Below are 84847 nucleotides of genomic sequence, written 5' to 3' on the forward strand. Positions count from 1 at the left end.
GAATCAATATGATGGGCACATATCCTCTAATTGGTATGTGTTTCTATTGTGGATAACTTGTTAGTAGAAAGTATATGTATGATCTGGTATACTATATTATAGAAATAAAAAGACCAATGTTTAGAAATTTATTTTCTTAAATTTAATGTATGATGATTGAATCTATATGGAGTATATAACAAGAGAGGAAGAATTATGGAAAATTCAAAATCTGAAGAATTAATATCTGGTTTAGCAACAGCATTTATTGACCAATCTAGTAATTCGAATTTAGCATATCGGCCAGAATTTGTTTACAACGACCATAAACAAGGAAAGAAAGTTCTTGTGTCTTTGGAACAAGAATTAAAACGATGTGATGAATTCTTTATCAGTGTAGCATTTATCACTGATAGTGGATTTGAATCTCTATCTATGATTTTAAAAGAACTAGAACAAAAAGGAGTTCCAGGGAAAATTCTTACAACAGACTATTTAACATTTAGTCAACCCAAAGCATTAGATCGATTAGCTAAATTGAAGAATATTGAATTAAAAATGTTTCGAACTAATTCTGAAGTTGGTGGATTTCATACAAAAGGATATATATTCCGAGAAGATGAATTATATCGAATTATCATCGGAAGTTCTAATATGACCTCAAGTGCAATTACAAAAAATAGAGAGTGGAATACAAAGATAGTTTCTACAGAACAAGGAGAAGTTGCACAAGAAATTTTAAACGAATTCAAAAACTTATGGATGTCACCAAATAGTCAATATTATGAAGAATTCATTGAGGATTATAAAGAGCAATATCTACAAAATCAAATCATCAAAAAACAGCAAAGACAAGCAGCAAAAGAACAAATTGTTGATTTCGAAAGTTATAAATTAAAACCAAATAAGATGCAGTTAGCTTTTATTAATAATCTTATGAAGATGAGATCAGAAGGAATAGAAAAGGCTTTGCTATTATCCAGTACAGGAACTGGAAAGACTTATGCATCGGCATTTGCTGTTCGAGAGCTAGGATATCAGAAGGTTTTATTCTTAGTACATAGAAACCAAATCGCAGAACAAGCATTAAAATCATACCAAAAAGTTTTTGGGCCGTCTGTTACGATGGGATTAGTTACTGGTAAATCTCATGATTATGGTGCAGATTTTATTTTCGCGACAGTACAGACATTGTCAAAAACTGAAAATTTAGAAAGATTTGCAAGAGATCATTTTGAATGTTGCATCTATGATGAAGCTCATCATACCTCAGCAGATAGCTATAAAAAGGTTATGGATTACTTTACTCCACAATTTACACTGGGAATGACAGCAACACCTGATAAAAGAGATGATCATATAGAAGGTCGTAATATTTATGAGATCTTTGATCACAACATTGCATACGAGATTCGATTGCAAAAAGCAATGGAAGAAGATTTATTATGTCCATTTCATTATTTTGGAATTACTGATTTAGAAATTATTGATGATACAATGGTCAATGGAAACAAATTGACAAAAGAAGAAAAGCTACAAAATTTTAGATTTTTGACCTCGGATGAACGTATAAAATATGTGATGGAACAAGCAGAATATTATGGGTACAGTGGTAATCGAGTAAAAGGTCTGATTTTTTGTAGCAGAATTGAAGAAGCAAATGAATTATCAAAGAAGTTTAATGAGCATGGTTGGCGTACATTAGCATTAAGTGGTGCAGATTCAGAAGAAGTTCGAAGAGATGCAATTGAACGTTTGGTTAATGATGATATCAATGAGTTAGATTACATTTTATCTGTAGATATTTTCAGTGAAGGTGTTGATGTACCAGAGATTAATCAAGTAATTATGCTAAGACCAACTCAATCACCAATTGTATTTATCCAACAATTAGGGAGAGGACTGCGAAAGGCAGAAGATAAAGAATATGTGGTGATACTTGATTTCATTGGAAATTATAAGAACAATTTTATGATACCGATTGCTTTATCTGGGGATCGTAGTTATAACAAGGATAATGTAAGAAAATATGTAGTTAGTGGAAATAGTCTGATTCCGGGAGCATCTACAATTCATTTTGATGAAATATCTAAAGAACGAATATTTAATGCAGTTGATAATTTAAAAAGCATGAAAGCATTGATCAAAGAAAGCTATACTTCTTTGAAAAATAGACTGGGTAGAATTCCAAGATTGATTGACTTTTATGAAAATGAAGAGATCGATCCAATGATTATTATTCGAGAATATAAGACTTATTATGCAATGTTGAAAGCTATGGAGAAGGAACAAGAAATAGAGAAGCTTTCAGATAGTGAAACTCTGATATTGGAATATTTATCAAAAACGATTTTAAGCGGGGTACGTCCACAAGAATTGGAATTATTGAAAATGCTGTTGGAGCATAATGAAGTTTCCATAGAAGAATTTCAGGAAGATGTTTCAGCTAAATTTGGCTATCTTTTGGATATGGATGCTATCCAAAATACTATTAGGATTTTAAAGGGACATTTTCATATTAATTCAGCAGAACATCAAAAATATGCACAAATTGATATTTTAAAAGTTAATGAAAATAAGAGGATTCAACGATTAAATAGTTTTGTAAGTAAATTAAGTGAATCAGAGTTTCGCAAAGAATTAAAAGATATTATTTCGTTTGGTTTACATAGATATAACGACAAATATAATCAAAATAAGAATCAAGGAGTTCCATTTGTATTATATGAACAATATTCAAGAAGAGATGTTTGTTTTTTAATGGATTGTGGCAAAGATTTATCTTCTACGATGTATGGGATGAAAAAGATTAATGATGATGTTTTTATTTTTGTTACATATCATAAAGAAAAAACAGAAGACGATGCTAAAGAATATATCGATGGAAAACCTGATTATGCAGATGTGTTTGAAGACAATCAAATATTCTGTTGGGATACTCAGATTGGAAGAGGTATTGATAGTTCTTATACGCAAGATGTGATGAAAGCTTATAGAAAACATTTGATGGTTAAAAAAAGCGATGCAGAAACGACATTTTATTATATGGGACAGTTCGATATTGTAGAAGTTAAGCCTGCAAAAAAATTAGATAATAAAGGAAAAGAACGAGATATTGCGAAGTTTAGAGTAAAAATGAGACATGCAGTTCGAGATGATTTATTGCAGTATTTAGAGAGTAATATAGATTAGATTACGAGTAGAAAATGAAAAGGAAGAATGATATGAAGACGATAAAGGTAGTGGCAGCAGTTATAAGAGACGGAGATAAGATATTTGCGACACAGAGAGGATATGGTGATCTAAAAGGTGGATGGGAATTTCCTGGGGGAAAGATTGAAGAAGGGGAAACTCCACAGGAAGCTTTGAAGAGAGAGATTATGGAGGAATTGGATACAGAGATTGAAGTTGGAGAATTGATTGATACGATAGAGTATGATTATCCGGATTTTCATTTATCTATGTGGTGTTATTGGTGTTCTGTAGTTCGTGGAGATTTGGTTTTGAAAGAGCATGAGGCAGCTCGATGGTTAGGAAAGGATGAATTGATGGATGTTGAGTGGCTGCCAGCGGATGTTGTATTGATATGTAAGATTAAGAAAAATTGTTGAAATATCAATATATAGTCAGATGTAATATTATTTTTATACTTTCTAAGGGGTTATCAAAAAATGATCAATGGTAAAATTAGAACAAAAGCACATATTACTGGAGAAAAAGCAATTAAATTTATTCAAAATGAAATACTTCCAGAAACTTGGGTTAGTAGAGAAATAACTCCTGATTATGGAATAGATTTGGATGTAGAATTATTTGATTACGAAAATGATAGATGTATTACATTAGGAGAGCATATTTTTTTACAAGTAAAAGGAACAGAATCTCCAACATATGGAAATTATACAGGAGAGAAAGAGACAAAAGTTATAAAATTTCAGTTAGAAGTATCAGAATTAAATTTAGTTGAGAAAATGGGAAGTGCGATGCCAGTTCTTTTGGTAGTTGTTGATTTAAAAAATAGTAAGGCTTTTCAGATTTGTTTAAATGATTATATAAGAAAGATATTAAGACATGAAAAATTTAGATATAAAAAACAATAGTCATTAATATTCCAATAAAAAATGAAATATCAAAAGAATCTATAAATGTATTAAGTTGGTATGGAAAAAGAACTAAGATATATGCGATGTTTCATGAAATGTTAGTAGATATAGAAGATATGAAATATATGAATAATGAAGAACGTATTATATTTGCAAAAGAATTTTGTGAATATTATAGACAGTATAATGTTTTTAAATATAGTGAATTGTGGAGTGGCCTAAAACATATAAAAATATTATTGGAAAAAATGATAGAAAATGATGGGATGTTGCAGGAAATAAGTTCATATATACGTAAAGAATTTGATGAAAGAGAAGATTTAGATGATACTAATTTAATTAAGAAAATACAAATAATGAGTATAAATCGGTTAAGTAAAATAATTATTAATTATAGTGGAATGTTTGAAACTTATTGTAGAGAATGGTTTATGCCAGGATTACTATTAGGTAATTAAAAATAAAAAATATAATATATAATATGGGAATTCATATTAGGGACAGAAATATTTAAAAATTCATAGAAAATATGTATAAAAGGTGGCTTATATTTAAAATTTATGATATATTAGAGTATAATAAATAAGAACATATGTTTGGTATTGCGATACTTTATTATTGAATTTAATAATATTAAATAGATTTTATTGAGTATACACTAAAAATAAGAAATCGACAATATAATTTATTTGTAATTAAGTATAGACATAAAATCTAGTGATAAATAGATAAACCACTGATTAGGTTAATTATTTTGATTTGTAAAATTCAATGTGTTGGAGATAAATAATGGAAAAATTAATTATAGAAATTATAGGTATGTTATTTAGAAATTGTATAGGTACTTGGACTAGAGGAACCAGAAATGAAGCAGTTGGAGAAAATATTTCTGGGTGGTTGGAATTTGGCCAAGCAGTAGGATTAACGTTTTTGCAAGCAAAAAAATTAGATAGAACTATAGAAGAATTTATAGATGATATAGCAGAAGATTTCTTAAAAAATTTTGGAAATGAATTAGAGAACGTAAAACAAAATAAACTTATAAAACAAGCGAAGAATGATATTAAAAAAGTATGTAAAAAAGAAGATATTATTTATTGTGGATTAAATGATACAGAAAAATTTAAAGAATTAATACTGTCTGAATCTGAAGAAATAAGGAAAAAATGGAATGATAAAGAAAATAAAATATATAAGAAATACATGGATTATTTTATTAAAACAAGCATTCGATTTTTTTCAAAATTACCAGAGTTCACACCACAAACATTATATACTATTGTTCAGAGACAAGAAAAATATCATAAAGAATTGAAAGAAATTTTAGAGGAAATACATTCGATGACAAGTATTCTAAAAAGTGTAGATGAAACTTTTAGAGAATATGAAAAATTTTATAGAGAACGAATAGTGGATAGATATAATAATGTTGAATTGATTGGCGCTAATTTTCGTAATCGTAAGGTGAATCGATATGATATATCAGCTGCCTATGTAGAGTTAAACTGTATTAATGATGACTATGAAGATGAAATAGCATTATCAGATGTATTTTTAAATGGAAATGTAGCTTGGATAAAAGGAGAAGCTGGTTGTGGAAAAACAACTTTTTTACAATGGGTAGCAGTTTGTTCTGCAAAAGGAGAATACAAGAAAATCAAGAATATAAGAAATGCAGTACCAATTATTATTGGATTAAGAAGTATAGAGTGGCCTATTAACTTACAAAATATTATTGACGCAATTACTAATTCATTTGGTAAATCATGTCCAGAGGGATGGTTAGTACAACTTTTAGAGAGAGGAAGAATAATCTTATTATTTGATGGATTTGATGAAATAGCGATTGATAAGAGAATAAAGACATATGACTTTATTGAAGATATTTTAAAAAAATATCCTGAAATAAAAATTTTAATGACAGCAAGAAATTCAGTAAAAGATGATATTGAAGGAAATATTTATTATGAAATTGTTCCAATGAGAATAGAAAATATTAAAAAATTTATTTTATATTGGCATAAAGCAGTTTTACAAAAGGATGCTATTGATGATGACGAAAAAATAGAAAAGATACAATATGAATTGTTATCAAATATTATAGAAAACCCATCTTTAAAAATGTTAGCTAAAAATCCGTTATTGTGTGCTATGATTTGTGCATTAAATTATGTTAATAACGGACAATTACCTGAAAATAAAATGGAGTTATATGAAAAATGTTGTGAATTGTTATTAGATTCTAGGGATAATGGTAGAAAAATCAGTAGTACAAATTATAAAAATGTTCCTAAATTAGATTATAGCAGAAAGCGTAAAATTTTGGAGGAAATAGCATATTGGATGATGAATTCTGGTGTTTCTGCGGAGAATAGAGACACCGTAGAAAAGTTTATAGAACATCTTCTAAAAGATACTAATATATTGTTAGAATGTAAACAAGAATACACAGGAAGGGACTTATTAGACTTTTTTATTGAACGAAGTGGGATGATTAGAGAACCGGAAGTTGGAGTTATTGATTTTGTACATAAAACATTTATGGAATTTCTAGCAGTTAAAGCAATATGTAGAAATTATGGATGGAGAATGTTAATAAAAGAAGCTTGTAATGAAAATTGGAAAGAAACGATTATCATGTGTTTTTCAGAAATGGGAGAAGAAAGTATAGAGTTTGTTTTAAAAGGGATGATTGAAAAAAGTGATAGGGAACAAGATGAAAGATATGTATTAATGGCGGCATTAGGTATAGCCCAAGCAATATTTTTAACTGATAATACCCTGAAAGAAAAAGTTGATAACGAATTAAAGAAATTGATACCACCTAATCAAAAAAATATGTATGAATTAGTGGAGCTAGGAGTATATATTCTGCCATTTTTAAAGGATTCTATAAATTATAATAACAACGAAAAAAATAGATGTTTAATGTTATTGGATTATATGGAGGTGGAAGGAGCGATACCGATTATTTTATCATATATTGAGGGAAATGGAAGTTATAGAGTTAAGCAAAAAGCATTGGAAATTTTATGTAAATATTCAGAAGAAATATTATATGAATATAATGTTAAAGATACTCTTTTTATAGCAATGAAAAATTCAATTAAAAATAATGAAATAACAATATCTAGTACTTTGATTAATTTATTAGGAAAAATAGAAATAAGTGATAATGATAGAAAAATCTTTAGAAAAATATATTCAATAAAAGTTATATTTGAGGAAGAACAGGAGCTTTATATTGGGTATAGTTTTTTAGAAAATTTTAAATATTGTCAAAGGGTTGTCTTTTGTGGAAAAGTTCGATGCATAGATTTGTTAGAATATTTTTTGAATATTGAAGAGCTAAAAATAGATACTAGTGCGGATTTTACAAAAGAAATTCAAATTTTAGAATCAATTAAAACTTTGAATTCTATAAAAAATTTTTCATTGATTGTGAAAAAATTAAATTATATTTGTCATAATGATTTATTACAAATGAAAAAATTGGAAAATTTTCATTTAAAATGTTATGATCAGCAAATCGATTTTGATTTAATAGATTTTAGGAATATGCCAAATTTAAAGAAGATAACTTTTGAAATGCCAGAATGGGTAATTGAAGAAATAAAGGGAAATGTATTCGGAGAAAAAGATAAACAAATATTATATTTGAAAATTTCAGACGAAGAACTATATGAGAATCAATAAATGATAGCAATTTTATAAATTCAACCTTCATGCCTGCCGGACGTGATTTGCATTCATGGATCTGTCTGGTCCATTGCTGAAGTCGGACTTGTGAAGCAACTAAACTTGGTTGAGTTTTTATGTGATCATCTCCTATCCAAGTACAAAAAGTTAAGTACTTAACTTTTTTGACTTTTTATATTTTGTATAGGATAATGATAGCAGAGTAATTTTAATAAAAAAAGGTACGTGCTATTGCGCGTTTACCTTTTAATCATCATAGTGTTGTGATCGAAGACTATTATAAACCGATGTCTGAAATGAAAAATAAATATACTTTGGTAGGTGATGTAGTTTGTAATCAAAGAGAAAAACTTCCAATATATACGACAGAAGCAATTGCAGAAGCTGATTTATTTTTATATCAGGTTTGCAATGCATATGATTTAGTTGAGAATGAACAGGCATCGTATAGGACTTGCTGGTTTCCAACATGTTATGTGTATGCACAGAATAAAAGTTTAGAATGGGAAAGAATGAAGTCTTGTAGATATTGTGAAAAAATGGAAGTATTATTTGGAGTGGATTGTATTGAAAAATTAAAAGAAAAAATAGAAAAATGTGTATATGATCCTCAAATGAGATATTCAGGCGGATGGGGTGCTGCGCCTGCTATATTAAGTTGTATTAAAGTTGAGGATATTGGAACTTTAAGTTGATTTACGTTATAAAGAGGGTGTTGATAGATAATGAACAAATGCATATATTGTGGGATAGACCACGATTTATCCGAGTCTGACATAATACCGGATGCACTTACAAATGCACGTATTTTAAATAAAAATGTTTGTAGAATTGAACATAATAATAAATTTAGTGATATGTTTGAAAGTAAGGTAATTAATGCTTTGAGTTTTATCACTAATGAACTTGATATAAAGTCGAGCAAAGGGAAAAAATATGCATCATATGAAGCTGTTGTAACTATTGAAGGTACTGACTATAATTTGAAACTTCATGGTGATAATGAAATATTTAATGGACGAGTATTAAAGTCAGCGGATAATACTCAAATGATAAGTTCATATGATCAAGCTGTTAAAATTGCAAAAGATGAAAACATGGTGAAACCTCTTGATGTGAACACTATTAAGATAGAAAAGAAAATTAAAATTAATAATGAAATATTTTTTGACATATCAATGTACAGAATGCTTTCTAAAATAGCTTTTGAATGGTATTGCTCTAAAAATTCAATATCTGGTTATTATTCTGAATTCAATGATATTATTAAATTTATTACAACTGGGGAAGGTACAAATCCTGTTAGTGTCATTCAAGAAGAAAAAATTTATGAAATGTTAAATCAACAGGTTAATCTAGGAAGCCATACTTTATTTGCAATCGAAAAAGAATATGGTGAAATAGATGTTATTATCTCATTATTTGGATTACTTATGTATAAGGTAAAAGTGACAAATAAGAGACCAGACATTTGCAAGAATAATTTTTTGTATACAGAATTAAGAACAGATTCGTCCAGAAATGAACTCGTGTACCATTCTTATTATGAAGCGGAACAGAAGTTTGCTGAGGACAACTTTATGAGTGTAGGAATGATTAATGGTATGACGTTAATGGTTCCGAAGGTAATGATGCCAATTCCTAATGCGGAACTATATCCAATTTTATTTAATTTGGCAAAATATTTTATAGCAGTAGATGATGATATAACTATGCCTAATGATAGATTAAATAAAATATTTTTTACACAATTGAAAAATATAACGCAAGCATCAACACTGCAAAAGAAATCAATAAAACGATTTGTGAATGAAACTTTTTATCAAGGACATGAAAAAATAAGATTAAATCCTTATACAAGTAATAAAAAAGCTGTGGTTTTGTTCTATGCTGTTTATCTAGTTGGTAAGAGCAAAGAAGAGATATTAGACGATAGAATTTTACAAAAGATTCTAAGAGAGGGACTACAAAACCTAAATAGAAAGGTTTTTATTGTTGATGATGAAATGGAGAACAAACTTAAGCAAATAATGATGGAGGATGAAAAATATTCAGATGTTCTTGAAGTAGGAGCACAAAAGATAATGAATTGGCAGAAATAAAAAAGCAAATAGTATTGAGTATGTCAGAGAAGGAAAGTCCATTTCAAATGGTTCAGATTATAGGTCCCTTATGTGATAGACTATAGAAGTATCAAAAAATAAAGATACTTTTTCGATTTAATTGGAATGGTGTATAGGCGATGCAGAAATTATAATATAATATATAAATAATACTGGAGAAACATATATGAAAAAAATTATTTTTATGAAAATTTTAAAAATTACTATTATCCTGAATTATTCATGAGCAAATAAATTTGCTTATGGTTTGTAATTACCTTTGTATCTCTTTCAAATACGTTCTATTTTACAAAATACAGTCTAAAAAAGGCAGACTTATCCTGTCAATTTAAAAGAATGTTTTGAAACTGTCAAGGTACAAAGATTTTGTTATTCCAGTTGCTTTAATCCACAAATGTGTTCTAAAATTTTGTAGAATTCATTTTTATATGGACAATGACTGCACAGCTTAAATGTCAGATATCTTGCAGAACGGACAAGTTTCGCTGCTATTTTTAATAGTTTTAAATGAATTGTATCAACCTGTAGTTTTTGAAAACTTCTTGGAAGTACCAGTCGTCGAAACCAGTTAAATAAGTTATATGCCAGCGTACTGATCTGAAGTTTATTCGCATTGACAGTCATACTGTGACTGCTCATGGCATCCATGTGAAAGCCGTGTTTTGATTCACGGATAAATGTTTCCATTAAACCTCGTTTACAGTAAAAACAGATCAGATCCTCTGAAGTGCCATCCATGTTTGTCACGACGAAAGTATATAAAAAGTTCATCTGACCTTCTGGCTTTTCCATCTTGCAGACGCTCCTTCTTGGATAAAGCCAGCTGTCAGCTTTATAGAAAAATTCGCCATAACTGACGCATAATCGATCTGATCATGCTTCGTTTTTTCAATCAGTTCGTCTTCTATGAAAGATGCAGCCATACGTAAGCGTCCGTTTTCTTTCATACAAATCGCATAGGATACACCATTGGATTCCAAAGTCTCGTAGATCATAATGTCAGCAAACCCACTGTCGCCTCTGAGATACAGAGGAATATCCGGATAATATCTGTTAAATTCATCCAACAGTAGTTTCAGAAAATCGGTCGTATTTTTTGAAGTATAACTGCTTCCCGGCCGAAGACAGGCACTTAGCAGATTACCGGTCAGCCCATCATAGGCAACCAGAGGATGATATCCATAATCTCTGTAATGTGAGTTAAAAGAGTTTCCTTCCTGTGTTCCGAAAGTTGCAAACAGGGTGGAATCGATATCGATCAAAAGATGGTCTGGTCTTTTCCAGGAATAGATCTTTTCTCTTAACTTTTGATGAATGAGCTCAAACTGATACAGGCAGATCTCATCGCATCGGTTGATAAAACGAGACATGGTCGGCTGTGATGCAAGAGACCTTTTATTCAGGATGGTTGTAAAGATTGGATCAGATGTCAGTTCATCAGCATCATCATCCTGAAAATAACCAGCGATCAGCTGGTAGATCTTCTGGATTGCATTTTTGCTGTCTGTATGTTTTCTGGTCTTATCATCATTGGTGGAGAAATCTTGTTCTAAAAGCTGTTTCAAACCGAGTTTTTGAGCAAACTCATGGATTAAGAGTATGCCAGAATCAGAAGAAAGATCGCCACCATTAAAATTTATTTTGATTTTTCTATTGCTATTAAGTGATAAGGTGTTTACAATATTCATAAAGAGCTCCTTGGTATGTATTCGTTAAGACGTTGAACACCTTAATTTTACTACAAATGGATGCTCTTTTTTATTCACTTGATAGATGAAAGGGAAAATCAATAAAAACATAGCAACTATGCGACTTTTAGTCGCTAACACGACGAAGTCGTGAATAATTCAGGATAACAATTAAAAATACTTATAAAACAAACGTAGGTTCGAAAAAACTTGATAAAAAGGAAAGAAGACGATATACTTAATTCAAAAGAGATTGTAATATAGCGGATGGTATAAAAAGAGGATATAGAAATGGATTTAAAATTTGTAATAGATTGTTTGGCTGATGTTGATCATTTAACGAAAAGTTTGTATTTTATTAAGAAAAATAAAGTAGGTTATACTTCATATTCTCCTGAAATCCAATCTTGAGGACGAAAATATTGAATATGATGAAGAAGGACGAAAATATTATTATGAAATTTTGAATGGACTTTTTATAGATTTTGAAGAAGGTGAGCTTAGAGAATTCCTTTATAATGGGCACAAAGTGATAAATGTAACTGCGAAAATATCAATACAAATAAATGAAAAAATATGTGGAACTATTTTTACTGGAAGGCCAAGAGTATAGAAGAATAAAATAAAAGTGTTTGAAATAATTTTATTTCTTAAATAAATGGTAAAAATATGGGTTCTATTTCATAGGTGAATACTTGAAATGATAAGTTGATAAATGATATAATGTAATTAAAATTTTTATAAGGGTAGAGAGGAAATTATTATGTTTTATTCGCCATTAAGATATCCAGGAGGTAAAGGGAAATTAGCTCCATTTATGAAATATCTAATTGACAAAACAGATCATGTTGGTGGTACTTATATAGAACCTTTTGCAGGCGGTGCAGGTATAGCCCTGGATTTATTAGAGAACGATGTAGTAAGTAAAATAGTTATTAATGATTTGGATAAAGGAATTTATTCTTTTTGGCGAGCACTTTTAAATGAAACAGATAGATTTATTGAAGAAATTAACAATATTCCATTAAATATTGACGAATGGAATAGACAAAAAAATATCATGTTAAATTCACAAAAAAAATATAGTTTTGAATTAGGGTTCGCAACATTTTACATGAATAGAACTAACAGATCTGGAATTATTAAAGGAGGAGCAATTGGTGGTTTAGAACAAAATGGAAAATGGAGATTAGATGCAAGATTTAATAAACCTAATTTAATAAGACGAATAAATAAAATAGTAGAAAGAAAAGATAGCATACATATATATAATAAGGATGTAGCATCACTTATAAAAAATTATTTACCCAAATATCAAGATAATGCGTTTGTATATTTTGACCCACCTTATTTCGGAAAAGGAAAGCAGTTGTACTTAAATTTTTTTAATTACCAAGATCATGTTCGTATTGAACAAATGATTAATGAATCAGTGAACTGTGATTGGGTTATCACTTATGATGATGTACCGGAAATTGCAAATATATATAAAAATCATGAATTAAGACGCTTTGATTTGAATTATAGTGCTGCTGAAAAACGGATAGCAAGTGAGATTATTATTTTTAGTAGCTCAAGTATGATTCCGAGGAAAAAACAGTTAGAAATGGAAAAGATTTATATTAATTTACGATAAAGTATAGAAGAGGAAATAAAATGACATTTGACAAAAGAATACGACCATATCATTTTTATATTGAAAATTTTCGCAATTTCAAAGACGTTTCATTTGATTTGGGAAGAAAAATTACAGTACTGAGTGGACAAAATGGTGTAGGAAAATCTAATTTATTATCTTTGATAGCATCAGGATCTGGATTAAATAAAAAATCTGTATTGGGTAGCAATTTCCAACCTGAATTTTATGATTTTTTTAATGTGGATAAAGAGGAAGATTTTGAAAATTATAAGTTATATTTGACGTATGCAGAAGAAAATGGAGAAGTAGCATTAACAAAAAGGCTAGCCTTTAAAAACGATACAAAAACTGGACGAGGAATCAGAATTATACCAAGAACTAGCAATGTTAATATTGAAGATTGTACCATAAAAGTGGCTGAAGAAAAAGCAAAAATGGAGTATGATGTTGGAGGAGCAGCAAGAGTAAGAATTCCAACTATTTACTTGAGCCTTTCTAGATTATATCCTCTTGGTGAATGTAAAGAGACAGTTAAAATTATAGAAATGAGAAAAAATAATTCTTTATATTTAAAAGAAGCAGATAAAAAATATAAATATTGGTATAATGCAGTAATACCTAATTCAATAGAAAATGAAGCAGTTTTAACAAAAGTTGAAAAAAATGCTTGTTCAAGAGCTTCATTACATATGGATATTAATAATACACCTACATTATCACAGTCTATTGGACAAGATAATCTTGGAAATATTATTAGTGCATTGGTAGATATTTATATGTTATCTTTAGACAAAGATTATAAGGGCGCTTTATTATGTATTGATGAGATAGATGTTTCTTTGCACCCAGATACGCAAATTAGATTATTGGATTTGTTTAATAAGCTGTCAAAAGAGTTAAATATTCAATTTGTTTTAAGTACTCATTCTTTGACGATATTAAAAGAAGTATTAAAAAAAGAAAAAAGAAATAATCAAGATTATAAAATTGTATATTTAAAGGATCCTTCTACCCCGTATGTTACAAACAGTAAATCATATGAACTTTTAAAGGCAGATATGTTTGGCAGTTTAAGTTTTCAACAACCTAAAGTTAAAATTTATTTTGAAGACGAAATAGGAAAAATGTTGTTTGAAATGCTGATGAAGGCGTTTGAAAATATATATCATGCAGTGAAAAATAAATATGAAAATCCTATACTTAGAAACAGCTCGGATGTTAGAGATTATGTAGAAATAAATGATAAAATACATAGTTTAAATGGATTATTGCGCTTATTAGAGAATACGAAAAGAATCCCTACAATATTAGGATGCGAAGAGCTATTTAAAATAAATAAGGCAGATGAATATTTTAAGCGTATAATTTTTGTTTTAGATGGTGATGCAAGATACAAAGATCCGAGACAAAAACCTAAAATAAAGAATTATTTAAATAAGAAATATGATCCAAAAGAATCAAAATTAAATGATAGAAGTCATCCTGACAATATTTGTTTTTTGCCAGATTACTTTGCTCCTGAATCGTTTTTATATTCAGTGGTTTATAAAATATTTACTAATAATACGGAGCATTTAACATTTTGGAGGGGATTAGATTCGAATGAAACTACTGCTTTGTATACCTCTGAAAAAATTAATGAAATTTTTAGTGTTTTGCCGAGTGAATATAATAATGACGATTTAAAAAAAATTTTTACAGATTCTTTTGAATCAGATATATGGAAATTTATAAAAGAATCAGATATAGTGACATATTATTATTCTGATTATAAAACGATAGGTGAGTTATTATCTTTTTTGGAAAATATAAAAAAAGCATATGATATAGCATTACCATTAACGTTATCTAATAGATACAGTTAAAATCTAAGTTAAATTTTGGAAAGATGCATTAGGATATTATGTTATCAGATTAGCTAGTAAGGCAAATTATGAGTTGCGTATTGATTGTGTAATGGAAGCAAAATGTACATTTTAAGAGGTCCCGTAGACGTAGACCTTAGGACATGCCAGAAACCAGAATTGCTTAAGGTTTCAGGGACATTAAGAAATCACTTTGACCAGCAATTCTGCCGATAATATCTATATAATAATATATATTAAATAATGGGAAATAAATACTTATTTCGGCAAGTGTTGTGATTTTACGCCTAGATTCGTAAAATTCAGCTCCAAGGAATAATTATGTAAAATCCTGTGGAAAAAGAAAAGGTGAAACTTGTATTGTTATTGTGCGGACACTTGCATATAATAAAGATAGATAGAAAAACTACTCACGAAAGGAGATGTTTTATATGGCTACAAAATCAGCAAATTTATATGCAAGGATTGAACCAGAAGTCAAAGAAAAAGCAGAAAGTATTTTGTCTGCACTTGGTATTCCTGCTTCTAGTGCTATCAATATGTTTTATAAACAGATTATCTTACAGAGAGGACTTCCATTTGAAGTAAAAATACCATCCGCTAGACCTGTTGATATCAGCACATTATCAGAAGTAGAATTCAATGAAGAATTGGAGAAAGGATATGCAGATATGCATGATAGATGGACAAAAAATGCGAAGAAAGCTTTTGCTGATATTCGCAAGGATTATGGCTTATGATATATGAAGTAGAAGTATCTGAACAGGCAGACCGTGATTTGAGAGAAATTTTTGAATATATTGCTTTTGAATTACAATCACCAGAAAATGCAATCGGACAACTTAATCGTCTAGAAGAACAGATATTAAGTCTTGATGCGATGCCGAAGCGTTATCGAAAATATGAAAAAAGAAGATATTAAGGTCCCAGGGACGTTAAGAAATCAGTTTATAAAATAAATTGTACAAATAAGAACAAATTGTTCCAAAAATTCTAAACAAAATAATCATTTAATGTAAAGAAGAAGGTCATTGTAAATCATCATCCAATTAATAGAGTAGATGGTGTGCAATGGCTTTTTCGTTGTTATAGTGATTGAGATATGATAAAATATCAATGTATAAAAAATAATTACAATTGACTATTAAGATAAAAAGTATAGAAATATATTAATAAGGAAATGATTTTATATATATTATTTGGAAGGGAGACTCGTTATGCCAGATAGAATACACAATATAATTTATCAATTTTCTCAGCAACTAAAAGACATAATGGGATCAAAATTAACAAAAGTTATTGTTTATGGCTCTTATGCCAGAGGTGATTATAATTCAAGTTCAGATGTTGATGTTATGATTCTGGTAAAAATGTCAGATAATGAGATTAAAAAAATAGAAAATCAGGTATATGATTTAGCATTTGATATAGAAATGGATACAGGAGTTGATATTTCGCCAATTATAAAAAATGAAGAGCAATATGAATATTGGTTAGATACGTTGCCATTTTATAAAAACATTCATGAAGAAGGGGTGATAGTGAATGGATAAGAAAAGAGATTTATCTATTTACCGAATGCAAAATGCAAAGGATACATTAGATACGGCAAAAATATGCATGGAATATAAGAGATATAAAGACAGTATCAATCGATGTTATTATGCTGCGTTTTATGCAATTAAGGCAGTGTTAGCATTGGAGGGTAAAGATTTTAAAAGGCATAAAGATGCAGTAGGTTATTTTAATCAGGCATATGTAGCGACAGGAAAATTTTCAAGAGATTTTGGAAAACGATTGGGAAGATTAAAAAGAAAACGAGAAGCAAGTGATTATGATGATTTTTATGTTGCTTCAAATGAGGAAGCGATAGAACAGTATGAAAGTGCAGAACTGATTGTCAATCAAGTAGAGCAGTATTTGATGAAGATGGATATAAATATATAACATTTTAGAATAAATTTAAGCCTGTAGAACTTAGAAGATTGAAAATCATAATATATTTAAAGGAAGTTTTGAAATGGAAAATGCATTAAATAGAGTTGGCTTGAATAGGCTTAAGATCCCAGGGACATTAAGAAATCACAGATAGTGAATTAGAAGAGTCTGCAACTATTCGGAATTTCCGAATAGTTCAAACCGAAGGTTTCCGTCAGGTGACTCGTGATACAAAGCATTATAATCTTCAAATGATTATTGCGGTTGGATTCAAGGTTAATAATGAGCGAGCAGTGCAGTTTCGTAAGTGGGCCAATGGCATTGTGAAGGACTACACCATCAAAGGCTGGGTCATGGATGATGAACGCCTGAAAAATGGTGGCTCTGTGCTTACAGTAGAATACTTTGACTGCTTGCTTGAGCAGATTCGTGAGATCCGTCTCTCTGAGCGTAGATTTTACCAGAAGATAACCGATATCTATGCCACAGCTCTTGATTATGATCGGACAGCAAAAACAACAAAGCAGTTCTTTGCAAAGGTTCAAAACAAGATGCATTATGCAGTTCATGGACATACAGCAGCAGAGTTGATTTACGAGTGAGCAGATGCTGATAAGCCACATATGGGATTAACCACTTGGGCAGCAGCACCGGAAGGTAAGATAGTAAAAAGCAATGTGAGCATTGCGAAGAATTATCTGAGTGAGCAGGAAATGCGGTCACTGGAGCGTATTGTATCCGCTTATCTGGATTTGGCAGAGGATCGTGCGGAACGTCATATTCCGATGACAATGGAGGACTGGGCAAAGCGCTTGGATTTATTTCTGATGGCAGATGACAGAGAGGTTCTTCAGGATGCAGGTAAAATCACTGCTGAGATTGCTAAAGCAAAAGCTGAGACCGAATTTGAAAAATACCGCGTGATTCAGGACAGATTATTTATGTCTGATTTTGATAAGTACATGTTGGAACTGGAGGAGAATGCGAAGAAGTAGCAGTGGCGCAATTAAAATTTTCTGCTAAATTTCCAGCTTGCCAAGGTCGAGTGTATGGGAGTTGGGGCATCAGTCGGGGCGAAAAATAGCTGTTGACCTGTTCTCTGTACGAAAAACAGATAAGGTTGAGGCGATGGCAGTTCTTCGTCAAATTTGACTTTTATGTTGGAATCACTATAATAGTAGAAACGAATAAAAAAGTTGAACTTTTTCCGTAGACGGGCGAGGTTCAGACTGTGATATGGATAGCGAATTGTATCAATACTTTTTTGCTACAGAATTTGTTGATATGTTTCCGCAAACAAACGGAGATATTTTGCTACAGTCCACATTAGTCTGGATCGGTTACCGAAAACTGACATCAATCTGGACGTATCGTGCCATGTGGAGACGGTGGTACTGCTTTCCCACAAAAAGCCAAACGGGCATATCAACTACAAGCCCAAAGAGCGAGTGACCTACAAAATGATAAAGGAGTATATAGAAGCTAAATACGGCTTCAAAGTACATACCGCATATATCGCAGAGGTAAAGAGAGATTTAGGCTTGCCGATGTACGATGCTCCTAATGCGGTGGAAGAATTGAAACAGCCGAGTTTGAGTAGTAGATATTAAGAAATCACGACACTGGGAATAATTAAGATTCTGTAGACATTAATTAATCAGAATAAACCGAAAAATTCTAAACAAAATACCCATTAATAAATTTATTAAAGCTGTTGTTACTTAATATCTCCTTGGGAGTATTAATAGCAATGGCTTTTTATTGTAAAAATAGGTTGTATTTATCCTAGTTTATACATATAACAAAGAAAAAGAGAGAAATTGGATTATGGGAAAACAAGAAAACATAAAAATATTCGAAGATACAGAAACATTATGTAAAACAAATTCAAGCTTAAAACAATCGATCAAAAATTCAATATGTAACCAAAAACTAATCCTCCAAAAACAAAGAATAAATAGCAATAACCAGAAACGATATGAAAAACCTGCAAATATTATTGTATCAAAAAAGAGAACATTACAAGCAGCATCGGCATATAAAAATACTAAGACAGCGGTACATAATTTGGCTTCCGCAACTAATCCAGGTGGTGGAGTAAAAAGAGGATTTAATGCACAAGAAGAATGTCTGTGCAGATGTTCAGGACTATATGTTTGTCTAAATGCACAAACAATGTGGGATGGATTCTATTCTCCACACAGACAAGCACATAATCCAATTTATAATGATGATATCATTTATACACCTGCAGTCACAGTATTTAAAACAGATATTGAACAACCAGAGATCATGGATGCATCTGATTGGTATGATGTAGATGTAATCACATGTGCAGCTCCGAATCTAAGAGTCCAAAATAATTATAATGGCAAGTCATCATATAATAATGCGAAAAAGATGACAAATGACGAATTATTAAAATTACATGAAAAGCGATTAAAAAGAATTTTGGATACAGCACTTTCAGAAGATGATGAAACGATAATTCTTGGGGCATTTGGATGTGGTGCATTTATGAATGATCCTCAGGTTGTTGCTCAGGCAGCAAAAAATGTAATTCGAGAATACTTATATAGTTTCAAAAATATTGAATTTGCGGTGTATTGTTCTCCAAGAGATGATCGAAATTATAGAATTTTTGATAGAGTTTTGAAGAAATAGTGGGCATAGGACATTGATCACTGGGACATTAAGAAATCCAAACCAAAGGATAGTTTGAAAATATTAAAATTTCCAGAAATGTCAGATGAGTGGTTAGACCTTATTGCACAATGTAGAAACGGAAAAACACATAATTATGATATTGTAGAAGGACCTATGGCAGATGATACAGTATGGAATTATGTAAATGATTTTCTTACAGGACGAATTAGTAGGAAACAATTTTGGGTATTAGCAGAATTTAAACATCCAACACATCAGATCAGTTTTCATACCATGTCAGTACTTGATTGTTTGACATATAAAAAGAGTGAGGTAGTTTATGACAGAAAAAGAAAGAAATGATTATTTTTATGTTTGCTCATTGATAGAATATATAGCACGGGAAACCAAGAATCATAGAGGATATATTGTCAAATGTATTGGACAGGAAGGAATTGAGAATTTATTATATGATGCAGAAGTCAATCATTGCTTAAGTTTTGAACAGGTATGTGATGAAGTTGTAGAAGTATATAAGATAAAAGAAGGCAAATTTGACACGATTTCAGAATGTCAATATGATGTACCAAGTTTCTTAGATATTGGAAAATTATATAGTATTATGATAGAAGATTGTGCGAAAGAAGGAAAAGAGGCAGAGGAACTTATAAAGATATTTACTTCATTTATCAGTGATGAAATATCTGATTTTAATACCGATTTATATTATCAGAATCCAGATTATATCGAGTGTTCATATAAAGAAGGAAAGCTATTGGCTTAGAAAGAACAACTTTTATCAATTTTGGATAAATCTTTTTCATTCATCGGACATCCAAAGGTGGTTACGTGGCTTGAAATACTGTTAAGGTTCCGAACTTAAGTGCCCTGATATAAATGTCAACATTAAAATGTACATTTTTGATCATTTAAGAATGTACATTTTTGCTATTCTTCCTCTTGATCGGTATATTTTTTTAAGCGATAAGATTTTCCTGTGATATTTACCACATGTGCATGATGTAACACTCGGTCAAGAATCGCATTTGCGATCACTGGATCAAAAAATACATCATCCCATGAATTAAAGTTGATATTTGTGGTAATGATCGTACTTCTTTTTTCATATCGCTTGTCAATCAGTTGGAAAAACAGCTTTGCATCATCTTTTTCAATCGGAAGATAACCAAGCTCATCAATGATCAGCAGCTTATATTTGAAAAAATGTTTTAATCTTGCTTCTAGACGATTCTCCAGTTTTGCTTTTTTAGCTGCATGATCAGATCATGGCATTTGATAAAATATGTACTGTAACGTTTTTTTGCTGCAGTTACTCCAATCGCAGTGGCAAGATGTGTCTTACCTACTCCGCTCGGACCTAAAAACACGATGTTTTCAGCATTTTCCAGAAATCTTAAAGTTGCAAAATCCTTGATCTCTTCCGGATTGATGGATGGCTGAAATTCAAAATCAATCTCATAATTCGTTAGTTTACAGAGACCTTCCGTAAATGATAATGGTGACGAAGTGATCAGATCGATCACTTCATCAAGATGAAGATCCATCTGATTCAGCTTCAGATACTCAAGGTTTTTTTAATTGTACATATGTGCTATTCATTTTTAAACATTGCTCCTATCTGTGTCAGGTTTTCTTTTGCAATCTTTTCAATATCCATTGTCTGCTCTTTGAACGTCTGTTTACTGATAGCAACATAATGATCGTGTGTATAATTGAGTTTTTTGCACTGATCGGATGTATCACGATCAGTTCTGTGTTATAGTACACATACAAATAATTATCATATACCTGTAATACCAGACGTTTTCCAAGATATTTTGGTGGTACGGAATATTGATTGGAACGATAAGTGATCATACAGGATGAATTCACTTTTACAGTTGTATGGGTCATCTGATAAGGCTTTCTTATCACATTGCGTGGAAGTGGTGATAAGTGAGCCTTTTCTTTTTGAAGATACATTACAGGGATCCTTCCGGTTCCTGGGTGTACCGCATGATTGATCCGTTCATTCAGTTTATGGACCAGTTGATTGAGCTCATGATAATCGAGAAGTCCGTTATAAGCATAGAGTTCATCGAGCAGTTTCATCGGAGCTTCTACTTTTGCTTTTGTCTGAGGCCGTGCAGCAATACAGGGTCGTACCTTAAATCCATAATCTGAAGCAAACTGGGCAAAGCGTGGATTCACTTTTCCTTTACTGTAAGCAGTCCGTGGCTGATCCATGACCGTCTTCATGTTATCTGTCAGAAGTTCTTCAGGGACTCCACCGAATGTTTCAAAGGCATCATTGATAAAGGAACATAAGATATCCTGTGTTTTCGATAATGATAATCTGTAAACACGAAACCGAGATGATGACAGCAGCAACACAAAGATGTTGATATCAATCCATTCACTGGATTTTAACAGAAACTTTATGGATTCTTTCCAGTCCAGCTGTGCCTGTTTCCCAAGAGGAGTTTCAAAACGCAGATGAGATTTCTTTTTGATATGTCGTTTCTGCCTTCGTTCAAAATAAGACTGGAATTCCGAATGCTGGCTGATGTATCTGCGGAAACTTGACTGGGCACAGGAAAGCCCGTGATTATCTTTTAAGAATTGCCATAAAACACGTTTATAATAGAAAATCTGCTGGTTTTCATCGGAAAGAAGATCTTTGATGATATCATAATAATCATCAATGCAAGATGAACGCCTGCGGGCTGTTGGTTTTTCATATCCTTTTAGATATTTATCAACCGTCCGTCGATCTTTTCCCAGCTCTCTGGCAATCTGACTTTTATTAATTTTCAATGTACTGTCCTCCAAAAAAGGTTTTAGTTTTACCAGATCCCTTAAAGAATTGATCTGAATGTCACTAGTAATCTTTGGTGTATATATCATAATAAATTCCTCCGTAGAGAATTTATTATAATGTGATTTTGTACATTTTTAAATAATCATTTCTGTACATTCTTATATTAGCATTTATAGAAGTTTTCAAGTATGTTGGTGTTTCGGTAGAAGAAATCGGTTATAATCAGCCGAAAGGAGTAAGATATCCAACAGAAAATCCATGGAGATAAAAAGGAGGATACGAAATGCTGTACATAGGTATTGATCTTGGTACATCAGCAGTGAAATTGCTGCTGATGGATCAGGATGGGAAAATTCACAAAATTGTTTCAAAAGAATATCCGCTTTACTTTCCAAAGCCGGGTTGGAGTGAACAGAGTCCAGAAGACTGGTGGAAACAGACCAGGGGCGGAATCAAAGAACTGACTGCAGAGTGTGATAAGAGTCAGATTGCTGGTATTGGCTTTGGTGGTCAGATGCATGGTTTGGTGATTCTTGATAAAAATGATGAAGTAATCCGACCGGCAATTCTCTGGAATGATGGAAGAACTGTAAAGGAGACAAACTATTTAAACGAAGTAATAGGGAAAGAAAGACTGTCTGAATGCACGGCGAATATTGCGTTTGCTGGGTTTACTGCACCAAAGATACTGTGGTTAAAGGAAAATGAACCGGATAACTTTGCGAAAATTGATAAAATCATGTTGCCAAAAGATTATCTTGCATATAGATTGAGTGGGTGTTTCTGTACAGATTATTCGGATGCTTCCGGAACATTGTTGCTAAATGTGAAAAATCGTTGCTGGTCTAAAGAAATGATGAAAATCTGTGATGTTAGAGAAGAGCAGCTCCCTGCACTTTTTGAAAGTTACGAAGTGGTAGGCGGCATCAAAACAGAGTTTGCAGAAGAATTTGGCTTTACAATCAATGTGAAAATTGTTGCAGGAGCAGGCGATAACGCAGCGGCTGCTGTGGGAACAGGAACCGTTGGTGAAGGTGGCTGTAATATTTCTCTGGGTACTTCAGGTACAATCTTTATTTCCAGTAAAGATTTCCGGGTAGATGAGAACAATGCACTGCATTCATTTGATCATGCAGATGGAGGATACCATCTTATGGGGTGCATGTTAAGCGCAGCCTCCTGCAACAAATGGTGGATGGAAGAAATCTTAAAAACTGAAGAGTTTGATAAAGAGCAGGAAAATATTACGAAACTGGGTGAGAACCAGATATTTTATCTGCCGTACTTGATGGGTGAACGTTCTCCGCACAATGATCCGGATGCAAGAGCGATGTTTATCGGAATGTCCATGGACACCGGAAGAGAAGAAATGACTCAGGCTGTACTGGAAGGAGTTGCTTTTGGATTACGTGATTCTTTAGAAGTCGCGAGAAGTTTGAATATTCCCATTAGACGAACAAAAATCTGTGGCGGTGGTGCAAAGAGCCAACTGTGGAAAAAGATCATTGCAAATGTTATGAATTTGAAAGTGGATGTGATCGAAAGCGAAGAAGGGCCGGGATACGGTGGTGCTATGTTAGCGGCAGTAGGTTGTGGCGAGTATGAAAATGTACAAGCGGCAGCAGAGAAAATGATAAAAGTAGTTGATACCATCGATCCAGATATGGAGCTGGTAGCAAAATATGAGGAGAAATATCAAAAGTTTCGTCAGATTTATCCTGCTGTGAAAGGATTGTTTTAATGAGATGAGGTTTGACGAAATGTCATAATGTTTCTGTAGTGAAGGTAAAGACTTTCTCCCAAAAGTGGGAAAAAGCCAATATAACGGCGGGCAATGATGTCCGCCGTATAATTATGCTTATTTATTTTTGGAAGCTAATATGTTTTTTGCTAGTGCAATGCCGACTTGTGGACATAGTTCCCGAATTTCCTGATATTTTTCTTCAATCAAATCTGGCTCATCTGCCAAGACATCCTCATAAATTTTCATCGCTTTTTTGAAATGTGTTTTAGCCTGTGAGATATTTGCTGTGATCAGGCAGATATTTCCCATGGATTCTTGCACCCGGGCATAATCCAGACAGTGATCCGAATTATAGTCTTTGATAATCTGTGCCAGTTTCTGGAGAGCCGACATTGCCCACTCTGGTTCCTGCATTTCTGTCAATAAGGCAGCATAATTGTTGATTTGGGAAATGCTGTCATTGGTATAAAGCAGTTGGTACTGCTCAAGAAGGAAGATACCCTTTTTCCATGTGTTCTTTTGCAAGCTCTGCCTGATCATTCATGCGGTAAAGACCGCCCAGATTCGCATGAAGGTTGGAGACAAGGTGGGCATTGTCCTCTGTGATTTCTTTGATCTGTGCAAGGGCTTCTTTTTCCAGTTTGATGGCTTTTTCCGGCTTTGTTTCCATACATGCCTGATAGTCCAGTAATAATGCACGGTCGGTAGCACTACCGTTTTCATTCCCTTTCAAAAGCTGCTTCATCTCCAGGATAATCTCTTTCATACCTTTCCTGTAACGGTATTTCTCCATATATAGGAAGACATCCTCAAGAAACAGCAGGTACTTGGTCAGATCATCTTTTTCCATCATCCGTATGATATTCCCGACTGTCTGAAACAGTTTTTTATAATAGCTGACTTCCGTTCCATGCATCAGACATATTTTTTGCAGAGAATCAAGCAAAGTATGGCAGGCTGTGACCGAAGGTTTTGTTTCTGAAAGGGCAATCTTCTGAATCAACGGATGCAGGGAAATTGTATGCCGTGTAGTTCATTCTTATGTTAGCATTTATAGATGTGATAGCTATTCTGGAAGAGAATATTCTGGAAGTTATCAGCCAAGACAATTCTGATGAAATCGAGGAAATTAACAAGACCATTGCAGAAAAGCAGAAGGAACTCTTGGCATTGGTACATGGCAAAAAAGACTATTCAAAATGTGCTGATGAAATGGAAGAACTAAGACAGAATAAACAGTTGCTTTTGGTAAAGCATGCTCAGACTGAAGGTACCAGACAACGAATCAATGAACTGGCAGCATACGTTAAAACACAGGATACTCAGATAACAGAGTATGATGATAAATTGGTTAGAAAATACATCGAGCAGATACAGATCTATGACGATAAGTTTGTGGTCTGCTTTAAGGCAAAGATGGAAATCAATATTTTAAGATAAATATATTGAGTGAACTGTCCTCACTACTAAGAAGAAATTCTTGGTAGTGAGGTTATTTTTGTTGAAAATACAATGTACATTGACAAATATATTGTCAAGTGATATTATATTTTCAACAGGAGGATATATCAATGGTAGAGATTCAGAGAATGCAAGATAATTTATTATTGATTCGTAGGGCTATTGGGTGGACTGCATCTGAATTTGGTGAACAGATTGGTGTTACCCGTCAGACGATAAATAATATCGAAAGTGGAAGAAACAAACTGACGAAGACACAGTATATTGCTATGAGAAGTGTGATTGATGCAGAGATTGTAAAGCATCCGGAGGAAACAGAGATGGTTAAAATTCTCCTAGATATGCTAATTGATCATCCGGAAAATTATTCGAAGGCTGATTATAATGAATTGCTTGAGAAAGCAAACTTAATGTCTCCATCAATATTAGCAGGTACTGCAACAAGGGAGACTGTTTCCAAAGAGTGGATGAAGACTGCAGGAGCAGTTGGAGCAGTTGTAGCAGGTGCAATGGCAGTTCCTTTTGTAGGAACACCGATTGTGGGTGCTGCAGTCGGAGGATGGTTAGCAAAAGCAGTTATGGCTACAGATAAGAGGAAGGGGGATAAGTGATGAGCAACCATCAAAAAGGTTATATTACCAAAAAGAAAAATATGAATTTTCAGAGTGTAGAATCACTTCAATCCATTGTTAATGTGGTGAATGAGGCTGCTGCTGTTAATGATAAAAAGAGAACAATAAGGGAAAGTGCGATTCCAGAAGTGTTAGCTGGGGCACTTGGTGCAGGTATTGGAGGAGTAGGTTCATTTGCTGCTTTGTATGGTTTGGGCTCAGTTGTGGGACTCTCAGCCGCAGGAATAACCTCTGGCCTCGCTGCTGCTGGTGGTATTGTAGGTGGTGGAATGGTAGCCGGAGTTTTTGTACTTGCTGCACCAGTCGCCGTCCTTGGAGGAGTTGGTGTAGGAGTTGTCTCACATCTGAAAAACAAACAATTACGTCAAGAAAAAGAGAGACTTTATAAGGAAGCTTTAAAGTAAACATGATGCAATTATTAAAGCTTTAAAAGAAGAAGCTGATGCAGACAAAGAACGAATGGATTATCTGCAAAGCCTAAACATCCTACTTCAAAGAGCAATAACGGATTTGCAGAAAGATTTAGGAATAGCATCATAACGGAGGTGTGCAGATGGAACAGGAGAACGAAGAATTAGAAATGCAAAACAATTCGAATAATATATTTGATAATTTCGTAAACGGAATAGAAGAACATCCGAAAGAAGCGAGTGTTGGTATATTAGGTCTCCTGGCAGCCCTGGGAATGACTAATTTTATTCAATGGAGAAAAAGACGGAAAGAGAAAAAGCGTCATGAAGAAGTAGAGAATCTTCAGAAGGATGCAATTCAGAAACAAGATGCTCAGATTCAAGACTATAGGGACTTATCCGAAGAAAATGAGTATTTGAAAAAATTAAACAGTTCCCTATGTGATGCACTTGTGGAGTCAAGCGAAGGTGGTGAATCTGATAATGAAGGATAAAAGCAGAAGCATGGAGCAAGAAATAAATAATGTACTTGTACATCACGATATGATGTTAAAAGAAATCCAAGAGAAAAGAAAGCAGGCATCACAATTTGATACTTCTGCTGCAGAGAAAATCTTGAAAAGTAGAGGGTACGATTTACCGCAAAGGAAAGATTCTGTAGCACCATTGAACAAACGTAGAGTAGTGGTCGTGCGTCCTTGGAACGAGATTCTAGAAGAGGCAGATAAGTTTGTTGTGGGCGAGTGTGAGATAGAATCTATATTCACAGAGGAAGAACTGCAACAGAATAAAGAGGCTGTTCGATTGATGAATGAAGAGTTTAATCAAATACATCATCTTGATAAAGTTGATGTGGCAATCGGAGCGCTTGCCGGAATGGTTGGAGCAGCTGTGGATATATTGATGGTCGGTATTCCTGAAAAAACACCAGAAGGGTTAAAAGCAGGACCACTGTCTAATTATATTAGAGATTATTTTGATAGAAAGTTCCCTGAAGAAGAAATGCAAAAACTAGCTAATTCGAAAGAAAGCAAGGTTCCATTTGATGCACAGGATAATCGCCATACAACAATTCGTGTTGAAGGTTTATCTGCTTACTATCACAGATTACTGCAGTTAGGACATGATCCGGTTCTAGGATTTGTTTTTGGAGTTGCTGATATATTAACTGGCCGTATGACAACCATAGATAAGACGGGTAAGGTAGTTAGCCAGGTAATGGAGAATTATGCTGATAGAAAAGAAACAGAAATCTTCAGGGCTCTGGCAAAGCAGATTGCTCATTTTAAATCAGACGTCACTACATCAATGGGATTGCCGGCACCGTTTATGAGTATGTTCAATCTGCTCCAATTTGGGAACATTGGTGAATATGATCAAACCATTGCTGAAATAGTGCAGGGAATGTATTACGAGGGATATGACTTTATTCACTTCTGTTCAATGTCGATTCCAACAATGCTTGTTGAAGTAATTGTTCGAATGGGATATGCGTTCAAAAGAATTAACGAAGGTCATGCAATAAAGGATTCTATTCCAGTTTCATTAAATAGAGAAAAGCATCCAAAGTTAGCTACAATGTTATTTTTAGGGCATTCAGCGGCAACAGCTGTGAATGCCGGAAAGGTTGCCTTTACTGAAAACCCTATGGCAATCAATTACGCTCAGTGGATTGCTTTTACGAAGTATTCATATTCTCAGCTGAAATGGGCAGTCATGAAGAAACCTGCGATGAGAGATGCTTATGTAATAGGAAAGATATATGAGGAAATGAATGTTGTATTTGCCGAAGTTGATAATACGTTTGAAGAATATACACGAGACAAAATTGTCATTTATAGCTGAAAAGTAGTTACTAAAAAGCAAATGACAGGTGGAGGTAAGAGAAATGGATGAATATTTTTGTCCTAATTGTGGAGCTACATTAAATTATCAAGATGGATTCGATCCATCGCTTGGAGCATGGACATGCACAGAATGTGGGCATACAAATGGAATAAATGAGGATGAAATTATAGATGGTAAGCATTTTACCTGTCCTGAATGTGGAGCAATATTAAATAACCAGTTCGGTTTCAATGCATAGGATGATGATTGGGAGTGTTCATCATGTGGAGCAAAACTGACACATAGTTACTCGGATGATGATTATAGTGTTGTGGAAGAAGATAAAATATGTTGTCCCAATTGTGATGCTAATTTGGAAGATTAATGGGGATATTCAGAGTATAATTACGATTGGACATGTACAGAGTGTGGTGCTCATCTTCATCGTGAATATACATCAGATGAGTTTGAGCAGGTAGAAGAGAAGAGTATGATGATTGGAAATGTGAATGTTGTGGCACGAAACTTCATAGATATTTTGGGGATCATGAATATTCGATTGTGGACGAAAATGATGATGACCATACAGATACTAGCGAGACAAAAGAGCCACACTCTTATTCCAGTGAACAATTTACATATAGAGATGCCTTTGATCGCGAGGATAAATCAGTTTTATTAAAGGAAAAATCAGAACTTCGAAAAATAAGAATGAAGGCGTTCTTCACATCTAGGAAGAAGGTGCCAATTGGTTATAGTACACAGCAACTGGTAGGCAAAAACTACAGAGAAGTGGAAAATAGACTGTATAATCAAGCATTCAAGAATATACATCTTAAGTCTCAAAAAGATATTTATGTGAATTCTATTTTTAAAGATGGAGAAGTAGAAAGTGTATTGATTAATGGAACTACAGTTTTTTCACAACAGGAAATGTATCCTTATGATTCTGAGGTGGTCATTACTTACCACGAAAAACGAGAAATCACAATTTCGTTTACACACGGAAATTTATGAAAATTGAATTATATGGATGTTCATAAGAAACTTTCAAATTTGGGATTTATCAATATTTCTGTTCAACCCATAAATGATCTTACAACTGGTTGGATAAAAAAGGACGGCTCGGTAGAAAGTGTGAGAATAAATAGTAACACAAATTATAGAAAAGGTGCAGTTTTTAAGTATGATGTTCCAATCGTGATAGAATATCATACATTCAAGAATAGACACTAAAGAGGATACAGATTATGAATTTAGGAATATTTGAATACTACCTTATTGGAGTTAATATAATTGGATTTTTTATGTATCTGCTTAATATGTTTTTGTACTCACATACTGAAAACGGACAAGTTGATGCTATTTTAACTAGCTGGTCTTTAATTGGCGGATCGGCCGGTATATTGCTTGCAATATTACTGTTTGATCGCAAGGCTGTCAAAGATAATATGATGTCGAGAGTGTTTATCGCATGTGTGTTTGTGATACAAGTCATAATATTATTGATGGTAAAGGGGCATCATGCGGATCACATAACACTAGCATTTTGGGAATTTTTTGCAAAATATAAAATATTGTTGATATATTTAGCAGTCATCAATTTTATAGCGTTCGCAGCTTATGCAATTGATAAAGTTAATGCAGCTGAGCATCGTTCAAGAATTAGAATTGTAACGTTACTTGGTTTAGTTTTTGTTGGTGGTTCGATTGGTAGTTTATTGGCAATGTATTTATTGCGTCATAAGACTAAGAAAGATTATTTCACTGTTGGTGTTCCATTAATAATGATAATGCAAGTAGTCGTGATTTTTTATGCAATGAATGCAGGATGGTAATAAGGTATACTTTTTAACGATAGCTCCGACCTATTGTTAAAAGGTTCGTGGATATGTTCCCTAGTACTAAGCCAAAAATCTGAAATTCATAGGGAGCTGTCCTTTCATGTGGAGACGGTCTGTTTGCTGTCACGCAGAAAAATATTAAGGTCCCAGGGGCATTAAGAAATCAGTTTACAAAATAAATTGTACAAATAAGAACAAATTGTTCAAAAATTCTAAACAAAATAATCATTTAAATTATAGCCTTCATAAAAAAATAAGCAGAAAAGTCATTGTAATATTTACAGTGGCTTTTTCATTGTGGTAGAAATTTAATTGTGATAAAATATCATAAAGATGAACTGCACAGAAGTAAGGAGTGAAAGAATATGATGTATCCAGATGGAAAAGTAAAGGTATATATTGAAACACCAGATGAAACAGGTGGATTTCATGATGCTATTTGCTGGTTACCAGATTATACATGGGAAGTTCACGGATATTCAGAGTCATGATGTATTTTAAACAACTTATTCGAGATAATGCACACTTAATTATAGAATTTTCTCAAGAAGGAGGGATTCTGAATGCCGCAAATATTTAGAGTTGGGCCGTATAGCATTTATTTTTGGTCGTATTTTCAAAAATGATCGACGACATCCAGGTGTACTAGTAGAAGTAAGGAAAACAACAGCTGTCGATATAATTTGGAATATGATAAAACTAAAAGTAATCTCAAAAGATGATTTAAATGATTTTTTAGACGAATTAAAACAAGAAATGGAAAGGCGAACAGGAGCATTAGCAAAATGAATAAAAATAGAAAAATCGTTTTAGATACCTTAAATGAGCAAAATATAGAATACGAAATGTTTGAGCATCAAGCTGTCTACACAGTGGATGAAATCGAAGACTCTGATCTGTGGAATCATGAAAATGGCATAGGAGCGAAAAATTTATTTTTAAGAGATGGTAGTGGAAAACACCATTTTCTTGTGATCATTCGAGAAGACAAGCAGGCAGATCTTAAGAAAGTAAGAGATGAGATTGGAAGTTCTAGACTTAGTTTTGCTTCAGCTGAGCGCTTAATGAAATATTTAAATATCGAACCAGGATCTGTTTCGCCATTAGGTATTTTGAATGATAAAGAATGTGTGGTTCCAGTCTTTTTTGATGAAGATCTGAAAGAATACGAATATATTGCAGTACATCCAAATGATAATACAGCGACGATCTGGATGAAACTTACGGATCTTTTGGATGTTATAAAGATGCATGGAAATCAAGTGAATTTTATCAGTGTGTGATAAATTTCATAGAAATTTCTTACAAAAACAACACTGCAACAACTAATATAGAAGTTACAAAAGCTCAGATAGGATATTTATTTTCAGTAAATCCAATAAATTCATTTAGTTTAAAGAATGGAACTTCTAAAAATATTTCCTATAGTATATACAATCATTTTGTCAATGTACCATTGATTTTAAGTGAAATGAAATACAAAGTTTCTTCTCCATCGATATGTAAAGTATCGGCTTCTGGTAAAATAACAGGGTTAAAAGCTGGAAAAACAAGTGTTACGATCACACCAAAACAAGCTCCATCGTTTGCCAAAACGATTACGATAACGGTAACAGATACTTCCCTTGGGAAAGTAACTTGGGGCAAATGTAAGAGATCTTCGAAAACAGTTCAGTTACAGTGGAAGAAAGTAAGCGGTGCAACCTCCTATCAGGTATATCGTTTTAAAGGTAAAAAATGGGTAAGAGTAACAACGACCAAGAAAACAAGTTATAAGTATAAGAAAGCACCAAAGAATGGATCTTATAAAGTACGAGCTGTAAAAACGTCTGGAAAGAAAAAGATATATGGAGCTTTTTCTAAAGTAAAGAAAATTAAATAAACAAAAAGCCTCTGTGTATGATGTTAATAAAAAGTTTGAAACATCACACAGAGGCTTTTTATTATATTATTTATTGATATGTTTCGAATTCAAGTAATCCAAAATCTAGAAACAATTCTTAATAATATCTTCATCAAGTCCATTCTTGCAAGTTATATTTCCTATTACAAAATACAAGATTCCACCGGCAAGAAGTCCCCATACAACGGCATTGATTCCTGCGATCTGTACATTATAGTAACAAAATACATAAGTGATCGCTGCTCCAATAGAACTAAAGACGGCTGCCTGTTTTGTTCCTTTCTTCCAGAACAATCCACCAACTAAAGGCCAGAAGAAACTGCATTCCAGACCACCCAAAGCAAACAGATTCAGGAAGAAAATGATATCAGGTGGATTGATCGTAAGTAAGATGACGATCACACCGAATGCAAATGTAACAAGTGTACTCATCTTTCCAACATTTTTGTTATAAGATTTAATTTTCACAGGATCATCTTTGACAACATAGTTACGCCACAGATCTTTTACAATTGCTGCAGAAGCAAGGATCAAAAGAGAATCAGCAGTAGACATAACAGCAGCCATAGGTGCTGCAAGGAATGTTCCAGCTAATCCAACGGGCATGATCTTCTGAACAATATACGGAATAAAATAATCAGAAGTTGGAAGATTCTTTGTATCTACCAGTGCACCTGCCCATGTACCAGCCATATGCATACCAACGATGATAAAGCTACAAGTAACCGCACCAATCCACATCGCAGAATGAAGACTCTTTGTATTTTTAAATCCCATAGAACGAACAGCGGTCTGTGGAAGTCCAAGAGTACCAAATCCTACAAGAATCCAGAAACTAAGCAAAGTTCCGGGACTATATTTTGAAAATAGATCATCATATACACCAGGTAGATTCTGTGCAAGTCCAGCATCAATACCAGCAAGTCCACCGCCAGCTTTTAATACGAAGAATAAAAGTAAAAATGTACCGACACACATGATGATTCCCTGAATCGTATCTGTGATCGCAACAGCACTGAAACCACCGAAAGATGTATAGATGATAACAACTGCACCAAAGATCAATAAAGAAACGACATGATCAAGTCCTGTGATGGAAGAGATCAAAGTTGCTCCACCAGTAAACTGTCCGATCATCTGTGCCATAAAGAAGATAACCATAAGTAAACTGGTTACGATAACTAATACATCACTTTTATAACGAGCTTTTAAATAACCGACAACAGTAACGGCACCGGTTCTTCTTGAAACTAAAGCTAATTTATTTCCAAGAACCCCAAGTACCAGAAATGTAATCGGAACCTGTACGGTAGCGATCCATGCCTGTGCATATCCGTAAGTAAGACCAGCAGCTCCAGGTCCGGAGATAAAGGAACTTACAGAAGTATAAGTTGCCATGGTTGTCATTGCTAAAAGAAGTCCATTCATATTTCTTCCACCGATAAAGAATTTTTTCTCAGAAGAAGTATGCTGTTTTTTATTCTGACGTTTACTAAAAATGATACCGATCGCGGCATTTAAAATGAGGTAAACGATAAAGATCATAAGAATGATTTTCTGATTTGCTGACATTTTATTCTTCTTCCTCCTCTTCATCATCATAATCGAAGTTAATAAATACATGTTTTAATAAGTACCAGACACCGATCAAAGAAAGTATGATCGTTCCGAAAGTTGATACGCTAAACCATGCTGGCATTCCTAGAAAATAAAAGCCAGTACCATTTAATAAAAATGCACTGGCAATATGCCAAGCACAGCAGATCAAAACAACGATCAGTGTTCCACGGATTTCACGCATACACTGTTCGTGTTTCTCCTGTCTTGTTAATTTTTTCATATGATATAATCTCCTTAATTTAAAGGTCAGGCTCACTCAATGGGATATCTGCCAAAGGTATTATCTTATAAAAAGAGAAGAAAATCAACCGATTTGGCTTATGTATTAATTCTTATTACAATAGAAAGAACACATACAGTTCGAAAGGAATTCTTGCAGTAAGGATGTTTCCATGATAAAATTTACAAAGAATTTTTATCAAAAATGAGTGCGTAAAAAAGTGATAAGTTTAGGCTTGGATTCAGGTTCATCTATGACAAAAGCTGTCTTATTCAAAGATGATCATATCATAAAGACGAAGATGATTCCAACATCGATCAGTCCAAGGAAATCTTTAGAAGAACTTTATCTAGATATGATAAATGAAAAGGAAAGGATTGATGTAGTCGTAAGGTTTATGATCATCACAATTGTTTTATTGATCATAGCTAATATCGTATTATATCGCACAAGATTAGGACTTCGACTGATGGCTTGTGGTGAACATCCTCAGGCAGCGGATTCTGTTGGAATCAACGTATATAAGATGCGTTATATCGGCGTATTGATCTCTGGATTTTTAGGAGGTCTTGGTGGTATCGTTTATATCACAGCCGGTGTATTTGAATGGAAATTCGAAAATGGTGTTGCCGGATTTGGATTCCTTGCACTGGCCGTTATGATCTTTGGACAGTGGAAACCAAACTTGATCGCATTAGCAGTCATTTTATTTGGATTATTCCGTGCATTATCAAATGTATACGCAGGATTTGATTTTCTGACAGCCTTAAATATTCCGGGAACATATTATAAGATGCTTTCATATATTATTTCCCTGCTTGTACTGGCAGTTTCTTCTAAGAAATCAAGAGTGCCGAAGGCAGAGGGTATTCCGTACGATAAAGGACAAAGATAACAAAGGAGATAAGATACGCAATGGGTATTGTAGTAATCGGAGATGTATTTATAGATATTAAGGGGTTTTCTACATCCCCTTATATCCCATATGGGAGAAACGCCGGAACGATCGCACAGATTCATGGCGGCGTTGGACGTAATGTTGCAGAAGACATTGCGAATGTAGAATTAGAACCAACATTTGTAAGTTCTGTTGACGATGATGCGATGGGAGAAGATGTTATCCGCAAATTAGACCGTCATAAAGTCAACACAAAATATATGAGAAAAGTAAAAAATGGAATGGGAACATGGCTTGCAGTTTTTGACCATGAAGGAGATGTGGTAGCGTCCATTTCCAAACGACCAGATCACGGACCAATTGAACAGATTCTTGATGAATATGGAGACGAGATCTTTAAAGATGCAGACAGTATCGTAATCGAAATTGATATTGACCGTGAGATCGTGAAAAAAACATTTCATTATGCAGAAAAATATGGAAAGAAAGTCTATGCGATCGTATCGAATATGACAATTGCGATTGAGAGAAGAGATTTCATTCGAAGAATTGAATGTTTCGTATGTAATCAGCAGGAGGCAGGAATCCTATTTTCTGAAGATTATGAGGAAATGAGTGCAGAAGAATTATCCAAAGTTCTTCCAGAACGTATCAAATCTGCAAAGATTCCAAAGATGGTCGTTACAATGGGTGGCGAAGGTGCTGTTTATGCTGATCAGAACGGAGAATGCGGAGTTTATCCAGCATTAAAGGTAGATGTTGTTGATACAACAGGAGCTGGAGATGCATTTTTCTCAGGTGTGTGCATTGGGCTGACTTATGGAAAGACATTAAGAGAAGCATGCGCGATCGGTACAAGACTTGCATCTACCGTCATTTGTACATCAGAAAATATTTGTCCAAGATTTATGCCGGAAGAGTTCGGCATCACGAGGTAAATGCCATGGAAAGTATAATTATAGGAATTGCCGGAGGTTCCGGTTCCGGAAAGTCTACATTTACAAACAGAGTTAAAAAATATTTTGGTGATGATGTCACAGTGATCTATCATGATAATTATTACCGCAGACAGGATGGAATTCCATTTGAGAAGCGTGTGACAGTCAATTATGATCATCCTGATTCTCTGGAAACAGATCTTCTTGTGGAACATCTCAAACAGTTAAAAGCAGGAAAAACTGTGGAATGTCCAGTTTATGATTATAATCAGCATAATCGTTCTGATGAGATCATCACAATTGAACCCAAACCTGTCATTTTAGTTGAAGGAATCTTACTATTGGCAGATGAGCGAATCCGTGATCTGTTAGATATCAAGGTATACGTTGAAGCAGATGCAGATGAGCGAATTCTTCGAAGAATCCTGCGAGATGTAGAAGAACGAGGAAGAGACCTCCATGGAATCATCGATCAGTATTTGGCAACGGTCAAACCAATGCATTACATGTATGTAGAGCCGACAAGAGCAAAAGCTGATATTGTGATCAACAGTGGAAAGAATGATGTGGCATTTGATCTGTTTGTGTCAAAGATCGCACAGTTATTAGATGAGATGGACGGGAAAACAAAATAGAAAGAAAACCGATAAAAAGCACTGGAAGTTATAGTTTTCTGGTGCTTTTTTAACTTTTTCAAAAAAATTTTAAAAATTTTTCATTTTTTTAAAACTTTTTTGAAACCACGTCTGTCTATATAGTATAATAGCAATAAATCAACAACAAAAAGGAGAAAAGTTATGAGAAAAAACAAAATGATGGCAGCTGCATTTGCAGTGATGATGAGTGTTTCTATGGTAGGTGGAGTACCTGTATCCGCATCAACGAATTCAGTGAAAGCGGCAACTGCAAAATCTACAGCAGGTATTCATATAAAAAATACGGTTAATCTGGATCAAAACGGCAGAGCAAAATACAATGGAACTTTTGCAAATAATGAAGAATATTATAAATTCACTCCATCTAAAACAGGAACATTAAAAATTGTTTCAACAGGCGGTTCAAATTATGTTAAAAATTGTCTTCGAGAAGAATTTTCAAATCAAATGCTTGTAGATTATCCTTTTATTTTTTCACCAAATGGATATTCATTAACAACAGAGTATACATTAGCTAAAGGAACAACCTATTTAATCGGAGCTTTAAATTGTGGCTCAGATAATGCTAGTTACACGATTGCTTTTCAATTCAAAGAGCTGAAAGAGTCATTCCCTGAAAGCTATGATACTCAGAATGAAGAGATGAGTGATGCAAAATATGTAGAATTAAACAAGAGATACTATGCAGTACGTGCAATCAGTGAAACAGCAGATTGGTTTAAGTTTACAGTAAAATCTGAAGCAGATATTTCTGTATCAGGTGATGTAGTAGATTGGGATGTTTATAACAGTAATGGGGCACCCGTAAATCAATCAACAGGGTTAAAAAAAGGTACATACTATGTAAATTTCCATGCAAGAAATGCCAATGGACAATATAGTTTTATAGTTATTGATAAAAAAGCAGCTCAAAATAATAATAAAAAGCCTAATAATACAGTAACAAAACCAAAAGCAACCTACATTACAAAATTAACAAAAGGTTCCAAACGCTTCAAAGTCAGCGTAAAGAAACAGTCTGTGACAGGATATCAGGTTCAGTATTCTTTAAAGAGTAACTTCAAAGGATCAAAAACAAAATCATTTAAAGGGACATCTTATACAGTCAAAAAATTAAAAGGAAAGAAAAAATACTATGTAAGAGTTCGTTCTTATAAGAAATCTGGAAGTAAGACTTTATATTCTGCATGGTCTGGTAAGAAGAGCGTGAAGACTAACAAATAATTCATAACAAAAATTTAAAATCATAAAACTTTTCCCATCACCTCCCTGTCTAAGTAATATAAGCAACAGACATGGAGGTGATGCTATGAAAGACAGGTTTATGCAATGGATCATAGCATTGATCAAACTGGATCGGAGTTATTTTCTAAAAGATACGGAAAGAAGGAACCATGCATACAAACAAATGAGAAAGAAAGAGGAACAACGATGGAAATCAAAGAAGCAATCATAAAGGCACAGAATGGGAATCAAAGTGCATTTTCATTTTTATATGAACAAACATACAAAAGTAAATACTATCTGGCATTAAAATATATGAAAAATAAAGAAGCCGCAGAAGATGTGCTGCAAGATGCTTATCTGAAAGCATTTTCCAAACTAGGGACTTTAAAACAGCCAGAAGCATTTGAAGGCTGGCTTGGAATGATCGTTGCCAATACAGCAAAAAATATGCTGGTAAAGAAGAATCCTCTTTTATTTTCAGAGATGGCGCTAGATCAGGAAGGGGAAGAATATGTCTATGATGTAGAAGATGAAGATTCGGAAAATCAGCCCGAACTTGCATACACCAGAGAAGAAACAAAAGAACTAGTACATATTCTGTTAGATGGTTTGTCTGAAGAACAACGAATGGCTATCTTAATGTTTCATCTTGAAAATGCTTCAATCTCAGAGATTGCACAGGCAATGGACTGTTCCGAAAATACAGTAAAATCAAGATTAAATTATGGACGAAAGAATCTAAAGATTCAGGCGGAACAATTACAGAAGAAGGGATACAAACTTTACGCTGTGGCTCCAGTGTTACTTCTTGTATACTTGCTGCGTAATGATCGAAGTGTTATGGCAGCTGACAAGACATTCCTTGCAGATGGAAAAGCAATGGAGACAAAGATCCTTCAGGAATATTTCAAAAATACAGCGAAAACCACAGGAAAGATTAGCAATGCAAAAGCGGTAGATACAGCAGGGAAAGCAGCGGCAAAAAGTGCTGTTAAAGGTTCTATCGTAAATAAGATTGCAGCAATTGCAGTTGCAGTCGGTGTAATCGGTGGAAGTGCATATGGAATCGTCGCATGGAACAACCAGAGAAATCAGACAGCACAGATGGCAACCGCAACAACGGAAAGCTCAAACAGTACAAAGAACACATCAACATCAGAAAATAAAATATCATCTGCAACAACAGAAGCAACGACCGAACAGCCAAAACAGAAAATAAAACTCAGTGAAGTATACAAGAAAGTTTTAACAGATGTAGAAAATGGGAAATACGAATTTCCAGATTCACAGGGAAATACAGATTATTATTATTTTGTTAGAGATATGAATAAGGATGGTGTCAAGGAATTGATCGTTGCTCCAAAGTGGAGTGTAAACGAATATACGAATTATGACATACGAGTTTTTAGTTGCATAAATTCTGAAGAAGGTTATAAGTTGTCTGTTATTTCTGGACATAAGTGGATTTCGAATCTCTCAACAAATGGAGGAGTATGTATTCCATCTGATGGGAATGGACTTTTGATTCATAATTTCACCAAAGGCACTGGACAAAGCGATGTTCATCGTATGACAATTCAGAATGGAAAATTAGTCTATGGGGATACAGAGCAAACCTTTAGCATGGGGGATTCTGAATGGGATAAATTTGGTGAGGAAAATCCCGAGGCTACTTGGACTGCGATTTCTGATAAGAGCAAAATTGAAGAGTTACAATAACATAAATAATAGGGAAGTGAAACAAATGAATCTAACAAGAACAAGCAAATATGTAAGTCTTCTCCTCCGTCATAAGCCTGAGAAAGCAGGAATTCATCTGGATCAACACGGATGGGCAGAGGTTGATGAGTTAATCAAAGGTGTTTCCAAAACGCATATGTTCAATATGGAAATCCTTGAGGAAATCGTAAGAACTGATAATAAACAAAGATATTCATTCAACGAAGATAAAACAAAAATCCGTGCCAACCAAGGACATTCGATTCCTGTAGATGTAGAATTAAAAGAAGCAAAACCGCCCAAACAATTATGGCATGGTACAGGAGAGAAATATGTTTCAGCCATTGATGAACAAGGACTTCTTCACAAAAACAGACTATATGTTCACTTATCAACGAATGAAGAAACCGCGATCAAAGTTGGAAAACGACACGGAAAGCCAGTTTTATATACTGTGAACGCAGAAGAAATGTATCAGGATGGATATAAGTTTTTCTTATCAAAGAATGGTGTATGGCTGACGGATCACGTGCCAGTGAAATATTTAGACAAGTACAAAAATTAGAAATATTGACAGTTGAGATTAAGTATTGTAATATTGATTAGTAATGACTAACATGATAAAAACGGAGGAAACATTATGGAATTTGAGACATTACCTAAGAGGAAAGATGTAGATGATATTTTGAAATTCTTTTAGTGTGTAATATATAACTTAAAATAAACAGCCTTGTTACCATTTATTTATCATGATAACAAGGCTATTCTTTTATTTTTTAATCAATTCATATTCTTCCAACAATTTTTCAATATCCGTATCCTTGACAAACTTCAACAGCCAGCCCTTTAATTTTTCAATTGGCATTGGCAGATCCATATCAAGCAGAGATTCTCCATCCATCAATCGAACACTCGCATCCAACAAATTCCTTACATCGTACACACTTCCCCAAACCTCTGGCACTCCTCGGTCAACGTCAAGTAGTCCATACACAGCTTCCATAGCTGTTCTCACCGAATATTCAGTAGTAAAAATTGTATCTCTTGGCGTTTCAGCAAACTGACCTAAGAATGCAAAGTTAACACACCCATCAGGAATCACATCCGGGCGGTCTCTGGCGGTTCTTGGCATAAAAAATGCGGTAATATAAGGCAGCATTGTCGGTACAGTATTCGCATGATCTTTTGCTAATTCGTCGATTTCATCCAGTGGTATTCCAATATGATATAACCATTCCGCTGTAATTTCTTCTCCAGTACAATCTTTCATTGGCTTATGAATATAATTTCCTGGTGTGTCACAAAAAAGACTGTATAGCCAGATACAGATTTCACCTTCTTTTTGTTTTCGAAACTGTCCCTGACGATTGACGGTCCAGCTTAATAGCCAGTTGGAATCCTCGCAGGAAACAATACCTCCAGTTACAACCTTTCCGGAAAGAGGATCTCGTTTACAGATTCTTGTGATCGCATCAATGATCTTTGTATCACTGGTTGTGATCGTCGCAGATTCCCAACGTGTTTTACTAACATTTCCACAGAATTTCTCTGGATGACCAAAGGAAGGATCCTGTTTTGCAATATTCTTCCAAAGATTCCAGCACCCAGTGATACGAATCATTGCATCGCCATTTGCAGGTGTGTGATGATCTCCATACAGTGTACTTTCGGTACAACTTCCATTTGTCACAAAGACAAGATCATCTTTTGTCAGCGGAAGTATCTTTGTTTTAGAATTTTTGATATATTCGATACTTTTTGCAACCTTTTGATCATTTTCAAATGAAAAGATTACGTTCGTAACTTGTGTATGGAAATGAAAGATAACACCATTTTGTTTCAGATATTCGATCATTGGCAAGATCAAAGATTCATACTGATTATACCGTGTAAATTTCAAAGCTGAAAAATCAGGCAATCCACCAATATGATGGATAAACCGCTGTAGGTATAATTTCAGTTCCAAAGCACTGTGCCAGTTTTCAAAAGCAAACATTGTCCGCCAGTATAACCAGAAATCCGAATCAAAAACGTGTTCGTCAAAGACATCCTCGATTGTTTTATCATATAACTTTTCATTCGCAGTAAAGAATAACTTCATGATTTGCTTTCGACCTTTGGCATCGATATTGAATTTACCAAAGTTCTCAGAGGGTTTTCCTCGATGATTTGTTGCACGGCACAAGGAATAATTTGGATCTTCTTTGTTCAGCCAGTAAAATTCATCTAACACAGAGTTCTCTGGATGTTCCAGAGATGGAATACTATGAAATAAATCCCACAGACATTCGAAATGATCTTCCATCTCACGACCACCGCGCATAATATACCCACGATCAGGATCAGCGACTCCATCACAGGCACCGCCTGCAATATTGGATGCCTCTAAGATATGAATATGATCTCCTGACATTTGCGCATCACGAATCAGAAAACAGGCAGCAGCAAGAGAGGCAAGACCACTTCCTACAAGATAGGCAGATTTTTTTTCTATATCTTTTGGTTTCTTTGGCCTGGCAAACGCTTCATAATTTCCACTGGAGTAATAAATTCCTTTGCTATTTTTCTTCTGTTTATTTAATTCTGTGTTTTTGTAATCCGATTTTTTCACTTTTGTTTGAGGGTAAGAATATACAAGCTTTTCTTTCTTTGACTTTTTCATTGCAACAATGGCAGCACCTGCTACAGTCAGAATTCCTAGTTTTAAGATTTTTTTATTCATTTGGGTATCAGCCTTTCTATTATGATTTAAAAATAGTTTGCATCAAAAAGGTAGTTTTATTCTTTCGATATATTTGGTAAAATAAAAGAAGAATTATTCGAAAAGAATTGAGGAAAATAAAACAAGACCTTACAGTCATAACTGGCCATAAGATCTTGTCGCAGAAGAAAATGGATGACGACTTAATCATCATCGCGAGGTAAAAACGGTGGACGGAACGGATACAATTTTTCATAAGATTCAAGGTCGGCTTCTGTTCTTGGAACAACCTGGATCAATCCGGTACAGTCCGTAGTAGAGCAGATATTACACATTTCGAAGATATTTTCGTCAATTTCTTCGTTTGTAAGTTCTTGTTTCTTTTTCTTATCCTTCATGCATCGAAACCTCCTCGTTTCTTAGTATGTGATAATATCAAAAAAGTATTTTGTAAAATTCATCCAACAAAAAGTTGAAAATTTATGGAGATCAATGTATTTATGCAGAAATTACAGATAAAACACAAAACATGTTATATAGATCAAAATGGCTCCGATGGTCCGATCATCCTATGGGGAATGTACCCACATCGTGGAAATGAGATAGCACATATGTGGGAATGTCTGATGGAGACAGTCAATGATCAGGATTTTCTTTTATGTGCATTTCAGGTAGAAGACTGGAATGGGGATTTTTCCCCATGGAAAGCACCTGCTGCCTTTGGGAATGAAGATTTTAAGGGAAATGGTCTAAAAACTTTACAGTGGTTGACGAACGACCTGATTCCAGAATTAAAAACAGCTTATGGAGCAGACAGAGAAATTTATCTGATCGGATATTCCCTTGCAGGATTGTTTGCTTTATGGACAGCATATGAAACAGATATCTTCTCAGCAATTGCAAGCTGCTCAGGTTCTTTATGGTTCGAACAATGGGATCAATATGTGTCACATCATCGGATAAAGCATGAAAGTTATATCTACATAAGTCTTGGAGGAAAAGAAGAAAAAACAAAGAATCAGGTTATGGCAAGAGTTGGAGATCGAACGAGAAAACAAGAACAAATTTTGCAAAATGATCCAAAGGTAAAGAAAACAATTTTAGAATTTAATAGCGGTGGGCATTTTGCTGATTCCGAAAAAAGACTTTCCAAAGCGGTCAAATGGTTATTAAAAAATAGAAATAGCATATCGTCAAATGACAATGTGATCAATAATGTATATAATCGTGGCTTATAAATCTTTTTGATTGAGTACATCTTGTTGATATGTTAAAATTATAGAAAGCAAAAAGCATAGATCACACAGGAGGAATCAATATGAGCAAAAAAACAGCATTGATCACTGGTGCAGGTTCTGGAATCGGTCGTGCAACTGCACAGAAATTAGCGAACCATGGCATTAATTTGATTTTGATTGGACGAAATCTTAATAAATTAGAAGAAACAAAGAAGCTATGTGATAAAGTTGATATTAAATGTTTTTCAGTTGATATTAGTCACAAAGAAGAAATAAAAACATTGTTTGACCATAATTTGCAGTTTGATTATCTGATCAACAATGCAGGTGTAACGATGAATAAGAGATTTGAAGAAGTAACAGAAGAAGAATATGATCAGATCATGAGTATTAATGCTAAAGGACCATTTTTTATGTGTCAAAGTTCTTTACCAATCCTTCGTAAATCTGAAAGTGCAACAATTATTAATATTGGATCTGTAGTTGCATATAAAGGTTATATGGATCAAAGTGTTTACGCATCAAGCAAACATGCTTTGGCTGGTATGACAAAAGCATTGGCAAAAGAAGTAAGCAATGATGGAATTCGTGTGCATCTGATCAATCCGGGCGGAGTTTTAACAGATATGGTGCGACAGGCAAGACCTGATCTTCCACCAGATGCAAACGATATGATTGCACCAGAGGACATTGCGGATATTATTTATTTTATTTTAAGTCATAGAAGTAATGCGATCATAGATGAGATCAATGTACACAGAAGAACAAAAGAACCATTTTTATAAAAGATAGAATTTACTACAAAAAAGAAAATAAAACTTTTGCAGCACCCAGACTTTTAGGATGCTGTTTTTCTTTTGAGATATTCATGACAAAAATAGAAAGGAACAAAAAATTAATGAATAAAAAACAGCCGATCATAGAATTAAAACATATAAAAAAATGTTATACAAACAATGTGCCGGTCATTTATGATTTTAATCTTACGATCAATGAGGGAGAGTTTGTAACATTTCTAGGTCCTTCTGGATGTGGAAAAACAACAATTTTAAGAATGTTGGCGGGATTTGAGACACCAACGGATGGTGAAATCCTGTTTCATGGAAAAGATATCAGCATTCTACCACCAAATGAGAGAAAATTTAATACTGTCTTCCAAAAATACGCTCTTTTCCCACATTTAAATATTTATGACAATATTGCATTCGGGTTAAAAGAAAAGAAAATTCCAAAAGATGAGATTAAAAAGAAAGTAAAACGAGTACTAGAAGTCGTTGATCTGGAAGGTTTTGAAAAGCGAAAGATCGACAGCTTGTCTGGTGGGCAGCAGCAAAGAATTGCCATTGCAAGAGCAATTGTCAATGAGCCAAAGATCTTATTATTAGATGAACCATTAAGTGCCCTAGATTACAAGATGCGTCAGGAAATGCAGATCGAGTTAAAAAATATGCATAAAGAATTAGGTATTACGTTTATCTTTGTCACACATGATCAAGAAGAGGCATTGATGATGTCAGATAAGATCGTTGTCATGTCAAAAGGACAGATCCAGCAAGTTGGAACACCTGAGGAAATCTATAATAAGCCACAGAATGCTTTTGTTGCGGACTTTATCGGAGAGAGTAACATTTTTGATGGAGTAAAGAAATCAGACGATACTGTTCATTTTGCACATCATGATTTTCCATGTGAAGATGAATATGAAGCCGGTACCAGAGTTGATGTCATAATCCGCCCGGAAGATGTTATTTTATCATCTCCAGAAGATGGAAAATTTAGTGGTGAGGTTATTTCCTGCCTGTTTTGTGGCAAATTTTATGAAGTAGCTGTACAATCTGATAAAAATGAGATTGAAGCACATATTTTACACGAGATCAAACCAGGAACAAAAGTAGGAATCGATTTCACACCTGGAACGATTCATACAATGCCAAAAGATACGAAAGTAAATCATTATGTCGGTGTGATGGAAAAAGATGGTTATTTGAAATTTATGGATGGAAGTATCCCAGTTCCGGTTGAAAAGCTTTTTGATGGGTGCAGATTGGAACATGGTCATATCGTAGATCAAGATGGGCATAAAGTTCATTTAGAGGGAGAAAAGGTGAAAATGTTCTTCCCATCCAAACTTGCCAATCTTAGTGATGATCCAGAAGAAGGATATTTTCAGGGAAATATCATCTCTATTATCTACAAGGGTGATCATTATAATTATCGCATTGTGAGTGAAAATAAAGTAGAGTATTCTGTTGATGATGAAGATTTATGGAATATCGGAGATTTCGTAAGTGTCGTAATTCCGGATGATGCGATGGAATTTCAAAGAGTTTCGGAGGAAAGTAAATGAAAAATGACAGACTAAAAAGTATTCTTGGAATTCCATACTTATTGTTTTTGACAATTGTTGTTGTTTGCCCTGTGCTTATTTTATTATATTATGCATTTACCAATGGAACTGGACAATTTTCTATGGACAATTTTGTTCTGTTTTTTACAGACAGTAAGGCAATTGGAACCCTGATCTACAGCGCAATGATTGCGATCGTAACAACCGTTGTATGTTTATTGATCGCATATCCTGTGGCATATATTCTTGCAAAAGGAGATTTTAAACGCGGAAATGTATTATTGATGTTATTTGTAATGCCAATGTGGATCAATTTTACCCTTCGTATTACTGCATTAAAAGAGATCTTAACAATGATCGAAGGAAATCTTGCTTTCCATCCATTTTTAAATACAGTGATCGGAATGACTTATGATTTTCTGCCTTTTATGATCTTGCCAATTTATAATACGATCGCCAAGATCGATCATAGTTACATTGAGGCAGCATTAGATCTTGGGGCAAAACATCATCGCGTATTTACAAGAGTGATCCTTCCGTTATCCATTCCAGGGATCATCAGTGGAATTACGATGGTATTTCTTCCTGCAATGACAAATTATGTCGTACTTGATATGATGTATAACAGTACCTACATCATGGGAAGTCTTGTTGGAAGTTACTTTAATATGTATGATTGGAATAACGGATCTGTGATTTCTATGATCCTTTTGATCTTAATCTTATTTTTAAGTATGTTAACTGGCGAATTTTCAGATAAGGAGGAAAATGCTTATGACTAAAAAAACGATACAGGGTATTTTCCTTGGAATCATCTTATTACTCATGTATCTGCCAATCTTGATCTTGGCAGTTTATAGTTTTATGGATTCCGCAATCATTGGAAAATCTGGAAGTTTTACTTTGAAAAATTATATTTATCTGTTTCATTCTGAGGATTTAAGGACAATGATCTTTGGAACGATCCTTTTAGCTTTGGTCGTTGCGGTTATTTCAACGATCCTTGGAACTCTTGGAGCAATCGGGGCATTTTATTCTTCAAATAAGCTTAAGAAACCGATCCATTTGATGAATCAGATTCCTGTTGTTAATGCAGATGTCGTTACTGGTTTTTCTATTTGCGTTTTATTGATCGTCTTTTTTAAGATGGATAAAGCCAGTTATATTCCGCTTGTGCTCGGGCTGGTATCTCTTTGTAGCCCCTTTGTATATCTGTCTGTGATCCCTCGTCTAAAACAAATGGATCCACAGTTATATGAAGCGGCATTAGATCTTGGATGTTCCCCGTTTGGAGCATTAAGAAAGGTTGTACTTCCACAATTAACTTCTGGAATCGTATCTGGATTCATGATGTCAATTACATTAACGTTGGATGATTATTTTATCACAACTTATACAAAACCATCGATGTTTGACACGATCAGTACCTATGTTGTCAATGCTACAAAAGGAGCACAGACCGATGTGAAAACCGCACTATGGGCATTATCAACGATCATCTTTTTGGTTGTGATTTTTATTGTGATCGGTATGAACCATACGGGGAGAAAGGAGCATGATCATGAAATATAAAGCATTTTCTATTCTTTTTTCCATCTTACTTGTGGTCACCCTTCCGCTTGCATTATGTTCTTGTGGTTCAAAAAACAACAGCTCAAACAATGAAGAGATTGTTTTAAGAATCGCAAATTGGGAAGAATATCTTGATGAAGGGGACTGGGATGACGATGAAGAAATCAAACTGGAAAATGGGAAAAAGATCATCGGCAGAAATACTATGATCAAAGATTTTGAAAACTGGTATGAGAAAACATATCATAAAAAAGTAAAAGTCGAATATTCAAGTTTTGGAACCAATGAAGATATGTATAATCAGTTAACGATCGGTGATACATATGATCTGATCTGTCCATCCGAATATATGATCATGAAGCTTTTGGCAGAGAAAAAAATATTAAAATATTCTGATGACTTCTGGGATATTTCAAACAGTGAAAATTATTATGCAAAAGGAGTATCACCATATATAAAGAAATCATTAGATCAGTTAAGATATCACGGACAATCTGTGGGAGATTACACAGCTGGTTATATGTGGGGAACACTGGGCTATGTATATAATCCCAAATATGTTTCTAGAAAAGATGCCGAAGACTGGGGCTTATTACTCAATCAAAAATATCATAAAAAGGTAACAGCAAAAGACAGCGTCAGAGATTGCTATTTTGCTGTTCGAGGAATGCAGACACAAAAACAGATCTTAACAGATGAATTCCAAAAACAGGCAGATTACCAGAAAAAGTTATCTGCATTGTTAAATGATACTTCAGATCAAAGCATTCAAAGTGCTGGAGAGATTTTATCAAAAATGAAAGATAACGTTTATTCTTTCGAGACAGACAGTGGGAAATCAGATCTTGTCAGCGGAAAAGTTGTCGCCAATCTTCAGTGGTCTGGAGATGGTGTTTATTCTATGCAGCAGGTGGAAGAAGAAGGAATCAAACTTCGTTATGCAGTTCCAAAAGCTAGTACCAATCTGTGGTTTGATGGATGGTGTATGTTAAAGGATGGTATTGGAAAAGATAAGGAAAAGCAGCAGGCAGCACAGGCATTTGTAAACTATATCTCAAGACCAGATAATGTTGTAAGAAATATGTACTATGTCGGATATACATCTGTGATTGCTGGTGGAAAAGATCAGACAATCTATGATTATATCAAATATATGTATGGAAGCGATGATAAGAAGAGTGTTGACTATGATCTTAATTATTTCTTCAAGCAAAATGGAGACAATTATAACTATGTGATGAAAACAAGCAAAGAAATGTCAGAAGGACAGTTATATGCCCAGTATCCGACAAAAGATGTAATGAAAAGAAGTGCCGTTATGGCATATTTCGGAGATCAGACAAACAAAAAGATCAGTCGTATGTGGATTGATATGCGCTGTTTTTCTTTAAAATGATCAGATTTTTGGGAATTTTTCGTAAAAATAAATATAAATTACATCTTGACACTAGTATAATACAAGAGTTTAAATTAGTTGTAAAGACAAAGAGGTCCTATGCATAGGAAAGTATGCAAGGGCTTCTTTTTTTATTTTCATGATTTTTATAAATTACAGTCAGATAGAAAGCGAGGAAGAAATATGAGTAAAAGAATCTTAGATCATCCGATCCTTGGAAAAACAGAGGCACATCTAAAAAAATTAGAAACTCTGGCATCCAATGCAAGATCAGACAGGTTATATTAACAAGTGGAGAAGTATTTGAAGCTGAAACAGTCATTGTAGCTGCTGGATATGAAAGTCGTTACATTACAAGGACTGTAGGAATCGATATTCCGATGACAAGATATTTTGAAGAAGCATTAGTGACAGAAATGCAGCCATATATGTTTGATATCATGTTAGGTACTGCAGACGCATTCCACTTCTCGCTGATGCTAAGATCGTAAGAACCTGGGGTGGATGGCTAGATGATTCTTATGATGGAGTACCAGTGATCAGTAAAATAGATGAGATGGATGCATCCGATTTTAAAAATCTGTTTGAAAATTTGTATAACTATGAGAAATAGCTATAATGGAAGGAGGTTATCATTATGAAAGAAATAGAAGCAGGGGTCCTTGATGCCGCCAAGTGTGTTGATATCATGGAATTATGTTGGAATTTCCTAAAAAATCGAAAATCGAAGGTATGCCGATCGAAGATGTTGCCTGGGGACATGAAATATATCTAAATGTAAAAGAAAAAGGCATTGGACAACAGCTAAAAGTATGGGATCATCATATGTCTTAAAAGGAAGAAAGGAGGATGCTTATGAAAGAAAAATCAATCCTATGGAGAATCTTTCATTATATGAATCCAAAAAGAATTGATCCAAAAATGGTAAAGCTATGGATTTTCTGGATCTTATTTAATATTATTTTATTTTTTATACCACACAGTGTTTCAAAAGAATCTATATGGATCCTTGTACCAATGGCAGGACTTTTCATTTATGCACTCGTAACAAAAGATGTGATGCAAAGTCTTTTGATGGGAACATTTTCAATGTACATTTTATGGTATAAATTTGGAAGTATCATAGCATTTTTTCGCGATTGTAAAGTTGTTCTGGCAGATGAAGAAAATATTGAAATGTACATGTCTTTCTTCCTTTGTGGTGGATTGATCATCGCAATGAAGAGAAGTGGAGCAACCAAAGCTTTTACTGAATTTGTAACGAGTAAATTTGGGGAAAATGAAAAAATGATTCTTGCAACGTCAGGTATTTATGCAGGAATCATGTCAATTGATGATTATGTATCTGCATTTACAGCGGGGGCGGCATTCTCTCCATTGATTGATAAGATCAAAAAGCCAAGACTTGCACTTGCATATGTAATAAGAACTCTAAGTATTTGTGTATCTGCAATGCTTCCAGTTGGAGCCTGGGGATATTTTATCATTTTTCAGATTGCTGATGCCAAGAATGTAGCCAACAAAGCTGCTGCAACCAGTCTTTTTATGAAATCTGTTCCATTTATGTTTTATGCTATTATTGCTTGCATTGTAGCACTCTTATTTGCATTTGGACTGCTGCCAAAGATTGGTCATATGAAAAAAGCATATGAAATGTCAGATCAGGGGAAACAGCTAGGAGAACTAACTGACGGATCTGAGGAAGAGGAAAATGATTTTGATGAAACAGATCTAAGAAAACAATATATCAGTGTTCTAAATTTGATCATTCCAATGATCACGATCGCGGTTGCATTGATCGCTACCGGCTTAAACTGCTTCCTGGCTTTTGGAATTACATTGATCGTTACTGCAGTCCTTTATATTTTACAAGGAATTATGACTATTAGTGAATATGTGCAATGTGTAGTTGATGGGTTTATCGATATGGTTGATATGGTCATCATTTTAATGATCGGCTATGCCATGCAGGAAGTTATGTATACCATGGGAATAGAAGGATTCGTTCAAAATGTATGCAATATGATTCCGATCATTCGACTGATTCCATTTGTTTTATTTGTATTCTTCAGCTTCACTGAATTTTTATATAGTTTAAATTATACTCTGTATCAGATAGAACTTCCTGTTATGATCGTTGTTTTAACAAGGCTAGGTGCGAACGTACCACTCTGTATCGGAGCGATCATATCTGCCGGATTATTTGGTGCAAATGCGTGTGTAGTTTCTGATCTTGGAATTGTGTCAGCACGTGCAAACAGAGTCACTATTTATGATCAATATGAAAGTTCTCTTCCATATGTATTGATTTCAGGAGTAATATCTGCAATTTTTTATCTGATCGCTGGATTTATTTTTTAATATGAAAATGTCAGGAGGAATTCATATATGGAGAAAAAACAACCATTTTGCGAATGTTAACAGGATTTGAAAAACCAAGTGAAGGACAGATCTTTTTTCAAGGAACTGATATTACTGATCTTCCACCAAATGAACGAAAGATCAATACGGTATTTCAAAAATATGCACTTTTTCCGCATTTGAATATTTATGACAATATTTCCTTTGGATTAAAAGAAAATTTCCAAAAAGAGGTTGACAGACGTTGGGGAAATCTGTTATATAAATGTGATAGATAAAATAATAAGAGTAAGGAAGTTTTATTTATGACCCTTTTAACCTACCAGGTATTCAAAACAATCGCAGATGTGGGAAGTTTCCATAAAGCAGCAGACATTCTAGGTTTAACGCCATCTGCAATCAGCCATGCCATCTCTTCGATGGAAAATGAATTAGGATTTTCAGTATTGACAAGAAGCAAAGCAGGTGTCAATCTGACAAATTATGGAGAACAACTATTACCATATGTAAATGCTGTATTAAACTGTGATGAAAGCTTAAAGCAGGAAATCGCAGAATTAAACGGATTAAAACAAGGAAAAGTAAAAATTGGAGTATTCTCCAGTGTATGTACCAGCTGGCTTCCAGAGATCCTACATTCTTTTAAGAAAGAATATACAGAAATTGAAATTGAAGTTTTTCAGGGAACATATGATGATGTAGCTTACTGGCTCAAAAATGGAGTCGTTGACCTTGGATTTTTATCCGTATCAAGTGCAAAGGATATTCCAATCGAGCCATTATATCGTGATGAATTATTATGCGTATTACCAAGTGGCGTAAAAGAAGATAAAAGTACAAGTTATATCAATATCGAAGAAATGAAGCACCATCAGTTCGTAACACAACGAGACAGTACCGATGCAGATATCCAGAATTTTTTAAAAGAGAATTCTCTGCAGGTACAGTCAAATTATCATGTGGTGGACGATTTATCAACGATCGCACTTGTTGAGAAAGGTTTTGGAATCTGTCTGATGCCAAAACTTGTGATGACAGATATTCCATATAAGGTAGACAGTTACTCGATCAAACCACATGCAAGCCGAATCATTGGACTAGCAACGATGAATCCAAATTTTATGGCACCTGCGGTCCGCATGATGTTTAATCATATTGTTGATAAATATCAGGAAGACGAATTTAAAAAATAATATTAAAACATGAATAGGACAATTCCTTTTATAGTTAAATGGATTTGTTCTGTTTTTTTATTGATAAGTAGTTTACAAGATATTTTATATAATTTTTCTATTATACAAAGTAAATATTATAGGTATAATCAATAGCCAGTCATAAAAAATATTAATTATCCGAAGTAAAAACTAGATGGTAATATTAAAATTATAGAAAACCTATTGCAATAGTAGGAAAAATAAGAACGTCGAAATGGTAATTGAAGAATTTAAAGGAAAAAGTGTGGTTGTTACTGGTGCAGCAGCTGGAATGGATTCCAATTTTGTTTTTGGAGAAACCACAGACATTAAAGAAGCTTTAAATCCAACAGGGAGTGTCAAAGACCGTGCTGCCTTAAATATGATTGAAAAGGCTGAAGCTGAAGGTAAATTAAAACCAGGAGGAACGATCGTTGAAAGTACCAGTGGAAATACTGGAATTTCTCTTGCAGCATTTGCAGCAGCGAAAGGTTATCATTTACATATCTTTATGGAACCAGGATGTATACCGGAACGAGTTCAGATATTAAAAGCATACGGGGTGACCGTTCAATATTATCAGGATATTCCAGGATTTAACGAGATCATTGCAAATTATGGATTTGATAAAGAACGTATCAGCAGCAGCGGTTCTTGCGGCAAAAATTTTATAGTGGAGTCGGTGGAATTGGATTAATCTTAAATGAAGTGTATCGTCTTTACCAGGACGAGAATGCAAAAGCAGGAGCAATGGAGATCCTTGATCATTATTTAGATACTTCTACAGAAGACAATGAAGAAATTTACTGGAGTAACAACAGTCCTGTCTTTTTTGATGGCGGAAATATCTTATATCTGCTAGATTGTTGCAATACCTATAAAGAATTATCCTCCAAACTAAATGAAATTATTGTAAAAGCAACGAATCATATTTTAAATCAGGCGATCGATCATAAGGATGGTGGATTAGAAATCGATCATCTTCATATCGATTTTAAACATAAAGAACCTAATTTTGAATTCGGAACTGCTGGTATGGTTGTGGCTTTGTTGCAGATATATTGTCTGGAGAAAAATAAAAATGGAATTGTTGGATTGATTGACGATCCTTATTATAAATGAAAATTTTTGCAGACCTTTATTCTTTGTGCTAGAATAAATTTATATGGATTTTATATTTTAGGAGGTAGCATATGAAAGTCAAAGGTGTAAGATTATATGCAAAAGACGATATTCGCCTGGAAGAATTTGAACTTCCAGAGATCAAGGATGATGAGATCCTTGTCAAAGTAATGAGTGATTCCATTTGCATGTCAACCTGGAAGATGGTAAAACAAGGAGCAAACCATAAGCGAGTTCCAGCAGATGTCGCAGAACATCCAGTTATCATTGGCCATGAATTTGCCGGAGATATCGTAAAAGTCGGTAAGAAATGGCAGGATAAATTCAAACCAGGTCAGAAGTTTGCACAGCAGCCAGCAATTCCGGGACAGGCTGAATCTCCGGGATATTCTTATACACAGTGTGGTGGTGCTGCAACTTATTGTATTTTCCCAAATGATATTATTGAAGTCGGATGTTTATGGACACATGATGGCGATTCTTATTTTGAATCTTCTGTTGCAGAACCAATGTGCTGCGTTATTTGTGGATATAAGACAAATTATCATGTGAAGGACCGTTATGAACATGTAATGGGAACTAAAAAAGGAGGAAGCATCGCAATTCTTGGTGGATGTGGTCCAATGGGATTAGGTGCCGTAAGTTATGCATTAGCTATTGAGAATAAACCAGCGAAAGTGATCGTTACAGATATCGATGATGCCAAATTAGAAAGAGCAAATCAGGTTATTTCCGTAGAAGAAGCTAAAGAAAAAGGCGTGGAATTAATCTATGTTAATACAGCTAAGATGAATAATCAGGTAGAAGAATTAAAAGCTTTATCTGTTGATGGTAAAGGTTTTGATGATGTCTTTGTTTATGTACCAGTCAGAGGAGTTGCTGAACTTGGAAATAAAATCTTAGCTTATGATGGATGTATGAATTTATTTGCAGGTCCTACAGATTCCAAATTCTCAGCTGATATGAATTTATATGACTGTCATTATAACGCAACAAAGATTCTTGGAAGTACTGGTGGAAATATTGATGATATGAAGGAAGCTATTGATCGTGCAGCAAGAAAAGAAATCAAACCTGCAGTAATGATCACTCATGTTGGAGGAATTGATTCTATCGTTGATACAACAAAAAATCTTCCAGACATTCCAGGTGGAAAGAAATTGACATACCTTCATATCAATATGCCAATGACAGCAATTTCTGATTTAAGAAGTCTTGCAAAAGATGATCCATTCTTTAACGATCTTGCTGATATTTGTGACAAGCATAACGGATTATGGAGTGCAGAAGCTGAAAAGGCTTTATTAACACACTATGGTGTAGAATAAACATATGAACAAATCCAGAACATATATTGCCATTGATCTAAAATCATTTTACGCTTCGGTTGAATGTGTAGAACGAGGACTGAATCCATTGACAACAAATCTGGTTGTAGCAGATGAGTCAAGAACGAGTAAGACTATCTGCCTGGCAGTCTCACCTTCTTTGAAGTCTTATGGAATTTCAGGGCGGGCGAGGCTGTTTGAAGTTATACAAAAGGTAAAGATGGCAAATGCTGATCGAAAAAGCCGGATTTACGGAGATTTTGATGGAGAATCTTATAATAAACCTAAATTAGATACAAATCCCAAAAAGGAAATAACTTATATTGTTGCACCGCCAAGAATGGCTCATTATATTTCTATGAGTAGAAAGATTTTCAGGTGTTATTTAAAATATATAGCACCAGATGATATTCACCCATATTCTATCGATGAAGTTTTCATTGATGCAACAGATTACCTCAAATTATATCAATTGAGTGCAAAAGAACTTGCTATGAAAATGATCAAGGCTATTCTTAAAGAAACAGGAATCACTGCAACTGCAGGAATCGGGACAAATCTTTATCTTTGTAAGATCGCAATGGATATTGTTGCCAAGCATACAATGCCAGATCAGAATGGTGTGCGTATTGCAAGCCTTGATGAACACTCTTATCGTGAACAGTTATGGGATCATCAACCGCTTACGGATTTTTGGAGAGTTGGGAAAGGTTATCAAAAGAAGTTAAATCAGATAGGAATTTTTACAATGGGGGATATTTCCAGATGTTCTATTGGAGAAGATACTTCATTTTATAATGAAGATCTTTTATATCGGACATTTGGAATCAATGCAGAACTATTAATCGACCATGCCTGGGGATATGAACCATGTACGATGAAGGATATCAAATCTTATGAACCAGAAACTAAAAGTATTGGAAGCGGTCAGGTTCTTTCTTGTGCGTATTCCTGTGAGAAAGCCAAACTGGTTTTAAAAGAGATGATCAACGAACTAGTCCTTGATCTTTTTGAAAAAATGGTTATGACCGATCAGATTGTGTTAACAGTTGAATATGATACAGAAAATCTTAAGAGCAATTATAAAGGTGAAATTTCTACAGATATGTATGGAAGAAAAATTCCAAAGCATGCACATGGAACAAGAAATCTTGAAGAATGGAGTGCATCTGGCAAAAAGATCATGAAAGCTGGACTAAGTTTATATGATGAGATCGTTGATCCGGTTTTAAGTATCCGTAAACTTTATGTGACAGCAAATCATATCATTTCAAATACAAAAGCAGAAGAAAAAAAGCAGTATCAACAGATATCCATGTTTGATCTTCTTCAAGCAGAAAATGAAGGTCAAGAGAAAGTTGATATAAAAAGAGATGATATCCGAGAAAAAAATCTTCAAAAAGCTGAACTTGAGATCAAGAAGCGATTTGGTAAAAATGCGATCATGAGAGGAATCAGCTTAGAAAAAGGTGCAACAGCGAAAGAACGCAACGATCAAATTGGAGGACATAAAGCATGAATAAATATGAAGATATGATTGATATGAAACGCCCAGTTTCCAAAAAACATCCACCTATGCCAATCAAAGATCGTGCAGCACAATTTGCTCCATTTGCAGCCTTATCCGGGCATAGAGAAGCTTTGGCTGAAGAAATAAAAAAATACGATGAAGACCTCGGCTATCAATAAAGAATCATAAAAAAGATGCATTCCTAAAAATGTTTACGGAATGCATCTTTTTTAATTATATAGAAATTTATTTTGTTACATATTTTTCTTTTAATTCGGCAACTTTATTTCCATATACGTCGTTGCGTTTTTGCTGAAGAATAATATTCTTGATTGTATCTGCAACATCTTCGTAAACAGAAGCCTGTGCATCTTTTTTATCTTCAACCTTAATGAGGTGGTATCCAAACTGAGTCTTGACAGGTCCTACAATATGTCCAATCTCTGCAGCGAAAGCGGCATCTTCAAATTCTTTGACCATCTGTCCTCTTGTGAAAGCACCAAGATCTCCTCCCTGCTGTTTGGATGGACATGTTGAGAATTCTTTTGCAGCATCTTCAAATGTAATTTCCTCAGCAACGATCTTCTCAAGAATTTCCTGACATTTGTCTTCTTCATCTACAAGAATATGTTTTGCATGAACTGTTTCTCCAGCCATAAACTGATTTTCATTTGCTTTATAATATTCTTTTGTCTCTTCCTCAGTAACAGCAATATCCTTCATTGCTTCTCCAACAGCCATCTGTGCAAGAATCTCTCTCTTTGCATGTGCCAGATTATCTTGGAAAGCATCTGTTTCTTCCAGTTGCATTTCTTCACCTAATTTAGCGAATAAATGAACCGTGATGATCTGTTCTAAACACTGATTTCTGAAATGTTCATTTGAAGCATAAGCTTGCTGTTCTTTTGGCAGAGCAGCGATTAATGCATCAACGTCTTTCTGTGTGATTTCTTCTCCGGCAATAACAGCCAGTACATTCTGGTTATCCATAATGATTTCTCCTTTAATCTTACTTGTGATTGAGGGGTTATTATATCATAAATCGTAAGTATTTGGTAGATTTAAGTAAAAAAATAAGATATAATAAAAAAATGAATTATAAAAAGAAACTGGTACGCAGCCTATGGAACAAATTATTAAATATGAATTAATTATTAACAAAGCACTGCGATCTGCATTAGAATATGATAAACTAGATGAACAGATTAATGAATTACAGCAGGTTGATATGGATATTATTGTTTTAAGACTTGGTGGTGCTTTTTCAAGAGAAGACGAAGCATTAACTTTTGATCAGTTGTATCGCAATGCTGATTCTGCCATGTATCATAGTAAAAAGATTCCTGGCTGTCATGCGACTATCTATAATGAAAAACTGGAGGTAAAATAAGATGTCGATCATACCGATTACCGATTTTGATGACCCACAATTAGATATTTATGCTCGTCGGTCTGAAGGACAACTGTTGCATTTTTATGAACCCAAAGAAGGTATTTTTATTGCTGAAAGTCCACGAGTAATACAGACAGCCTTTGATGAAGGATATGAACCAATCTCATTTCTTGTAGAAGAACGTCATGTTAAGACTCAGGCGAAACATATTTTAGAGCAGTACCCAGATATTCCTGCTTATACCGCCAGCTATGATGTATTGAAAAAACTGACAGGATTTGTCATGGCAAGAGGAATGCTTTGTGCTATGCATCGAAAGAAACTGCCTTCTCTTACTGATGTATGTAAAAATACAAATCGTATCGTTATTTTGGAGAATGTTATGAATCCAACGAATGTCGGGGCAATTTTTCGCAGTGCAGCAGCATTAAATATGGATGCCATACTGCTTACGAAAGGATGTTCTGATCCGTTGTACCGCAGATCTGTCCGGGTAAGTATGGGTACTGTATTTCAAATTCCATGGACTTTTGTTGATCACACAGTTTCATGGCCGGAAAATGGTATCAGACAATTAAAGGAACTTGGATATAAAACAGTTGCGATGGCTTTAACAGATCGTTCTGTAAGTATTGACAATCAAAAATTGATATCCGAAGATAAATTGGCTGTTGTACTTGGAACAGAAGGTGATGGTTTAAATGATGCCACGATATCATTATGTGATTATACAGCCAAAATCCCGATGGCACACGGTGTAGACTCTCTGAATGTTGCAGCTGCCAGTGCAGTAGCTTTTTGGCAGCTTTCTAAAAGATAAAATATTTTATATACGATATATAGAAGGAATTAAACAAAAATATGAACTCAAATTTTGAACATTATCGAATCTTTTATTATGTAGCGAAATACGAAAATCTTACAAAAGCAGCTTCTGCAATGCACACAAGCCAACCATCGGTAACAAGAACGATTCACAATCTTGAGAAGAATCTTGGCTGCCGTCTATTTGAGAGAAGTAAAACAGGAATGAAACTTACTCCAGAAGGTGAAGTATTTTATGAATATATTGCTGCAGGTTGTTCTCAGTTTTTTAAGGCAGAAAGTAATTTAAGCGATATGTTAAGCCTTGATAATGGAACAATTTATATCAGTGCTACAGAAACAGCCTTACATTGCTATTTATTTCAGGCAATGGAATCTTTTAATGCAAGATATCCTAATGTCCATTTTAAGATTTTAAATAATAGCACAAAGAAATCTATTCATATTGTCAAAGAGGGAAATGTTGATTTTGCAGTTGTCTCTGCACCATTTCATATAGAAAAACCTCTAAAAAAGCAAATATTAAGAGAATATCATGATATTTTAATTAGTGGAAAACGTTACAGCGAATTAAAAGGAAAACAATTATCTATTAATCAACTCTCAAAATATCCATGGATCAGCCTTACATCCGAAGCAATCACAAGGAAATTCCTAAATCAGTATTTCGAGAAAAATGGATTAAAATTTGAACCAGATATTGAACTTGCAACAACAGATATGATCTTGCCAGCAGTTCGGCATAATCTTGGAATCGGATTTATCCCACCGGAATTTGCTATTGATGATCTTGATTCGGAAGAAATCTTTGAGATTCATGTGCAAGAAACATTTCCAGAACGAAATATTACTTTGATTTATGATACAGAATATCCTCAAAGCATTGCCGCTAAAGAATTTTTGAAATTTTTAAGTGAAACAACCATCCTATAAAATAAAAAATCTCCAAAGATAGAATAAATTTCATCTTTGGAGATTTTTTAGAACAATATAAAAGTGTAAACTAGTTACCTTTATTTAGGATATTTTTATCATAACATGAACATAATTGTGCGTAAAATACATTTTTTACATCATATTCATAACAAATTGATATGGATAATCAAAAGATTTTCTTAAGGAGTAAAAAAATAAATTTTAATTATTTGATATTGTAAAAATATATGATAAAATACGGAGAGAGAAAATAAGGAGGGTATTTTATAATGTTTTCTAAAAAATTTACAGCGCTTACAAGCGTTTTTTTGATTTTTGCGATTGTAGTAGGCGGTATGCTTGGATTTTACGATGCCAGATTAGAAGCTGCAGTTACTCCAAAAAAGCAATCCATGGATAAGGTTAAGATTAAAAACAAAAAAGATCTGACATTTGATAAAGACGTTGTTAATATTTTGTTGGTCGGCTCTGATAATGGAGCTCAGGGATCTGAAGATGGTGATCATGGAAGATCTGACAGCATGATGGTTGCAACGATCAATTTTAAGACAAAAGAATTAAAATTAACATCTTTTCTCCGTGATATGTATGTTGAGATTCCGGGACACGGAAGAAACAAATTAAACGCAGCTTATGCATTTGGTGGAGAAGAACTTCTATATCAGACACTTGCCCAAAACTTTAATATTAAAATTGATAAATTCTGTATTGTGGATCTTTCTGCTTTTGAGAAAGTTATCAATCGCATTGGCGGTATTGAAATGACTCTTGAAAAAAGAGAAGCAGAATATCTTAATACAACCAACTATATTTCCAAGAAGAAATATCGTAATGTAAAACCTGGTAAGCAGACATTAAATGGATGTCAGGCATTGGGCTATGCAAGAGTCCGTCATGTATATTCTAAAAAATATGGAGATGAAGAATTCGGGAGAACTGGAAGACAACGTGCTGTTATGCAGGCAACTTTCCAGAAAATGTTAAAGCATAATCCTGCGGATCTTGTAACTATTGCTATTGATGCATTAGGCGATGTATCTACAGATATGGATTCTACTTATATTAAGAAACTTATTTTTTCCGTAGCCACTATGGGAACTACAGAGATTGATCAGCTTCGTGTGCCAATTGAGAATACTTATAAGACAGCCGTTGTCGGACATTACCCTCCTTGTGGTTTTGTATTTTTTGTAAACTTTAAAGCTAATCAGGAAGCATTAAAATACTTTATGTTTAATAAAGGAAAACGCCAAGATTTCGCGCAGAATTATGGTGGTGCAGATGCTGCAGAAACTTGCGGATATCCATCAAAATACGATTATAATCGTTCCAAAGGAGATTCTGGAAATATCTTTAATAGTTCCAATACAACAGAAGGTGAATAAAACAAACAAATTACTTATTGATAATTTTTCTCATTCTTTTCACTGCAATTAGCCTTGAGTAATTGATATTTGATGGTTTATAATGTACAAAGTTACCAAAGGAATAACATTTAAAATTATTCCTTTCGGATACAAGAAGTTAATGATAAATCATATAAATATTACAGGAGGATACAGACATGGATTTAACAAAAGTTTTATCAGTAGTAAAGAGCAAAAAGACAGGATTTTTTGCAGCAGGAGTTTTATTTGGTACAGCAGGTATTAAAGCATTATCAAGTAAAGATGCTAAAAAATTATATACAAATGCAACAGCTGCCGTTCTTCGTGCAAAAGAATGTGTTATGGATACAGTAACAACAGTTCAGGAAAATGCAGAAGATATTTATGAAGAAGCAAAGCAGATTAATGAAGACAGAGCTGCTGCAGAAGAAGAAATGGAAGCTTACGCTGAAGCTGATGATGATGAAGAAGCAACAGAAGAAGTTTCCGAAGATGCTTTTAAAGAAGTAGAAGAATAAGAAAAAATATTTAATACAAACACCTGCAGTTTATTTTCTGCAGGTGTTTTCAAAGAAGAAGGAGTTTATATGAAATTTACGATCAAACATGAGATCCGTGGCAGAATTCGTATCCATAACTGTCAGCGAACGATGAGTACTGATCAGGCAGATGAACTTCAATATTATCTGACAACAAAAGATTTTGTCACATCTGTCAAAATCTATGACCGCACGAACGATATTGTGATCTGTTATAATACAGATCGTGAAAAGATTCTTAACACTTTAAAAAAATTTTACCATGGAATCATTACTGTTCCAGATAATTATCAAGAAAGTCAGAGCAGACAGCTAAACCAGTCTTATTGGGATAAGATTACAAGTAAGGTACTCTTCCATTATGGAAGTAAATTGTTTTTCCCATATCCATTAAGAGCCGGTATCACAGCTGTCAAATCTGTAAAATACATATATGAAGGAATACATACACTTGCACAAGGAAAAATTGAAGTTCCAGTGCTTGATGGTACTGCGATTGGTGTATCTATGCTAAGAAGGGATATCAATACCGCATCCTCTATCATGTTCTTACTTGGAATCGGTGAAATTCTTGAAGAGTGGACACATAAGAAATCTGTCGATGATCTTGCCAAGAGTATGTCATTAAATGTTGGGAAAGTATGGAAAGTCGATGGCAATCATGAAGTTTTAGTATCTTCTAATGAAATTCAGACAAATGATATTGTTCATGTTCAGATGGGAAATATGATTCCTTTTGATGGTGTTATCATTGAAGGAGAAGCTATGGTCAATCAGGCATCTTTAACTGGAGAATCTATTCCTGTCCGTAAAACAATAGATGGATATGTTTATGCAGGAACAGTTCTTGAAGAAGGAGACTTAAAAGTCTGTGTTAAAGAAGCTAACGGATCAGGTAAATTTGATAAGATCGTTACAATGATCGAAGAATCTGAGAAATTAAAATCATCTTTAGAAAGTAAGGCAGAACATCTTGCAGATCGTCTGGTTCCTTATACATTAGTTGGAACTGCCCTCACATATTTGCTTACAAGAAATGTAACAAAAGCATTATCTGTATTGATGGTTGACTTTTCATGTGCCTTAAAACTGGCAATGCCAATTTCCGTTTTATCAGCAATCAAAGAGGCAAATGATCATAATATTGTTGTCAAAGGTGGAAAATACTTAGAGGCAACGGCAGAAGCTCAGACAATCGTATTTGATAAAACAGGTACTTTAACAAAAGCAGAGCCAACAGTTTTAGATATTGTTTCATTTAATGGTATGAAATGTCAGGAATTATTAAGAATTGCTGCATGCTTAGAAGAACATTTTCCTCATTCTATGGCCAAAGCTGTTGTTCAGGCAGCCAAAGATCGTAATCTTGTGCATGAAGAGTTGCATTCAAAAGTTGAATATATTGTAGCTCATGGAATTTCTTCTATGATCGAAGATAAGAAAGTCGTAATCGGAAGTTATCATTTTGTATTTGAGGATGAACAATGTACGATTCCAGAGGGAAAACAAGAATTATTTAACAGTCTTCCAGAAGATTGTTCTCATCTGTATATGGCGATTGAACATAAGCTTGCAGGTGTGATCTGCATTGAAGACCCACTGCGTGAAGAAGCAAAAGATGTCATTAAGGCTTTAAAAGAAGCTGGTATTTCCAAGGTTGTCATGATGACAGGAGATAGTGAACGAACAGCAAGAGTTATCGCAGAAAAAGTTGGTGTAGATGAATATCATGCCGAAGTACTTCCGGAAGAAAAAGCTGCATTTGTTGAAGCTGAAAAAGCTGCGGGAAGAAAAGTTATCATGATCGGTGATGGAATCAATGATTCTCCGGCACTATCTGCAGCAAATGTTGGAGTTGCGATCAGTGATGGAGCTGAAATTGCACGAGAGATTGCTGATGTAACGATTGAAGCTGATCATTTACATGGTTTAGTAGCATTAAAACATATCAGTAATAGTTTGATGCATCGTATTCACAATAATTACCGCTTTATTGTTGGATTTAACGCAGGACTTATTGGTGCTGGTGTTTTAGGAATCTTACAGCCAACAACATCTGCATTGTTACATAATACATCGACCCTTTGTATTGGGCTTAGAAGCATGAAAAATCTGCTTCCAGAAGAAGAAACTGAATAATATCTGGATTTTATCCCAAAAGCATTCACGCCCTGTATTATAAGCAGGAACTGAATGCTTTTTATTTTTGTTAGTTTATGATACTATAAATATAAAATGAGTAAATAAAAATAAACAGGAGATTTTTTATGGAACGAGACTTAACACATGGAAGTATTGGAAGAAATATTTTAAGATTTTCACTTCCATATTTTTTATCGTATTTTTTACAGACACTATATGGAATGGCAGATTTATTTATTATTGGACAGTTTGATTCTGTTTCTGGGACAACAGCTGTCTCTATTGGTAGTCAGGTAATGCATATGATCACCGTTATGATTGTTGGAATTGCAATGGGTACAACCGTTATGATTGGTAAATCAGTCGGAGCAAAATTAAAAAAAGAAACATCAAAGATCATCGGAAATACGATTACTTTATTTTTAGGTATTTCCATCGTTTTAACATGTATTTTATTGTTTTTTGTAAATCCAATCGTAGATATTATGTCTACACCAACACAAGCTGTTGCAGGAACGAGAGCTTATCTTATGATCTGTTTTGCAGGAATCCCTTTAATTACAGCATATAATATCATAAGTTCTATTTTCAGAGGCCTTGGAGATTCCAAAAGTCCGATGTATTTTATTGCGGTTGCATGTTTTTTTAATATTATATTAGACTATATCTTTATTGGCATATTCCACCTTGGTGCTTCTGGAGCAGCACTTGGAACAACTCTTGCACAAACGATCAGCGTTGTTATCGCTTTATTAGCAATATTAAAAAAGAACACAGGTATTTCTGTTCACAAAGAGGATTTGAAACCACAGGCTCGAACTTTAAAGAATATTTTACAGATTGGAATTCCTATTTCACTTCAGGATGGATTTATCCAAATATCCTTTATTATCATAACGATCATTGCAAACCAAAGAGGTTTAAATGATGCTGCCGCTGTTGGAATTGTTGAGAAGATCATTAGTTTTGTATTTCTCGTTCCATCCTCTATGCTGTCTTGTGTATCTGCAATTTCTGCACAAAATATCGGAGCTGGAAAGGATGATCGTGCTTATAAAACATTACAGTATGCAACAATGATTGCTGTAAGTTTTGGACTAGTTGTCGCTGTTTGTATGCAGTTTATCTCTAATCCAGTTGTCGGAATTTTTACAAATGATGTGTTTGTTATCAAGATGGGAAGTCAATATATCAGAAGTTACATATGGGATTGTATGATTGCAGGAATTCATTTTAGTTTCAGTGGTTATTTCTGTGCTTATGGTAAATCAGGAATTTCATTTTTACATAATGTATTGTCCATTGTGCTGATCCGAATTCCAGGTGCATTTTTGGCTTCAAAATATTTTGCTAACACACTTTATCCAATGGGTTTTGCCGCACCATGTGGATCATTACTGTCCGTCATCATATGTATCTCTGCACTTTATTATTTTAAAAATATTAAAAAAGAAATAACCGTATAAATAAAGTACGAGATTGAAGTAAAACTTATGAACAGCATACTTTAATATGCTTTAACCATAAAATTTCATATTTATTATGGTTAAAACAATCAATTTTTGGTAAAATTGCATTAAGATATATTTATATAATACCAAAGAGATAATAAAAAATAGGAGTAACTTATTATGCCAGTATTTGATTTTAGTAACGATACAACCGGGAAACAAGAAGAAGCCGTTTGTACTTATACAACTTTTTCTTCTAACGAAGATCATGCAACAATTAAATGTCCAATCTTAATTCTTTCAAACAAACGAAAAGACTGGGCGCATCATTCCTGTGGTTTTTTTTCAAATCAGGACAAACAAACTGCCTTTGAATTTGAAGAAGAAGATGGGACGATCATTTCTGATATCTTACGAATTGATGCACGATTCGTAAGTTTGATCAAATGGCTTGGAGAAAATCATATTCATGTTCGTCTATCAGGAGAAAACACATCCGAAGGCTATTGTGTATATAAGATTCGTGAAATAGCTTTTGGAGGTGGTACAAAGTTATCAGCGGAAGATGGGTTCCTTCAGTTTATGATCGAACGTTTATTCCAAAGTGATGCACCTGAGGATAAACCATCTGATGAAAATCAAGATGAAATGGGTGATGATATGAAACTTACAAGTATTCAAAGTATTACCGATTTTATGACATGTGCAGGCCGTACTTTGCCAGATAACATCCGATTATGGGCCAGAAGAAACCTTGCTGTTGCACGTTCCCATGAAGTATCACAAGAAGAAAGAAGACATGCTCAGCGTGCATTATCAATCATGATGAATATTCAGTGGAAGAGTGATTATTTTAAAGCAATTGATCCAGATGAAGCCAGAAAGATTCTGGATGAAGAACTTTATGGTATGGAGCGTGTGAAACAAAGAATCATTGAAACGATCATTCAGATCAATCGTACCCATACATTACCAGCATATGGATTATTATTAGTCGGTCCTGCTGGAACAGGAAAATCACAGATTGCATACGCTGTAGCCAGAATTTTAAAGCTTCCATGGACAACCCTTGATATGAGTTCTATCAATGATCCAGAACAGCTCACTGGAAGCTCCAGAATATATGCAAATGCGAAACCTGGAATCATTATGGATGCATTTTCCATGGCGGGAGAATCAAATCTTGTATTCATTATCAATGAGCTTGATAAAGCAAATTCAGGAAAAGGAAATGGAAACCCAGCCGATGTATTATTAACCTTACTTGACAATCTTGGATTTACAGACAATTATATGGAATGTATGATCCCAACTGTTGGTGTTTATCCAATTGCTACCGCAAATGAAAAAGATCAGATCAGTGCACCTTTGATGTCACGTTTTGCAGTCATTGATATTCCTGATTATACACCAGAAGAGAAGAAGGCTATTTTCTCGAGATTTGCACTCCCAAAGATTTTAAAACGTATGGGACTTAAAGAAGATGAATGTATCATGACAGATGAAGCCTTGGATACTGTAATTGAACTGTATTCAGAAACAACAGGAATCAGAGATCTTGAGCAGGCGGCAGAACATATTGCAGCGAATGCATTATATCAGATTGAAGTTCATCACGTATCCAGCGTAACATTTGATGGTAAAATGGTAAGAGAATTATTATTATAAAATCATAACAAGTGTTGGTATTTAAGAAGCCAATATTTGACGAAATATCAAAAATAATGATATAGTAAAAAATATCAGATATTATAAATATTAACATAATGAAACAATCAATGAAACAATCAAACGGAGGTCAAATTGCCATGGACATGGAAAAAATCTATTTAACTATGAAACGTACTGGAGCTGGAAACATTGTTCTTGGAATCTTATCCATTTGTGTTGGTCTTACATCAGGAATCATGCTGATCGTAACTGGTGCAAATTTATTAAAGAAAAAGAAGCACATTAGTTTTTAATTTTACAATTTGAATTTAATTAAGGGAACATTTAAAAATCAATTTAGATGTTCCCTTAATTTTTTATAGAAATTAGTGATTAAAAGATAGAAAGAATAGGTATATTTCCAAAGATTAATCTATACGCAAAATACCAATTTAAATTATAGATTAGAATAAAGAATTAAGAAGCCGGCATTTTACCGGCTTCTCTCGATATTTTTTATCTATTTGGATTCTTTTAAATCAGTTTCAAAATATTACTTATTTTACATAAATCCAATTGCTACTCCAATTAATCTTATGATCAATGCTGCAATCCATGCGATGATACATTGCCACAATGCAAGACCAACCGCCCATCTTGTTCCTAATTCACGTTTAACAGATGCAATTGCTGCAACACATGGAGAATACAGTAAACTAAATACTAATAAAGAACTTGCTGCCAACGGCGTGATTGCTGCTGTGATATTTCCATTAAATAAAACCCCTAATGTTGAAACAACGCTCTCCTTTGCCATAAATCCACTGAGCAAGGACGTTACAATTCTCCAGTCTCCTAATCCTAATGGTGATAATAAAGGAGCTATGAATCCAGCTACTATTGCTAAAATACTATGAGCAGAATCTTCTACCATATTTAACTGTAGATCAAATCTTTGTAAAAACCATACCACAATTGTTGCAACTAAGATCACGGAAAACGCTTTCTGTAAGAAATCTTTTGCTTTTTCCCATAATAACTGTACTACATTCTTCGCTCCTGGAAGTCTGTAATTTGGTAATTCCATAACAAAAGGTACTGGTTCTCCTTTAAATAAAGTCCCATTATATAAAAATGCAATCAAAATGCCGATTACGATTCCTAATAAATATAATCCAGCCATAATAAATCCCCCACGTTTTGGGAAAAATGCACTGACAAAGAAAGAATATATCGGAAGTTTTGCAGTACAACTCATAAATGGTGTCAAAAGAATCGTCATCTTACGATCTCGTTCGCTCGTTAAAGTTCTTGTTGCCATAACCGCTGGAACGGTACATCCAAAACCAATCAGCATTGGAACAATACTTCGTCCAGATAATCCAATCTTTCGAAGCATTTTATCCATAACAAATGCAACTCTTGCTATGTATCCGCTATCTTCCATCAATGATAAGAAGAAAAATAATGTTACAATGATTGGCAAAAAGCTTAGTACACTTCCTACTCCAGTGAAAATTCCATCAATGATCAGACTATGAATCGCATGGTTGACATGAGCTGCAGTTAATGCCTGATCCGTAAGTCCTGAAAGCTTATCAATTCCTAATTCCAGGATTCCTTGAAGCCAGGCACCGATCACATTAAATGTCAAATAAAATACCAAAACCATGATTCCTATAAAACAAGGAATCGCTGTATATTTTCCTGTTAAAATACGATCAATCTTTTCACTTCGGATTCGTTCTTTACTTTCTTTTGGTTTCACAACCGTCTGCTCACATAAACGTTCAATAAAATCAAATCGCATATCTGCAATTGCTGCACTTCGATCCAAGTCACGTTCTGTTTCCATTTGTTTGACGATATGATCCAACATTTCCATTTCATTTTGATCAAGTTTTAATTGTTCTAAGATCAGATGATCCCCTTCAATCGCTTTTGTCGCTGCAAAACGAACCGGTATCTGTGCTTTTTCTGCATGATCTTCAATCAAATGAATTACGGCATGAATACAGCGATGTACAGCACCATCATGATCTTCTTTATCACAAAAATCTTGTCTTAATGGTTTTTCCTGATATTTTGCAATATGAAGTGCATGTTTTACAACTTCATCGACTCCTTCGTTCTTTGCTGCTGAAATCGGAATAACTGGAACACCAAGCAAGGATTCCATTTCGTTTACATTAATTGATCCTTGGTTTCCAAGCACTTCATCCATCATATTTAAAGCCACAACCATTGGTATATCCATTTCCAGTAATTGCATAGTAAGATATAAATTACGCTCAATATTTGTTGCATCCAAAATATTAATGATTGCCTTTGGTTTATTTTCTAATACAAAATTTCTGGAAACAATCTCTTCATTGCTGTAAGGCGACATGGAATAAATTCCCGGAAGATCTGTTACATTCGTTTCTGGATGTCCTTTGATCGATCCATCTTTTCGATCGACTGTAACACCTGGAAAGTTCCCAACATGTTGATTAGCCCCAGTTAACTGATTAAATAACGTTGTTTTGCCACAGTTTTGATTTCCAACTAAAGCATAAGTTAATGGTGTTCCATCTGGAAGTGGATGTTCATCTTCTTTAGAATGATATTTTCCCTCTTCGCCCAGACCAGGATGTTCAGAGGTTTTCATATATTCTGCACCTTTATGACTTCTGCTTCTTTTCACAATTGGATCAATTTCAATCTGGTCGGCTTCTTCTAAACGAAGTGTCAGTTCATATCCATGAATCTGCACTTCCATGGGATCCCCCATTGGTGCAAGTTTTATAACTGTGATTTCAACACCTGGGATCATTCCCATGTCAAGAAAATGCTGTCTTAGTGCACCATGGCTACCAACACTTTTGATCACTGCACTTTTACCGACTTTTAATTCTTTTAGTGTCATAGTTTCATATCCTTTATCTTTAATTGTTATAATTGATTAGATATTTCTAACCAGACATATTGTATCACACTTTTGATAATTTTTCTCAATTATTCTTTAATTTTAAATAAAAAATAGCGTAAAATCCACATGATCCATGCAAATACTACACTATTTTTTATAACAATATTGATTTTTATGAGATATATTATAAAATATCTTAGAATAATTTATAACAATCTTTGCTTTTTATTCAATTCCTGTTACTTTGTAATCTTTGTCTTCAATGGTCTGTGTTAAAACTTCGTCTGAAATTTCAGTTGTCATAGAAACAACAGCTGTTCCACTTTCATGGCTTACCACTGCTTCTGTAACACCATCAATTGACTCTAAAGCTTTCTTTACAGTAGCTTCGCAGTGTCCACACATCATTCCTTCGATTTTCATTGTTTTCTTCATTGTTATTTCCTCCTGTTTTGTTGTATTTTGAACTTGAATATTTTCAAGTACTACACTATTTTTAATTTTCTTATCCTTGCTGGCATCATGCATTTTAAAGAAGTTTAATCTTAATGCATTGGTAACAACACAGAAACTTGATAAACTCATTGCCGCTGCACCAAACATCGGATTTAGTTTCCATTCAAGTAACATATACCATGCACCTGCGGCTAATGGAATTCCGATAATGTTATAGATAAATGCCCAGAATAAGTTTTCGTGAATATTCTTAAGTGTTGCACGACTTAAACGGATTGCTGCTGGTACATCGCTCAGACGGCTCTTCATTAAGACAACATCCGCTGCATCGATTGCGATATCGGTACCTGCTCCAATTGCAATCCCCATATCCGCTCTTGTAAGTGCCGGTGCATCATTGATTCCATCACCGACCATTGCAACTTTTCCTTTTTCTTTTAAGTCACGGATAACACTTTCTTTCCCTTCTGGCAAGACTCCTGCAATTACCTGATCAACGCCTGCTTGTTCACCAATAGATTTGGCAGTACGTTCATTATCTCCAGTCAGCATAACAACACGGATTCCCATATTTTGAAGTTCTTTCACTGCCTGTGGGCTGTCTTCTTTGATCACGTCTGCAACGGCAATAATACCGATCAGCTGATTATCACATGCAAAGAATAATGGTGTTTTTCCCTGATTCGCCAGTTCTTCTGATTTCTTGATCATAGATGCTGAGATCATTGCATATTTTTCAATAAATCTTTGGTTACCACCATAGATCATTTCGTTCTCAATCTTTCCTGAAAGTCCATTTCCAGCAACTGCCTGGAAGTCTTTAATCTCAAAATTGTCATTAATCTGTGTTTCTTCTGCTTTCTGTAAGATCGCATGTGCAAGAGGATGCTCACTTTTTTTCTCTAAAGCATAGGCCATAGAGAGTAATTCCTCTTCACTGATACCATCTACAGGTACCATATCTGTAACTTGTGGTTTACCACTTGTGATCGTTCCTGTCTTATCTAGGGCAACAATCTGTGTCTTTCCTGTTTCTTCTAAGGACACGGCTGTCTTAAACATAATTCCATGTTTGGCACCCATTCCGTTTCCGACCATGATCGCTACAGGTGTCGCAAGTCCTAAAGCACAAGGACAGCTGATGACTAAGACAGAAATACCTCTTGCAAGTGCAAATCCAAAACTCTGTCCTACAAGCAGCCAGATAGCGATCGTAGCAAGTGCGATACAGATAACAGTTGGAACAAAAACTCCTGATACTTTATCTGCAACTTTTGCGATCGGTGCTTTAGTCGCAGCTGCATCACTGACCATCTGAATGATCTGTGAAAGTGTTGTATCTTCACCGACTCTTGTTGCCTCACATTTTAAATAACCAGATGTATTTAATGTTGCGGCGGATACAACATCACCTTCTTTTTTATCCACTGGGATACTTTCTCCTGTTAAGGCAGATTCATTTAACGCACTATTTCCTTCAATGATAATACCATCTACTGGTATATTCTCTCCTGGTTTTACAACAAAAATATCTCCTTGATTTACCTGTTCGATCGCGACTTCCATTTCCTGTCCATTTCGGATTACAACAGCTGTCTTTGGTGCCAGTTTCATAAGGCTCTTTAAGGCATCTGTTGTTTTACCTTTTGATCTTGCTTCTAACATCTTTCCAACTGTGATCAGTGTTAAGATCATAGCAGCAGATTCAAAATAGAATTCATGCATATATTTCATGACTGCATCCATGTTTTGATGCATCTGTGCGTCCGTTATGGCAAATAGAATATACACACTGTATCCATAAGAAGCGGCTGAACCTAACGCTACCAGAGTATCCATGTTCGGTGCTTTATGGAATAAACTCTTAAATCCGCTGATAAAAAACTTCTGGTTGATTACCATGATGATCGTTGTAAATAACAGTTGGATCAGTCCCATTGCTACATGATTTCCTTCTAGAATCTTAGGAATAGGCCAGTTCCACATCATGTGTCCCATTGACAGATACATTAACGGGATTAAAAAGCACAGAGATGCGATCAGACGTTTTCTTAAGACAGGGGTTTCTCTGTCTTTTAATAAATCTTCATCTGAAAAACTGCTTTGTGTCTGTGTTCCCTTCTTCTTTGCTCCATATCCGGCATCTTCAACTGCTTTGATGATTGCAGATGGATCTGCGGTTCCTTCGACACCCATTGAGTTTGTCAACAGGCTTACAGAGCAGTATGTTACTCCCTCGACACTGGAAACCGCTTTCTCCACGCGTGCACTGCAAGCAGCACAGCTCATGCCAGTCACTTGATATTGCTCCATGGTTTCCCTTCCTTTCATTTTATTAAATTATTATTTCATTAGTTTTTGTAAAACTTTTACTAACTCATCGATCGTTTCGTCTTTGCCTTCTCTGATATCTTCAGCTACGCAGGTTCTGATATGATTGGCAAGAAGGACTTTATTGAAACTGTTTAAAGCTGCATTGACTGCAGATACCTGAACTAAGATGTCCGTGCAATAAGTATCGTTCTCTACCATCTTTTTTATTCCTCGAACTTGTCCTTCAATACGGCTTAGACGATTAATAAGGTCTTTATATTCTTTATCTGAACGTTCCTTTGTCTTGTGATGACAATAACATTCTTTTTTTTCTTCCATATAGTTTCCTCCTTTACGATTGGTATTATATACCCTGCCTAGGTATATTACAAGAGGTTTCTTTGAGAAAAAGTTGCAATTATATCACAAATCCTACTTGACAGCTTACAAACCGTGCAGAAAAATATGAAAATATTGATTGATACAAATAATGAAAGTAGACTTTATTGTAACTCGTAATATCAAGGATTTTATCGAAAGTAAAGTACCAGCTATGAAACCTGAGGAACTATTAGAACAAATATAAAGAAAAAAGGAGGTATTCCACAAATGTGGTACCTCCTTTTCATTTGATATCTAGTCTTCTTTCTCAACCTTACGGTTTTCTCTATTTGCGATTTCTTCTTTAATTCCAGCTAAGAAATCATCTAACTTCATCTGTCCTTCGTCACCTTTGAATCGGCTTCTTACAGATACAGCCTCGTTTTCTTCTTCTTTTCCACCAACAACTAACATATATGGAATCTTCTGAAGCTGTGCTTCACGGATCTTATATCCCATCTTCTCAGCTCTTGTATCGATGTCTGCACGGATTCCTGCTGCCTTTAATGTATCAAGTACTTTTGTGGCATAATCTAAATGCTTGTCAGAGATAGGAATCACTTCAACCTGCACTGGAGCTAACCATGTAGGGAAAGCACCTGCAAAATGTTCGATCAAGATACCAATGAAACGTTCGATAGATCCGAATGCAACACGATGGATCATGATTGGACGATGTTTCTCTCCATCAGCTCCTGTGTAATGAAGATCGAATCGTAATGGAAGCTGGAAGTCAAGCTGAATGGTTCCACACTGCCATGTTCTTCCGATAGAATCCTCTAAATGGAAGTCAATCTTAGGTCCGTAGAAAGCTCCATCACCTTCATTAACTACATAATCAAGTCCAAGATCATCTAAGGCTGCACGAAGTGATTCTGTTGCAAGTTCCCAATCTTCGTCACTTCCCATACTATCATCTGGGCGTGTAGAAAGCTCTACATGATATTTAAATCCAAATAAGCTGTAAACCTGATCGATCAGTGCTGCAACACCTTTGATCTCATCTTTGATCTGATCTGGTGTCATAAAGATATGTGCATCATCCTGTGTAAAGCAGCGAACACGCATTAATCCATGTAACTGACCAGATTTTTCATGACGATGTACTAAACCTAACTCACCCATTCTTAATGGAAGATCTCTGTAAGAACGTGGTTCTGATTCATATACAAGAACTCCACCTGGACAGTTCATAGGTTTGATCGCGAAATCCTGATCATCGATCACTGTTGTATACATATTTTCTTTGTAATGATCCCAGTGTCCTGATGTTTCCCATAAATGACGACTTAACATAATAGGTGTTGAGATTTCAACATATCCAGCCTTCTGATGGATTTCACGCCAATAATCTAATAATGTATTTTTAAGCACCATACCTTTTGGAAGGAAGAATGGGAATCCAGGTCCTTCTTCTCTCATCATAAACAGACCAAGTTCTTTTCCAAGTTTACGATGATCACGTTTCTTTGCTTCTTCCATCATTGTAAGATATGCATCTAATTCTGCTTTCTTTGTGAATGCAGTACCATAGATTCTTGTAAGCATCTGGTTATGCTCATCTCCACGCCAGTAAGCACCTGCAATACTTGTAAGTTTGAATGCTTTCACTGGTTTTGTAGTCATTAAGTGAGGTCCTGCACAAAGATCGACGAATTCTCCCTGCTGATAAAAGCTGATCACAGAATCTTCTGGAAGATCTTCAATCAGTTCTACTTTATAAGGTTCGTTTCTTTCTTTCATAAATGCGATTGCTTCATCTCTAGGTTTTGTAAAACATGTAATCTCAAGATTCTCTTTGACGATCTTCTTCATTTCTTTTTCAATTTTTTCAAGATCATCCTGTGTAAATGGAGTATCTTTCTCCATATCATAGTAGAAACCATTGTCGATAGAAGGTCCGATCGCAAGTTTTGTTTCTGGGTACAGACGTTTGACTGCCTGAGCTAAAATATGAGATGCTGTATGACGGAATGCATGTTTTCCTTCATCAGAATCAAATGTTAAGATATTTAATTCGCAATCTTTGTCAATGACAGTTCTAAGATCAACAACTTCTCCATCAACCTCTCCTGCACAGGCAACTCTTGCCAGTCCTTCACTAATATCTTTTGCGATATCAATGACAGACATATTGTTTTCATACTCTTTTACAGATCCATCTTTTAATGTAATCTTCATCTTCTTGTTCATCCTTTCTTGATATATAACGTTTTATTTATTCCATTGTCAATCTATTATGAAGCTATTCATAGAAAATTGATCATGGAAATAAAAAATCCCATGGACTAATAAAATCCATGGGACGAGTTATCGCGGTTCCACCCTGGTTATCTGTTTCATACCATGTGATAATAAATTTCAGAAACAGATCACTTAATCGACAGTTAACGGTGTCAACCGAGCTGGTTTACAGCTACTCCGAGGTGGTCTTCCTTTGTTTCTCTGCTTAGGATACTCACAGCTTATGTATCCCTCTCTGTAAGCCTTTCACAAAGTACTCTTCTCATCAACGTTTTGTTATTATCTTTTCATTTCTTGTAAATTATAGCATTGTGTTATTATAAAATCAATGAAAAAATAAAATTTTTTAAAACTTTATTTTGAAAATATTACAATTGATTCATTAATTGATAAGCATCATTTACTACTGCTGCTGCCCATTCTCCGCCAACGCAATAATGTTTATTCACATCCTCAGCAGAAGTTCCTGCATAATAACTACCTCCCGCTGTAAGATATTTCTCATGTAAAGTCTTAGCTGTCGTTAGTAATCCTTCTTCTTTTGTAGCTTTGTTAATTCCCTTTGCGCTGTCAGAAGTTACGCCATATCCAGTAAGATTATTATCCTCTCTTGCACGTCTGCTTGTTCCCCATGCACTTTCATGTGCTGCAATTCCCATTAAAAAGACAGCATTAACATGATATTTTTCTTCTGCTTTTACATAGGCTTTCGCATCTGCATAAAGAGCCGTTCCTTTTAACATCTGTTTAGCATCATCTACTGTAATATGACTTAATAAACTTACATTATTCGGATTAAAATATCTTGTCTGATTTTCCTTTGAAATATCTTTCTTTAACTGCTTGATCTTTTTATTGATAGTAGCAATCTTTTGCTGCATTGGCTTTACTGGAAGAATCTTTTCATTTTTTAAATACTGATTCAGATTAAAATTATCGTTCTTATCGAGTAAAGTTTCAAAATCTGGATGATTAATTCCAAATACATACTTTCCTGCAATTGTATTTAATTGTTTATCTCCAAACAAATCTGCAAGTTCATAAAGATCATCTCTCATAGCTTCATCTTTTTTGGATATTTTCATTGCAGGAGTTATCTCCTGACCAAATAATGCAATTTCCGCTTTTGAATTTGCTGTGTATTTCTCATAAAATGTTTTGAGCGTTTCTTCTTTTTTGGCTTCAAGCTTCATCTGTTTGAAAATCTTAGCTTTTTCTTTTCTTAATTTTGCAATTTTTGCCTGCTTGGAAGAGATTCGACGTTCCATCGCCTGTGTACTGCTTTTGCTAATTACCTGAGTCGGCATTGGAACTACTTTTTCTTCATTGTCTGATTTCTTACCATTCTTATCTTTGGAAATTTTCTTCTTTGTTATTTTTGTTTTCTTTTTTCTAGATGTCTTCTTTTTTTCTGTTTTCGTTGTGGATTGTGTTGACATTTCTGTTGTTGTTTCTGTCTTCACTGTAGATTCCATTTCCTGTTGCGCTTTTGCTACTTGTGTATCATCTGCGTTAACTGGTATTACAGACATCGTCATAATTGCACACATAAATGCTGTCATAACCCTGCGTCTCATAATTGTTCCTCCTTATGTCTCTGCATTCTGCTTATGATACTTTCTATATTCTAATACTCAAATTTTCTCTGGTAATTTTTACCTTACTCCTTTTTTAATAAAAATTCAAGTACGCTTTCACGTACTTGCTATAAAATACTGTATTATGATTTTTCCTTCCATAAAAAGCAGTCTTTTTCATGGGAATAGATTACTCCAACTGCTTGAAGATAAGAATAGATGATCGTTGTTCCAACAAATTTCATTCCTCGTGTTTTTAAATCTTTTGATATCTTATCGGACAATTCTGAAGAGGTTTTTCCTGTTTCATAGATGACTTTGTGATCTGTAAATTGCCATAAATATTCTGAAAAACTTTTATATTCCTTTTGGATCTTAAGGAAAATCTGTGCGTTTGTAACTGCTGCTGCTATCTTTCTCTGATTTCTTATGATTCTTTCATTTTGTTTTAATTCTGCTTGTTTCTTTTCATCATATGTACTAACTTTATGTACATCAAAACCATCAAATGCTTCTCTAAATGCTTCTCGTTTATTTAGTACACATTCCCATGATAATCCTGCCTGAAAGGATTCTAAGATCAACATTTCAAATAACTTATGGTCATCATGGACAGGCATTCCCCACTCTTTATCATGATATTCAATATATGCTTGACTCTTCGGATTTGTCCAACAACATCTCTTTTTCCCATCTTTATATTTCATAAAAACTTTCTCCATGTATTCAATATTTTTTCATATCTAGTCTATTATACAAGATATCATCGACCTGCTGATTGATTGTATATTCTGCGATTTCTACTTCGTCAATATATGGCTTTGCATAGGAGCGAAGACAATAAACTGCCAAGTTCGAATTTATCCCATACTTTCTTTTTATTTTACTTATCTTTTTGTTTCGTCTTACTTTGAAAATAGATAAATGAATCTGCTGCATCAAGAATATCAGAAAATTCCTTTCTTGGTGCGATCTCAATATATTTTTTTAATAATTCTTTTTCTTCTTTTTTGTATTTTCCATAAAATATATCAAATAAATTATGCCCACGAACGTATGTTCTGATTGCTTCCATATGTTCTTTCATATCCTGAGAGGATACAAAATCACGTCCCATAATCTGTATTAAATGAATCCCACTCTTGATCCTATGCAAGTATTCTCTCCATTTATCATATAAAATCTCATAAAAAGTATCTTCGGATTCTACAATCCCAAGCTTCGTCATGATCTTAGGATTTAAAAAGTAATTTTCAAAAGAATAATATTTTAAGATCAATACGTTTTTTCTTGTTACTTTAGGCAAATGATCGACATCGATAAGATTACGTTCATCATAATATTTACAAAGCTGCTTGCCAAGCATATCACGATCTTTCCCATCACTGTCACGAATCATTAAAAAGCGGTCTTTCATATATACCTGATTCATATATTTTAAATTGGCATAGGTTTTGATATTGGTACAACTGTTTGTCGTAAGGATCGCTACTCGATTTAATCTTCCATCTTCATCATAAATTTCTGAATAATAATGATTTAATAACAGCGGTAATCTGTATTTATCTTGCTTTCCTTCTACAATAAAAACGAAATCAACATTCATAAGATCAGATGCATTATATCCAAGATCATCGAGAACCGAACTAATGTTCGTTTTCTTTTTCGCAACAGAATAAGAATCTTCATCTAAAATAATCTGACATAGTTGTTTGCTGCTAAAATTTGCTAATAAATGTGGAGAATGTGTCGTAAAGATCACTTGATTCTTCTGTGCCAGCCGATATAGAATCTCACTGGCTGTCTTTTGTAGCTGTGGATGCAAAAACATTTCTGGTTCTTCTACCATAATGATCGATGGCAGACTGTTTTCATCCATCACATAAGCCTCCAGAAGAGAAAGCATATAAATGCTTTTCATTCCACGCCCAAGACGATCTACAGAAATCGATGTATCACGTTCTTTGTTATAAGCTTCTGCATTGATCTGAAGCATCTGATCTACATCATAATTCATAGAAAAAATGATATCTTCAAAACCACCATTTTTATGGAAACTTTCATTAATACGTTTCTCGAACTGATCGATATTCATCTCATATAGTTTATACTCAAACAGTTTTGCTGCTTCAAATGCATTTAATTCCTGCGGGGTTTTCTGATTAATCAGGCCGATACATTGAAAACAATGTGTACACGGTTTGACTGAATCAAACATACAACAATTGGTACGCATGATCTTAAGCAGATTATCTTCCTGCAACATAAAAAGATCATCCTGGATCTGTTTTAAATTACGATTTGTTCCAATAAAATAAATCGTTGGGAAAATCTCTCTGATATATTTATTATGTTTCTTTTTTCCATCGTAAAAGCGTTGTTTACCTTCTTTATTAGCGATAAACGTAAATGTAATCTCTTCATTTTGATATGATGGAAGTTTGCTTTCAAAATCATTTTTCCAAAGATCGTATTTCTTATACTGACTTACTATGCCATTTTTATGAAAAATATGAAGATCTTCTTCTGTGAGCGATAATGTAAATCTAATCTCTATATTTTGCATAGTTTCGTTAAAATCATCCTCAGAAATTTCATAAGATCCTTCTACTGCACGCAATGCATGAAGAATGGATGACTTTCCAGTGTTATTCTTTCCAACAAGGATCAGAGCATTCTGGATATCTGATATTTCCATATGCCGGATTGATTTAAAGTTTTTGATTGATAAATATTTAATTTCCATACGATGCTCCTTTCTTTTGTGCTTTTTATTATCTCATTTTTTATGCTTAAAATCCAGTCGCAAACAAACAGATATTCAAAAATGTTACGATCAGCGCAATGGTAAACAATATGATTTTTAATCGTTTCGAATTTGCATATTTTCCCATAACCTTTTTCGAAGATGTCAGATAAATCTGCGTAAAAATCGTGATTGGAAGTTGAATTGCTAAAAACATTTGAGAATAGATCAATCCATCAAATGGAGATTTGATCAACAAAATGATCAGTACTGCTGGTACCATTGTGATCAACACTCCCCTTTTTGTATCTTTATGATGAATATCATACGAATGATTAAAAATTCCAGAAAAAATAGTTCCGCCAGCCATTCCAGCTGTGATACTTGATGAGATTCCAGCCAATAATAATGCCAGTGCAAATATAATGGATGCTGCATTTCCGAGAAGTGGTGTTAACATAGAACCTGCGAGATGAATATCATCAATAGAATGACCATTTCCTTGATATAAGGTAGCTGCTGCCATTAAGATCATCGCACTATTAATTGCCCATCCAATGATCATAGAAAATAATGTGTCTTTAAATTCGTATTTTAACTGTTGTTCGATCACATTTTTATCTTTTAAATTCCATTTCCTACTCTGGATGATCTCTGAGTGTAAAAACAGATTATGTGGCATAACGACTGCTCCTAAGACACTCATAACTACTGGAAGTGAACCTTTTGGAACTTCTGGTTTTGCCCATCCGATCAATGCCTGTTTCCATTCGATATCCGAAATACAAATTTCAAATAAAAACGAAAATCCAATCAGAGATACAAATAAGATGATCAATTTCTCAATTCTGCTGTAAGCATTTGTAAACTGACACATCAACACGATTCCTAAAATGATAAACGTACCAATCTTTACTGGAATATGAAATAACATTTCCAAAGCCATTGCCCCGCCTAAAAGTTCTGCCATTGCTGTTGCGATCGATGCTGTAACTGCTGTTAATAAAATCGTATTTTTTAATCTTTTGTTGATATACAAACTTGTCGCTTCTGATAAGCATTTTCCAGTAACAATTCCTAAATGTGCTGCATTATGCTGTAAGATAACGAGCATGATCGTTGATAATGTGACCATCCATAATAATGTATATCCATAGCCAGAACCTGCAGCGATATTACTTGCCCAGTTTCCAGGATCGATAAATCCTACGGTAACTAGTAATCCTGGTCCAATATATCTTAAGAAGTTCATTGCCTCTTTTTTCGATGATCTGATAAATTGTGTCATAGATGTTCCTTTCTTTTTATTTTATTTTTAGTTAGTCCACACTAACTATCATTATACATAGAAGGAGAAAGTTTGCAAGCTTTGTGAAAAATTGATAGAATAAGTCATGTATAATATATATTTTACCCCTATTGAGTCGTGGAAAAATATATAAAACTAATAAGAAACAGGTGAATTTATGAAATCATTACCATATTATGATGATCTAACTGCAAGACAGACGATCAAATTACGTGAACTTATTAAAACACTTCCACCTTTTGCAAAAGAGTTTTTCCGTGCGATCGACTCTACTACACAAGTGAGAACTCGAATTGCTTATGCGTATGATCTGAGAGTATTCTTTCACTTTCTGATTGATGAAAATCCTGCATACAAAAATTATAAAGTCGTAGATTTTCAGGTAAGTGATCTCGATAAGATTGAATCCGTTGATCTGGAAGAATATATGGAATATCTAAAAGTATACGTTTCCGATGAGAACCATAAGCATATGCAAAATACAGAACAAGGTGTCTTTCGAAAGATGTCTGCACTTCGTTCTTTTTACGGATATTTTTACAAGCGCCAGCTGATTGAGAAGAATCCAACACTGCTTGTTGATATGCCAAAGATCCGTGAAAAGGAAATCATCAGGTTAGAAGCCGATGAAGTCGCTTCTTTGCTTGATTTTGTGGAACATGGCGGTGATCATTTAACAGGACAGAAACGTGCTTATTATGAAAAAACAAAAGAACGTGATCTTGCGATCATTACGCTTCTTCTTGGAACTGGAATCCGTGTGTCTGAATTAGTCGGATTGAATGTTGATGATGTTGACTTTCGTAATAATGGTCTTCATCTCATCCGAAAAGGACGAAAAGAAATGACAGTTTACTTTGGAAATGAAGTTGCGGATGCTTTGGAGCAGTATATGAAAGGCAGCAGAAAACTTGTTATTCCAAAGGAAGGGCATGAAGATGCTTTGTTTTATTCTATGCAAAGACGACGCATTGGTGTGCAAGCGGTTCAGAATCTTGTGAAGAAATATGCGAAGGAAGTAACTCCGCTTAAAAAGATCACGCCTCATAAACTGCGTAGTACTTATGGTACGGCTTTATATCAGGAAACGGATGATATTTATCTTGTGGCGGAAGTTCTTGGACATTCTGATGTTAATACGACCAGAAAACATTATGCAGCAATGTCTGATACGAGACGTCGTCAGGCAGCAGGAAAAGTTGTGTTAAGAGAATCTGTTTCTCATGATTCTACAAATAATAATTCCAAAAATTTATAGAAAAAAGCAGAGATCATCTATACATCGATATCTCTGCTTTTTTCTATATTTTTTAAAAATCTATTGATTTTATATGCTATGTTCTTTATAATCAGAATGTTTGTAAAAACTAGAGAGGAATATTTATTATGCTTACATTTTTAATTGTTTGTCCAGCTGTTTTTCTAGCAGGATTAATTGATGCGATTGGCGGTGGCGGTGGATTGATTTCCCTGCCAATTTATCTTTTAGCCGGATTACCGCCCCATAGAGCAATTGCTACAAATAAATTAAGTTCTTCTATGGGAACATCTGCAGCAACAATTCGCTTTGCAAAAATGGGACATATTAATTTTAAGATTGCATTAAGTTGTTCTATCACTGCTATTTTAGGATCATTTTTGGGAGCTTCTTTATCAGTGTATACGAATGAACGAATCATTCAGATTTTTATTTTAATACTTCTCCCAATCTTATTTGTATACCTTCTATTTACAAAGAAAGATTTTGATTCTTTTGCACGTAAGATTTCTAAAACAACTTATATTGCAAGTATTTTATCTGCTTTTGTAATCGGTGTTTATGATGGATTTTATGGACCTGGAACCGGAACATTTTTATTACTTTGTCTAACACGTTTTGCCGGTCTTGATGTACTGACCGCTTCTGGTGTGACAAAGTTTATTAATCTTGTGACAAACTTAACTGCATTAGTTACTTTCTTATTTTACGGAAAGGTTTATTTACTGCTTGGATTTGTTGCTGGAATCTGTTCTATTCTTGGAAATTTGATTGGATCTGGAATGCTTACAAAGAATGCTGATAAAGTATTAAAACCTGCAATTCTTGGTGTTATTTGTATTTTCTTTGTACGTACAGTTACCTCGCTCTAAATTTAATTGTTCATTAATCTCTGTCTTTAATTGGGCAGGGATTTTTTCTTTTTATATAAATGAGGAATAAAATCATTGTTACTTCATTGCTATTTCTTATTAATTATAGTAAAATTGGGATAGTTTGATGCAATATAAATCGTATCAAAAATGAATGAAGATAAAGGAAGTGCAGAAAATGGAAACTATCGGAAGAAATGATGCATGTTGGTGTGGCAGTGGAAAGAAATACAAAAAGTGCCATTGCCAGTTTGATGAGAAGTTAAAGGAATTACAGCAGGAGGGACATTTTATTCCTTCTCATGATATGATCAAAACACCAGAACAAATTGAAAAAATCAAAGAAAGTGGAAAAATCAACATTGCAGTTTTAGATTATGTTGCTGAACATATCAAAGCAGGTATCACAACACAGCAGATTGATGATTGGGTATATGAACAAACTACCTCTCGTGGTGCGATTCCTGCTCCGCTGAATTATGAAGGTTTTCCAAAAAGTGTTTGTACTTCAGTCAATGATCAGGTATGCCATGGAATTCCATCTGAAGATGTTGTTTTACAGGAAGGTGATATTATCAATGTTGATGTATCTACTATTTATCACGGTTATTTTTCAGATTCTTCCAGAATGTTTTGTATTGGTGAAGTTTCAGAAGAAAAGAAAAAGTTAGTCGATGTTACAAAAGAATGTATTGAAATTGGACTTAAACATGTAAAACCTTGGGCTTTGCTTGGTGATATGGGACATGCTATTCATGAACATGCTCTTGAAAATGGATATACTGTTGTAAGAGAAATTGGAGGTCATGGTGTTGGATTGCAGTTCCACGAAGATCCTTTTGTAAGCTATGTCTCAGAGCCAGGAACAGGTATGGTTATGGCTCCTGGAATGATGTTTACAATCGAACCTATGGTAAATATGGGAACTGATGAATTTTATGTTGACGAAGTTGACGAATGGCAAATTTATACAGAAGATGGACAGCCTTCTGCACAATGGGAAGTTCAAGTTCTTGTTACAGAAGATGGTTACGAACTTATTGCGTACTAGATTTTATTGATCTTAACAAGAAAAAGAAAAGCACTTAAAAAACGAAGTGCTTTTCTTTTTTACTATTTTATCATCTTTATATAACTCCAAGCACTATAATATGTTTTCCCGGCATCCATCTTATATGCTCTAACTTTTACATAGTATGATTTGTTCTTATGAATATTGATATTCGTGGTAGACTTTCTTTTCCCTTTAATCTTCTTTATAACAGGTTTCTTAAATTGTTTTGATGTTGATATTTGAAGATTATATCCATCTGCCTTCTTATTTTGTTTCCATGAAATTTTACATCTTGTTTTTCTAGATTTCTTGCTATATTTAATTGATGGCACTTGCAGATATAAAAAATTTTTTGTAATACTCTTGATTCCTGTATTCTCAATGAAATCTACGGAATTCACAGCATATGCATAAACCCTATATCTATAGTTTTGTCCATTTCTTACCGCATTATCTGTGTATTTATTTTTCTTTAATATCTTTAAATCTTTCCATTTGTCCTTACCCGTTTTCCTCTGTATTCGATAACCATCTGCATTTTCAACTTTCTTCCACTGAATCTTAATTCCATTCATTGTATTTGTAATTTTTTCAATGCTTGGCGGATAGAGATACATTGGTAATTCAGGTCCTGGTTCAATGATATCTTCTGGGAAATTATATTCTTGATTATCTTTTCTAGTCACATTATTTGAATCTGCTGTTTTCTCTTTTGCTGATACATTATTCTGAGCAACTGTTATTAAATTCCCAGCAATAAATAAGGATATCATCAATATGAATCCTTTTTTTAAAATTGTTCTCATGATATTTTTCTCACTTTCTTCTTATTTATCATATCATGAAATTTATATAGATACTAGTAATTTACTCCTACAAACGAAAAAAAACATCCTTATCTATAAGAATGTTCGAATTTCATTATTAAATCTATATATAAAGGATATACCTTCAAAACAACATACAAGAACTATTCACATCTCTTCCACTCTGCCTTCTTTGGTTAAAGCCTCGACCGATTAGTAACAGTCAGC

78 protein-coding genes, 7 pseudogenes and 1 other annotated feature are annotated in these 84847 nt (G+C 34.2%); of the genes and pseudogenes, 65 read left to right on the forward strand and 20 right to left on the reverse strand.

Annotated features, from left to right (window positions below):
* The first annotated feature begins 195 nt into the window (after positions 1 to 195).
* The 7 genes from OCV53_RS09805 (at position 196) to OCV53_RS09835 (ending at position 9883) form a co-directional block, all read left to right on the forward strand.
* Positions 196 to 3171 (forward strand): DEAD/DEAH box helicase, encoded by a 2976-nt coding sequence (locus tag OCV53_RS09805; RefSeq protein ID WP_055197985.1) that lies wholly within the window; start codon positions 196 to 198, stop codon positions 3169 to 3171.
* A 32-nt stretch (positions 3172 to 3203) separates the two neighbouring features.
* Positions 3204 to 3590, forward strand: coding sequence for a (deoxy)nucleoside triphosphate pyrophosphohydrolase (locus OCV53_RS09810; protein WP_055197987.1), 387 nt, complete (start codon positions 3204 to 3206; stop codon positions 3588 to 3590).
* A 60-nt stretch (positions 3591 to 3650) separates the two neighbouring features.
* A complete protein-coding gene (locus OCV53_RS09815; protein ID WP_055197989.1) occupies positions 3651 to 4079 on the forward strand; it encodes a DUF4365 domain-containing protein in 429 nt (142 codons plus the stop codon).
* 128 nt (positions 4080 to 4207) lie between these two features.
* Positions 4208 to 4540: a hypothetical protein gene (locus OCV53_RS09820; protein WP_055197991.1), complete on the forward strand. Its 333-nt coding sequence runs from the start codon at positions 4208 to 4210 to the stop codon at positions 4538 to 4540.
* Positions 4541 to 4871: 331 nt separating this feature from the next.
* Entirely contained in the window at positions 4872 to 7778 is a 2907-nt protein-coding gene (locus OCV53_RS09825; protein ID WP_055197993.1) for an NACHT domain-containing protein, read from the forward strand.
* A gap of 266 nt (positions 7779 to 8044) precedes the next feature.
* The gene (locus OCV53_RS09830) at positions 8045 to 8476 is read left to right on the forward strand and encodes a hypothetical protein (RefSeq protein ID WP_262568800.1); all 432 of its coding nucleotides are present in this window, start codon (positions 8045 to 8047) and stop codon (positions 8474 to 8476) included.
* Positions 8477 to 8506: 30 nt separating this feature from the next.
* Positions 8507 to 9883 (forward strand): hypothetical protein, encoded by a 1377-nt coding sequence (locus OCV53_RS09835; protein WP_055197997.1) that lies wholly within the window; start codon positions 8507 to 8509, stop codon positions 9881 to 9883.
* A gap of 390 nt (positions 9884 to 10273) precedes the next feature.
* Here OCV53_RS09835 and OCV53_RS09840 read toward each other — a convergent pair.
* Positions 10274 to 11592: pseudogene (locus OCV53_RS09840) on the reverse strand (IS1380 family transposase).
* Positions 11593 to 12355: 763 nt separating this feature from the next.
* On the opposite strand from OCV53_RS09840, the gene OCV53_RS09845 reads away from it, so the two are divergent.
* From OCV53_RS09845 to OCV53_RS09895, 11 genes and pseudogenes are all read left to right on the forward strand, one after another.
* A complete protein-coding gene (locus OCV53_RS09845) occupies positions 12356 to 13228 on the forward strand; it encodes a DNA adenine methylase (RefSeq protein ID WP_055197998.1) in 873 nt (290 codons plus the stop codon).
* A 20-nt stretch (positions 13229 to 13248) separates the two neighbouring features.
* On the forward strand, positions 13249 to 15096 hold the full coding sequence (locus OCV53_RS09850; protein WP_055198000.1) for an ATP-dependent nuclease: 1848 nt from the start codon (positions 13249 to 13251) through the stop codon (positions 15094 to 15096).
* Positions 15097 to 15527: 431 nt separating this feature from the next.
* On the forward strand, positions 15528 to 15836 hold the full coding sequence (locus OCV53_RS09855) for a type II toxin-antitoxin system RelB/DinJ family antitoxin (RefSeq protein ID WP_055198002.1): 309 nt from the start codon (positions 15528 to 15530) through the stop codon (positions 15834 to 15836).
* Positions 15833 to 16018, forward strand: coding sequence for a type II toxin-antitoxin system RelE/ParE family toxin (locus tag OCV53_RS09860; RefSeq protein WP_331485934.1), 186 nt, complete (start codon positions 15833 to 15835; stop codon positions 16016 to 16018). Before OCV53_RS09855 ends, OCV53_RS09860 begins: the two co-directional genes overlap by 4 nt.
* Positions 16019 to 16313: 295 nt before the next feature.
* Positions 16314 to 16649: a nucleotidyltransferase domain-containing protein gene (locus OCV53_RS09865; RefSeq protein WP_055198004.1), complete on the forward strand. Its 336-nt coding sequence runs from the start codon at positions 16314 to 16316 to the stop codon at positions 16647 to 16649.
* On the forward strand, positions 16642 to 17043 hold the full coding sequence (locus OCV53_RS09870; protein ID WP_055198007.1) for a HEPN domain-containing protein: 402 nt from the start codon (positions 16642 to 16644) through the stop codon (positions 17041 to 17043). Before OCV53_RS09865 ends, OCV53_RS09870 begins: the two co-directional genes overlap by 8 nt.
* A 137-nt stretch (positions 17044 to 17180) precedes the next feature.
* Positions 17181 to 18029, forward strand: a pseudogene (locus OCV53_RS09875) (virulence RhuM family protein); the annotation flags it as partial.
* Between the two features lie 381 nt (positions 18030 to 18410).
* Positions 18411 to 18623 (forward strand): annotated as a pseudogene (locus tag OCV53_RS09880) (hypothetical protein); the annotation flags it as partial.
* Between the two features lie 238 nt (positions 18624 to 18861).
* Positions 18862 to 19698, forward strand: coding sequence for a TIGR02452 family protein (locus OCV53_RS09885; protein ID WP_055198011.1), 837 nt, complete (start codon positions 18862 to 18864; stop codon positions 19696 to 19698).
* Between the two features lie 27 nt (positions 19699 to 19725).
* Positions 19726 to 20043 carry a DUF3990 domain-containing protein gene (locus OCV53_RS09890; protein WP_331485939.1) on the forward strand — a complete coding sequence of 106 codons (318 nt, stop codon included), beginning with the start codon at positions 19726 to 19728 and terminating at the stop codon, positions 20041 to 20043.
* Positions 20021 to 20464: a hypothetical protein gene (locus OCV53_RS09895; protein WP_055198015.1), complete on the forward strand. Its 444-nt coding sequence runs from the start codon at positions 20021 to 20023 to the stop codon at positions 20462 to 20464. The genes OCV53_RS09890 and OCV53_RS09895 overlap by 23 nt, the downstream gene beginning before the upstream one ends.
* A 164-nt stretch (positions 20465 to 20628) precedes the next feature.
* On the opposite strand, the pseudogene istB reads toward OCV53_RS09895, so the two are convergent.
* Positions 20629 to 21245: pseudogene (gene istB / locus OCV53_RS12560) on the reverse strand (IS21-like element helper ATPase IstB).
* A 47-nt stretch (positions 21246 to 21292) separates the two neighbouring features.
* Positions 21293 to 22587 (reverse strand): annotated as a pseudogene (gene istA, locus OCV53_RS09905) (IS21 family transposase).
* A 197-nt stretch (positions 22588 to 22784) separates the two neighbouring features.
* On the opposite strand from istA, the gene xylB reads away from it, so the two are divergent.
* On the forward strand, positions 22785 to 24242 hold the full coding sequence (gene xylB / locus OCV53_RS09910) for a xylulokinase (protein ID WP_055198016.1): 1458 nt from the start codon (positions 22785 to 22787) through the stop codon (positions 24240 to 24242).
* Between the two features lie 117 nt (positions 24243 to 24359).
* On the opposite strand, the gene OCV53_RS09915 is transcribed toward xylB, so the two are convergent.
* Together OCV53_RS09915 and OCV53_RS09920 are read right to left on the reverse strand one after the other, a co-directional pair.
* Positions 24360 to 24785, reverse strand: coding sequence for a tetratricopeptide repeat protein (locus tag OCV53_RS09915; RefSeq protein ID WP_262568801.1), 426 nt, complete (start codon positions 24783 to 24785; stop codon positions 24360 to 24362).
* Complete coding sequence (locus OCV53_RS09920) at positions 24730 to 25098, reverse strand: hypothetical protein (protein WP_172674561.1); 369 nt, start codon at positions 25096 to 25098, stop codon at positions 24730 to 24732. Before OCV53_RS09920 ends, OCV53_RS09915 begins: the two co-directional genes overlap by 56 nt.
* Before the next feature lie 188 nt (positions 25099 to 25286).
* On the opposite strand from OCV53_RS09920, the gene OCV53_RS09925 reads away from it, so the two are divergent.
* The 12 genes from OCV53_RS09925 to OCV53_RS09980 all read left to right on the forward strand — a co-directional run bounded on the left by OCV53_RS09925 (position 25287) and on the right by OCV53_RS09980 (position 32301).
* Positions 25287 to 25685, forward strand: coding sequence for a hypothetical protein (locus OCV53_RS09925; RefSeq protein WP_055198020.1), 399 nt, complete (start codon positions 25287 to 25289; stop codon positions 25683 to 25685).
* Between the two features lie 131 nt (positions 25686 to 25816).
* Positions 25817 to 26317 (forward strand): helix-turn-helix transcriptional regulator, encoded by a 501-nt coding sequence (locus tag OCV53_RS09930; RefSeq protein ID WP_055198022.1) that lies wholly within the window; start codon positions 25817 to 25819, stop codon positions 26315 to 26317.
* Complete coding sequence (locus tag OCV53_RS09935; RefSeq protein ID WP_242852156.1) at positions 26317 to 26742, forward strand: hypothetical protein; 426 nt, start codon at positions 26317 to 26319, stop codon at positions 26740 to 26742. The genes OCV53_RS09930 and OCV53_RS09935 overlap by 1 nt, the downstream gene beginning before the upstream one ends.
* A 149-nt stretch (positions 26743 to 26891) precedes the next feature.
* Positions 26892 to 27242 (forward strand): hypothetical protein, encoded by a 351-nt coding sequence (locus tag OCV53_RS09940; RefSeq protein WP_055198024.1) that lies wholly within the window; start codon positions 26892 to 26894, stop codon positions 27240 to 27242.
* Complete coding sequence (locus OCV53_RS09945) at positions 27232 to 28593, forward strand: hypothetical protein (protein WP_055198026.1); 1362 nt, start codon at positions 27232 to 27234, stop codon at positions 28591 to 28593. Before OCV53_RS09940 ends, OCV53_RS09945 begins: the two co-directional genes overlap by 11 nt.
* 43 nt (positions 28594 to 28636) lie before the next feature.
* Complete coding sequence (locus OCV53_RS09950) at positions 28637 to 28834, forward strand: CDK-activating kinase assembly factor MAT1 (protein WP_055198028.1); 198 nt, start codon at positions 28637 to 28639, stop codon at positions 28832 to 28834.
* A 302-nt stretch (positions 28835 to 29136) separates the two neighbouring features.
* Positions 29137 to 29592: a hypothetical protein gene (locus OCV53_RS09955; RefSeq protein ID WP_055198030.1), complete on the forward strand. Its 456-nt coding sequence runs from the start codon at positions 29137 to 29139 to the stop codon at positions 29590 to 29592.
* A gap of 233 nt (positions 29593 to 29825) precedes the next feature.
* Positions 29826 to 30413 carry a DUF1294 domain-containing protein gene (locus tag OCV53_RS09960; RefSeq protein WP_148368955.1) on the forward strand — a complete coding sequence of 196 codons (588 nt, stop codon included), beginning with the start codon at positions 29826 to 29828 and terminating at the stop codon, positions 30411 to 30413.
* A gap of 371 nt (positions 30414 to 30784) precedes the next feature.
* Complete coding sequence (locus tag OCV53_RS09965) at positions 30785 to 30910, forward strand: hypothetical protein (RefSeq protein WP_262568802.1); 126 nt, start codon at positions 30785 to 30787, stop codon at positions 30908 to 30910.
* A gap of 91 nt (positions 30911 to 31001) precedes the next feature.
* Complete coding sequence (locus OCV53_RS09970; RefSeq protein ID WP_055198035.1) at positions 31002 to 31208, forward strand: hypothetical protein; 207 nt, start codon at positions 31002 to 31004, stop codon at positions 31206 to 31208.
* Positions 31205 to 31702, forward strand: coding sequence for a prolyl-tRNA synthetase associated domain-containing protein (locus tag OCV53_RS09975; RefSeq protein ID WP_070097223.1), 498 nt, complete (start codon positions 31205 to 31207; stop codon positions 31700 to 31702). Before OCV53_RS09970 ends, OCV53_RS09975 begins: the two co-directional genes overlap by 4 nt.
* A 188-nt stretch (positions 31703 to 31890) precedes the next feature.
* Positions 31891 to 32301, forward strand: a complete 411-nt coding sequence (locus tag OCV53_RS09980; RefSeq protein ID WP_148368957.1) for an Ig-like domain-containing protein — start codon at positions 31891 to 31893, stop codon at positions 32299 to 32301.
* 105 nt (positions 32302 to 32406) lie between these two features.
* Here OCV53_RS09980 and panF read toward each other — a convergent pair whose 3' ends face one another.
* Both panF and OCV53_RS09990 read right to left on the reverse strand, forming a co-directional pair.
* Complete coding sequence (panF, locus tag OCV53_RS09985; protein ID WP_055198041.1) at positions 32407 to 33894, reverse strand: sodium/pantothenate symporter; 1488 nt, start codon at positions 33892 to 33894, stop codon at positions 32407 to 32409.
* Position 33895: 1 nt separating this feature from the next.
* Positions 33896 to 34162 carry a YhdT family protein gene (locus tag OCV53_RS09990; RefSeq protein ID WP_055198043.1) on the reverse strand — a complete coding sequence of 89 codons (267 nt, stop codon included), beginning with the start codon at positions 34160 to 34162 and terminating at the stop codon, positions 33896 to 33898.
* Positions 34163 to 34517: 355 nt separating this feature from the next.
* Here OCV53_RS09990 and OCV53_RS09995 point away from each other — a divergent pair, with 355 nt between their 5' ends.
* The 7 genes from OCV53_RS09995 (at position 34518) to OCV53_RS10025 (ending at position 40165) form a co-directional block, all read left to right on the forward strand.
* Positions 34518 to 35057, forward strand: a complete 540-nt coding sequence (locus tag OCV53_RS09995; RefSeq protein ID WP_262568803.1) for an ABC transporter permease — start codon at positions 34518 to 34520, stop codon at positions 35055 to 35057.
* 20 nt (positions 35058 to 35077) lie between these two features.
* A complete protein-coding gene (locus tag OCV53_RS10000) occupies positions 35078 to 35998 on the forward strand; it encodes a carbohydrate kinase family protein (protein ID WP_055198045.1) in 921 nt (306 codons plus the stop codon).
* Positions 35999 to 36003: 5 nt separating this feature from the next.
* The gene (gene udk / locus OCV53_RS10005; protein WP_055198047.1) at positions 36004 to 36633 is read left to right on the forward strand and encodes a uridine kinase; all 630 of its coding nucleotides are present in this window, start codon (positions 36004 to 36006) and stop codon (positions 36631 to 36633) included.
* A gap of 162 nt (positions 36634 to 36795) precedes the next feature.
* Positions 36796 to 37878: a hypothetical protein gene (locus OCV53_RS10010; RefSeq protein WP_055198049.1), complete on the forward strand. Its 1083-nt coding sequence runs from the start codon at positions 36796 to 36798 to the stop codon at positions 37876 to 37878.
* A gap of 85 nt (positions 37879 to 37963) precedes the next feature.
* The gene (locus OCV53_RS10015) at positions 37964 to 38110 is read left to right on the forward strand and encodes a hypothetical protein (protein WP_172674562.1); all 147 of its coding nucleotides are present in this window, start codon (positions 37964 to 37966) and stop codon (positions 38108 to 38110) included.
* Positions 38086 to 39600 carry an RNA polymerase sigma factor gene (locus tag OCV53_RS10020; protein ID WP_055198051.1) on the forward strand — a complete coding sequence of 505 codons (1515 nt, stop codon included), beginning with the start codon at positions 38086 to 38088 and terminating at the stop codon, positions 39598 to 39600. The genes OCV53_RS10015 and OCV53_RS10020 overlap by 25 nt, the downstream gene beginning before the upstream one ends.
* A gap of 25 nt (positions 39601 to 39625) precedes the next feature.
* Positions 39626 to 40165 carry an RNA 2'-phosphotransferase gene (locus tag OCV53_RS10025; protein WP_055198053.1) on the forward strand — a complete coding sequence of 180 codons (540 nt, stop codon included), beginning with the start codon at positions 39626 to 39628 and terminating at the stop codon, positions 40163 to 40165.
* A 204-nt stretch (positions 40166 to 40369) separates the two neighbouring features.
* On the opposite strand, the gene OCV53_RS10030 is transcribed toward OCV53_RS10025, so the two are convergent.
* Together OCV53_RS10030 and OCV53_RS10035 are read right to left on the reverse strand one after the other, a co-directional pair.
* Positions 40370 to 42322, reverse strand: a complete 1953-nt coding sequence (locus OCV53_RS10030) for an oleate hydratase (protein ID WP_022375067.1) — start codon at positions 42320 to 42322, stop codon at positions 40370 to 40372.
* Between the two features lie 182 nt (positions 42323 to 42504).
* Entirely contained in the window at positions 42505 to 42699 is a 195-nt protein-coding gene (locus tag OCV53_RS10035) for a hypothetical protein (RefSeq protein ID WP_022375068.1), read from the reverse strand.
* A gap of 102 nt (positions 42700 to 42801) precedes the next feature.
* Here OCV53_RS10035 and OCV53_RS10040 point away from each other — a divergent pair, with 102 nt between their 5' ends.
* The 15 genes and pseudogenes from OCV53_RS10040 (at position 42802) to OCV53_RS10110 (ending at position 56547) form a co-directional block, all read left to right on the forward strand.
* Positions 42802 to 43539, forward strand: coding sequence for an alpha/beta hydrolase (locus OCV53_RS10040; protein WP_242852157.1), 738 nt, complete (start codon positions 42802 to 42804; stop codon positions 43537 to 43539).
* Positions 43540 to 43619: 80 nt separating this feature from the next.
* Entirely contained in the window at positions 43620 to 44324 is a 705-nt protein-coding gene (locus tag OCV53_RS10045; protein WP_022375070.1) for an SDR family oxidoreductase, read from the forward strand.
* 113 nt (positions 44325 to 44437) lie between these two features.
* Entirely contained in the window at positions 44438 to 45886 is a 1449-nt protein-coding gene (locus OCV53_RS10050; RefSeq protein ID WP_055198057.1) for an ABC transporter ATP-binding protein, read from the forward strand.
* On the forward strand, positions 45883 to 46668 hold the full coding sequence (locus OCV53_RS10055; RefSeq protein ID WP_055198059.1) for an ABC transporter permease: 786 nt from the start codon (positions 45883 to 45885) through the stop codon (positions 46666 to 46668). The genes OCV53_RS10050 and OCV53_RS10055 overlap by 4 nt, the downstream gene beginning before the upstream one ends.
* Positions 46655 to 47458, forward strand: coding sequence for an ABC transporter permease (locus OCV53_RS10060; RefSeq protein WP_055198061.1), 804 nt, complete (start codon positions 46655 to 46657; stop codon positions 47456 to 47458). The genes OCV53_RS10055 and OCV53_RS10060 overlap by 14 nt, the downstream gene beginning before the upstream one ends.
* On the forward strand, positions 47442 to 48854 hold the full coding sequence (locus OCV53_RS10065; protein ID WP_055198062.1) for an ABC transporter substrate-binding protein: 1413 nt from the start codon (positions 47442 to 47444) through the stop codon (positions 48852 to 48854). The genes OCV53_RS10060 and OCV53_RS10065 overlap by 17 nt, the downstream gene beginning before the upstream one ends.
* A 637-nt stretch (positions 48855 to 49491) precedes the next feature.
* Positions 49492 to 49629 carry a hypothetical protein gene (locus tag OCV53_RS10070; protein ID WP_155492461.1) on the forward strand — a complete coding sequence of 46 codons (138 nt, stop codon included), beginning with the start codon at positions 49492 to 49494 and terminating at the stop codon, positions 49627 to 49629.
* Between the two features lie 80 nt (positions 49630 to 49709).
* Complete coding sequence (locus OCV53_RS10075) at positions 49710 to 51215, forward strand: Na+/H+ antiporter NhaC family protein (protein ID WP_055198064.1); 1506 nt, start codon at positions 49710 to 49712, stop codon at positions 51213 to 51215.
* Positions 51216 to 51250: 35 nt separating this feature from the next.
* A pseudogene (locus tag OCV53_RS10080) lies at positions 51251 to 51436 on the forward strand (ATP-binding cassette domain-containing protein); the annotation flags it as partial.
* Between the two features lie 84 nt (positions 51437 to 51520).
* On the forward strand, positions 51521 to 52408 hold the full coding sequence (locus OCV53_RS10085; RefSeq protein ID WP_055198068.1) for a LysR family transcriptional regulator: 888 nt from the start codon (positions 51521 to 51523) through the stop codon (positions 52406 to 52408).
* 235 nt (positions 52409 to 52643) lie between these two features.
* Positions 52644 to 53105 (forward strand): pyridoxal-phosphate dependent enzyme, encoded by a 462-nt coding sequence (locus OCV53_RS12565; protein ID WP_055198070.1) that lies wholly within the window; start codon positions 52644 to 52646, stop codon positions 53103 to 53105.
* Positions 53063 to 53530, forward strand: a complete 468-nt coding sequence (locus OCV53_RS10095) for a lanthionine synthetase LanC family protein (protein ID WP_055198072.1) — start codon at positions 53063 to 53065, stop codon at positions 53528 to 53530. Before OCV53_RS12565 ends, OCV53_RS10095 begins: the two co-directional genes overlap by 43 nt.
* Positions 53531 to 53601: 71 nt before the next feature.
* The gene (locus OCV53_RS10100; RefSeq protein WP_055198074.1) at positions 53602 to 54858 is read left to right on the forward strand and encodes a zinc-binding dehydrogenase; all 1257 of its coding nucleotides are present in this window, start codon (positions 53602 to 53604) and stop codon (positions 54856 to 54858) included.
* Positions 54859 to 54862: 4 nt separating this feature from the next.
* Entirely contained in the window at positions 54863 to 56377 is a 1515-nt protein-coding gene (locus tag OCV53_RS10105; RefSeq protein ID WP_055198076.1) for a Y-family DNA polymerase, read from the forward strand.
* Positions 56374 to 56547, forward strand: coding sequence for a hypothetical protein (locus OCV53_RS10110; RefSeq protein WP_155492462.1), 174 nt, complete (start codon positions 56374 to 56376; stop codon positions 56545 to 56547). The genes OCV53_RS10105 and OCV53_RS10110 overlap by 4 nt, the downstream gene beginning before the upstream one ends.
* Positions 56548 to 56614: 67 nt before the next feature.
* Here the strand turns inward: OCV53_RS10110 and OCV53_RS10115 are convergent, their stop codons facing one another.
* Entirely contained in the window at positions 56615 to 57358 is a 744-nt protein-coding gene (locus OCV53_RS10115; protein ID WP_055198078.1) for a peptidylprolyl isomerase, read from the reverse strand.
* Between the two features lie 133 nt (positions 57359 to 57491).
* Between OCV53_RS10115 and OCV53_RS10120 the strand changes: the two genes are divergently transcribed.
* From OCV53_RS10120 to OCV53_RS10160, 9 genes are all read left to right on the forward strand, one after another.
* Positions 57492 to 57758 (forward strand): nucleotidyl cyclase domain-containing protein, encoded by a 267-nt coding sequence (locus tag OCV53_RS10120; protein WP_055198081.1) that lies wholly within the window; start codon positions 57492 to 57494, stop codon positions 57756 to 57758.
* 1 nt (position 57759) lies between these two features.
* Positions 57760 to 58581: a TrmH family RNA methyltransferase gene (locus OCV53_RS10125; RefSeq protein WP_022374543.1), complete on the forward strand. Its 822-nt coding sequence runs from the start codon at positions 57760 to 57762 to the stop codon at positions 58579 to 58581.
* A 41-nt stretch (positions 58582 to 58622) separates the two neighbouring features.
* The gene (locus OCV53_RS10130; protein ID WP_022374542.1) at positions 58623 to 59519 is read left to right on the forward strand and encodes a LysR family transcriptional regulator; all 897 of its coding nucleotides are present in this window, start codon (positions 58623 to 58625) and stop codon (positions 59517 to 59519) included.
* Between the two features lie 272 nt (positions 59520 to 59791).
* On the forward strand, positions 59792 to 60907 hold the full coding sequence (locus OCV53_RS10135) for an LCP family protein (RefSeq protein ID WP_055198082.1): 1116 nt from the start codon (positions 59792 to 59794) through the stop codon (positions 60905 to 60907).
* A 179-nt stretch (positions 60908 to 61086) separates the two neighbouring features.
* Complete coding sequence (locus OCV53_RS10140; RefSeq protein WP_055198084.1) at positions 61087 to 61428, forward strand: DUF6110 family protein; 342 nt, start codon at positions 61087 to 61089, stop codon at positions 61426 to 61428.
* Between the two features lie 69 nt (positions 61429 to 61497).
* Entirely contained in the window at positions 61498 to 63588 is a 2091-nt protein-coding gene (locus OCV53_RS10145; protein WP_055198086.1) for a heavy metal translocating P-type ATPase, read from the forward strand.
* A gap of 128 nt (positions 63589 to 63716) precedes the next feature.
* The gene (locus OCV53_RS10150) at positions 63717 to 65057 is read left to right on the forward strand and encodes an MATE family efflux transporter (protein WP_022374538.1); all 1341 of its coding nucleotides are present in this window, start codon (positions 63717 to 63719) and stop codon (positions 65055 to 65057) included.
* A gap of 165 nt (positions 65058 to 65222) precedes the next feature.
* Positions 65223 to 66710 (forward strand): AAA family ATPase, encoded by a 1488-nt coding sequence (locus OCV53_RS10155; RefSeq protein ID WP_055198088.1) that lies wholly within the window; start codon positions 65223 to 65225, stop codon positions 66708 to 66710.
* Positions 66711 to 66850: 140 nt separating this feature from the next.
* Complete coding sequence (locus OCV53_RS10160) at positions 66851 to 67006, forward strand: hypothetical protein (RefSeq protein ID WP_022374536.1); 156 nt, start codon at positions 66851 to 66853, stop codon at positions 67004 to 67006.
* A gap of 248 nt (positions 67007 to 67254) precedes the next feature.
* On the opposite strand, the gene feoB is transcribed toward OCV53_RS10160, so the two are convergent.
* The 9 genes and pseudogenes from feoB to OCV53_RS10205 all read right to left on the reverse strand — a co-directional run bounded on the left by feoB (position 67255) and on the right by OCV53_RS10205 (position 80608).
* Positions 67255 to 69600 (reverse strand): ferrous iron transport protein B, encoded by a 2346-nt coding sequence (feoB, locus tag OCV53_RS10165; protein WP_055198090.1) that lies wholly within the window; start codon positions 69598 to 69600, stop codon positions 67255 to 67257.
* Between the two features lie 228 nt (positions 69601 to 69828).
* Positions 69829 to 72372, reverse strand: coding sequence for a heavy metal translocating P-type ATPase (locus OCV53_RS10170; RefSeq protein ID WP_055198091.1), 2544 nt, complete (start codon positions 72370 to 72372; stop codon positions 69829 to 69831).
* Between the two features lie 30 nt (positions 72373 to 72402).
* Positions 72403 to 72711 carry a metal-sensing transcriptional repressor gene (locus tag OCV53_RS10175; protein WP_022374533.1) on the reverse strand — a complete coding sequence of 103 codons (309 nt, stop codon included), beginning with the start codon at positions 72709 to 72711 and terminating at the stop codon, positions 72403 to 72405.
* A 297-nt stretch (positions 72712 to 73008) separates the two neighbouring features.
* Positions 73009 to 74934 carry a threonine--tRNA ligase gene (gene thrS, locus OCV53_RS10180; RefSeq protein ID WP_055198093.1) on the reverse strand — a complete coding sequence of 642 codons (1926 nt, stop codon included), beginning with the start codon at positions 74932 to 74934 and terminating at the stop codon, positions 73009 to 73011.
* 117 nt (positions 74935 to 75051) lie between these two features.
* Positions 75052 to 75275: a binding site (T-box leader), on the reverse strand.
* A gap of 90 nt (positions 75276 to 75365) precedes the next feature.
* The gene (locus OCV53_RS10185) at positions 75366 to 76574 is read right to left on the reverse strand and encodes a glucosaminidase domain-containing protein (protein WP_022374531.1); all 1209 of its coding nucleotides are present in this window, start codon (positions 76572 to 76574) and stop codon (positions 75366 to 75368) included.
* Positions 76575 to 76717: 143 nt separating this feature from the next.
* Positions 76718 to 77281 (reverse strand): DNA-3-methyladenine glycosylase I, encoded by a 564-nt coding sequence (locus OCV53_RS10190; protein WP_022374530.1) that lies wholly within the window; start codon positions 77279 to 77281, stop codon positions 76718 to 76720.
* 49 nt (positions 77282 to 77330) lie between these two features.
* Positions 77331 to 77513: pseudogene (locus OCV53_RS12485) on the reverse strand (hypothetical protein); the annotation flags it as partial.
* Positions 77458 to 79320 (reverse strand): ATP-dependent nuclease, encoded by a 1863-nt coding sequence (locus OCV53_RS10200; RefSeq protein WP_022374529.1) that lies wholly within the window; start codon positions 79318 to 79320, stop codon positions 77458 to 77460. The gene OCV53_RS10200 and the pseudogene OCV53_RS12485, both read right to left, overlap by 56 nt.
* Before the next feature lie 46 nt (positions 79321 to 79366).
* Positions 79367 to 80608, reverse strand: a complete 1242-nt coding sequence (locus OCV53_RS10205; protein ID WP_055198097.1) for an Nramp family divalent metal transporter — start codon at positions 80606 to 80608, stop codon at positions 79367 to 79369.
* A gap of 178 nt (positions 80609 to 80786) precedes the next feature.
* On the opposite strand from OCV53_RS10205, the gene OCV53_RS10210 reads away from it, so the two are divergent.
* From OCV53_RS10210 to OCV53_RS10220, 3 genes are all read left to right on the forward strand, one after another.
* Entirely contained in the window at positions 80787 to 81887 is a 1101-nt protein-coding gene (locus OCV53_RS10210; protein ID WP_055198099.1) for a tyrosine-type recombinase/integrase, read from the forward strand.
* A gap of 128 nt (positions 81888 to 82015) precedes the next feature.
* Positions 82016 to 82759, forward strand: a complete 744-nt coding sequence (locus OCV53_RS10215) for a sulfite exporter TauE/SafE family protein (RefSeq protein ID WP_022374526.1) — start codon at positions 82016 to 82018, stop codon at positions 82757 to 82759.
* Positions 82760 to 82937: 178 nt separating this feature from the next.
* Positions 82938 to 83810 carry a methionyl aminopeptidase gene (locus OCV53_RS10220; protein ID WP_055198100.1) on the forward strand — a complete coding sequence of 291 codons (873 nt, stop codon included), beginning with the start codon at positions 82938 to 82940 and terminating at the stop codon, positions 83808 to 83810.
* A 62-nt stretch (positions 83811 to 83872) separates the two neighbouring features.
* Here the strand turns inward: OCV53_RS10220 and OCV53_RS10225 are convergent, their stop codons facing one another.
* Positions 83873 to 84619: a fibronectin type III domain-containing protein gene (locus OCV53_RS10225; protein ID WP_055198102.1), complete on the reverse strand. Its 747-nt coding sequence runs from the start codon at positions 84617 to 84619 to the stop codon at positions 83873 to 83875.
* Positions 84620 to 84847 lie beyond the last annotated feature (228 nt).

It is taken from the genome of Anaerostipes amylophilus, from assembly GCF_025567365.1.
Classification (GTDB): domain Bacteria; phylum Bacillota; class Clostridia; order Lachnospirales; family Lachnospiraceae; genus Anaerostipes; species Anaerostipes amylophilus.

Bases quoted from the DNA above. Each gene is read 5' to 3' on its own strand.
- OCV53_RS10220 (WP_055198100.1), top strand. From the start codon at position 82,938: ATGGAAACTATCGGAAGAAATGATGCATGTTGGTGTGGCAGTGGAAAG.
- OCV53_RS09820 (WP_055197991.1), top strand. From the start codon at position 4,208: ATGAATAATGAAGAACGTATTATATTTGCAAAAGAATTTTGTGAATAT.
- OCV53_RS10205 (WP_055198097.1), bottom strand. From the start codon at position 80,608: ATGACACAATTTATCAGATCATCGAAAAAAGAGGCAATGAACTTCTTA.
- OCV53_RS10125 (WP_022374543.1), top strand. From the start codon at position 57,760: ATGTCGATCATACCGATTACCGATTTTGATGACCCACAATTAGATATT.
- OCV53_RS09870 (WP_055198007.1), top strand. From the start codon at position 16,642: ATGGATAAGAAAAGAGATTTATCTATTTACCGAATGCAAAATGCAAAG.
- OCV53_RS09895 (WP_055198015.1), top strand. From the start codon at position 20,021: ATGACAGAAAAAGAAAGAAATGATTATTTTTATGTTTGCTCATTGATA.
- OCV53_RS10115 (WP_055198078.1), bottom strand. From the start codon at position 57,358: ATGGATAACCAGAATGTACTGGCTGTTATTGCCGGAGAAGAAATCACA.
- OCV53_RS10040 (WP_242852157.1), top strand. From the start codon at position 42,802: ATGCAGAAATTACAGATAAAACACAAAACATGTTATATAGATCAAAAT.
- OCV53_RS10015 (WP_172674562.1), top strand. From the start codon at position 37,964: ATGAAAGACAGGTTTATGCAATGGATCATAGCATTGATCAAACTGGAT.
- OCV53_RS09930 (WP_055198022.1), top strand. From the start codon at position 25,817: ATGGTAGAGATTCAGAGAATGCAAGATAATTTATTATTGATTCGTAGG.
- OCV53_RS09815 (WP_055197989.1), top strand. From the start codon at position 3,651: ATGATCAATGGTAAAATTAGAACAAAAGCACATATTACTGGAGAAAAA.
- OCV53_RS09980 (WP_148368957.1), top strand. From the start codon at position 31,891: ATGAAATACAAAGTTTCTTCTCCATCGATATGTAAAGTATCGGCTTCT.
- thrS (WP_055198093.1), bottom strand. From the start codon at position 74,934: ATGAAGATTACATTAAAAGATGGATCTGTAAAAGAGTATGAAAACAAT.
- OCV53_RS09920 (WP_172674561.1), bottom strand. From the start codon at position 25,098: ATGATGGAAAAAGATGATCTGACCAAGTACCTGCTGTTTCTTGAGGAT.
- OCV53_RS10130 (WP_022374542.1), top strand. From the start codon at position 58,623: ATGAACTCAAATTTTGAACATTATCGAATCTTTTATTATGTAGCGAAA.
- OCV53_RS09810 (WP_055197987.1), top strand. From the start codon at position 3,204: ATGAAGACGATAAAGGTAGTGGCAGCAGTTATAAGAGACGGAGATAAG.
- OCV53_RS10145 (WP_055198086.1), top strand. From the start codon at position 61,498: ATGAAATTTACGATCAAACATGAGATCCGTGGCAGAATTCGTATCCAT.
- OCV53_RS09960 (WP_148368955.1), top strand. From the start codon at position 29,826: ATGAATTTAGGAATATTTGAATACTACCTTATTGGAGTTAATATAATT.
- OCV53_RS10045 (WP_022375070.1), top strand. From the start codon at position 43,620: ATGAGCAAAAAAACAGCATTGATCACTGGTGCAGGTTCTGGAATCGGT.
- OCV53_RS09915 (WP_262568801.1), bottom strand. From the start codon at position 24,785: ATGATCAGGCAGAGCTTGCAAAAGAACACATGGAAAAAGGGTATCTTC.
- OCV53_RS10120 (WP_055198081.1), top strand. From the start codon at position 57,492: ATGGAACAAATTATTAAATATGAATTAATTATTAACAAAGCACTGCGA.
- OCV53_RS10035 (WP_022375068.1), bottom strand. From the start codon at position 42,699: ATGAAGGATAAGAAAAAGAAACAAGAACTTACAAACGAAGAAATTGAC.
- OCV53_RS10175 (WP_022374533.1), bottom strand. From the start codon at position 72,711: ATGGAAGAAAAAAAAGAATGTTATTGTCATCACAAGACAAAGGAACGT.
- OCV53_RS09885 (WP_055198011.1), top strand. From the start codon at position 18,862: ATGGGAAAACAAGAAAACATAAAAATATTCGAAGATACAGAAACATTA.
- OCV53_RS09860 (WP_331485934.1), top strand. From the start codon at position 15,833: ATGATATATGAAGTAGAAGTATCTGAACAGGCAGACCGTGATTTGAGA.
- OCV53_RS09990 (WP_055198043.1), bottom strand. From the start codon at position 34,162: ATGAAAAAATTAACAAGACAGGAGAAACACGAACAGTGTATGCGTGAA.
- OCV53_RS10200 (WP_022374529.1), bottom strand. From the start codon at position 79,320: ATGGAAATTAAATATTTATCAATCAAAAACTTTAAATCAATCCGGCAT.
- OCV53_RS10140 (WP_055198084.1), top strand. From the start codon at position 61,087: ATGGATTTAACAAAAGTTTTATCAGTAGTAAAGAGCAAAAAGACAGGA.
- OCV53_RS10210 (WP_055198099.1), top strand. From the start codon at position 80,787: ATGAAATCATTACCATATTATGATGATCTAACTGCAAGACAGACGATC.
- xylB (WP_055198016.1), top strand. From the start codon at position 22,785: ATGCTGTACATAGGTATTGATCTTGGTACATCAGCAGTGAAATTGCTG.
- OCV53_RS09940 (WP_055198024.1), top strand. From the start codon at position 26,892: ATGGAACAGGAGAACGAAGAATTAGAAATGCAAAACAATTCGAATAAT.
- OCV53_RS09835 (WP_055197997.1), top strand. From the start codon at position 8,507: ATGAACAAATGCATATATTGTGGGATAGACCACGATTTATCCGAGTCT.
- OCV53_RS10170 (WP_055198091.1), bottom strand. From the start codon at position 72,372: ATGGAGCAATATCAAGTGACTGGCATGAGCTGTGCTGCTTGCAGTGCA.
- OCV53_RS09845 (WP_055197998.1), top strand. From the start codon at position 12,356: ATGTTTTATTCGCCATTAAGATATCCAGGAGGTAAAGGGAAATTAGCT.
- OCV53_RS10185 (WP_022374531.1), bottom strand. From the start codon at position 76,574: ATGAGACGCAGGGTTATGACAGCATTTATGTGTGCAATTATGACGATG.
- OCV53_RS10065 (WP_055198062.1), top strand. From the start codon at position 47,442: ATGATCATGAAATATAAAGCATTTTCTATTCTTTTTTCCATCTTACTT.
- OCV53_RS09865 (WP_055198004.1), top strand. From the start codon at position 16,314: ATGCCAGATAGAATACACAATATAATTTATCAATTTTCTCAGCAACTA.
- OCV53_RS10010 (WP_055198049.1), top strand. From the start codon at position 36,796: ATGAGAAAAAACAAAATGATGGCAGCTGCATTTGCAGTGATGATGAGT.
- feoB (WP_055198090.1), bottom strand. From the start codon at position 69,600: ATGACACTAAAAGAATTAAAAGTCGGTAAAAGTGCAGTGATCAAAAGT.
- panF (WP_055198041.1), bottom strand. From the start codon at position 33,894: ATGTCAGCAAATCAGAAAATCATTCTTATGATCTTTATCGTTTACCTC.
- OCV53_RS10190 (WP_022374530.1), bottom strand. From the start codon at position 77,281: ATGAAATATAAAGATGGGAAAAAGAGATGTTGTTGGACAAATCCGAAG.
- OCV53_RS12565 (WP_055198070.1), top strand. From the start codon at position 52,644: ATGGTAATTGAAGAATTTAAAGGAAAAAGTGTGGTTGTTACTGGTGCA.
- OCV53_RS09935 (WP_242852156.1), top strand. From the start codon at position 26,317: ATGAGCAACCATCAAAAAGGTTATATTACCAAAAAGAAAAATATGAAT.
- OCV53_RS10000 (WP_055198045.1), top strand. From the start codon at position 35,078: ATGGGTATTGTAGTAATCGGAGATGTATTTATAGATATTAAGGGGTTT.
- OCV53_RS10155 (WP_055198088.1), top strand. From the start codon at position 65,223: ATGCCAGTATTTGATTTTAGTAACGATACAACCGGGAAACAAGAAGAA.
- OCV53_RS10160 (WP_022374536.1), top strand. From the start codon at position 66,851: ATGGACATGGAAAAAATCTATTTAACTATGAAACGTACTGGAGCTGGA.
- OCV53_RS10225 (WP_055198102.1), bottom strand. From the start codon at position 84,619: ATGAGAACAATTTTAAAAAAAGGATTCATATTGATGATATCCTTATTT.
- OCV53_RS10075 (WP_055198064.1), top strand. From the start codon at position 49,710: ATGAAAGAAAAATCAATCCTATGGAGAATCTTTCATTATATGAATCCA.
- udk (WP_055198047.1), top strand. From the start codon at position 36,004: ATGGAAAGTATAATTATAGGAATTGCCGGAGGTTCCGGTTCCGGAAAG.
- OCV53_RS10105 (WP_055198076.1), top strand. From the start codon at position 54,863: ATGAACAAATCCAGAACATATATTGCCATTGATCTAAAATCATTTTAC.
- OCV53_RS10110 (WP_155492462.1), top strand. From the start codon at position 56,374: ATGAATAAATATGAAGATATGATTGATATGAAACGCCCAGTTTCCAAA.
- OCV53_RS10055 (WP_055198059.1), top strand. From the start codon at position 45,883: ATGAAAAATGACAGACTAAAAAGTATTCTTGGAATTCCATACTTATTG.
- OCV53_RS09925 (WP_055198020.1), top strand. From the start codon at position 25,287: ATGTTAGCATTTATAGATGTGATAGCTATTCTGGAAGAGAATATTCTG.
- OCV53_RS10050 (WP_055198057.1), top strand. From the start codon at position 44,438: ATGAATAAAAAACAGCCGATCATAGAATTAAAACATATAAAAAAATGT.
- OCV53_RS10100 (WP_055198074.1), top strand. From the start codon at position 53,602: ATGAAAGTCAAAGGTGTAAGATTATATGCAAAAGACGATATTCGCCTG.
- OCV53_RS10135 (WP_055198082.1), top strand. From the start codon at position 59,792: ATGTTTTCTAAAAAATTTACAGCGCTTACAAGCGTTTTTTTGATTTTT.
- OCV53_RS09825 (WP_055197993.1), top strand. From the start codon at position 4,872: ATGGAAAAATTAATTATAGAAATTATAGGTATGTTATTTAGAAATTGT.
- OCV53_RS10060 (WP_055198061.1), top strand. From the start codon at position 46,655: ATGCTTATGACTAAAAAAACGATACAGGGTATTTTCCTTGGAATCATC.
- OCV53_RS10020 (WP_055198051.1), top strand. From the start codon at position 38,086: ATGGAAATCAAAGAAGCAATCATAAAGGCACAGAATGGGAATCAAAGT.
- OCV53_RS09855 (WP_055198002.1), top strand. From the start codon at position 15,528: ATGGCTACAAAATCAGCAAATTTATATGCAAGGATTGAACCAGAAGTC.
- OCV53_RS09850 (WP_055198000.1), top strand. From the start codon at position 13,249: ATGACATTTGACAAAAGAATACGACCATATCATTTTTATATTGAAAAT.
- OCV53_RS10070 (WP_155492461.1), top strand. From the start codon at position 49,492: ATGAAAGAAATAGAAGCAGGGGTCCTTGATGCCGCCAAGTGTGTTGAT.
- OCV53_RS09975 (WP_070097223.1), top strand. From the start codon at position 31,205: ATGAATAAAAATAGAAAAATCGTTTTAGATACCTTAAATGAGCAAAAT.
- OCV53_RS10085 (WP_055198068.1), top strand. From the start codon at position 51,521: ATGACCCTTTTAACCTACCAGGTATTCAAAACAATCGCAGATGTGGGA.
- OCV53_RS10030 (WP_022375067.1), bottom strand. From the start codon at position 42,322: ATGAATAAAAAAATCTTAAAACTAGGAATTCTGACTGTAGCAGGTGCT.
- OCV53_RS10215 (WP_022374526.1), top strand. From the start codon at position 82,016: ATGCTTACATTTTTAATTGTTTGTCCAGCTGTTTTTCTAGCAGGATTA.
- OCV53_RS09945 (WP_055198026.1), top strand. From the start codon at position 27,232: ATGAAGGATAAAAGCAGAAGCATGGAGCAAGAAATAAATAATGTACTT.
- OCV53_RS09965 (WP_262568802.1), top strand. From the start codon at position 30,785: ATGATGTATCCAGATGGAAAAGTAAAGGTATATATTGAAACACCAGAT.
- OCV53_RS09805 (WP_055197985.1), top strand. From the start codon at position 196: ATGGAAAATTCAAAATCTGAAGAATTAATATCTGGTTTAGCAACAGCA.
- OCV53_RS10025 (WP_055198053.1), top strand. From the start codon at position 39,626: ATGAATCTAACAAGAACAAGCAAATATGTAAGTCTTCTCCTCCGTCAT.
- OCV53_RS09995 (WP_262568803.1), top strand. From the start codon at position 34,518: ATGATAAATGAAAAGGAAAGGATTGATGTAGTCGTAAGGTTTATGATC.
- OCV53_RS09950 (WP_055198028.1), top strand. From the start codon at position 28,637: ATGGATGAATATTTTTGTCCTAATTGTGGAGCTACATTAAATTATCAA.
- OCV53_RS10150 (WP_022374538.1), top strand. From the start codon at position 63,717: ATGGAACGAGACTTAACACATGGAAGTATTGGAAGAAATATTTTAAGA.